Annotated in this window: 76 protein-coding genes and 1 pseudogene; 33 read left to right on the top strand and 44 right to left on the bottom strand. The window is 43.6% G+C overall.

The window, feature by feature from the left end:
- Together AC1DU2_RS21740 and AC1DU2_RS21735 are read left to right on the top strand one after the other, a co-directional pair.
- Window positions 1-210 (top strand): annotated as a pseudogene (locus tag AC1DU2_RS21740) (hypothetical protein); the annotation flags it as partial.
- 159 nt (window positions 211-369) lie between these two features.
- Window positions 370-1,143 (top strand): C1 family peptidase, encoded by a 774-nt coding sequence (locus tag AC1DU2_RS21735; RefSeq protein ID WP_477386817.1) that lies wholly within the window; start codon window positions 370-372, stop codon window positions 1,141-1,143.
- 420 nt (window positions 1,144-1,563) lie between these two features.
- Here the strand turns inward: AC1DU2_RS21735 and AC1DU2_RS21730 are convergent, their stop codons facing one another.
- Both AC1DU2_RS21730 and AC1DU2_RS21725 read right to left on the bottom strand, forming a co-directional pair.
- Complete coding sequence (locus AC1DU2_RS21730; RefSeq protein ID WP_477368685.1) at window positions 1,564-2,148, bottom strand: LOG family protein; 585 nt, start codon at window positions 2,146-2,148, stop codon at window positions 1,564-1,566.
- Window positions 2,149-2,166: 18 nt separating this feature from the next.
- Entirely contained in the window at window positions 2,167-2,706 is a 540-nt protein-coding gene (locus tag AC1DU2_RS21725) for a hypothetical protein (protein WP_477386815.1), read from the bottom strand.
- A 290-nt stretch (window positions 2,707-2,996) separates the two neighbouring features.
- Here AC1DU2_RS21725 and AC1DU2_RS21720 point away from each other — a divergent pair, with 290 nt between their 5' ends.
- Window positions 2,997-3,767 (top strand): hypothetical protein, encoded by a 771-nt coding sequence (locus AC1DU2_RS21720; RefSeq protein WP_477386813.1) that lies wholly within the window; start codon window positions 2,997-2,999, stop codon window positions 3,765-3,767.
- A 220-nt stretch (window positions 3,768-3,987) separates the two neighbouring features.
- On the opposite strand, the gene guaB is transcribed toward AC1DU2_RS21720, so the two are convergent.
- The 4 genes from guaB to lysS all read right to left on the bottom strand — a co-directional run bounded on the left by guaB (window position 3,988) and on the right by lysS (window position 10,334).
- Complete coding sequence (gene guaB, locus AC1DU2_RS21715; protein WP_477368486.1) at window positions 3,988-5,460, bottom strand: IMP dehydrogenase; 1,473 nt, start codon at window positions 5,458-5,460, stop codon at window positions 3,988-3,990.
- Between the two features lie 194 nt (window positions 5,461-5,654).
- Window positions 5,655-6,938, bottom strand: a complete 1,284-nt coding sequence (locus AC1DU2_RS21710; RefSeq protein WP_477386811.1) for a M16 family metallopeptidase — start codon at window positions 6,936-6,938, stop codon at window positions 5,655-5,657.
- A gap of 179 nt (window positions 6,939-7,117) precedes the next feature.
- Window positions 7,118-8,398, bottom strand: a complete 1,281-nt coding sequence (locus AC1DU2_RS21705) for a M16 family metallopeptidase (RefSeq protein ID WP_477386809.1) — start codon at window positions 8,396-8,398, stop codon at window positions 7,118-7,120.
- Window positions 8,399-8,612: 214 nt separating this feature from the next.
- Entirely contained in the window at window positions 8,613-10,334 is a 1,722-nt protein-coding gene (gene lysS, locus AC1DU2_RS21700; RefSeq protein ID WP_477386807.1) for a lysine--tRNA ligase, read from the bottom strand.
- Window positions 10,335-10,560: 226 nt separating this feature from the next.
- Here lysS and AC1DU2_RS21695 point away from each other — a divergent pair, with 226 nt between their 5' ends.
- Entirely contained in the window at window positions 10,561-11,454 is an 894-nt protein-coding gene (locus AC1DU2_RS21695; protein ID WP_477368499.1) for an SMP-30/gluconolactonase/LRE family protein, read from the top strand.
- An 84-nt stretch (window positions 11,455-11,538) separates the two neighbouring features.
- Here AC1DU2_RS21695 and AC1DU2_RS21690 read toward each other — a convergent pair whose 3' ends face one another.
- The 3 genes from AC1DU2_RS21690 to AC1DU2_RS21680 all read right to left on the bottom strand — a co-directional run bounded on the left by AC1DU2_RS21690 (window position 11,539) and on the right by AC1DU2_RS21680 (window position 13,537).
- Window positions 11,539-11,856: a hypothetical protein gene (locus tag AC1DU2_RS21690; protein WP_477386805.1), complete on the bottom strand. Its 318-nt coding sequence runs from the start codon at window positions 11,854-11,856 to the stop codon at window positions 11,539-11,541.
- 396 nt (window positions 11,857-12,252) lie between these two features.
- Complete coding sequence (locus AC1DU2_RS21685; RefSeq protein WP_477368505.1) at window positions 12,253-12,477, bottom strand: hypothetical protein; 225 nt, start codon at window positions 12,475-12,477, stop codon at window positions 12,253-12,255.
- Window positions 12,478-13,141: 664 nt separating this feature from the next.
- Entirely contained in the window at window positions 13,142-13,537 is a 396-nt protein-coding gene (locus AC1DU2_RS21680) for a hypothetical protein (RefSeq protein ID WP_477386803.1), read from the bottom strand.
- 268 nt (window positions 13,538-13,805) lie between these two features.
- Between AC1DU2_RS21680 and ligD the strand changes: the two genes are divergently transcribed.
- Window positions 13,806-16,523: a DNA ligase D gene (ligD, locus tag AC1DU2_RS21675; RefSeq protein ID WP_477386801.1), complete on the top strand. Its 2,718-nt coding sequence runs from the start codon at window positions 13,806-13,808 to the stop codon at window positions 16,521-16,523.
- A gap of 164 nt (window positions 16,524-16,687) precedes the next feature.
- Here ligD and AC1DU2_RS21670 read toward each other — a convergent pair whose 3' ends face one another.
- Window positions 16,688-18,022 (bottom strand): sensor histidine kinase, encoded by a 1,335-nt coding sequence (locus AC1DU2_RS21670; RefSeq protein WP_477386799.1) that lies wholly within the window; start codon window positions 18,020-18,022, stop codon window positions 16,688-16,690.
- A gap of 157 nt (window positions 18,023-18,179) precedes the next feature.
- Here AC1DU2_RS21670 and clpB point away from each other — a divergent pair, with 157 nt between their 5' ends.
- Window positions 18,180-20,795, top strand: a complete 2,616-nt coding sequence (gene clpB, locus AC1DU2_RS21665) for an ATP-dependent chaperone ClpB (RefSeq protein WP_477386797.1) — start codon at window positions 18,180-18,182, stop codon at window positions 20,793-20,795.
- 153 nt (window positions 20,796-20,948) lie between these two features.
- Here clpB and AC1DU2_RS21660 read toward each other — a convergent pair whose 3' ends face one another.
- From AC1DU2_RS21660 to AC1DU2_RS21650, 3 genes are all read right to left on the bottom strand, one after another.
- Window positions 20,949-22,037 (bottom strand): fatty acid desaturase, encoded by a 1,089-nt coding sequence (locus tag AC1DU2_RS21660; protein ID WP_477367380.1) that lies wholly within the window; start codon window positions 22,035-22,037, stop codon window positions 20,949-20,951.
- Window positions 22,038-22,278: 241 nt separating this feature from the next.
- A complete protein-coding gene (locus AC1DU2_RS21655) occupies window positions 22,279-24,186 on the bottom strand; it encodes a tetratricopeptide repeat-containing sensor histidine kinase (RefSeq protein WP_477386794.1) in 1,908 nt (635 codons plus the stop codon).
- A 98-nt stretch (window positions 24,187-24,284) separates the two neighbouring features.
- Window positions 24,285-24,851, bottom strand: a complete 567-nt coding sequence (locus AC1DU2_RS21650) for an acyl-CoA thioesterase (protein ID WP_090651994.1) — start codon at window positions 24,849-24,851, stop codon at window positions 24,285-24,287.
- 184 nt (window positions 24,852-25,035) lie between these two features.
- On the opposite strand from AC1DU2_RS21650, the gene AC1DU2_RS21645 reads away from it, so the two are divergent.
- The gene (locus AC1DU2_RS21645; protein ID WP_477386792.1) at window positions 25,036-25,719 is read left to right on the top strand and encodes a hypothetical protein; all 684 of its coding nucleotides are present in this window, start codon (window positions 25,036-25,038) and stop codon (window positions 25,717-25,719) included.
- A gap of 43 nt (window positions 25,720-25,762) precedes the next feature.
- Here AC1DU2_RS21645 and AC1DU2_RS21640 read toward each other — a convergent pair whose 3' ends face one another.
- Entirely contained in the window at window positions 25,763-26,128 is a 366-nt protein-coding gene (locus AC1DU2_RS21640; RefSeq protein ID WP_477367367.1) for a SpoIIAA family protein, read from the bottom strand.
- Window positions 26,129-26,290: 162 nt separating this feature from the next.
- On the opposite strand from AC1DU2_RS21640, the gene queG reads away from it, so the two are divergent.
- Complete coding sequence (gene queG, locus AC1DU2_RS21635) at window positions 26,291-27,217, top strand: tRNA epoxyqueuosine(34) reductase QueG (RefSeq protein WP_477386791.1); 927 nt, start codon at window positions 26,291-26,293, stop codon at window positions 27,215-27,217.
- A gap of 107 nt (window positions 27,218-27,324) precedes the next feature.
- Window positions 27,325-28,008, top strand: coding sequence for a hypothetical protein (locus tag AC1DU2_RS21630; RefSeq protein ID WP_477386789.1), 684 nt, complete (start codon window positions 27,325-27,327; stop codon window positions 28,006-28,008).
- 91 nt (window positions 28,009-28,099) lie between these two features.
- Here the strand turns inward: AC1DU2_RS21630 and AC1DU2_RS21625 are convergent, their stop codons facing one another.
- The gene (locus AC1DU2_RS21625; RefSeq protein ID WP_477386787.1) at window positions 28,100-29,137 is read right to left on the bottom strand and encodes an exonuclease domain-containing protein; all 1,038 of its coding nucleotides are present in this window, start codon (window positions 29,135-29,137) and stop codon (window positions 28,100-28,102) included.
- A 130-nt stretch (window positions 29,138-29,267) separates the two neighbouring features.
- Here AC1DU2_RS21625 and AC1DU2_RS21620 point away from each other — a divergent pair, with 130 nt between their 5' ends.
- A complete protein-coding gene (locus AC1DU2_RS21620; RefSeq protein ID WP_477386785.1) occupies window positions 29,268-31,247 on the top strand; it encodes a DUF3857 domain-containing protein in 1,980 nt (659 codons plus the stop codon).
- Complete coding sequence (locus AC1DU2_RS21615) at window positions 31,247-33,160, top strand: DUF3857 domain-containing protein (protein WP_477386783.1); 1,914 nt, start codon at window positions 31,247-31,249, stop codon at window positions 33,158-33,160. Before AC1DU2_RS21620 ends, AC1DU2_RS21615 begins: the two co-directional genes overlap by 1 nt.
- On the opposite strand, the gene AC1DU2_RS21610 is transcribed toward AC1DU2_RS21615, so the two are convergent.
- The 3 genes from AC1DU2_RS21610 to mutS all read right to left on the bottom strand — a co-directional run bounded on the left by AC1DU2_RS21610 (window position 33,147) and on the right by mutS (window position 36,789).
- A complete protein-coding gene (locus AC1DU2_RS21610) occupies window positions 33,147-33,275 on the bottom strand; it encodes a hypothetical protein (protein ID WP_255369896.1) in 129 nt (42 codons plus the stop codon). The two genes, AC1DU2_RS21615 and AC1DU2_RS21610, sit on opposite strands and share 14 nt — an antisense overlap.
- A 179-nt stretch (window positions 33,276-33,454) precedes the next feature.
- Entirely contained in the window at window positions 33,455-34,018 is a 564-nt protein-coding gene (locus AC1DU2_RS21605) for a C40 family peptidase (RefSeq protein WP_477367347.1), read from the bottom strand.
- A gap of 161 nt (window positions 34,019-34,179) precedes the next feature.
- Window positions 34,180-36,789, bottom strand: coding sequence for a DNA mismatch repair protein MutS (mutS, locus tag AC1DU2_RS21600; RefSeq protein ID WP_477367344.1), 2,610 nt, complete (start codon window positions 36,787-36,789; stop codon window positions 34,180-34,182).
- A gap of 258 nt (window positions 36,790-37,047) precedes the next feature.
- Here mutS and AC1DU2_RS21595 point away from each other — a divergent pair, with 258 nt between their 5' ends.
- Window positions 37,048-37,755 carry a DNA alkylation repair protein gene (locus AC1DU2_RS21595; RefSeq protein WP_477386781.1) on the top strand — a complete coding sequence of 236 codons (708 nt, stop codon included), beginning with the start codon at window positions 37,048-37,050 and terminating at the stop codon, window positions 37,753-37,755.
- A 119-nt stretch (window positions 37,756-37,874) separates the two neighbouring features.
- Here the strand turns inward: AC1DU2_RS21595 and AC1DU2_RS21590 are convergent, their stop codons facing one another.
- Complete coding sequence (locus AC1DU2_RS21590; protein WP_477361976.1) at window positions 37,875-38,186, bottom strand: hypothetical protein; 312 nt, start codon at window positions 38,184-38,186, stop codon at window positions 37,875-37,877.
- A 9-nt stretch (window positions 38,187-38,195) separates the two neighbouring features.
- Window positions 38,196-38,753: a sugar O-acetyltransferase gene (locus AC1DU2_RS21585; protein ID WP_477361974.1), complete on the bottom strand. Its 558-nt coding sequence runs from the start codon at window positions 38,751-38,753 to the stop codon at window positions 38,196-38,198.
- 105 nt (window positions 38,754-38,858) lie between these two features.
- On the opposite strand from AC1DU2_RS21585, the gene AC1DU2_RS21580 reads away from it, so the two are divergent.
- Window positions 38,859-39,269 (top strand): ribosomal maturation YjgA family protein, encoded by a 411-nt coding sequence (locus AC1DU2_RS21580; RefSeq protein ID WP_477386778.1) that lies wholly within the window; start codon window positions 38,859-38,861, stop codon window positions 39,267-39,269.
- Window positions 39,254-40,012, top strand: coding sequence for an oxygenase MpaB family protein (locus AC1DU2_RS21575; protein ID WP_477386776.1), 759 nt, complete (start codon window positions 39,254-39,256; stop codon window positions 40,010-40,012). The genes AC1DU2_RS21580 and AC1DU2_RS21575 overlap by 16 nt, the downstream gene beginning before the upstream one ends.
- Window positions 40,013-40,085: 73 nt before the next feature.
- Here AC1DU2_RS21575 and AC1DU2_RS21570 read toward each other — a convergent pair whose 3' ends face one another.
- Together AC1DU2_RS21570 and AC1DU2_RS21565 are read right to left on the bottom strand one after the other, a co-directional pair.
- Window positions 40,086-40,592, bottom strand: a complete 507-nt coding sequence (locus tag AC1DU2_RS21570; protein ID WP_477386775.1) for a hypothetical protein — start codon at window positions 40,590-40,592, stop codon at window positions 40,086-40,088.
- Between the two features lie 67 nt (window positions 40,593-40,659).
- On the bottom strand, window positions 40,660-41,595 hold the full coding sequence (locus AC1DU2_RS21565) for a cation diffusion facilitator family transporter (RefSeq protein ID WP_477361966.1): 936 nt from the start codon (window positions 41,593-41,595) through the stop codon (window positions 40,660-40,662).
- Between the two features lie 198 nt (window positions 41,596-41,793).
- Here AC1DU2_RS21565 and AC1DU2_RS21560 point away from each other — a divergent pair, with 198 nt between their 5' ends.
- Window positions 41,794-42,156, top strand: coding sequence for a hypothetical protein (locus tag AC1DU2_RS21560; protein ID WP_477386773.1), 363 nt, complete (start codon window positions 41,794-41,796; stop codon window positions 42,154-42,156).
- 426 nt (window positions 42,157-42,582) lie between these two features.
- On the opposite strand, the gene AC1DU2_RS21555 is transcribed toward AC1DU2_RS21560, so the two are convergent.
- The 6 genes from AC1DU2_RS21555 to AC1DU2_RS21530 all read right to left on the bottom strand — a co-directional run bounded on the left by AC1DU2_RS21555 (window position 42,583) and on the right by AC1DU2_RS21530 (window position 52,847).
- Window positions 42,583-44,925 carry a glycoside hydrolase family 2 TIM barrel-domain containing protein gene (locus AC1DU2_RS21555; RefSeq protein WP_477386771.1) on the bottom strand — a complete coding sequence of 781 codons (2,343 nt, stop codon included), beginning with the start codon at window positions 44,923-44,925 and terminating at the stop codon, window positions 42,583-42,585.
- 13 nt (window positions 44,926-44,938) lie between these two features.
- Window positions 44,939-45,961 carry a glycoside hydrolase family 53 protein gene (locus AC1DU2_RS21550; protein ID WP_477386770.1) on the bottom strand — a complete coding sequence of 341 codons (1,023 nt, stop codon included), beginning with the start codon at window positions 45,959-45,961 and terminating at the stop codon, window positions 44,939-44,941.
- Window positions 45,962-46,038: 77 nt separating this feature from the next.
- Window positions 46,039-47,103: a glycoside hydrolase family 53 protein gene (locus AC1DU2_RS21545; RefSeq protein ID WP_477386768.1), complete on the bottom strand. Its 1,065-nt coding sequence runs from the start codon at window positions 47,101-47,103 to the stop codon at window positions 46,039-46,041.
- A gap of 49 nt (window positions 47,104-47,152) precedes the next feature.
- Window positions 47,153-48,190, bottom strand: a complete 1,038-nt coding sequence (locus AC1DU2_RS21540) for a glycoside hydrolase family 53 protein (RefSeq protein ID WP_477386766.1) — start codon at window positions 48,188-48,190, stop codon at window positions 47,153-47,155.
- Window positions 48,191-48,199: 9 nt separating this feature from the next.
- The gene (locus AC1DU2_RS21535; protein WP_477386764.1) at window positions 48,200-49,711 is read right to left on the bottom strand and encodes a RagB/SusD family nutrient uptake outer membrane protein; all 1,512 of its coding nucleotides are present in this window, start codon (window positions 49,709-49,711) and stop codon (window positions 48,200-48,202) included.
- Window positions 49,712-49,730: 19 nt separating this feature from the next.
- Window positions 49,731-52,847 (bottom strand): SusC/RagA family TonB-linked outer membrane protein, encoded by a 3,117-nt coding sequence (locus tag AC1DU2_RS21530; RefSeq protein ID WP_477386762.1) that lies wholly within the window; start codon window positions 52,845-52,847, stop codon window positions 49,731-49,733.
- 297 nt (window positions 52,848-53,144) lie between these two features.
- Here AC1DU2_RS21530 and AC1DU2_RS21525 point away from each other — a divergent pair, with 297 nt between their 5' ends.
- The 6 genes from AC1DU2_RS21525 to AC1DU2_RS21500 all read left to right on the top strand — a co-directional run bounded on the left by AC1DU2_RS21525 (window position 53,145) and on the right by AC1DU2_RS21500 (window position 63,088).
- Window positions 53,145-57,278 (top strand): hybrid sensor histidine kinase/response regulator transcription factor, encoded by a 4,134-nt coding sequence (locus AC1DU2_RS21525; protein WP_477386759.1) that lies wholly within the window; start codon window positions 53,145-53,147, stop codon window positions 57,276-57,278.
- A gap of 978 nt (window positions 57,279-58,256) precedes the next feature.
- Window positions 58,257-59,240 (top strand): helix-turn-helix domain-containing protein, encoded by a 984-nt coding sequence (locus tag AC1DU2_RS21520; RefSeq protein WP_477386757.1) that lies wholly within the window; start codon window positions 58,257-58,259, stop codon window positions 59,238-59,240.
- 125 nt (window positions 59,241-59,365) lie between these two features.
- Complete coding sequence (locus AC1DU2_RS21515) at window positions 59,366-60,292, top strand: NADP-dependent oxidoreductase (protein WP_477386755.1); 927 nt, start codon at window positions 59,366-59,368, stop codon at window positions 60,290-60,292.
- An 89-nt stretch (window positions 60,293-60,381) separates the two neighbouring features.
- Entirely contained in the window at window positions 60,382-61,461 is a 1,080-nt protein-coding gene (locus AC1DU2_RS21510) for an alkene reductase (RefSeq protein ID WP_477386753.1), read from the top strand.
- Between the two features lie 637 nt (window positions 61,462-62,098).
- On the top strand, window positions 62,099-62,290 hold the full coding sequence (locus tag AC1DU2_RS21505) for a hypothetical protein (protein ID WP_477386751.1): 192 nt from the start codon (window positions 62,099-62,101) through the stop codon (window positions 62,288-62,290).
- 237 nt (window positions 62,291-62,527) lie between these two features.
- On the top strand, window positions 62,528-63,088 hold the full coding sequence (locus AC1DU2_RS21500; protein ID WP_477386749.1) for a DapH/DapD/GlmU-related protein: 561 nt from the start codon (window positions 62,528-62,530) through the stop codon (window positions 63,086-63,088).
- 112 nt (window positions 63,089-63,200) lie between these two features.
- Here the strand turns inward: AC1DU2_RS21500 and AC1DU2_RS21495 are convergent, their stop codons facing one another.
- The 4 genes from AC1DU2_RS21495 to AC1DU2_RS21480 all read right to left on the bottom strand — a co-directional run bounded on the left by AC1DU2_RS21495 (window position 63,201) and on the right by AC1DU2_RS21480 (window position 66,285).
- Window positions 63,201-63,590, bottom strand: a complete 390-nt coding sequence (locus AC1DU2_RS21495; protein ID WP_477361938.1) for a nuclear transport factor 2 family protein — start codon at window positions 63,588-63,590, stop codon at window positions 63,201-63,203.
- 68 nt (window positions 63,591-63,658) lie between these two features.
- Entirely contained in the window at window positions 63,659-64,549 is an 891-nt protein-coding gene (locus tag AC1DU2_RS21490) for an MBL fold metallo-hydrolase (protein WP_477386747.1), read from the bottom strand.
- 83 nt (window positions 64,550-64,632) lie between these two features.
- A complete protein-coding gene (locus AC1DU2_RS21485) occupies window positions 64,633-65,205 on the bottom strand; it encodes a Crp/Fnr family transcriptional regulator (RefSeq protein WP_477386745.1) in 573 nt (190 codons plus the stop codon).
- A 489-nt stretch (window positions 65,206-65,694) separates the two neighbouring features.
- The gene (locus AC1DU2_RS21480; protein WP_477361932.1) at window positions 65,695-66,285 is read right to left on the bottom strand and encodes a TetR/AcrR family transcriptional regulator; all 591 of its coding nucleotides are present in this window, start codon (window positions 66,283-66,285) and stop codon (window positions 65,695-65,697) included.
- Between the two features lie 293 nt (window positions 66,286-66,578).
- Here AC1DU2_RS21480 and AC1DU2_RS21475 point away from each other — a divergent pair, with 293 nt between their 5' ends.
- From AC1DU2_RS21475 to AC1DU2_RS21430, 10 genes are all read left to right on the top strand, one after another.
- Entirely contained in the window at window positions 66,579-67,640 is a 1,062-nt protein-coding gene (locus AC1DU2_RS21475) for an efflux RND transporter periplasmic adaptor subunit (protein WP_477386743.1), read from the top strand.
- 9 nt (window positions 67,641-67,649) lie between these two features.
- Complete coding sequence (locus AC1DU2_RS21470) at window positions 67,650-70,757, top strand: efflux RND transporter permease subunit (protein ID WP_477386741.1); 3,108 nt, start codon at window positions 67,650-67,652, stop codon at window positions 70,755-70,757.
- Window positions 70,758-70,767: 10 nt separating this feature from the next.
- Window positions 70,768-72,060, top strand: coding sequence for a TolC family protein (locus AC1DU2_RS21465; RefSeq protein ID WP_477386739.1), 1,293 nt, complete (start codon window positions 70,768-70,770; stop codon window positions 72,058-72,060).
- 57 nt (window positions 72,061-72,117) lie between these two features.
- A complete protein-coding gene (locus tag AC1DU2_RS21460) occupies window positions 72,118-72,702 on the top strand; it encodes a TetR/AcrR family transcriptional regulator (RefSeq protein ID WP_477386737.1) in 585 nt (194 codons plus the stop codon).
- Window positions 72,703-72,877: 175 nt separating this feature from the next.
- On the top strand, window positions 72,878-73,468 hold the full coding sequence (locus AC1DU2_RS21455; protein ID WP_477386735.1) for a TetR/AcrR family transcriptional regulator: 591 nt from the start codon (window positions 72,878-72,880) through the stop codon (window positions 73,466-73,468).
- Between the two features lie 214 nt (window positions 73,469-73,682).
- Entirely contained in the window at window positions 73,683-74,783 is a 1,101-nt protein-coding gene (locus tag AC1DU2_RS21450; protein ID WP_477386733.1) for an alkene reductase, read from the top strand.
- A gap of 26 nt (window positions 74,784-74,809) precedes the next feature.
- Complete coding sequence (locus AC1DU2_RS21445) at window positions 74,810-75,613, top strand: SDR family NAD(P)-dependent oxidoreductase (RefSeq protein WP_477386731.1); 804 nt, start codon at window positions 74,810-74,812, stop codon at window positions 75,611-75,613.
- Window positions 75,614-75,636: 23 nt separating this feature from the next.
- The gene (locus tag AC1DU2_RS21440; RefSeq protein WP_477386729.1) at window positions 75,637-76,404 is read left to right on the top strand and encodes an SDR family oxidoreductase; all 768 of its coding nucleotides are present in this window, start codon (window positions 75,637-75,639) and stop codon (window positions 76,402-76,404) included.
- Window positions 76,405-76,425: 21 nt separating this feature from the next.
- The gene (locus AC1DU2_RS21435) at window positions 76,426-77,427 is read left to right on the top strand and encodes an NADP-dependent oxidoreductase (protein WP_477386726.1); all 1,002 of its coding nucleotides are present in this window, start codon (window positions 76,426-76,428) and stop codon (window positions 77,425-77,427) included.
- A gap of 82 nt (window positions 77,428-77,509) precedes the next feature.
- On the top strand, window positions 77,510-77,893 hold the full coding sequence (locus AC1DU2_RS21430; protein WP_477386724.1) for a DUF2147 domain-containing protein: 384 nt from the start codon (window positions 77,510-77,512) through the stop codon (window positions 77,891-77,893).
- A 199-nt stretch (window positions 77,894-78,092) separates the two neighbouring features.
- On the opposite strand, the gene AC1DU2_RS21425 is transcribed toward AC1DU2_RS21430, so the two are convergent.
- The 9 genes from AC1DU2_RS21425 to AC1DU2_RS21385 all read right to left on the bottom strand — a co-directional run bounded on the left by AC1DU2_RS21425 (window position 78,093) and on the right by AC1DU2_RS21385 (window position 91,345).
- Window positions 78,093-79,877: a carbamoyltransferase family protein gene (locus AC1DU2_RS21425; protein ID WP_477386722.1), complete on the bottom strand. Its 1,785-nt coding sequence runs from the start codon at window positions 79,875-79,877 to the stop codon at window positions 78,093-78,095.
- Window positions 79,878-79,884: 7 nt separating this feature from the next.
- Window positions 79,885-80,034 carry a DUF5989 family protein gene (locus tag AC1DU2_RS21420; RefSeq protein WP_477386720.1) on the bottom strand — a complete coding sequence of 50 codons (150 nt, stop codon included), beginning with the start codon at window positions 80,032-80,034 and terminating at the stop codon, window positions 79,885-79,887.
- Window positions 80,035-80,043: 9 nt separating this feature from the next.
- Window positions 80,044-80,424, bottom strand: a complete 381-nt coding sequence (locus tag AC1DU2_RS21415) for an SxtJ family membrane protein (RefSeq protein ID WP_477361906.1) — start codon at window positions 80,422-80,424, stop codon at window positions 80,044-80,046.
- Entirely contained in the window at window positions 80,424-82,262 is a 1,839-nt protein-coding gene (locus tag AC1DU2_RS21410) for an SGNH/GDSL hydrolase family protein (protein ID WP_477386717.1), read from the bottom strand. The genes AC1DU2_RS21415 and AC1DU2_RS21410 overlap by 1 nt, the downstream gene beginning before the upstream one ends.
- A 5-nt stretch (window positions 82,263-82,267) precedes the next feature.
- The gene (locus AC1DU2_RS21405; RefSeq protein WP_477386715.1) at window positions 82,268-84,244 is read right to left on the bottom strand and encodes a glycoside hydrolase family 127 protein; all 1,977 of its coding nucleotides are present in this window, start codon (window positions 84,242-84,244) and stop codon (window positions 82,268-82,270) included.
- Between the two features lie 142 nt (window positions 84,245-84,386).
- The gene (locus tag AC1DU2_RS21400) at window positions 84,387-86,024 is read right to left on the bottom strand and encodes a RagB/SusD family nutrient uptake outer membrane protein (protein WP_477386713.1); all 1,638 of its coding nucleotides are present in this window, start codon (window positions 86,022-86,024) and stop codon (window positions 84,387-84,389) included.
- Between the two features lie 11 nt (window positions 86,025-86,035).
- Window positions 86,036-89,377, bottom strand: coding sequence for a SusC/RagA family TonB-linked outer membrane protein (locus AC1DU2_RS21395; RefSeq protein WP_477361898.1), 3,342 nt, complete (start codon window positions 89,375-89,377; stop codon window positions 86,036-86,038).
- A 207-nt stretch (window positions 89,378-89,584) separates the two neighbouring features.
- A complete protein-coding gene (locus AC1DU2_RS21390) occupies window positions 89,585-90,625 on the bottom strand; it encodes a FecR family protein (protein WP_477386711.1) in 1,041 nt (346 codons plus the stop codon).
- A 147-nt stretch (window positions 90,626-90,772) separates the two neighbouring features.
- Window positions 90,773-91,345 (bottom strand): RNA polymerase sigma-70 factor, encoded by a 573-nt coding sequence (locus AC1DU2_RS21385; protein ID WP_477361894.1) that lies wholly within the window; start codon window positions 91,343-91,345, stop codon window positions 90,773-90,775.
- A 912-nt stretch (window positions 91,346-92,257) separates the two neighbouring features.
- On the opposite strand from AC1DU2_RS21385, the gene AC1DU2_RS21380 reads away from it, so the two are divergent.
- Together AC1DU2_RS21380 and AC1DU2_RS21375 are read left to right on the top strand one after the other, a co-directional pair.
- Window positions 92,258-93,073 (top strand): DUF6597 domain-containing transcriptional factor, encoded by an 816-nt coding sequence (locus tag AC1DU2_RS21380; protein WP_477386709.1) that lies wholly within the window; start codon window positions 92,258-92,260, stop codon window positions 93,071-93,073.
- 78 nt (window positions 93,074-93,151) lie between these two features.
- The gene (locus AC1DU2_RS21375; protein ID WP_477386707.1) at window positions 93,152-93,622 is read left to right on the top strand and encodes a YybH family protein; all 471 of its coding nucleotides are present in this window, start codon (window positions 93,152-93,154) and stop codon (window positions 93,620-93,622) included.
- A gap of 812 nt (window positions 93,623-94,434) precedes the next feature.
- Here AC1DU2_RS21375 and AC1DU2_RS21370 read toward each other — a convergent pair.
- Genes AC1DU2_RS21370 through AC1DU2_RS21360 form a run of 3 tightly spaced genes read right to left on the bottom strand, consistent with a single transcriptional unit; the run spans window position 94,435 to window position 109,482 of the window.
- A complete protein-coding gene (locus AC1DU2_RS21370) occupies window positions 94,435-101,922 on the bottom strand; it encodes an RHS repeat domain-containing protein (protein WP_477386705.1) in 7,488 nt (2,495 codons plus the stop codon).
- A gap of 2 nt (window positions 101,923-101,924) precedes the next feature.
- Complete coding sequence (locus AC1DU2_RS21365) at window positions 101,925-107,840, bottom strand: hypothetical protein (protein ID WP_477386703.1); 5,916 nt, start codon at window positions 107,838-107,840, stop codon at window positions 101,925-101,927.
- Complete coding sequence (locus AC1DU2_RS21360) at window positions 107,830-109,482, bottom strand: hypothetical protein (protein ID WP_477386701.1); 1,653 nt, start codon at window positions 109,480-109,482, stop codon at window positions 107,830-107,832. The genes AC1DU2_RS21365 and AC1DU2_RS21360 overlap by 11 nt, the downstream gene beginning before the upstream one ends.
- Between the last annotated feature and the right edge of the window lie 1,857 nt (window positions 109,483-111,339).

Below are 111,339 nucleotides of genomic sequence, written 5' to 3'. Positions count from 1 at the left end.
GGTCATTGGTCATTGGTCATTGGTCATTGGTCATTGGTCATTGGTCATTGGTCATTGGTCATTGGTCATTGGTCATTGGTCATTGGTCATTGGTCATTGGTCATTGGTCATTGGTCATTGGTCATTGGTCATTGGTCATTGGTCATTGGTCATTTAGGGCCAAGTTTAACTGGTAGTCATTGTTTTAAAAACTTTCAAATAATCTACTGATGACTAATGACAGCGAAGCGAAATGACCAATGACAAGCGCAGCGATGATGACCAATGACAAACCAGTAGCACTACGTTTAAAATAGCGTAAAAACACGTATATATAATTACCTGGATCCATATAGCTTTACTTCACAATTACTTAGCCCCCAATCTGTCATGATACAAAAAACTCAACACTACGGCTGGACTCCCGACCTGCCCGATCATCGCGATTTAAGATATGCTGTTGTAAGGCCCGAAGCTTTAGCTAAGCCGCTACCACCAATGGTTGACATGCGGCTGCAATGCCCTCCTGTTTATGATCAAGGCCAATTAGGCTCATGCACGGCCAATGCTATAGGTGGCGCTTTTCAGTTTGAGCTGATGCGCCAAAAACTGCCGATTTTTAACCCATCGCGCCTGTTTATTTATTATAACGAACGAGTGCTGGAAGGTACCGTAAGCCAGGATAGCGGCGCCCAACTGCGCGATGGCATAAAATCAGTAGCCACCCTGGGTGTTTGCGACGAGAAACTTTGGCCGTATAATATCAAGAAATTTGCAAAAAAGCCAACAAAAACATCATTTACCAAGGCTAAAAAGAACCAGGCCCTGCAGTACACCCGCCTAAACAACGCCAACATCAGCGAGTTAAAATCGTGCCTTGCTACCGGTAATCCTTTTGTTTTTGGCTTCACCGTTTACCAGAGCTTTGAAAGTGCCACTGTTGCCCAAACCGGCATAATGCCCATGCCCTCAAAAACCGAAAGTGTTTTGGGTGGCCACGCGGTTATGGCTGCCGGGTATGACGATAGTAAAAAAGCATTCATTATCCGCAATAGCTGGGGCGACGCCTGGGGACAAAAAGGCTATTTTTTAATGCCCTATGATTACATCACCAGCACCGACCTTGCTGATGACTTTTGGACAATAACGCAGGTGGAAGGGTGATCTTTTGATGTGCAGATTTCAGATTTCAAATGTGCAGATGATTTTTCTAAGCAAGTTTAATGTCTGAAATCTGTCGTTTTTGCTAAACCGGGATTCAGCAGATTAATGGGATTTTGTCTCAAATAATTCTTTCAATCTGCACATCTGAAACGGCGACGCCCTTAACGCAGTTATCTGCACGCCTGCACATCAAAAAATCTTGATACTTGCTACTAACTACTTGATACTTTTTTATGGTGTTGCCTTCGGCCGGGCTTTTTGTTCATACGCCTGCAGGCATTACGCGCGTTGGCCGGTATCCACGCCAATCCCTAACACATTTGTTTGAATCAGAATTTTCAGGATTTAAGAATTAACAGAAATTGGTATAGCCCCCTTTTGCGAACTTCCCTTTTTGAATTTTGACTTTTGAATTTTGACTTAAGAAAGGTTTCTATCCTTAAACCAAACTTCGTCGGGCTTGGCGTCGAAGTTGCTCATCAGGCTTACCAGTTCAATTGGATCGCCAGAGGTAATCACCAGTTCGCGGTTGGCGGGTTTCAGGAATTTTTGCTCAACCATTACATCCAGTTGTTTTAGCAATGAATCGTAATATCCACCGGTATTAAGCAGGCCTATCGGGTGGCTGTGCAGGCCTAACTGCAGCCAGGTAAGTACTTCAAAAAACTCTTCAAGGGTACCCAGTCCGCCGGGCAGGGTAATGATTCCATCGCACAAATCATTCATCATTTGCTTGCGCTGGTGCATGTTATCTACAATATGCAACTCGGTTAGCCCGGTATGCCCAACTTCCTTATCCATCAAAAACTGGGGTATCACCCCTATCGCTTTACCGCCACGGCTTAAAATGGCATCGGCTATCAGCCCCATAACACCAACTTTACCGCCACCAAATACCAGGGTAATATCGCGGCTTACCATAACTTCGGCCAGTTGCTCAATAGCTTGTTTTAATAAAGGATCGCCGTTAAAGTTGGCGCCGCAGAATACGGAGATGGATTTCATTTATCTAAATTGATATAGTTATGGTTGCGTAAATAGTTTGATGATCAAGCTTCTGTATTCCTCATCTTTCTCTGCAAGTTCGACAACCTGCTGACCTTTGCGAACATTCAGAAACACTTCTGCTTCATCGCCGTCAGGAGTATCAAAAAACAACTTCAGCTGATTTAAGTAGTTCTGATCGGTATTGGCGTTGTTCACTAAAGCTTTGGCAAATATATCAAGATCAACAAAAGCTGCCGGTATCTTATCAACAAACTTTTTATTGGTATCAACCTTAATCTTATAAATTTCGGCAAGCGCATTCCTGAAATCGTCGCTCTTTTTACCAAGGCTCCTGATCATGACACCTTTACCGAACCCATTTTCGCCCTGGTTTGTATTTTTGGGTATCGCTACCTCAAAGCCAACAAGCTTTTGCTTATATTTTGCCTGTAAATCATACACGAACGATTTATCAACTTCTTTGATGTTGACTACAGAAAAACGAACATCACCGCCCCAAACGTTTTCGCCGTTGTCTTTATTAAGTAGATCAATAACATGTTCATTGTTGTGCATATTGCACCCCGTTAAAAATACTGTTATCAATAATGAACAAAAAAACACCATTTTAAATAATCGCATATAATTTAATTTGTCCGGTCAAATTACTGCTTTCTTTTTTAATGTTTTACACAAAATCAGTTTCGCATTATACTATCAGGACCGGCGAACTGGTTAGGATGCTAATGAAATGTGAAATACCCAATCGCACTGGATAGTATTATCCATTAACTTTAGCCGTTTATCCATTTAATACGTATTATTACATAATTACATTTACCAAACCTTATAAACCAAACATCCATATGAAAAAAGCCTTAATCCTTGCAGCCGTATTATTTACAATCGGCCTTAAAAGTACTTTTGCCCAAACTGTTACCAATCCCGATATTGAAACTACTGACAGCCCGACAAGCACCATCACCAAAATTGAGACGGATCAACAGTATACCGTAGTAAGTTTTAGGCATTATGCCGGCAGTGATAACGCCTGGGCCGTGCTTAACAAGGAAATTTATATTCAAACAGACGTTGATAATAAACATTACGGGTACGTAAAATCGGAAGGGATTGCCGTAGCTCCTGAGACGAGGAACACCTTAAAAAAACTAAATGATAAGCTGGAGTTTAAAGTGTATTTTAAAAAGATTCCCGCCAACACCAAAACCATCGATATTATTGAACGCGCCGGCAAACGGAGTGATGGAATAAACTATTTTAATTTTTATAACGTTGATGTTATACATTCATCGCCTGGGGATAAGGGCATAAAAATAACCAACGTGGAATTATTACCACCACCACCGGCGAATACCGACACTGTTAAAGGTTTATTTTATGGACACGGTAATGAAATGGCAAACGCCATGGCCCCCATGTATACATCCATGGTAAAAAGCTTGCTTGACGCTCAATTTGCTTATTACCAGCAGCCCGGAAAAATAGCCGAGATAGCAAAACTAAATAAAGAGTATTTTGATGCCCTTACCAAAGAGGGTTTTACCAACGACCAGGCTTTAAAAATAATAACATCAAACAGTATCATCCCAAAGTCGGCATCCATTAACGGCCAGTAATTAGCGGCCAAAGCTTCTTTAGTTTTTTAATTATTGAATTATCGATTTATTGAATTGTTGAATTGTTGAATGACTGTGAATAAAATTCAATAATTCAGTCATTCAATAATTCAATAATTGCTTACCTGCTTGTGTAATTAGGGGCTTCTTTAGTTTTTTAATTATTGAATGACTGTGAATAAAATTCAATAATTCAGTCATTCAATAATTCAATAATTGCTTACCTGCTTGTGTAATTAGGAGCCTCCTTAGTAATGGTAATATCGTGCGGGTGGCTTTCGCGCATGCCGGCTGCGGTTATGCGTACAAATTTGGCGCGTTGCAGATCTTCTATATTGGCGGCACCACAGTAGTGCATGCCGGCGCGTAAACCGCCAATGTACTGGAATATTACTTCGCCCATGTTGCCTTTAAATGGCACACGGCCTACAATGCCTTCAGGTACCAGTTTAGTTACCACATCGGTTTCGTCCTGGAAATAACGGTCCTTCGATCCTTTTGCCATGGCCTCAACCGAACCCATACCGCGGTACGATTTAAACTTACGGCCTTCATATATAATAGTTTCGCCCGGTGATTCTTCCACACCTGCAAACAGTGAGCCTGCCATGATAGAGCTTGCACCGGCTGCAATAGCCTTTACAATGTCGCCGGTTTGTTTGATACCACCATCGGCAATAACCGGGATGCCACGGCCTTCTAATGCTTTAGCACACTCGTAAACGGCGTATAGCTGTGGTACACCCACACCTGCAATAATACGGGTAGTACAAATTGAACCCGGACCAATACCTACTTTAACGGCATCGGCGCCAGCATCTGCAAGGGCAATAGCCGCATCGCCTGTGGCAATGTTACCGGCAATAACCTGCAGGTTTGGATGCAAAGCTTTAATAGCTTTCACCATATCAATAACCCCTTTGCTGTGGCCGTGGGCTGTATCAACAGTAACCACATCAACACCGGCATTTACCAGGGCGGTTACGCGGTCGATATTGTCGGCAGCAACGCCTACGGCGGCGCCTACACGCAGGCGACCAAACTCGTCTTTACAGGCATTGGGGAAGTTTTTAACCTTCTGAATGTCTTTGTATGTAATTAAGCCTACCAGCTTACCATTGGTATTTACAACCGGTAACTTTTCAATTTTATTGCTTTGCAGTATCGCTGCAGCTTCGGTAAGTGTAGTGCCTTCGGGAGCCGTGATCAGGTTGATTTTGGTCATTACCGAGCTAACGGGAACGCTCATATCTTTTTGGAAACGCAGATCGCGGTTGGTGATAATACCTTTAAGGCGATGATCGGCATCAATTACCGGGATACCACCGATGCTAAACTCCTTCATGATCTGGAATGCATCTGCAAGCAGGGCATCTTCCAGCAAAGTAACAGGATCCTGGATCATGCCGCTTTCAGATCGTTTAACTTTACGAACTTCATCGGCCTGGGCCTGTATGGTCATATTTTTATGCAGCATACCTATACCACCCGCCTGGGCAATGGCAATAGCCAGGCCAGATTCGGTAACAGTATCCATAGCTGCCGAAATAATGGGAATGTTTAAACGGATGTTTTTTGTTAACCAGCTGCTGGTGTTAACATCGCGCGGTAATACTTCTGAATAAGCGGGGAGTAGTAAAACGTCGTCGTAAGTTAATCCTTCGGCAACAAATTTAGATGGGTCTAACTGCATAGCAAATAATTATTTTGGAGTTATTATTTGCCGGGCAAAGCTAACTTTTTATTTCGGATTTCGGAATTGAGATTTCGGAATTATTTAAAAATTGCCTTTCTGTGATATTTGGGGAAATTTCGAATTTCGGATGTTCGATTTCGGAATTAAAGACCGAAATCCGAAATCGAACATCCGAAATCCCAAATCAAAAATTAATACTTGCCCACTATCACTTTATAGAAACGATCAAAGTGGAAATATTTATTGGCTAATTCCAATAACCTTGCCGAGTCGACACTTTTTACGGTGGCGGCATACCTATCGTAATAATCATAGTCCAAACCGGCAAAATAGATGCTCTTGAATTTATCGGCATGCGAAAACACATTCTCCAGGCTGCCTAACAGCGAACCTAACATGTAGTTGCGTACCAATGAAAGCTCCTCGTCGGGGATCAGTTCGGTTTTCAGGATATTGATTTCCTTTTCAATTTCGGCAAGGGCTGGTTTGCAAACATCTGCACCAACCTCGGTGGCTACAAAGAATGATCCGCCTTGCTTAAATGAGCCCAAGCCCGAGCCAATACCATACGTGTAACCTTTATCCTCGCGGATGTTGGCCATCAACCTCGACCCGAAATAGCCACCCAAAACCGTATTCAATACCTGCAATTGCTGAAAATCCGGATGGTTGCGGTTAATCATTGGTGTACCTATCCTAATAGCTGATTGCAAGGCTTCGGGCTTTTCAGTAAAGTAAAACAACTCTGTAGCCGGTACAATTTCCGGTTGGGTAGTATCGGCGGGTTTATCGCCGTTAACCCAGCCTTTATCAAAGGTATCCGTAATAAGCGTTAAAGTTTCCGGTTCAATTTTACCTGAAATAATAATGGTGCAATTTGATGGCTGGTATTGCTCTTTATAATGCGCAGCCAATTCATCGCGCTGTAGGGCTTTATAATTATCAAAGCTTGCACCCACCCCGTATATGGTATCGCCATAAACGGCCTTGTTAAAATTGCGGCGGCCAACAACATCATTTTTTTGCAGGCTAACCTGTAGTTTTTGCTGCTGGTTGCGTTTAAAGGTTTCCAATTCCTTCTCGGGGAAGGTTGAGTTGGTTAAAATATCAACAATAACGGGCAAGGTATGGTGCAGGTGCTTGTTAAGGCTGTACAATACAACCTGCGAGTTTTCGTACCCGTATTCAACCTGCAAAAAGGCACCGTAAAAATCAACCTTATCGGCAATCTGGGCCGCTGTTAGCGTGCTGGTACCTTCGGTAAGCATGGTATTTACGGCCATGTTTAACAGCGGCAGCGCCGGGTTAAAACGCAGGTTGCCAAAAATCCATTCTATACGTACCAATTCCTGGTCGCCGGAGTTAAAGCAAAATATATTACAGCCGTTATCGAGCTTTTTATGCGCGGGGCGTATCAGGCTTATATTATCGATAGCCTTAAAATCGGGGGCTAATGTTCTATCTATTGTGGTCATTGGTCGGTGTCATTAGTCATTGGTTCTTTTCTGAACCTGAATTCGTCGAATTAAAGAATGGCCGGAATTAAGAAGAAATAAATTCAAAAAATTCCTTAATTCGACGAATTCAGGTTCAGACAAACTCCAATTCTGTTAATTCTCTAATTCTGAAAACAGCGTAGCTTTCTTGAACTTCATCAAGATAAACTCGCCGTGAAAACTTCTGATTCAGAAACTTCTTCTTTCTCGGCCAGGTATATCAGCGTTGATGAATTATCTTTCCTGAATATCTTGTTGGCAGCTTCTTTGATCTGCGCAGGGGTTACGGCCAGGTATTTGGCGGTTTCCTGGTTCAGCAGGTCGGCATCGCCCAACAACTCAAACGAGGCCAGGTTCATGGCCTTATCCAACAGCGACATTTCAGAAAACACCATGGTCGATTCGGTTTTGTTTTGCACCTTGGTTAATTCATCAGCCGGGATATCGGTAGCTTTTACTTTTTCCAACTCATCCCAAAACGCGGCTTCGGCCTGCTCAATGCTAACGTTTTCCAGGGGTTTTCCCTCTAACACAAACATACCTTTATCCAGGCTGCCGGTAATATAGGCATGTACCTCGCTAAAAATTTGCTTATCCTGCACCAAACTGCGGTACAAACGTGAGGAGTGCCCACGCGAAAGGATATCGCTCAGTAGTTCCACCGGGTAATAATCATTATCCAGCCTTGCTCCCATCTGGAAGGCGATGTACACATCGTTCAACGGTACTTTGGCGGTAACCGTTTCGCGGCGTTCGTCATGCTGTTCGGGCTCCTGCGGCAGGTTGCGTGTGTATTTATCGCCGGCGGGGATTGGGCCAAACCATTTTTCGGAGAGTTTTTTTACCTCTTCGGTTGTGATATTGCCCCCAACTACCATAATGGCATTTTGCGGGTTATAATGTTTTTTAAAGAATGCTTTCACATCCTCAATTTTGGCATCCTCGATGTGCTTGATGGTTTTACCAATGGTAGCCCAACGGTACGCGTGCTGTTTATAAACCAACGGGCGCAGCTTTAGCCAAACATCGCCGTAAGGCTGGTTAAGGTAACGCTGTTTAAACTCCTCTATTACCACGTTGCGCTGCACCTCAAGGCTTTTCTCGCTAAAGGCGAGGTTTAACATGCGGTCGCTCTCAAGCCAAAATGCCGTTTCGATATTGGCCGACGGCAGGGTGATGTAATAGTTGGTGATATCGTTACTGGTAAAAGCATTGTTTTCGCCTCCTACCCTTTGCAGTGGCTCATCGTAGCTGGGAATATTTACAGATCCGCCGAACATCAGGTGTTCAAACAAATGAGCAAAGCCGGTTTGCTCGGGATCTTCGTCGCGTGCACCAACATCATACAGAATGTTGAGCACTGCCATAGGCGTGGTATTATCTTCATGAACAATAACCCGGAGGCCATTATCCAGTGTAAACCGGTTGAATTTAACCATGGATAGTTCTTATTTTAACAAAGCAAATGTAAAACTTTTGACGACAATCGGGGAGGAGAGTCAAGAATTAAGAGTCAAGAATCAAGATGGAAGAAAACGGGCACGCAGCAGCGGGTACAAAAGGCACCGTTAACTGATCAAAAAACGACCGCGAATTTCCTTTGAATAAGGCACTTCGCGATCGTGGTAAAGGTAACGTTAGTTTTCTTGTATATTATTCAAACCAGGCCATCACCACTTCTTTTGTGGGCATGGTAATGTCCAGTTTTAATTTTTTACGCATACCGCCAAGGTCGTTAAATACTTTGTTGGGGTTGCCGGCTTTTAGTTCTTCTACGGTGTTAAAACCCATTTTATTTAACACGGGCACCCACTCGGCAGGTACGCCAATGTTTATAAAATCTTCGGCTGTAACAACTTTGGCTTTTTTCTCGGGGCGCATCTGCGGGAAGAACAATACTTCCTGGATGGTGCTCTGGTTGGTCATCAGCATCACTAACCTGTCGATACCAATACCAAGGCCCGATGTTGGCGGCATACCGTATTCCAAGGCGCGTAAAAAGTCGTCGTCCATGGCCATGGCTTCATCATCGCCCCTGCCTGCAAGTATCAACTGCTCCTCTAAGCGCTCGCGCTGGTCAATCGGGTCATTTAACTCCGAGTAGGCGTTAGCTATTTCTTTACCATTTACAAACAACTCAAAACGCTCTACCAGGCCATCTTTGGTGCGATGTTTTTTGGCAAGCGGGGTCATTTCGATTGGGTAATCGGTAATGTAAGTTGGCTGGATCAGGTTATGCTCAACCTTGGCACTGAAGATCTCGTCAATCAGTTTGCCTTTGCCCATAGTTGGGTTAACTTCTATTTTCAGTTCGGCACAGGTATCGCGCAAAGCGGCTTCATCCATAGCCGATACATCTATTCCGGTATATTTCAGGATAGAATCGTACATAGATAACTTTTCGTACGGACCGGCAAAGTTGATCTCGTTGCTGCCCACCTGCACCACGGGAATACCATGAACAGCTTTGGCAACGGTTTCTAAACATTCTTCAACCATGGCCATCATCCATATATAGTCTTTATAGGCTACATAAATTTCCATGGCAGTAAATTCCGGGTTATGGGTACGGTCCATACCCTCGTTACGGAACATTTTACCAAACTCATATACACCATCAAAACCCGCAACAATAAGGCGTTTCAGGTAAAGCTCATTGGCTATGCGCAAAAACAATGGCATATCCAGCGTATTGTGGTGCGTGGCAAACGGACGAGCCGCTGCGCCGCCATGTACCGGCTGCAGTATGGGAGTTTCAACCTCCATCCACCCCTGCGCGTTAAAATAATTACGCATGCTGCTGATTACTTTGGACCGGTTGATGAATATTTGTTTGTAGGCCGGATTAACCGTTAAATCAACATAACGCTGGCGGTAACGCAACTCAGGGTCTGTAAAGCCATCATGAATGGTTCCGTCGTCCTCCCGCTTAACAACCGGTAGCGGTTTAAGCGATTTGGAAAGCACAATCAATTCACGAACGTGGACCGAAATCTCGCCTGTTTGCGTTAAAAACACATAGCCTTTAATGCCTATGTAATCGCCTATGTCAAGCAGTTTTTTAAATACGGTGTTGTATAAAGTTTTATCCTCATCGGGGCAAATATCATCGCGTTTCAGGTATACCTGGATACGGCCGGTTGAATCCTGGATCTCGGCAAACGATGCGTTGCCCATAATACGACGGGTCATGATACGGCCTGCAATAACTACATTTTGGTAGGCCTCGGGTTTTATTGCAAAATTATCGGTAATATCCTGTGCCCAGGCGTTAACATCAAATGCTTCGGCGGGGTACGGGTTTATGCCCAGTTCCCTTAATTTTTGTAAAGATTCGCGGCGGATAATTTCCTGCTCGGATAGTGCAATACTCATGTTTTGAACGGTATTTTTAATAAAGGTGCAAAAATAGCGTTTTTAATGGTTTTGTAAGACCGTAGAGACGCAATATTTTGCGTCTCCTGCCAGATGAGGAAATTTGCAGAACTCAATTTGCATGATTGATTTGAATATCGGAGACGCAAAATATTGCGTCTCTACAACGAAAACCTTTTTTCTAACTCAAAAACAACATACATTAGCAAACCAATTATCTGATATCGTGAAAAAACTACCGTTGTTAATTTCGTGCTTATTAACATTATCCTATAGCGCATTTGCGCAGGATACCACCAACCTTTACAACGCCGGCACCAAAGCTGTGTTAATTGCCAAACAATTCTCGTTTACCGAGGGACCGGCGGTTGACAAAAAAGGTAATGTATTTTTTACAGATCAGCCCAACAACAAGATCTGGAAGTATAGCACAGATGGCAAACTATCTGTTTTTATGGATAGCGCCGGCCGCAGTAACGGGATGGATTTTGACAGCAAAGGTAACCTGATCAGCTGTGCCGATGGCAAAAATGAACTTTGGTCTATCAGCCCCAAAGGAAAAATAGAAGTATTGCTTACCGGCTATAAAGGGCAAATATTTAACGGACCAAATGACGTTTGGGTAAGGCCCGATGGCGGGCTGTATATTACCGACCCCTATTATCAACGCGACTATTGGACACACAAAAAGCCCCAACTTGACGGCCAAAAGCTTTATTACCTGGCCAAAGGCAAACACGAAGCGGTTATGGTTGACGATAAATTTAAGCAGCCGAATGGTATAGTAGGCACTGCCGATGGCAAACATCTTTTTGTAGCCGATATAGGCGATAACAAAACCTATCGCTATGATATCAATAAAGACGGCTCATTAAGCGATAAAATGCTTTTTACCTCGCAGGGATCAGACGGGATGACGATTGACGAACTGGGCGACATATACCTTACCGGCAAAGGCGTTACCATTTTTAATGCAAAAGGCGAAAAAATTGGCCACATTGATATTGATGAACCCTGGACGGCCAACATTTGTTTTAGCGGTAAAAATCGGGATGTATTATTTATAACGGCTTCGAAGGCGGTGTATACGTTTCAGATGAAAGTAAAAGGGACCAATTAAGTCGGAAGTCTTAAGTCATGAGTCTTAAGCCGGATTTAGTTCTTTTGACTTGAAATTTAGGGCTTTCGACTATATATTAAAGTACTATGCTTTCTGTTGTAATATAGATATAATTTGCTGCTGCTCGCCGTTGCTGAGCAAATCACCTTCGTAGTGCCATGGTCCTGATTGGGGGAAATAGATTGTGCCTAAGTAATCCGGATTATCCTCATCGGCTAAAGTGGGGCCATCGCCATCAATCTCCATTTCTTCCGTAAACAGCATTGACTCATTGTCGACCGAAGTTTTATAAATTTTATATACACCCGTATCGGCAAGATCATGTTCCAATACCGGTTCGATGATAATGTTTCGTGAACTGCCGTCGGCGTGCTTTAAATCTGCGTAGACCGGATTTTTCATAAGCTAAGAAATTTCATAGTATTACAAAAAGAGGCTGTGTTTTGTTTGGCTATAAGGGCAAACTTGGTTGGAGTATAAAATCTCAGCCGTTCCTACTTCTATCTATTCCGAGAGAAGGGATACGGGTTTGACGAACGATTGCAATAATGACAACTTTTCTTGCCGGTTGATCAACCATGAAATGTATTGCGAAAGGAAACTCGTCGGTAAAAGCTGTCCTTATGTTCTGATACTTAATTTCGTATCCAAGGGGATTTTTTTGCAGTCTGCTTATACTTTGTTTTACTTCCCGTTCAAATTCTTTGTCCAAGCCAGCTTTCTGATTTTTATACCATTCTCTTGCTTAAATCAGATCTGCCTTTACAATACCGAAATACGATAAACTATATTTCATTTTTATTTATCCAACTCGTCAAACAAGGTTTCAATTGGATGAATATCATTGGGATTATTTTTCAAGGACTCAAGTCGGGCATCTATCAAATCCTTATGCCATTGAGGTATTTGATTATCTATATTATCCACGTCAGGATATTTGCTTTTTATCATCTCCCATTCTTTGATAGGGACCTGAACAGCTGTAACTTGTCCTTTTTTGTCAGAAATATATTGTACAGTCATGTTACCAAATTTAAAGATTATTCCAAAAGCAATCAAGAAGATGCGGATTTATAATTAAAAACCATTAGAAACAAGAAGCGCCCTCTGATGGGCAGGGGCGCGTTCTAACCAATTATAAACCTAAATTATGAGAAGAGCTGTAAGGGAGGTCTCGAACCTTCTGGTGCTGCCGTTCAGCGCCTTACAAATACTACACTGCAAATATACAACACATCTTTTATTTTGCAAATATTTTAAGTAAAAAAGTCAACTATTAACAATTTAATAATATAATAACAGTTTAACTGCGATATTGATAATAAATAATTGTCATTTAAACACATTATTTGCCTGTATATCAATATGTTCATTTAACGCAATAATAATACCAATAGTGCCCTACGATTAAAATATTTTGAGTATTTGTTGGTTATGTTGATGACTTTTGCAGATTTTGACGTGATTTATTAAAAACCACGTCTTTATCAGATAAAAAACTGTAATAACCCTGCTTCAAGGCAGCATGCTTTTGTACTTTAAGCAGCACAAATAGTTCTTAATGAACTACTAACTGCATCCGAATTGGGAAAATTTTGCCCAGGCGCACAAAACAAAGCCGCCATGGCAAATCAAGGCGGCTTATTATAGTGCAGGGTTTAAATCTTCTCCCGCAAAATACAATTAGTTAGTTCTGCGGTGCTGGCGATGCCTTCGCTTCTCTCCTGGCCGCCTTTTTTTGTTTTTGGGCTTCTACAAAAGCCAGGTATTTTGTTTTTTGTTCGGCTGTTAAAATGGCTTCCAGTTTGGCTTGCGCGTTGTAACGGATCTGCTTATGTGAATATTTTTGTTCTTTTTTATCATTTGTACCTTTAAGGGTCTTCAAACTATCAAGTCCTCTACCCTGCTCCAGCAGTACCGCATTTACCTGGGTTATCTGGCTGTTGCTTAAGTTAAGCTGTTTGGCCAATACCTTAGTTTGTTTTGCAGCCCGTAATGCCGGTGTCGCCTTTACTTTTTCCTGTGCATGTGCAAACAAGCCCAGCCCTGCTATAAAAGCTATCATCATGAATACCTTTTTCATAGTTATGTTTTTTAGGAGTATGACTGATGTTTGAAGTATTGGTTTAAATAATGAACAACAACCGACAAAAAGGCAGGGACGTTTTTTGGGACGCCATAACAACCAATAAACTTGTGTGTGTATACCTGATACAGACGGCATACTCATTAATTCGATAAAAGATTCATCTTGCCAAATCTTGCCACCTTGCAATACTAATGAACCAATGAACTAATCAAAAACTTTCCTCATCAACATAATGTTATCTCCTTAATCAAACATCATTACCATGAGCCTGGAAAAATATGAAAAAAAGCGGGATTTCACCAAAACCGCCGAACCCAAAGCCGGAAAAAGCAAGGATAAAAACAGCCTCATTTTTGTAATACAAAAGCATGATGCTTCGCGGCTGCATTATGATTTCAGGCTGGAGATGGGCGGCGTACTCAAAAGCTGGGCGGTGCCCAAAGGACCATCAACGGATCCAAAAACCAAAAGGCTAGCCATGATGGTTGAAGATCATCCTTATGATTACCGCAACTTTGAAGGCATCATCCCCGAAGGCGAATATGGCGGCGGTACGGTTATCGTTTGGGACGAAGGCACCTACGAACCAATCGAAAAAATTAAAGGCAAAAAAGAGCAGGAAAAGTACCTGTTACGGGAGCTCGAATCCGGGTCGGTAAAAATAAAGCTTCATGGCGAGAAGCTCCGTGGCGAATTTGCCCTTGTAAAAACCCACGGCATGGGCGATAACGCCTGGCTGCTTATAAAACACGATGACGACTTTGCATCAAAAAAAGATATTACCAAAGAAGATAAATCCGTAATATCGGGCAAAACCATTGAAATGATGGAAAAAACCAGCGATAAGGTTTGGCATAGCGGCCACGAGGAAAAAATGGAAAATCCTGAAAAATCGTCGGCAAAAAAAAAGTCCGCCAAACCCGCCGAACCTGATGAAAGCGTAGCCGAACCGGAAGATATTAATGTAGATACCCTATTAAAAAAAGCCCCCAAAGCTAAAATACCCACCAGCATCAAGCCCATGCTGGCCACCTTGGTTGATGAACCTTTTGACGACCCCGATTGGGTTTACGAGGTAAAATGGGATGGTTACCGCACGCTTGCATTTGTTAATAAAGGAGAGGTGGAGCTATTGTCCCGTAACAATAAAACATTTAACGAAAAATTTTACCCTATCCACAAACTACTACGGGGATGGAAGATTAATGCGGTATTGGATGGCGAGATCCTGGTTTTGAACGATAAAGGCATCTCCAATTTCGGTAACCTGCAAAACTGGCGCAGCGAGGCCGATGGCGAACTGGTTTATTATGTTTTTGATATTTTATGGTACGATGGCAAAAACCTGATGGACTTGCCCCTGTCTCAACGGCAAGCCATACTCAAACAGGTTTTACCAGCCGACGATGACCGCGTGCGCGCCAGTAAAGTGTTTGACGCTAGCGGCATTGATTTTTTTAAGGCGGCTGAGCGGATGGGCTTAGAAGGCATTATTGCAAAAAAAGCCGATAGCACCTATGCTTCAGATACGCGCGCTAAAGAATGGTTAAAGATTAAAGTGCACAAACGGCAGGAAGTAGTAATAGCTGGCTTCACCAAAAACGAGGATACATCTAAACAGTTCAGTTCATTGCTGCTGGGTGTTTATGAGGGTAAAAACCTGCAATATGTAGGTAAAGTGGGTACCGGTTTTTCGGATAAAGTACAAAAGGAAATGATGGCACAATTTAAGCCATTAATAACCGATAAAAGTCCTTTTGATACTATTCCCGATGTAAACAAACCATCGCGTTTCAGGCCAAATCCGCCCAAAGCCAAGGCAACATGGCTAAAGCCCCAGCTGGTTTGCGAAGTAGCTTTTAGCGAAGTCACCAGCGACGGGGTGTTCCGTCACCCATCATTCCAGGGTATGCGCGTTGATAAAAAGGCAACAGATGTAATACGCGAGGTTGCAGAACCCACCGGGACAGCTATTGAACAAGTGGAAGAGAAACATGAAGATAACCATGCATCGGCCATAAAACCACCAAAAGAGAAAGGAAGAAAAACCTTGCTAAACCCAACTGACGAAACCCAGGTGCGCAAAATTTGCGGCCATGATTTGAAGTTTACCCACCTGAGCAAAATTTACTGGCCCGAGGATAAGGTAACCAAGCGCGATATGTTTAACTACTATTACCAGGTAGCGGAGTACATTTTGCCATACCTGAAAGATCGCCCCATGTCGCTTAACCGGTTTCCTGGCGGTATTCACGGCCCAAGTTTTTACCAAAAAGATGTAAAAGGCAAAGCGCCCGATTGGGTAAAAACATTTCCATATACCAACGGCGAGGGCGAGCACAAAGAATATTTGGTTGGCACCGATGAGGCAAGCCTGCTATGGATGGCATCATTAGGCTGCATCGAGATGAACCCCTGGTTCAGTCGTATTCAATCGCCCGACAACCCGGATTATTGCGTGATAGACCTTGACCCCGATAAAAACACCTTCGACCAGGTTATTGCAGCAGCGCTGGAAGTAAAAAAAGTACTGGATGCCATCGATGTTCCCTCCTACTGCAAAACTTCCGGTTCAACCGGGATGCACATTTATATTCCTACTGATGCCAAATACAGTTATGATCAAACCCAATTATTCGCCCGCATCATTGTAAACATCGTTCACAAACAAATACCGGATTATACCAGCCTGGAACGTATGGTAGCCAACCGTAAAGGTAAAATGTATCTTGATTTTTTACAAAACCGCCCCGGCGCTACCATAGCCGGCCCGTACTCACTCCGTCCCAAAATTGGCGCCACCGTATCTATGCCCCTCCACTGGGACGAAGTAAAACCCGGCCTCACCATGAAACATTTTACCATATTCAATTCAATTGGCAGGCTAAAAGTTGAAGGTGATTTATTTAAAGGGATATTAGGAAAGGCCATCGATTTGGAGAAAACAATGGAAAAAGCTAAATCGATTTTCGGTAAATAGTCATTGGTCACCAAGTTTGATTGACCAACGATTGTTTTAAAAATCTCAAATAAATCCGACTAATGATTAATGACAAGCGCAGCGACAATGATTAATGACAAGCGCAGCGACAATGACTAATGACAGCGCAGCGAAATGACCAATGACAAGCGTAGCGACAATGACTACCCCACCGGCAATTTCACTACAAAAACAGAGCCTTTGCCTTCTGCACTTTCAACGTGGATAGTACCCTTATGGCTTTCAACTATCTGGCGTACAATACTAAGCCCTAAGCCTGTTGATTGTTCGCCACGCACGCCGGCGCGGCCGGCCTTTGTAAAGCGGTTAAATATCTCGGGGAGCATAGCCTGCGGAATCCCCATGCCATAATCCTGAACCTCTATAATCACATCTTTATTAACCTGGCTTAACCGCATGTCAACGCGACTGTTATCCTTTGAAAATTTCACCGCATTACTTACCAGGTTGTCAATCACACGGGAAAACCTTTCTTTATTAATCAGCGCATAAGCAGGGTTTATACTACTGGTAAAAATAACGTCAACGTTCAGTTTCCCCTGGGTGCGCCATGAATTTACCGCGGTTTTAAGCAGCTGATTTAATTCCGTTCTTTCGGTTTCAATAGGTCTCCCGTTTTCATTGCGGGCGGCATCCAGCAAGTCGTTAATGATAGACCGGGCTTTGGCGCACGATTCTTTAATCATATTCAAATTATCCTGCGTATCCTCGGTTACCTCATCCAATTCCATTATCATCGCTATCGACTCAACCGAGGCAATAGGGTTACGCAAATCATGCGCTACCATACCCAGCACCTGGTTTTTAAACACATTGGCACCTTCTATCAATTCATTTTTTTCACTTATTTGTAAAACCTGCTGGTAACTATTGGCCTTATAAGTGAAAAAGTACCGGGAGGTTAAATAAAAGGCCGACAATAGCACTACCGAAATTAACTGGTTATAAACCATTTGTGTAGGCGATGTTTGGCTATACAGCAGCAGGGCAGTAAAAAACAATTCGATGCCTATGATGAGTATAATGGTTTCATAATACTCAAATACTACAATGGCGCTTATGAGGCATAAAGCTATCAGGTAAAGTGTAAGCGAATTGCTTGGATCGGATGTGGCTATAAAGCTGGAATACATGCCACAGGTAATAATGTACAACGAAAATAAAAATACCGTAACCGCCATAAGCTGGGTGTTTTTTTTTCGCCTCTTGTATTCCAGTATCAGCAGGTTGGCCGCTATCAGGAAAAAGGGAGTTATTACCAGGAATACCCAGTTGCTTGTGTTAAATTCGGGAAAGTTTTGCGCTTTTGTAAGGCTTGCCGGGAAAACAACATACAGCGCCCTTATAATGATGTTCAACAGTAAAAATATGATGCTGGCAGCCCTTACAGCAACCAAATTTTGGTATGTGTAAAAATCTTTATACAACGACCTGTACTTAACAGGCAGGGTGTTGAAAAAAAAGCGAGTGTTCAACATGAGCTGGTATCTACAAAACTAATAAAAGTATTAAAAATGTTACAATTAATATACATCACGACAAAATGACGCCCAATCTTTTTTTTACGTGACTTTTTATCATGTTTAGCTAACTGGCAAGGGATTTGACCAATACAACTCATAACACTAGATCACTATGAATTTTAACAACTTTACAATAAAAGCACAGGAGGCTGTACAAAAAGCTTCTGAGATTGCTACCGGTAATCAGCAGCAGGCAATTGAGCCGGCTCACCTGTTAAAAGGTTTACTGCTGGTTGATGAAAATGTTATTTCCTATTTACTAAAAAAGCTTAATGTTAACCTTAACCGCCTGAACGAGGTACTGGATACCCAGATAGCATCGTTCCCGAAAGTTAGCGGCAGCAACGTTTACCTATCGTCAGATAGTAACTCGGCCCTGCAAAAGGCGCAAGGATACTTAAAAGAATTTAAAGATGAATTTGTATCGGTTGAGCATATCCTGTTGGGTTTGCTGGCAACCGGCGGCAAAGTAAGCGGTGCGCTTAAAGATTTTGGCGTAAACGAAAAAGACCTTAAAAAAGCTATTATCGCTTTACGAGGCGATAGCAAAGTAACCGACCAAAATGCCGAAGCAACCTACAATGCCCTAAATAAATATGCCCGCAACCTGAACGAGTACGCCGAAAGCGGCAAGCTTGACCCGGTTATTGGCCGTGATGATGAGATTAGGCGTGTTATCCAGATCCTATCCCGCCGTACCAAAAACAACCCGATATTGGTTGGCGAACCTGGTGTTGGTAAAACCGCCATTGCCGAAGGCATAGCTTTCAGGATAATTAAAGGCGATGTGCCCGAAAGCCTGAAAACAAAAACAGTGTACTCCTTAGATATGGGCGCATTGATAGCGGGCGCCAAATATAAAGGCGAGTTTGAAGAACGCCTTAAAGCCGTTATAAAAGAAGTGACACAAAGCGATGGCGAGATCATTTTATTTATAGATGAGATACATACACTGGTTGGCGCAGGTGGTGGCGAAGGCGCTATGGATGCTGCCAACATTTTAAAACCTGCCCTGGCCCGTGGCGAATTAAGATCAATAGGTGCTACTACCCTTAACGAATACCAAAAATATTTAGAAAAAGATAAAGCGCTGGAACGCCGTTTTCAGAAAGTAATGGTTGAAGAACCGGATGCCGCCGATGCCATATCGATATTACGTGGTTTAAAAGAACGTTACGAAACCCACCACAAGGTGCGGATCAAGGATGAAGCCATTATTGCTGCTGTTGAAATGTCGCAACGGTACATAGCCGACAGGTTTTTACCGGATAAAGCTATCGATTTGATGGATGAAGCTGCATCAAAACTACGCCTGGAGATGGATTCGGTACCCGAAGTGGTTGACGAGTTGGAACGCCGCATTATGCAGCTTGAAATTGAGCGCGAGGCTATTAAACGCGAACGCGACGACCGCAAGGTTGCCGAACTAAGCGAAGAAATTGCAAATCTATCCGCTCAGCGCGATTCGTTACGGGCCAAATGGAAGGGCGAAAAAGACCTGGTTGATGGCATCAACATAAAAGTTGAACTAATCGAGCACTACAAACTCGAAGCCGAACAGGCCGAACGTGCCGGTGATTATGGTAAAGTAGCCGAATTACGCTACGGCACCATTGTACAGGCCCAGGCCGAGGTTGAAAAACTGAAAGCCGCCCTGTTGGAGAACCAGAGCGATAGCCGTATGCTGAAAGAAGAAGTTACTGCCGACGACATAGCCGGAGTAGTAGCCCGCTGGACAGGCATCCCGGTGAGTAAAATGATACAAAGCGAAAGAGAAAAACTGTTAAACCTGGAAGGCGAGCTGCACAAGCGTGTTGCAGGGCAAGAGGAAGCGATAGAGGCGATAAGTGATGCCATACGCCGCAGCCGCGCCGGTTTACAGGATAAGCGCAAGCCAATAGGTTCGTTCATATTTTTGGGTACAACCGGCGTAGGTAAAACCGAGCTGGCCAAAGCCCTGGCCGAATACCTGTTTAATGACGAAGGCGCCCTGGTGCGGATAGATATGAGCGAATACCAGGAACGCCATGCCGTTTCAAGGCTTATAGGAGCGCCTCCGGGCTATGTGGGCTATGATGAAGGCGGCCAGTTAACCGAAGCCGTACGCAGGAAACCGTATAGCGTGGTATTGTTGGACGAAATTGAAAAAGCACACCCGGATGTATTTAACATACTGCTGCAAGTGTTAGACGACGGCCGTTTAACAGATAATAAAGGCCGGGTGGTAAACTTTAAAAATACCATCATCATCATGACCAGCAATATTGGCTCAAACATCATCCAGGAAAACTTCCAATCGCTGGAGGATAAGAACCGCGATGAGGTAATAGCCAAAACAAAAAATGATTTATTCAATGTTTTAAGGGCCACTATCCGCCCCGAGTTTTTGAACAGGATAGATGAGATCATTATGTTTACACCGCTAAGCCGGCACGAGATACATGACATTGTGAAATTACAGTTTGCCCACGTACAACAAACCCTGGCCGAAATGGGCATCACCATGGAGGCAAGCGAAGAAGCGTTGGACTGGCTGGCCCAGTTAGGTTACGATCCGCAGTTTGGTGCCCGTCCGCTAAAACGTGTTATCCAAAAAAAGATCCTGAACGAGCTATCTAAACAGATCCTGGCCGGCACAGTAGATAAAGACAGCACAATTAAGGTAGATATGTTTGATAACAACTTTGTATTCCTGAACACGCCTAAGGTTAGTGAAGTGGTTGGATAAGTGAGTGGTTGGTTGACTTAAGCCAACTGCTTAGCTACATCCGTAACTTACAACATAATAAAAAAGCAGCGCTCCATGCGCTGCTTTTTTATTATTTATCTGAAATGACGCTTAAGTTAATTTAAGCACCACAAAAGGAGTTAGTTTACTATTTTACTTAACCCTCACCAGAACAGGTTTTACTTCGGCATATTTTACCGCCAGTTTGGTTACAGGTATTTGTACCGAATCTTTGTTACAATAAGTCATCAGGAACTCTTTTTTCGAATCGCGGTACGAGCTTACAGCACCTATCATGCTCATCAATTTGATATAGCACCAGGCCAGGTCAAACTGATGCGGCTTAAAGCCCGAGCGGGCACTTTTAGGATACAGGTGATGGTTATTATGCCATTCGCCGGCCACATAACCAGGCCACAGCTGGTTTATTGACATATCTTCGCGGTTATAATCGGTGCCTTCGCGGCGTTTATCCTGGCCTTTACCATGGCCTTCATAATTAAAAGTGCGCACGCCTACCGCCCAAAAGCCGGCAGAGCCGAAAATAGCGCACGCTAACGGCAAGCCACCCATTAGATAAAATGCAGTGAACCAGAAACCCCAGTTAAGAATAATACCAACAACGGTACGATATGGATTAGCAATGGTACCCCATTTTTGATATTGCTTATAGGTATTGGGAGTTACGCCAACGTGTTTCATTAAGTTAACGCATTTTTTGTAACAGGCCTCGGTCATGTTCCTGGCTACGGGCTGGTGGTTTACATCAGCCAAAAAGCAGTACATAAAGCCACCCTGCGCATTATAAGGATCGCCGGGTTGGTCTGACAGTGCATGATGAACGTGGTGCGATACCGCGTAAATCTCTTCGGGAATTATTTTAAGCGTAAGGTTCTGGGTAAAAAAGCGCCAGAATTTATTGGTAAAAGTATAGGCGTTATGCGTGCAATACCTGTGGTGCCATATAGTTCCGTGCGTACCCATGATAATCATGCTGTACACAAATGCAACTATCAAACCTACTATGCTGAAATATTTGAATATGAACAAAAACAGAAATGGTGTTAATGCGAGTACTAAAAACCAGCTCAAAAAAGAAAGCCAGTTTTTTTTATCCCTGAAAACATTCAGTCTCGAGAAAAACTCTTTTAAAATTATTGCATTGGTGGGTTTTGCAAGGTTACCATCCTCATCTGTCCATCCGTATGAGGGTGGTTCGAGCACTGTGTTTAAAAAAGCCATTAAATTAGTAGGGATAAAAAAGTTAGGAGTATAAATTTTGTCACAATATAGTAAAAAATCTACTATATCATTATAATGTAGCGATATAATAGATTTCATTAAATCTACATATACTTAAAACGGTTTCGAAATAATTAAATTACTTATCCCATAATATATATTTCTAAAAACACTTTTCACTACGTCTCTTTTTTACGCAAAAGCTTTATGATTTGTTAATATAAAAAGGAATAATTTTTGCTTAGCCGGCCAATGGTAAACTAAAACTGAAAGTGCTGCCCCTACTTACTTCGGATTTAACCCATAAGCGGCCGCCGTTAAACTCTACCAGTTCTTTACACAAAAACAGGCCGATACCTGTGCCAATCTCGCCCATGGTGCCGTTTTGTGTAAAGTGCGAATTAAGATTAAATAGTTTAACCAATTGATCCTGGGCAATCCCTTTGCCGGTATCATTTACGTTAACAATAAGTTCATTGCCGGCCACCTGGCTACTCAGGGTTACGATGCCATTATCATCGGTAAATTTTATGGCGTTACTAATCAGGTTTCCAATAATTACTTTAATATGCTTTTCATCAGCCTTCACCAGGTGACCGGTGATTGCAATATTTTGAAACCTGATGTTTTTTTGCTGCAACTGGTAACTATAAACTTGCGCCATCTCTTCGCCTACAAGGTTAATATCAATTACAGATGGTGTTAAATTTATCCCCCTGATCTGGCTACCCGCCCATTCCAACAGGTTGGATAGCGTAAGCTCAGCCCCTTTTATTACCGGCTCCATTTTTTTCATGAGGCCATGCATATCCTCAAGGTTTAAGTTATTATCTCCAAACAAGGCCATGATGCTGCGCAGATTTGCGAAAGGTGTACGCAAATCGTGCCCTATTACAGCCAGTAGCTTATCCTTAAGTTTATTTATCGCCGCAAGATTGGCCGATTGCTCTTCAATCAGTTCCTTTTGCACCAGCAAAGCCTCATGCTGCCGGCTCAGCTTACTATTTAGCAATTTCTTCTGCTTAAAATTATAATAGGTAATATATAAAGCAATCAATACAACCAGTAACGAGATAATTAGTGTAATAATGATGGCATTTTGAAAATGGATCTTATTTTTATCTTCTTTCGCCTTTTGCTCAATCACGGCTATTTCATTAAGCCGGGCATTTAAAGCAAAATAGTTTTGAATCAGCTCCGTATTGCGCCTCCTGTCAGATTCGTTTAGTGAATCAAGCGCTCCGTTATACTTCTTTTGGAATTTTAGGGCGTTGGCAAGATCTTTCTTTTGTTCAAAGCTAAACATGATGGTGCGGTATGCATCCGAAATCCCATTCATCAAACCAATGCTGTCGGCAAGTGCCGCCCCCCTGGTGGCATAATCAATTGCTTTATCAAATTGCTTCAGGCCATTATAGTTATCGGCATATTCAATAAGTGTTTTAGCACGCAACCGCCGGTTATTGGTTTTAAAGCTCATGTAATACGCCGTATCATCATAAGCTATAGATCTCTGAAACTGCTTTTGAAGGCGCTGGATTGAACTTAACCGGGTATAAATAATATTGGTATTGTTGTCATCGCCGCTGGCCCTGCAAAGTTTTAAGGCCTGCAAACTTGCAACTATACCCCGGCTATAATCGTGCATCCTGATATATACCAGCGATTTCTCGGTATAAAACTCTCCCAGCATCCTGGTATCGTTTCCGGCATATTTTGCTGATTGGTTTAAGCTATTGATTGCCTGCTGATAATTTTTAAGCTCAAGGTAGGTACGGCCTATTGCGCTGTAACACTCGGCCAATAAAGTAGCATTATTTTTAGGTAAATAAGGTAACGCCGAATTAAGATAAAATAAACTGATAGGATAATAAGATTGCGACCAGTAAACGTGGCCCAGGTTTATATAGGCTAAACCTATCCCGGTATTGTATTTAATTTTTTCGGAAAGCAGCAGTGCTTTGCCGGCCATTTCGCGCGCATTATCAGGAGCGCCCATATAGCGTTCGCCTGCGGTTTTGTTGAGGCTGTCAACTGTACTTTTGATACCTCCAACATTGGTTACGACCGCAATTGGCACATCTTTTTGCGCATAGCACATGCTATGCATTAGCAATAATAACAGCACCTGGCCAATAGTTCGCCTCATTTATCAATTAGGGATTGAAATCTTATCTGCAATAGTATGGACAACCATTGTTGGCAATTCATACTTTATTTTACCTGCTTATTTAAGTGTGGCGCTGCTTAGCCGGCAACCAGGCATCTTTCGCCTTTCAAAAGCTCAATGCAGTGCTCATAGTTGTCGGGCATTTTTATCTGCTCCACTTCTTTCATATATCCTTGCTTAATTTCTTTACGGCGCCGGGCTTCGATAAAGCGCCGTACATGCTCACGGTGTTCCAATATTAAGCCGGGTACTTTAGCCGGTTTGTTGTGCTCATCTTTTGATACCATGGTAAAGTAACTGGTATTGGTATGCTTTACCGAGTTGTTTTTGATATTTTCAGATACCACCCTAATGCCCACTACCAGCGATGTATTGCCCACATAATTAACCGATGCCATTAATGATACCAGTTCGCCCACTTCAACGGGCTGTAAAAAATCAACTGTATCAATTGATGCGGTAACACAATAATTACCAGCGTGTTTAGCGGCGCAAACATACGCTACCTTATCCATCAGCGATAACAATATGCCTCCATGAATTTTGCCGCCAAAATTTGAATAAGAAGGGATCATCAACTCGGTTATCGTGGTCTCAGAAAAACGTACCGTTTTGTAATCGGATTGATCGGTTAGCGCAGTCATGAAATATGGTTTATGGCTACAAGTTTAAGCATCCCATACTATTAATGCAACAAAACTATTACAATACATTAGTTGCGTTAAACCTTGCCCTCTATAACCCATCCAAACCGCATCCTTAATTTCAAACCAACTATTTGATATTGATATATACCTGTTTTATATTTACCCCAAATCACAAATACATTTGAGAAATCTAATCCTGCTAATTGTTTACCTTTTTTTTATAAACGTAGCGCGTGCCCAGGAAACTGTTGAGCGCAGTCATAAAATAAACGCGCACATTACCGAAAAGCTAACTGTTTTAAAAAGCGACAAAAGTACCAGGCATGGCCTGTACCAGATGATTTATAATAAAAAATATGCCCTGGCCAATGGCCGCTTTGATAACGATAAAAAAATTGGCATCTGGCATTTTTTTGATCCGACCGGTCGTTTGCTCCAAAACTATAACTATACCAACAACGAAGTTTTATATGAAGCACCCGAAGATACCACATCAAACCTGAGGTATTTTKTTGATAAACAACTGGCCGATACCGACCGCACCACCAAACCCATTAAAATAGGCGGGCGGTATTATGGTTATCTGCCATATTTAAAACTATTCAGGTTGCCGGCAAATCTAATGGATATAAGCAGGGACGTATCTATAGCCGTTGTTGAATTACTGGTTAGCCCCGGTGGCAGGCTGGCCTATTTTAAAACGACCATTTACAGCGGTAACTTTTCAAAAACCTTTAACATAAACGTTAACGTTTTGCCCGAAGAAGACAAAGTTTTTGTCCCCGCGACTGTAAACGGCGAACCGATAGGCTGCCGGATACTCATGAAATGTTTTATTGACGATGACGGCACCCTAATTTTTTAGCAACTACCTTTTATTAATGCACTATAAGCCGCCGCCAAACACCCTATTTCTCTGCTATCCATTTTACGGCTTCGTCCAATTCTTCTAAGGTGTAACCTTTGTACCTCCCGGGTAGTATATATTTAAACAGATGGCTAAACTCCCTTATCCCCTCTTTATCAGTAACCATAGCTAATTTGTTCCATTTGGTAAAGTATTTAAAGCCGATACCTATATTGCCGCACCAGGCACCGGCATCAAAATCTTTGATATCGGTTTCCAGCACAAGCAAAAAATTGATTTTCCCGTTTTGTTTTATGTGTTCGTCAAGCAGGGGCTCAAGCGCTTTTTCGTAGTCGGTATTTGTAATTTCACCAACGGCGTGTAATCCTAAAACGTGTTTCGGCAGGTAGTTCAAGTGCGTAAGCATTTATACATTTTTATATTTACCTATAGTTACAAAAACTACACCATTGATTAAACAATCTGGATTTTTTCTGTAGAAATATCATTACAATGCCTTTCCGCTTAATATTCATCATCAAACACTGTTTATTTTACGAATTTTAATTTGTAGTATCTTTGCACCGATATGCAAAACAGGACGGTATATAGCCAGTTAATAAAAAGCGAAGCGCAAAAGCTCGGCTTTTTGTTTTGCGGTATATCAAAAGCCGGCTTCCTGGAAGAGGAGGCACCGCGGCTGGAAAACTGGTTAAAAAAAAACATGCACGGCGAAATGCAATACATGGAAAACCACTTTGATAAACGTCTTGACCCACGGCTACTTGTTGATGGCGCAAAATCGGTAATTTCTTTAGGGGTTAATTACTATACAGATAACCAGCAAACAGACCCAACTGCACCCAAAATATCAAAATATGCTTACGGCATGGACTACCATACCGTTATAAAAGATAAGCTTAAACAGTTATTGCAAATCATCAACGAACAAATTGGCGAAGTTGGTGGCCGGGTGTTTGTTGATTCGGCACCGGTACTAGATAAGGCCTGGGCCAAAAAATCGGGGATGGGCTGGATAGGTAAAAATGCCAACCTGCTTAACAAAAAAGCAGGCTCGTTCTTTTTTTTGGCCGAATTGATCATCGACCTGGAACTGGAATATGACATAGCCCCCACTGCAGATCATTGTGGCACCTGTACCAATTGTATTGATGCCTGCCCTACTGATGCCATTGTTGGGCCATATGTGGTGGATGGCAGCCGCTGCATATCGTACCTCACCATCGAATTAAAAAACGAGTTGCCTGCAGAGTTTAAGGGAAAAATGGACAATTGGATGTTTGGCTGCGATGTATGCCAGGACGTATGCCCATGGAACCGTTTCTCTGTTTTAAACACCGAGCCGGCCTTTGCCCCCCACCCCGACTTGCTGCACCTTAAAGCTGCCGACTGGCAGGATATTACGCAGGATGTTTTTCAAAAAGTATTTAAAAACTCTGCTGTAAAACGCACCAAATTCAGTGGACTAAAGCGCAATATCGATTTTCTTCGATAAATACATATCAATATTTATTATTCACTTTTGTTGCATTTGCTACCTTGCGTTCGTTTGGGCTTTTATATTAAAACCTAAATATTTTACTTATAAACCCAAACCTGCAAATGAACCTTTACCGCTGTAATAATTTATTTTATATTTTGCTGCTGCTTGCAAGCTGCGTTACGCTTGGTGGTTGTAAAAAAAAACCACGCATGGTAACTACCACCATACATGGACATATTAATACACAGGGACCAGCTGTAATTGCCAGTAATGTAGTTGTACAGATATTTTATTATCAAAATTTTTTGGGGCTTGCCAAATCCAAGCAACTGAGAGACAGTGTTATCAGCGATATGAACGGCGATTATCACCTTTCCTTTACAAGCAATGCTGCTGTCGAAAATGATATGCTCGGTACAGCATATTATACATTTAATATCAAAAAAGATCCGCTTGTTAAAAACCTGTTGCCAAACGGCCAATCATACCATTTGGGTCAGGATAACAAAATTGATATGTCGGTTATTATGTATCAGCCATTTAAAGCAAGGTTTACATTAAAAGCTCCACCAACCGGCCGGATCACAGTAGATACTCAGACGGACTATACTGGCCTATACCTGTTTACAACAGATAGCCTGGTTAACATGATTGTTCCCCGGAGCCAAAAAACCATCCTTAGGTATCAGGCAATTTCATCTACGGGAATTTTCCACGCTCTTAAACAACGGGATACTATTGACCTTGAAGCTACCCCAACTTTGCAAACCAAAAGTTTTCTTGTTGATACCGAAGGGTTATGAGATATGTAAAAAGCCCCTGACGGGGCTTTTTGTTTAATGAAACTTTAAAAAAGTCTCAAATCTCATATCTAACATCTCAAATCTAAACAAACTATCCCTTCTTAAATTTCAACGCCAATTGGGCCAGCATATCGTCATTAACGGGCTGGGCAGGCTCTTCTTTCTTTTTAAAGGGCTTGGGCGGATATTGAGTTTTGGTATGATCGGGTTTATGGAATTCTTTTTTAGGATAATCGGCCTTAGGCGCTTCCGGGCGTGGTGCATGGGCCTGTTCGGCTGGCTTTGGTTGCTGGGCGGCGTTTTTTGCCTGGCGCTCTGCATTCTTTTTAGCATTCCAGCGGGTGTATATCTCTTCCAGCTTACGTTTGGTATATAGCGGAAAATCGCCCTGCATCATCCATGAATAGTAGCTTGGTTCGGCATTCAACACATCCTCAACCCTTTTGCCCTTATGTTTGCCAAAGTTAATGGTTTCTTCGCCCTGCTCATTGTAAACCATCCGGCCGGCAAAATCAACCGGCTTGCTTAGGTTGGTAAACTTGTGCAGCGCTTCTACGTCGCCAACAACCGGCACGGTAATATTTCCCTTTTTATCCTCCCACTCCATGTTTTCATAGCGCTCAATCTGCGCCAGCAAAACCTCCATGGTTGCGCGGGTATCAGCCTCGGCCGAGTGGGCGTTCTCAATCTTTTTATCGCAATAAAACTGGTAAGCTGCTTTAAGCGTACGCTGCTCCATCTGGTGAAATATATTTTGTACATCCACAAAATGGCGGTCGTCTAACGTAAACTGTACGCCGGCGCGCAAAAACTCTTCCATCAGCATCGGGATATCAAACTTATTGGAGTTGTAGCCGGCAAGGTCGCTATCGCCAACAAATTCGGCTATGGCCTGGCCCAAAGCTTTAAACTCCGGTTCGTCCTTTATATGCTCGTCATAAATACCATGTACCAGTGATGACTCCAGCGGAATTGGCATTCCCGGATGAACACGCCAGGTTTTAACTTCTTCGCTGCCATCGGGGTGTAGTTTAATCACGGATATTTCTACTATCCTGTCAACCCCTATATTGGTTCCCGTAGTTTCCAGGTCAAAAAAGGCAAGCGGGCGTTTTAGTTTTAGTTTCATTATAATGATTCAGTATTACTGTAAAGGTCGCAAATGTCCTAAAAAGAATCAGCACAATAAATTTTTTAATTTAATTAATATCTAAGTTTTATTTTTAAATTAATACCATCCTAATTATCGCGATTATTGTATGAAAAAACTGCTACTTATTATTATTTTATTTATTGGTGCTCAACACATTATAAAGGCCCAGGATTTTGAAGGGAGTGTAAGCACCGAAGACCTTGAACTAAAAAGATACGCAAAAGACACCTCGGCACATGCCATATTTTTAAACGAATTTGGCAAAAGCAGGATTGATATGGTAAGCGACGACCATGTACGCCTGATATTTGATTACCATGCCCGCATAAAAATATTTGATACAAAAGGGCTTGAACACGGCACCATTGAAATACCTTTTCATCACAGCGCAAACGGAGAAACAACCGAAGAAGTTAGCGACATAACAGGCACCACCTATTACCGTGACGATGATGGCCTGATGCGAAGCGCCCCGCTGGATGTAAAAAAGGTGTATACTGTAAAAGATTACCAATATCGCAGTACCGTAAAGTTTGCCTTACCTGCCTTACGGCCGGGTTGCGTTATTGACTTTAAGTACAAACTAACCTCGCCTTATATTGATGAGTTCAGGAATTGGGATTTCCAGGACGAGATACCTAAAGCCCATTCAAAATATGATGTGCATATTCCTGCGTTTTGGGTGTTTAACGCCTCGTTACGCGGCGGTCAAAAGCTTTCAAAATCTACATCGGAGGTCGAAAGGGAATGCTTTTCGTCGCATGGCGCCAAATGCGATTGTTCATATATCACCTATGAGATGACAGATATCCCGGCTTTTGTATCTGAAGATTACATGACATCGCCCAAAAACTTTCTATCGGCCATATATTTTGATGAGGTGGAGTGGACCAACCCATACACCGGGGCCAAAACCGTTGTGTCTAAAACATGGAAAGATATTGAGCACCAGCTAAAAACCGACGATTATTTTGGCTCGCAGTTTAAACGCAAAGAATTGATGAAAGACAGGATAGCAACGGTAATAGCCGGCAAAACCGACGAGCTTGAAAAAGCAAAGGCAATTTATGCTTACCTGCAAAAGTGGTTTAAGTGGAATGACATTACATCGCTATATAGCCCCGAGGGTATAAAAAAAGCGTATGAAGCACATACGGGCACTATTGGCGATATTAACCTTGCCCTTGGGGCAGCCTTAAGGGCGGCCGACCTTAATACCGAGCTTGTAGTACTATCAACCCGTAACAACGGCAACATTAATATGCTTTACCCGGTAATTAACGATTTTAATTACGTGATTGCCAAAGTGAATATTGGTGATAAAAGCTACCTGCTTGATGCTACAGACCCGCTGTTATCATTTGGCCTGTTACCATTAAAATGCCTTAATGACAAAGGGCGGGTAATAAACCTTGATAAACCATCGTACTGGATGGAGTTAAGCGGCCTTCAAAAGGAATCGACAACAAGATCACTTGATTTAACCTTGCTTGACAACGGTAAGCTAAAAGGGACCATTATCAACTACTACAGTGGATATAACGCCTATGAAAAACGTAAAGCCATTAAAAAATTCAACTCGATTGACGAGTATGTTGAGAACCAGGACGAAAAACTCCCCAAATTAAAAATCCTGAAATCAACTATAGCCAACCTGGATAGCCTTGATATGCCGCTTGGTGAAACTTTTGAAGTTGAGATTGACGCTTATGACAATACTAACCACAACCGGTTGGTGTTTAACCCTTTTTTATGGGAAAAAATCACCAAAAACCCATTTAAGCTGGCCGAAAGAGATTACCCCGTAGATTGGGGGATGGCATCTGACGACAGGTTAATATTAACCATGCGGCTACCGCAGGGATATACCGTTGAAACGCCACCACAAACAGTAGCCTTTAAAATGCCTGGCGATGGCGGCTTGTATGCAACCAGCTTTGAAAATTTAGACAATACTTTCACCTTTTCAAACATCACCAAATTCACCAAACCTGTTTACACATCCGAGGAATATCCTTATCTTAAAGAACTGTATAACAAAATAATACTTACAGAAAAGGCAGATATGGTTTTCAAGAAAAAATAATGAAAGTACTTACATCGCTCATTTTATTATTTGCATCCGCATGGAGTGCAAACGCGCAGGAAAATTATGATGCATCGCTGATACCTAAAGATTTGCTACCCTATGCCAGCGCCGTTATACGGAGTAACGACATGAACATTGAGGTAAAAGACCTGGATAATACCTATTACCGTATTAAAACCGCGGTAACCATATTAAATAAAAATGGCGACGACGAAGCCGAAATTGTGATATTTCACGATAAAGCGAATGTGATTAAAAACATAAAAGGATTGGTTTATAACCAATTTGGCAAACCTATTGGCAAGTTTTCTGAAAGTGATTTCCAGGACGACGGCGCCGTAAGCCGCTCGGCTTTGTTTGAAGATACCAAAGTAAAACATTTTCAGCCCGCTGTAACTGATTATCCTTACACGGTTGTTTATGAATACGAATATAAATCGAAGCAATCATTAAGCTTCCAGGACTGGGAGCCTAAACCATCAGTTGATGTGTCTGTTGAAAAAAGCACTTATACATTTAGCTGCAAGCCCGATTTTAAAATCAGGTACAAAGAAATTAACATGCTCTCGCAATTGGTTGAAGGTACAAATAAACAGGGCGAGAAGACCTATAGCTGGCAGATAAGTAATATTAAAGCATCAAAATCCGAGCCTTATAGCCCTGTTTACGAAAAGATGAGCAGCAGGGTGAAGATTTCGCCCGCGTCGGAGTTTAATTACCTTGGCGTAACAGGCTCGTTTAATGACTGGAACGGCATGGGTAAATGGATCTATGATAAATTGCTATCGTCGCGCAAGGCTTTACCACCAAGCACTATCTACAGGATGCAGGAAATAACCCAGGGCATTACCAATCCTAAAGACAAGGCCAAAAAGATATATGAATATATGCAGGGCAAAACACATTACATCAGCGTGCAGGTTGGTATAGGCGGTTATCAGCCGTTTTTAGCAAGCGATGTTGATGCGCAAAATTATGGCGATTGTAAAGCTCTGGTAAACTATACGCAATCACTTTTTAAGGCCGTAGACATCGATTCCTATTACTGTATTGTAAAGTCGGGAACTTTAAAACGTAGCCCGCTTACAGATTTTGCGAGTATGAACCAGTTTGACCACGTAATCCTGTGCCTGCCTTTTAAAAACGATACCACCTTTTTAGAATGTACCAGCCAGCAAATTCCTTTTGGCTTTTTGAGTGATTTTACCGACGACCGCGACGTATTAGCCTGCACGCCCGAAGGCGGTAAATTGATACATACCCCAAAATATCTGGCTAAAAGCAATATACAGCAATGTAAGGCCGATTTTACCCTGGCTGCCGACGGAACATTATCGGGCAGTATGTTTACCAGTTTTAAAGGCTTGCAATATGATAACCGGACGTACCTGCTTACCGAGCCACCAAAAGAACAAGTGAAAATACTCCAGAAAATTTACGCCATTAATAACCTGGATATCGAAAAATTTGATTTTAAAGACGATAAAAACATCCACCCAAGCCTTACGGAAACAATCAAACTAACTGCCCCGGATTATGGGTCGGCCGTTAATGGTAAAATCGACTTTTTGGCCAATGCCACCAACAGAAAAGATAATACCCCGCGCGAGGTACGCAACAGGCATTATGATTTATACATTAACACGGGTTATACCGATGAAGACGAAATTACCTATACCCTACCCAAAGGTTATCATGTAGATATGCGGCCGGCCAGTATTTCGCTCGAAAAACCATTTGGCAATTTCTCGGTATCTGCCACGGTTGTTGGCAACCGGTTAATTTACAAACGAAAGCTGCAAATAATTGACGGTACCTACAGCAAAGATTTGTACCAGGCTTTTGTAGATTTTTACCAATCGGTAAGCGAAACAGATAACAGCAATGTAACGCTGATTAAAGATAACTAAATATTACAATGCCCAGGATGATACCAATAATCATCACCAGGTAAAGTGTGATCTCGTTACCGGCAAACTTTTTATATTTAGTCCAAAACGAGTATTCTTCTTTTTGCTTCGACATAAGGATGCAAAGTTAGTACTTTTCAGTGAGTGGTTGATTGAGTTGATTAGGTGAGTGGTTTAGAAATTAGTGAGTGGTTAATTTAGTTGATTGGGTGAGTGGTTTTAAAATTAACAACCCAAGTTAATAATGCCACGAACTAAAAATCTTGATACTTGATACTAATTACATGCTACTACTTAATTAACCTGAACAGTTCCTTCATCCACAGATCCCGCTCTGGAAAAGTATTTGTATAGCGATGGGTCGCGAAGTTTTACGATAATTACGCCCCGCCTTGAGCTGGCATGAACTACATATCCGTTTTGCAGGTAAATGCCCACGTGGCTAAACTGCTTGCCGTCAAAATCGAAGAAAACCAGGTCGCCTTCTTTTAGTTCGTCTTCATATTTGCGTTTAATAACGGTTATTTGCTTGCTGGTCATCCGGGGGATGGTAATTCCGTACACCTGCTGCTCCAGCAAAAAGGCAAGTCCTGAACAATCCACACCATCTTTATCAAGGCCGCCAAATTTGTAGGGGGTACCCATCCATTGCTCGATAAAAGCATAAAGCCTCCCATTTTCGATATCGCTTTTGCCTACGCCCATGATCTCCGAATATTTGGAAGCAATATCCCCATCAGGTTTTACTACTTCGCCGGGCCGGCCGCGCATGGCTGCCTTGCGGGTATGGCAGGAGGTTAATACTATCGGCACAAAAAACAAAACGAAGCAATATAAAAAGAGGCGATGTTTGGTCATGCAGTAAAAGTAGAATTTATACGTGATGGTAAAATACGGATGTTTTTAACAATTTAACATTGCAGATGTGCAAATTTCAGATTTCAGATGTGCAGATGTTTTATAAAATATAAAACGGCCTGCCTTTCCATCTGCACATCTGAAATCTGCACATCTGAAATCTACGATTTTATCACCCTTTGTATCTCATCCAGCTTCATCAGCGCTTCAACGGGTGTTAACGTATTTACATCAAGATTATTAAGGGTATCGCGGATTTTTACCAATACGGGGTCGTCTATCGAGAACATTTGCATCTGCACGGCCTGTTTTTGCACTTTGCGGATGCTTTCTTTGATGTGCTCCCCTCCCGTACGTTCGTTTTCCAGTTTCTTCAGAATTTCATTGGCGCGGGTCAGCACTTTTTGGGGCATTCCGGCAAGCTTGGCTACGTGAATCCCGAAACTATGTTCGCTGCCGCCGGGTACCAGCTTACGCAGGAAAATAATTTGCTGGCCAACTTCCTTTACTGATACGTTAAAGTTTTTGATACGGTTAAAACTGTTGCTCAGCTCGTTCAGCTCATGATAGTGGGTGGCAAACAGCGTTTTGGCTTTTGCCGTTGGATGGTTATGCAGGTATTCGGCAATAGACCATGCAATGGAAATACCATCATAGGTTGAGGTACCCCGGCCAATCTCGTCAAGCAGGATCAGGCTTCTGTCGGACAGGTTATTCAGGATACTGGCCGTCTCGTTCATCTCCACCATGAAGGTTGATTCGCCCGACGATAGGTTATCTGACGCCCCTACCCTGGTAAATATCTTGTCGACCAACCCAATCGACGCCGATTTAGCCGGCACAAAGCAGCCCATCTGCGCCATCAGCACAATTAAACCGGTTTGCCTGAGCAAAGCCGACTTACCCGCCATGTTGGGGCCGGTGATGATGATGATCTGCTGCGTTTCCGAATCCAGGTATACATCGTTAGTGATATAGCTTTCGCCCAGCGGCAGGTTCTTTTCTATCACCGGGTGGCGGCCGCCTTTAATGTCGAGCACTTTACTCTCGTTCATCTGGGGTTTGGCGTAATAGTTTTTGATGGATATATGGGCAAAATTAAGCAGCACATCCAAACGGGCTATTAACTGCGCATTCAGTTGGATAGGTTTTATATATTCGGCAAGTGAATACAACAGATCATTATAAAGGCGGGTTTCAATCACCAGGATTTTTTCCTCGGCACCTAAAATCTGCTCTTCGTATTCTTTTAGCTCGGGGGTAATATAGCGCTCAGCGTTAACCAAAGTCTGCTTCCTGATCCACTCCGAGGGTACCTTATCGCGGTGGCTATGCGTAACCTCCAGGTAATACCCGAACACGTTATTAAAAGAAACTTTTAATGACGGTATCCCCGTTGCCTCGGCCTCGCGTTTTTGTATCTCCAGCAGGTATCCTTTGCCGCCAAAGGCTATTTTACGCAGCCTGTCCAGTTCCTCATTAATCCCCTCGTTCATCACCGATCCTTTTACGATCATTACCGGCGGCTCGGGGTTTAATTCGCGTTCTATTTTCTCGCAAATAGTTACGCAGGGATTTAACTGCTCGCCAATAGCGCGTAGTGGCAGGCTTTCGGAAGATTCGGCTGTTTTTTTGATGGAGCCGATGGCCATCAGTGCTTTTTTAAGCTGGCAAACCTCGCGCGGGTTAGCTTTTTGTAAACCTATCTTGCTGATTAACCGCTCCAGGTCGCCTATCTGGCGGATGCAGTTTTGCAGGTTTTCGCGCAGCTCCTCGTGCTCAATCATGTACTCTACAACGCCCAGCCGGTCGTTTATAGGCTTTATCTCTTTAAGGGGCATCACAATCCACCGGCGCAGCAAACGGGCGCCCATGGGCGAGCAGGTATGGTCAAGTACATCAACCAGGGTAAGTGCATTATCGTTGGTCGATCCTACCAGTTCCAGGTTGCGTACACTAAACCTGTCCAGCCATAAATACCGGTCTTCTTCTATTCGGCCAATAGCACTGATGTGCTGCAGATTGCGGTGTTCTGTCTCATTTAAATAATGGATGGCTACACCCGCGGCTATAATGCCCAGGTTAAGCTTATCTATCCCAAAACCTTTTAACGATTTTACGCCGAAATGCTTCAACAACGTTTCGGTAGCGTAATCACCGCTGTAGGGCCATTCGTCAAGGGCATAGGTATAAAAGCGGTCGCCGTAGTTATCTTTAAAATCGCGCGTGCGGCTTTTAGGGTATATCACTTCGCTTGGCGAGAAACTTTGCAGCAGCTTATCAATATAATCGCTGTTGCCCTGCGCTGTCCAGAACTCGCCTGTCGAAATATCAATGAGGGCAATACCTATGCTGTTTTTTTCAAAATGCAGCGATGCCAGGTAGTTATTGCTTTTTTGATTTAGGATATTGTCATTAGTAGCTACCCCGGGCGTAACCAGTTCAGTAACGCCGCGTTTAACAATAGTTTTGGTTGTTTTAGGGTCTTCCAGTTGATCGCAGATGGCCACACGCTGCCCCGCGCGTACCAGTTTGGGCAGGTACGTATCCAGTGAATGGTGCGGGAAGCCAGCCAGTTCGATATGCGTGCCTACGCCATTACCGCGGCGGGTAAGTACAATGCCCAATATGCCTGCGGCCTTAACGGCGTCTTCGCCAAAAGTTTCGTAAAAATCGCCTACGCGGAACAGCAGCAGAGCACCTGGATACTTCACCTTGATGGCGTTGTATTGCTGCATTAATGGGGTTTCTTTGGTAGTGTCTTTAGCCAAGCGGTTTACTCCTTTTGTTAATCGGGTAAAGTTAATGCATTGCCCGTGGTTTTAGGGCATTGTGGAAAAGTTGGATGGATGTGGATATCAGGGTTGCCAGGTTCGGATGTCGGGAGGTGGATCTGGAATGCTGAAATCTCTTTTTTTGCCTCGTAGAAGCCGCCTACCTCCATTCAAACGCAATTCCGCTGTATTGTGTGAAGATTCTATTTAGAAAAACCAGGAAATAGTATAATTTTATACATAAATATTGATAAAATGAACGCAGCCGAAATCATGACCTACCTGCAGGCTAATGGCAGTCAGAGCATCAAAAATATATTGTTAAAACATGGGGTTAAAGAGCCGTTTTTTGGGGTTAAGGTTGAATTTTTAAAAACCATCCAAAAAAAGGTTAAAAAAGATTACCAGCTGGCCAAAGATCTTTACGCCACCGGCAACGCCGATGCCATGTACCTTGCCGGCCTGATTGCCGACGATGCTAAAATGACCCGGGCCGACCTGCAAACCTGGGTTAATGAGGCGGTATCAAACAACATTAGCGAATACACGGTACCCTGGGTAGCCACCGAAGGCCAATATGGCTTTGAACTGGCTTTGGAGTGGATAAACGACAGCAGGGAGTATGTTGCCGCTTCGGGCTGGTCTACCTTAAGCAATATTGTTTCGTTTAAACCGGATAGCGAACTGGATTTGGGTGTATTGAGGGAGTTGCTAAATCGTGTTGGGCACACTATCCATTCATCGCCAAACCGGGTACGATCAACTATGAACGGGTTTATTATCGCTTTGGGCACCTATGTAGATGCTTTAATGGATGAAGCCATTGCAACGGGCAATAAAATAGGAACTGTATTTGTGGATCAAAACGGAACTGCGTGCAAGGTACCGGTTGCCGTGGATTATATTAAAAAATCGCGCGCAAGACGTAAGCCGGGGATGAAAAAGAAGACGGTTAAGTGTTAGGTATCCAAACGCTACCTAAGCTTCATTTGCCAAAATTTTGGCCGGCGGTCCATCCCTCGTTACCAAAGCCGAATACCCCGGCAGAGAGCCGGGTTTAAGCCTGCCTATCAAAACCCCTCTCAATAAAATCCCCACTCCCTGTACTCCCCCCCTAAGGAATCCATTGTCCAATGACACAATAGTTCCTGCCGGTTTACAATGGGTGCAATTTGTATACCTTCCTTTAAAAAAGTAAGTGGGTTTAAATAGGGTAACTCCTGTTGTTTCCAATTAATTTCTTCAGGGGCAGTTGCATTATTATAAAGCCATAAATCTCCTATAATTTCTTTGGCCAGTATAAGGTAAGCATACGCTACTTTACCATCATCTTCGATAATGATAGAATAAACTTTATTTTGATCGCAGAATAGCTGTACAAAAAATTCGGACATATGACGTTACTATATCTCCTTTATCACCCTACACGGATTCCCCACCGCCACCACATTAGCCGGAATATCTTTGGTTACTACGCTGCCTGCACCAATGGTGGTATTATCGCCAATGGTAACACCGGGGCAAACAATTACACCGCCACCAAGCCATACGTTATTGCCTATGGTTATAGGCGCAGCATACTCCGGGCCTTTTATCCGTTCGGAAGCTATAACGGGATGATAGGCGGTATACAGTTGTACATTGGGTGCCATAAATACATTATTGCCCAAGGTAACGCGGGCACAATCCAATATAATGCAGTTAAAATTCAGAAACAGGTTATCGCCGGCAAAAATATTAAAGCCATAATCGCAATAAAATGGCGACTGGATATCGATGGCATTGGTAAAGCCACCCAGCAACTCTTTTAACACGCTCCTCTTGCCCTCTTTGTCATCATAATCAAGCGCATTATAACGGGTAAATAATTTACGTGCTTTTGATCGACCGGCAACCAGTTCGGCATCGCTGGCATCGTACAGGTCGCCATCCAGCATTTTTTGAAGTTCGGATTTTTGCATGGTTAAATATATCAATTGTTGGTTAGGAAGCCGATAGCAATAACATTTTAAAACTTGCAAATTAAAATAATATTCATTTACTTTGCAAAACAAAGTACTTTACAAATGAAATTAAATAAAAGTTATTTCATACTTACCATACTACTCTTCATAACCGAAGTTTTAATAGGTAAATACATGCACGATAACGTCATAAGGCCTTTTGGCGGCGATTTTTTAGTGGTTATACTGTTGTATTGTTTTGTAAAAGCATTTGTTAACACACCAGTATTGCCTACAGCATTTGGCGTGCTGCTTTTTGCTTACGTAACCGAGGTTTCGCAATATTTTCGACTGGTAAAGTTGTTAGGCTTGCAGCATTCCAAAATAGCGGCACTGTTATTGGGCACTTCCTTTTCGCGGATGGATTTGCTTTGCTATACATTAGGCATAGCATTGGTAACCGGCATCGAAAAAAAACGGCCAACAAACTACTCTTCAATTAAATCAGCATTAAACTCATGGAATATTTTGTAGGCGAGGATTCGATAGTGAGGAAAATTTGGGGCAAGGCCGATACCATCCTGTTTATTTTTGCTGGCGCGGCAGCCGAATTTGCCTTAAACAAAGCGGTTGACTGGCTATACTTTACCGGCCGCCTGCCTGCCGACCCGCTTGGACGATTATTTTCGACCGTTGAATATTCAAGGCAAATCATTTTTTCGGACCAGGAATCGGCTTTAAAAGCTATCGACCGGATAACCGCCATTCACAAAGGTGTTGAAAACAGCCGCGGCGCACAGATTCCGGATTGGGCTTACCGCGATGTGTTGTTCCTGTTGATTGATCTGTCTATCCGGTCATATGAGCTGTTGGAGCGCAAACTAACCCAGGCCGAAAAGGGACAAACCTTTATGGTTTTTAACCGGGTAGGCCAGCGCATGGGGCTTGCTGGCCTACCAAAAAACTACTTTGAATACCTGAATATGCGCGATGAACATTTACAGCATAACCTGGTTCATGGCGAATTGACCTTGGATTTATACAGACAATACAAAAAACACCTTGGCGCTTCACGTTACGCTGTGTTAAAACAGGCGCAACTGCTGGTGGTGCCGCCATTGGTAGGCAAGCATCTTCCGTTAGGAAAACTGACCTGGCTTTTACCGGTGATATGGACATACAAGTTTTTGAGGATGCTGAAGGTGGAAACCTTTTTACGCAATGCCCTGCTCCCGGCTGCTTATAAAGCCCAGATCATTAGCATGGATAATGCTTAGTCGGAAGTCCGAAGTCGGAAGTCAAAGACCAAGACATTTTGGACTTCCGGCTTAAGACTTTCAACTTCAAACATTAGCGTAATTGCTGCGTTTCATCGTAACTTAATTGCAGGTAGGCTTCTGTGGCATTAACTGATGGCCTTAAACTGATCATGGTAATTATTAAACATGCCGAAATAAGTAAATAAAACAAATTACCTGTTATCAAAAAGCAAACTATTCCGAACAATGAAGGCCCTTCAAGCAGCGCGTATCTTACAATTAAGGCCGACTGATATGCCTTCAATTTTTCTGAAAGTGTTCTATTGATACCGGACCCTGCTAACGCCTGATGGAACTTTGCCATTTGCTGGTTAAACAAAAAACTGCCTACTATCGTACCCATAACAGCCAATAAAGGCACTATGTAAAAATACACGTCGTTCCGGCTGTTTTTATAATCAAAGTAAATGGTGCTTTTATTGGTTATAAAAGCCATTATCATAAACAATACCTGCCCGGCTATTAAGGCCAGGTGTATAATTGATGTTGCTTTTAACGCGTTTTTAGGGGTAGCTGCTGAGGGCTGGTTATAATTCATTGAAGATAAGTTTAGCACTGCATATTAGCTATTTTTTTGAAGATGGAGAGAATTTATTTTATGCTTACTAAACATATAGCTGCATATTGGGGCTCACCTTTTCCATAAAGGTATCGGGCTGGATAATAACAAAATGAATGAGGCCGTACTCATCTTTTACCCGGTTGCGGATGCGAATGATGGCATTATTGATACCTGCGGTATCTAAGTCACTTTTAAACGAAATGATGAGCATCAGCAATACCTCGGTAGGCGATTGATAGGTTGACATGAGGTGCATGAGCTTTAAAACGTCATCATCCTGCTCTACAATTTCGATGATGTGTTTTTTGGTAGTTGCGCCTATCCCCTCGCCCATAAGCAAACTACGGCTTTCGCGCGCCAGTATGATAGAAACAAATATAAGCACCAAACCAACCAGCAATGAGGCCAGGCCATCAAGATAATTGATGTGATAAGTATGACCAATAAACATGCAAACAGCTACAATAACCAGGCCAATAACGGCCGCGCTATCTTCAAACAGCACCAAAAAGGTTGATGGGTCTTTACTTTTGACAATGGCCTGCCACCATGAGAGTTCGCCACGCAGCTTGTTAAACTCTTTAGCCGCTATTAAAAGCGATGATCCTTCGAAAATTACCGACATGCCCAATACCGCATAATTCCAGGTTGGGTTACCCGGAACTTCGGGGGTGATGATATGAGCGATCCCCTGGTAAATAGAAACTCCCCCACCAAGGCCAAATATGAGTATCGACACAATGAACGAATAAAAATACAGTTCCTTACCATAGCCGAAGGGATGCTTTGCATCGGGTTTTTTGCGGCTTTGGTGTAAGCCAAACAATAATAATACCTGGTTGGCGGTATCAACCACAGAGTGCACGCCCTCGGCTACCATAGCAGCGCTGTTACTAAAAAAACCAGCTGCAAACTTAGTTAAGGCAATAAGCAGATTTGCGGCCAGCGCAGCGTAAATAGACTTGTTTGATGATGCCATACAAAACCTTAAAGCATTAACGCAATATATTGTTTTAGCAAAAACAGCTATTGTTAAGCGGCACACTTTTACAAGCGCTGACAACTAAATATGTGGGTGGTATTTAGGATCAAAAAGGGGGTATCGCAATTAATAAAAACCAAAGCTTGTTGCCAATGTTATCATTAAAGTTAATTTATTAATTTTAAATAAATTATTATGAAAAATTTAAAGTTAACAGCAGCAGCTGTAGCATTATCATTTGCGTGTTCGGTAGTTTTTGCCGGTAATCATGCGGCCATCAACGGTACCGGCAACAACGGAATCATCGTGAAAAAAAGCATAGTAACTGATACCATACCAGGTAAAAAGAAGAAGACACCAAAAACACCTGCTCCGGCACCAACACCGGCACCTGTTCCGTCACCAGCTCCTACGCCTACCGACCCGGCACCGGTTCCGTCGCCAGCTCCTACGCCGGTTCCAAATCCGAGTCCAACGCCAACACCAACACCAAACCCAAGTCCTACACCATCGCCAACACCAATGCCTACAACACCTACACCAACTAAACCGGCTTAACAATTGGTATTGGCAGCCTGGAGTTAACACTTTGGCTACCTGAATAGCTATAATCGAGTAGGAAGTAAGGGATTATTTCCCTTACTGTCCTCTCACAGTTCGGCATACGGCGGTTCATTAAACATTAACAGTTTTCTGCAAGGTGGTGATGTCTTTTAGACTTACGAACCCCCGCTATCTTCAAAAAGCCGTTGCTTAAAACTCTCGTAAGGACTGGACCATGAATTACTTTCACCGCCCAGGATTGAACATTCCAGGAACATTGACCACTTTATTAAGGAATAGCAAACCAATCGTTCTTAAACACTTTAACCATATTAATAATTAAAAATCCAGTACCTGTTTAATGATTCACCTTAAACAACTGCTACATTGCAATTCGCTTTTTTCTATTCCGGCGAGTTGCTATGAATAACGTTAGTTAGTTTAATTAATAACCTGAACAGCAGTAACCAAACCAGTTGCCGATGCCGATATTTCTATTCGTCCGGTACTTTTTTCAGTTTTTACCAAAAAAGCTGCTATCCCGGCATCTGCGTTAACTTTTTCGTCGCCAATTATTTTCCCGCCGCCAATCAGGCCTAATGCTATCTCCTGCTTTGCATCTGGAATAACCGTTCCGTTTTTATCAACTATTGATGCATATACAAATATTACATCAGCTTTACCGGCATCAAGCTTTTTGCCGCTATAATCAACAGTTAGTTTAATAGCACTGGCACTTAATGGGGTTCTGCGTTCAACAGATTCCACCACTGTACCATTAATATATCCTTTGGCAGTAATAACGCCCGGTTGATAGGCAACATTAAAAGTAAATGGAGCATGCTTCAGGTTATTACTCATTTTGCCGGTATCGGGCTTTTGTTTACCAATTAATTTACCATTTAAAAACAACTCCACCTGTTGGCAATTGCTATACACCTTCACATTTTTTGTGGCTGGGTTGTCCCAGTAACTGGCTATAAATAGCATTGGTTTACTTTCACTAATATCGCGTTGGCTTTGGTAAAAGTAATAAGCAAATTTAGGCAGCCTGAAAATGTCCATAATACCCGATGATTCAATATCCGGAGCATAGCCGCGTTTATAGTCAAACATCAGCCAGCCGGCATCGCCGGTAATGTTCCCGTTAAGGTTGTCGTTATGCGCTTCCTGGAAATTTGCTGCCTGTTGCAGCATCCGTTTTTCACCGTCGCCACGTAACTGGCGGGATGTTTTTTCCTCGTCTGTGAGGTCTTTATATTGGGTTTGGTTAAAGCCTGCATTTTGGGCATAGTATTCCCAGTCGCCATATTCGGCAATGAAAATAGGTTTGCTATTAAAATTTTTCCAGTAATTGGGTGCTTTAGCGTGCTGGCGGGCGGGGATAAATACATCATACACCGCATTCATCCAACCGCACGTGTAGGTATCAGCATAGGGCAACTCCTGGTGAACAATAGCCTGCGCCTTTTCCATGTAGTCGCGTTTCATTTCTGTTTCATTCAGCGAAGCTTCCCATAAAATAATGGAGGGATGGTTCCTGTCACGACGGATCATATCGGTTATGTTTTGCAGGCTGTTTTGCTGAAAAATTTCATCGCCAAAAAACTGCCATCCAGGGGTAGAGTCCATCACAAAAATGCCTAACTGATCACAAGCATCTAAAAACGAAGGCGAGGGCGGATAATGCGAGCATCGCACAAAATCATACCCTGCCTGTTTTATTTTATAGGCATCGCGGTATTGGGCATTATCTGATAAGGCGTAACCTATGTATGGATATTCCTGGTGGCGGTTGGTGCCACGTAGTACATATTTACTCCCATTAAGGTAAAATCCATCATTTTTAAAGGCGATTTTCCTGATGCCGGTTGATGTGGATACAGAATCTACTATCCGGCCATTGCTGAGTATCTGCACAACTACTTTATATAATTGAGGATGTAACGGCGACCATAATGCCGGGCTTGCAACCGATATTTCCTGCTGTAGTGATGCTGTATCTTTTGAATTGATATCGGCGGCGATAACATGAGCCGGGCCAACTAATTTTCCCGCGGGACTGTACAACGTGGCTTTGAGTTGTATATGCTGTTTTATAGCCTGATCGTTTTTTATCTGTACTTTAATTTTTAGTTGTGCCTGGGTTGCTGATATATTACTATAATGCAGCAATACTCCGCCTCCGTTTACCTGGCTGGCATCTACCGCATCGGTTATGTGTATCTTATTTTTTTTGATTAGCCACACGTTACGGTAAATACCGCTATAAAAGTTAAAGTCGAGGTCTTTAATAGGTTTCCCTGGCGGGATAATCGGGTTATCATGATTGTTCAACCTAATGAGCAGGCAATTCTCTTTTCCGTAAAATGCTTTGCCGGTAACATCAATATAAAAAGGTAGGTAGCCACCTGTGTGGGTCATGAGATATTTTCCGTTCAAATAAACATCGGCCAGGTTCATAGCAGCATCTATGCGAATAGCGATGTGCTTCTCCGCGTCGCTTTTATCGAGCGTAAAAAACTTACGGTAAAAACTAATACCCTGCCATTGCTGATTAATTTTTATGACTGGTTCTATATTAACAGTATGCGGCAGGCTGATCTGCTGCCAGGCATTGGCGTTGTTGCTATGGCTAAAAAGTTGTTGATTGATGCTGGTATCGGCATCTTTTATAAACTGCCAGTTGTTATTGAACAGTGTAGTCTGGCTTGTTTTATCGCTTTGGGCATTGGCTATAACCGCAGTAAAAACAATAAGGTATAACAGGAAAAATTTCTTCATTTAAAAAAGGAGGTTACTGACTGATATGATAGTCTTTACTAATGTTGGTATAGGTTTTTATATGATCGTTTGTATTTCCTTGTTTATCAACAAAGGTTTCGCCCCAGCTAAAAGGTTCCCATATAAAGGAGCCTTTAACTTTGTTGCCGGGCAGTGATAGGGCAATATCATTTACCTCGCGCTTGTGCTGTGAGTACTCGGCCACCATTACATCCTGCTTGTAGCGGGCGTTCAGGTCGGTAAGGTTTTTCTTCAGGCTATCCGGGGTACCGTGCCATTCGGGGTAGTAAGATTCGCCGATGATATCAAAGTTTACGCCACGCCTGAGCATATTATCCAAAAAATATCTCGATTCGACATTTTGACCGCCGCAGGCAATATGGAGCATTATCCGGATGTTACCATTAACAGCCTTTACACCGCTAATCCCTGCTTTTAAAAAGCCGGCCAGGGTATCAAGATTTTTAAGTTTGCCATCGGGCCATAAAATGCCGTGGTTAATTTCGTTGCCTACCTGCACCATATGGGGCAGGGTGCCTTGCTTTTTAAGCTCTTTTAAAGTAAGGATGGTAAATGCTTTAATGGAATCCTGCAGTTGTTGGTTATCCAGATTTTTCCAGGCCGCGGGTTTGAATTGTTTACCCGGGTCGGCCCAGGTATCGCTATAGTGAAAATCGAGCAGGAAGCCCATACCGGCAGCTTTAATTCGCCGGGCCATCTTTTTGGTGTCCTCTAAACCACAATAGCCCATTGCCGAGTAGCCGCTATCGGCTTTAGGATTGTTGAAGATACGCAGCCTTACATAGTTAAAACCATGATCCTTTAGTAACTGAAAAGGATCTTTACTTACACCATCATCATAAAACTTGTGACCTTCGCTTTCCAGCTGGGGAATGAAGGAAATATCGGCACCGAGGATCTGCTTAAACTTAACAGGTCCCGGATTGGGTGATGCTTGTTTGTAGGCTGATAAGGCACCAATTACAAGTAAGCCTGCCGCAAAATATTTTAACCGGTTTAAACTTAATATACGCATAAAGTTATCATGTTAAACATCATTTAAATGTATAAATAACCGGGTGGTATAGCATTACACACCCGGTTATTAAATTTTTAGTGCACAAAGGCATCCATGGCAACAGTTGGTTTACCGCTGCTGTCAAAAGCACCTAAAGTATAACCCTGCCAGCTGCCATAAGCTTCCGGCTCCCAATAAAATACGCCTAATCCGCCAGATACAGACTTAGTTTTGGTGATCAGATCGGTGAGGAATGATTTACTGGTTGAGGCGGCAGTTACATCCATGCCAGCTTCACAGATCATTACCTGTTTGCCATATCGACTTACCATATCCTGCATGTTAGTCAATACCTGGCTGTTTATAGAAGCCCAGTTGCTGGTTGACGGATATACCGAAAAGCCGCAGATATCCCAGCTGGCGCCGTTCGCTTTCAGACCATCAAAAATCCAACGGGTGGTGGTGTTATTAAAGCCGTTAGCCACATGTACAATTACCAGGGCCGATGGGAAAATTGCTTTTGTAGCATTATAGCCGCAATTAACCAGCCAGGCAAAGTTTTTAAAGTTAGTAGCCGATACCGATGCGCGGCCGTCCTGCCAAAGCATACCATCGCTGGTTTCGTTGCCAACCTGCACCCAGGTTGGGGTAATGCCATTTGTTTTTAAGGTGTTTAAGGTATTATAGGTATAATTATAAACTGTATTCATTAAAGTAGTAAAATCCTGGCTTGCCCATGCTGCCGGCTTGGTTTGATGACCGGGATCGGCCCATACATCACTGTAGTGAAAATCTATCAGGATACTCATCCCAGCTGCGGCGGCCCTTTTGGCCTTAGCTACCACATCAGCGGTGTTGCACCAGCCGTCAGACGGGTTTACAAAAACCCTTAAACGAATTGCCGTGATGCCCTTCCCCTTTAAAATGGTGAACAAATCCTGTTGTGTGCCGCTGCTGTTATAAAACTTTTTGCCCGCCGCTTCCATCTGCGTTACCCAACTGGCATCAGAGCCATAGGCAAAGGTGGTGGTAGCCTCGGTTTTCAGCTTTGGCGCTGCAGCTGCGGGCGTTGTAGCGCTTTGTTGTTTGGCGCTCTCTTTGGTACAGCTCATGCTTAAGCAAAGCATAACTGCTGATGATAGTGCGATGATCTTCTTCATAATTTGATTGTTTTTAATGGTTTATAATTGGGTTATTTATGATGTAGTGCTACTTAAATGCATCCAGAGCAACCGTTGGTTTGCCCGAAGAATCAAAGGCGCCCAAGCCATAACTTTGCCAGTTATAGGCTTCGGGCTCCCAATAAAAAACACCTAATCCCTGGTTGCCGCTTACGGTGCTTACCTTGGCCAGCAAATCGGTTAAAAAAGCCTTACAGGTAACCGCCTCACTTGCAGCCATCCCCACCTCAACCACCATAACCGGCGAACCATACCTTGCAAACATATCGTTCATATTAGCCAGGCACTGCTGGTTATAGGTTTGCCAGTTACTGGTTGAAGGATATAACGACATACCAATGATATCCCATTTTGCGCCGTTGGCCTTTAACCCATCAAAGAGCCAGCGAAACAAGGAATTATCATAGCCATTGGCCAGGTGTACAATTACTTTAGTACTACTGCTTACCGATTTTACCGCATTATAGCCGCTGTTTACCAATGCGGCAAAACCAGCCATATTTTTAGATGCGCGGCCATCTTCCCATAACATGCCATCGCTGGTTTCGTTACCTACCTGCACCCAATCGGGCGTAATGTTTTTTGCCTTAAGCGCATTCATTACCGATGTGGTGTAGGTGCTAACGGCACCTGTTAAGGCTGCAAAATCAAGACTTTGCCAGGCCACCGGTTTAGTTTGTTTGCCCGGATCGGCCCAGGTATCGCTATAATGCAGGTCGATCATGATCTTCATACCCAGCCTTTGCGCACGAACAGCCTTAGCAACTACGTCATCGGTATTACACCAGCCATCAGTCGGGTTCACCCATGCCCGTAGCCTTATCGCGTTCACCCCTTTATCCTTCATCAGTTGCATGCACTCCTTCTGCACGCCATCGTTGTTATAAAATTTAACGCCAGATGCCTCCATTTGAGTAAGCCAGCTTACATCGACCCCTTTTATCAGGGCCGACGTAGTGGTTTTTGTAGTATCGGTGGTATTTGTGGTACCGCTGCCTTTATTATCCTTTTTGCAGGATCCTATTGTGAGCAGTAACGCAAGCCAGAAAATGTTTTTGCCTTTCATAGCGGTTTTTTAATAGCCTGGTGTTTGCGTCAGCTTGCCTTTGCTGGCCGTAATTTCATAAGTAGGTACGGGGAACAGGTATGGCCCTGCTGTTTTACCAACAGACGACAATGCATTTTGCCATTGACCGTGCCGTATCAGGTCCATTTTGCGGTAACCCTCAAAGTAGGTTTCCCAGCCTTGTTCTTTCAATATCCAGGTATCAAACGCTTGTTTGTTTGCCGTTGCCGATGCAGGTACATTGCCTATGGCAGCACCACCGTGTGCTAAACGTACCTGGTTAACCAGGCCTACAGCTTCGGCAGTTGGACCGCTGTTTTGATTAATAGCTTCGGCAAGCATCAGTATTACATCGCCCAGGCGGGCTTTGGGAATATCATTGCCCTGGTAAGCATTTAATGATGCGCCACCCAGATCGGGGTATTTGGCTACAACCGGTCCCGACAAACCGTTAGCCTGGTTACGTACCACGCCACTTTTATTGGTATAGCTTGCTATCAGGAGGCTTCTTCTTTTATCTGCCGCATCAAATGAGTTATAAAATGCCCAGGTGGATGATACGGGGGCATCGCCGCCTGCAAATGAATCATGTATACGGTTGCCGGGATAATCTTTGGGGTAGGTATAAAAATCCCATGGGTTAAAGCTGCCATGGTTTTCGTTGCCGTCCTGATCTGGAATGCAGGACACCGCCCACATGGTTTCGTTATTTTTCTCTGTTGATTCATTGAACAGGCTGGCATAATCGGTAACCAGTGAATAACCCATAGTAATAATCTGCCTGCCAATTTTTTCGGCATTCACAAAATCCTTTTCGTTCATGTAAGTGCGCATCAATACTGTAAGCGCGATAGCCTGGTTAAACCGTCCGTAATCTGAAGGCGATTTTGGCAAATTAGTTGCCGCGTAACTTAAATCGCCAACTATTGATGCCAGGAAAGCATCCCTTGTTGGCCGGGTAAGGTCAGTTTCTGCAGCGGTATTGATCTTACTTGCATCCAGGATCATGGGTACCGGGCCATATAATTGCAAAAGATAATACATATTCCACCCGCGAGACATTCGTGCTTCGGCTATCAGTTCCTTTTTGGCATCGTCGCTGATGGTTGATTTACTGATATCATCAATAATCTGGGTAATGCGGGTTACAAACCTTATTTTTTCGAAATGGTTGTTACCAGTGCCCTGGTTAGCCAGAAACGTAAAGCTGGCTGTACTAAACTGCGTAAAGATGCCACCCCAGCCGGTCCAGATATTTAACTGGTCTGTTGGGTAATCAAACATCATGATATCGCCATATTCGGGGCTAAACCAGTCGTTTTGATATCCTGCCGGGTCATTGTAACCCCATTTGGATTGAAAGGGCTTGTAAACTTCGGTAACATAGTTCACAAAATCCTGTTCGGTTTTAGGAAAATTGGTGGTTGACAGCGAGCCGTAAATTTGCGGCTCCAGTCCTTTTTTACAACTGCTTACGGTTACCGCGGCAGCTATTAAACATATGGTTATAATTTTTTTCATGTCGGTTACTGATTTGGAATTAGAATCCGGCTTTTAAGCCAAAAGAAAACGTTCTGAACATTGGGTACGGCGCATAACCGCCTTTAACACTGGCATAGCTTACCTCTGGATCAACCCCTTTGTATTTAGTGATGATGAACAGGTTTTGTGCATCGGCAAAAACGCGTACCGATTTGGTAAACTTATTAAGCCATGGCGAGTTGATGGTGTAACCCAATGTAAGGTTACGGCAACGCACAAAATTGGTGCTTACCAGGTTAATGTCTGTTCCCTGCGGCAACCCGGTTGCGTTTTCAATGTAGTTTACACCAGGCCTTGTGCCACTTTGGTTTACCGATGTCCACACATTAAGCGCTTGTACAGTGCCGCTTTGGGTGCTGGATACTATACTTGCCGGATCGGCCCAGGCATAATTGTAATTGATTGATTTACCACCAAACTGGCCGTAAAAGAAGATACTCAGGTCGAATTGTTTGTAGTGAAAATCGTTACCGAAACCGATGCTGATCTTAGGATCGGGATTAAGTTTATAGATATCGCTGCCGGTTAATTTACCATCGCCATCTGCATCAACATATATTGGAGCGCCCGCCAGGTTTGCACCACCTGATGTTGGCTGCGAAGCAGGTACCGTTTGGCCTGCCTGCAATAAACCTTTTGTTTTAAAATAGTAGATCTCATCTACCGGATCGTTAACAGCCTGGTAGGTTACGCCCTGGTAAGTAAGCAGGTTATCGTACACAAAGCGGCTTTTCCATTTATAGGTAAAATGCGATACGTTGATAGCCGAGTTCCAGCTAAAATCCTTCGACTTAATGTTTTGTGTAGATAAAGAGATATCATACCCCTGCCTGTACTGGTGACCGCCGTTTACCGGCTGGGTTGACAGGTAGGATAGCGGAGCAGTTGGTCCTGTTGTTCTCAACAGGTTGGTTATATCATCCTTAAACACATCGACAGATCCGGTAACACGGTCTTTAAAGAAACCAAAATCAAGCCCGATGTTTTTGTTTTCTGTTTTTTGCCAGGTTAATTCGGGGTGATCAATAGCGTACCGGGCGATGGTTACGTAATTGGCGCTGCCGTTATTAAAAAACAGCGTGTTGCCATCCGGCGCGTAACCGCCGTAACCCACCGATCCGATAGTACTGCCCGTGGTACCCACGCTTGCACGCAGTTTAAGCTGGCTTATAAATGCCACGTCTTTCATAAATGATTCGTTGGTGATCTTCCAGCCAACAGATACGGCCGGGAACGAGGCGTATTTGGTATTCGGGAAAAACAGGCTGTAGCCATCATACCTGTACGATAAGGTTAACAGGTACTTATCTAAAAAGTTGAAAGAGCTACGTGCAAAATACGAGCGCGTTTTACTGGCTGTTTTAAGCGACGTGATTCCGATATTGGCAGTTTCAGCAGATAAATTGGTGTTACCGATTACATCGGCACCGCCGGCGCCCTGGCTTCCAAATGCGTTATAAGTATTTTTATATTGGCCTGCACCTGCAACGGCATCAATGTTTAAAAAGCCGGTGACATCCTTTTTAAAGGTAACTGTGGCTTCCAGGGTCTGATTCTCGCGGTTATTATAGTTTAACGATGCCCTTGACAGGTTTTGCGAAAAGTAGAAAACCGTGCTCGGAACAAAGAAGCTGCGGTTGGCCGCCTCATAGTTATCGCCAAACAAAATATGACCGGCCAAAACACCCGGAATAACTTTAAAATCGGCAGATAAGTTGGCACTTAATGAATGATAGCTGGTATTATCCTGCACATCAAGCAGCGATACAGGGTTAGCAATAACGCCGTAACGGGTATAATTACCATTGGCATCACGTACCGGTACATTGGCTGGATAACCCAGCGCGGCTTGTATAATACCAAAGCCCTGCGTACCCGAACCACCTGTTTGCCCGCCCGACGATGAATTGATATAACTGTTGGTATTGCCCGTAAAATTGGCGTTCAGTGTAAAGAACTTAGCGGGTGTAAATGATAGGTTGGCCCGGCCGGTATACTTGGTAAGCCCTGCGCCCTTTAAAGTACCTTCTTCGTTATAATAACCGCCAGAGAAATAATAGGTAGCTTTTTCGCTGCCACCGTTAATATTGACCTGGTGGTTGTTGATTTTACCTGTTCTGAAGATCTGTCCCAGCCAGTCCGTTCCGTTGCCGGCTGCAGCAATATCTGCATCAGTAAATTTAGGTGAGGGAACACCAGATTGAGCATTAGGCCCGTAAGGTTGCTGTAGTTTGGCGCCCAGGTACTGGTCAACAATAAGCTGGTTGTACAAGGTTTCGTATTGGTTTGCTTGAAGTGGCTGCAGGTATGGATAGTTTTTTTCAAAAGAGTAACTCCCGTTATAAGTGATGTTCAACCTGCCCGATTTACCTTTTTTTGTAGTGATGAGGATAACCCCGTTGGCGGCATTTACACCATAAATTGCCGCACTGGCATCTTTCAAAACTTCTATAGATTCCACATCATCCGGGTTTAAACCTGCCAGGCCACCACGGCTTACACCATTGGTTTCGCCGGCAATGGTACCGTTACCCGGCTCAAGGGCGTCGTTGGGGAATATCACTCCATCTGCCACGTATAAGGGGTTGCCGCGGCCCCTGATGGAAAGGTTAATGTTACCGCCCGGCTGTGAGCTGCCCTGCGAAACCTGCAAGCCAGAAGCACGCCCAAATAACAACTGGGGGATAGAGCTGTTGGCTGACTGCGGAATTTTCTTTGGATCAACCTTGGTTACAGCCGTCGTAATATTTTGGCGGGTAGTTGTACCATAGCCTATCACCACAACTTCGTTGAGGCCGTTTGCCTTGGTTTCCATAGTAATGACTAAGCTACTACCCTTAACTGTTACCTCTTTTTGATCGTAACCTAAACCCCGGAATAAAAGCACCGCCCCATCGGCTGCTTTAATTGAGAACTTGCCTGTAACATCTGTTGCGGTTCCCTGCGAGGTTCCTTTAATAAGCACCGTAATACCGGGTAACGGGCTGCTATCCTCCTTAGCGGTTACTGTACCCGTAACCGTTTGCTGGGCATAAACACCGGAGGTAGATAAAGTTGCCAGCGTAAATGCCAGCAGACAAAACCGCCTCCAAAAATGGAAAGTAGAATTTTGCATATGTATAAGTTTAATTGGTTTGAAAAAGACCTTTGTCCTGTTTGAAAAGAAAAAGCCATTGGTTTATTTGTACAAATGACAGGTATAAAACAGAAAACGGCTTGTCCAAATCATTATACTTTTGGTTCAAACTGTTATAATTTAAGATGATTGAGGCTGTACGGTACCTTACAGCTGTATTGTTAACATTTATTATTAATATTGCTGTTACCAAACATAACCAGCCGACAAAAGCCAGCTTATAATTTTATCTGTACAGTAACGATGTTCAATGCACATACTGCCCAACCCCCAAAAATGATTGTTTTAAGGCTGTTGGCCCTGATGCTGATTAATGCTTTTATTTGTTTTCTTCCGGTAAGTGCGCAGGCCCCTAAATTAAAGTTCAGCCATATCAACAGCTTCCAGGGTTTATCAAACAGTACCGTTGAAGCCATTTACCAGGATCACCGTGGTTTTATATGGTTTGGCACCCGCGATGGCTTAAACCGCTATGACGGCTATCAAATAACAGTTTTTAAAAACAACACAGGCGATGCCGGCAGTATAAGCGACGATTACATCCGTTGTATTTACGAGGACAGCAACCATGAGCTATGGATAGGTACAAGTAATGGATTAAACCGGTTTAACCAGTTTAAAAATAAGTTTACCCGGTTTAAATACCAGGCTGGCAGTAAGCAGTGTATATCCGGAAACACTATCAATTGTATTTATAACGACAGGCAGGGCAATTTGTGGATTGGCACTGCCGATGGTTGCTTAAACCTATATCTGCCCAAAACAAACTCATTCGCACATTTTTATAATCAAACCAGGAGTGCCGTAAATTATATTTATGAGGATAGTAAAAGTGATTTATGGATTGGGACAGCAAACGGGCTAAACAGTTTCGATAGAAATAAGCACACCTTTAGTGCCGATATACATTTAACCGGTTACAGCGCAATTAATTTACCGGTTAATACCATACAGGAAGATTATCAGCATAACCTGTGGCTGGGGATTGAAAACGGTGGTTTAATGCTGCTTAATTTTAAAAACCACACGATTAAGCGCTATCAGCATCAGCAAAACAACGCGGGTAGCCTGGCCAACGATCAGGTTAAATGCCTGTTGGTTGATCGAAAAGGGAATATATGGGCAGGGGGCATTAACGGCGGGTTAAGTTTTTTTAATCCGCAAAACAACTCCTTTGCCAATTATCAAAACGAATCTGAAAACCCCGGCAGCTTATCGCAAAGAACGGTATCATCAATTTTTGAGGATGATCAAAGCAATTTATGGGTAGGCACACACCGCGCCGGGGTAAACTTGTATACGCCCAAGGCCAATAAATTTAAGTTGCTGCAAAACGAGCCCGACAACAACAGCTTAAGTTACAATGATGTCAGGACTTTTTGCGAGGATGAGCAGCACCAGATCTGGATCGGTACCGACGGCGGTGGCATCAATATTTACAACCCGGTAAAAAATACTTTTAAGTATTACCGTAACAACCCCGGCAACAGCCAAAGCCTTGCTGCCGACGCCGTACTGGATATTTATAAAGCCGAAGAAAGAAAAGTGTGGATAAGTACCTGGGGCGGAGGGCTAAATTGCCTGGATAAAACCACGGGTAATTTCAGACGGTTTACCAATAATCCCGCAGATCAAACCACCATCAGTTCCAACTATGTTCAGGAGGCTATAAAAGATAGCGAAGGTAATTTTTGGGTAGCCACCTATTATGGCGGCCTTAATTTGATGGATGAGCAAACGTACAAGTTCAGGCGGATTAAAGAAGCCCCCGACAAGCAAACCCGGATACTGGGCAACAATATTGTTTCGCTAAATGAAGACGGGCATAAAAACCTATGGATTGGCACTGATGATGGCGGCTTAAACCGCTATAACCTGCTGACCAAACGGTTTAGCCATTATTTCAACAACCTGGAAAAGCTGCCCGATCTGCGGGTTATTTTTGTTGACCATGCAGGCAGGGTATGGCTTGGACAAAACGGCCTTTACCTGTTTAACGCAACAAAAAACAAGTTTGACATTTATACCGATAAAGCAGGCCTGGCAACAGCCACGATCAAAGGTATTGAAGAGGATAGCGCCGGTAACCTTTGGATATCTGGAACAAACGGCTTGATAAAATTTAACCCCAATAGCCTGCAATTTGCAAGGTACAATATTGCCGATGGCCTACAGGGGCAGGAATTTGAAGCTAACTCATCCTTAAAGGCAAAAAACGGTAACCTTTATTTTGGCGGGGTTAACGGGCTTAATGTTTTTAACCCGGCTTCCATTAAAGCAAACGGGTATATCCCGCCGGTTTATATTACCGGTTTCCAGGTGTTTGATAAAATGATCTTGCCAGATACGCCCGGCTCGCCTTTGAGTAATGATATTGGCGTAACCAAAACCGTAAAGCTTAACTACCGGCAATCAAGCATAACGTTATATTTTGCAGCACTCAACTACACAGCCACCGAAAACAACAAATACAGGTACCGGCTACAGGATTTTGATCCCGGCTGGCATGTTACCAATGAGCGTAAGGCTACCTACACCAACCTTGCACCCGGCAACTATACTTTTATCATAACGGCCGCCAATAACGATGGCGTTTGGAATACCAAAGGAACATCTTTAACTATTTCAATTACCCCTCCTTTTTGGGCCACCTGGTGGTTCCGTACCATGGCTGCACTGGGTTTGCTTATCAGCATTTATCAACTCCTCCGTTTTAAAAAGAACCTGGACCTGCGGCGGTTAGAAGAGTCGCGGAAAGAAGAAATGCACCAGCAGCAATTGCAATTTTTCACCAATATCTCGCACGAGTTTCGTACGCCATTGTCGCTGATATTAGGTCCGTTGGAGACGCTCCTACAAAAAGGGCAATCGGCATCGAGCCAGTACTACGAGGTTATGTACCGCAACGCCAACCGGCTGTTACTACTGATTAACGAGTTGATGGATTTCAGGAAGGTAGAAACCGGCATACTTAAACTCGACGTTATACAGGGAAACCTCCCGGCCTTTATTGCAGAATTGGCAACAGAATTTAAAGATGCGGCTAATCAAAAAAATATAAAATTAGACGTTGTTTCGGGAGCAGAGATGCCGGCCGCCTGGTTCGACAGGCAAGTACTGGAGAAAATAATACTCAACCTCATCAATAACTCGCTAAAATACACGCCCGACAAAGGCTGTATTACAATAGCAGTGCTGGATGACTTGCGTAACTTTAAATCGTGCTATGAAAACGAACTTATCCTTAAAAACAACTTCCGGGCAGCCAGGTATGCCTACATTCGTATATCAGATAATGGCATCGGCATCTCAAAAGAATCTATTCAGCACCTTTTTGAACGCTATTACCGCATTACCGAATCGCATCTGGGGTCGGGTATTGGGCTGGCCTTTGTAAAAAGCCTTACCGTGTTGCACAAAGGTGATATTTATGTGTACAGCCAGCGGCACCGGGGAACAGACATTATTATTGGGCTGCCTGTTTCAGAGACAGATTATCAGCCCAACGAAAAATGGACAAAAACCACGCAGGAAGGCGGAACCAGGTTGGAAAGCATTATTGCAGACTACCCCGGCTCTAATACACAAATATATCCCGAAAAACAAGGGTTAACAATCGGCAAACACCAACACCGCATCCTGGTGGTTGAAGACAATGAGGAGATCAGATCATTTGTCAAGAGTTCGCTGAGCGACTTGTATGTCATTACCGAAGCTGCCGACGGCAACGAAGGCATAGCAAAAGCCAGGGACGAATTTCCAGACCTCATTATCAGCGATGTAATGATGCCGGGGCTTAACGGGGTTGATTTTTGCCGAATAATTAAAGAAGATATCAATACCTGCCATATCCCATTTATTATGCTCACGGCAAAAACCAACCTGCAAGCCGAGATTGAGGGTATCGATTCGGGTGCGGATTTATATTTGCCCAAGCCCATTAGTATAAACTTGCTTACCCTATCTATCCGCAATATTTTTGAGCAGCGGCAAAAACTAAAAGATCGTTATTTAAAGGATCATCATATAGAAGTGCGCGAATTGGTACACTCCACAAAGGATAAAGAATTTTTAGATACGCTTTTAAGCTTTATTGATAAAGAACTAAGCAATCCCGATCTTGACGTAGAGCAGCTTTGCGGAGCAATAGGCATGAGCCGTACCAAGCTCTATCATAAAATCAAGGAGATCTCGGGCCAGGCCCCCAATGAGTTTATCAGGAGCATCCGGCTTAAAAAAGCAATCGAAATATTGACCCATGAAGATGTGCTTCTCACCGAGGTAATTTATAGGGTGGGCATCCAAACCCAATCTTACTTCACTAAAGCGTTTAAAAAGGAATACGGTAAAACACCGACCCAGTATATTAGGGATTTGACAGCTGAACGACAAAACGCAAAAAGTCATTGACCCCATATTCTTTCACTTTATTATTAAATGCGATAACGCCGGGTCGCTCGGCAACCGCTCTATTTCCAGCTCAATAATATCCCGGATATCCTGTTTGATCTGTAAATAATTCCGCTCCACGATGGCGCCATTAATCTTTCTGACTTCCGGCAGCGAAACATAGCCATCGATCTCTTTTTTTCAATGCCGTATGGTCATTGACAATCTTGCAGAGAAATGCTTTTAATTCAATCTTGCAGTCGGGTTATCCTAAGAGAATTGTCCGCTCCTATTCCTCCACGTCCGTCAGGTCCAGGATAGCGGATGGGTCTAAAGGGTTACAGCGGTTGCTCCGCGACAGGTCATCAAAATTGATCGAAAAGAATTTTAAACTAACCTTTTAATGGTGTCTGCACTTCAGCCAGGGGGAAATGATCTTCCACGGCGAAAGATTTAGGTTGCCGTATAAAAGTCCGGTTAAAAAAAGCAAATGAAAAACAAAACGAACCACCTTTCCTTGGCATTCGATCGATCCTGGCAATAATTCAACAAATAATTAAAATAAAAATCATACCGAACATCCATATGATAAAGAGGAATTTAAATGGAGAATATCGGATTTTGCAGGGCCTCCATTGCAACAAGCAAACACCCTTTTTGATGCGCCGAGAGCGGTTTTTGATTTTTTTATGCATTTTGGGGTGTTTTTGGCAGAGCTTTTTTAATAAAAATTTAACGGTAAATAAATGCGCCATAAACGACAACTAATTTTAAGGAAATAGGTTCGAACCGAGGTGGGCTCCAAAATAGTTACGTCAATCAATTTTTGTTTTATAGCAACTTTGAGTAAAAATTAAATATTGCAAATAATCCTGCAGGATTTAATTATCTTCCATTTATATATCAAATACTCATCATCAATGGAAATGTATTGAAAGAAAGTAATTTTTTTGGAGAAATTTACATACCCTTAGACATATTAAACAATTACTTCCTGCGATGATCTTTGAATTTACAACTGCCCCGGGTTTTGACTTTATAACACTGTTTTCAAAGCAGATCAATGCGCCAGTAAGGGACAATGTATTGGAAATCCCGAAGACATTAGGAGAAGGTTATGTACGTAAAGTTGGGTTTGGGGATGATTTCAAATTAACGATACATCGTTATGTTTTGAATGAAGATCTGATTGTTAAACGCAATCCTGCTGCAATAGCTAATGATGTTCGTACCATTTTCTTTTATAATGACAGGGAAGATCTTGAAGTTAAATATCATAATGATACAAACATATCATGCTCACCAAAAAATGACTCTTCCATACTCCTATCCTCAAATGATTTGCGCACGGAAATTCGTTTTCCTGCCAGGAGCAATATTCAATATGTAGTAGTTGGGATTACTGCTAACAGATTGCGCTCAGTTCTATCCATTGAAAAGCCTAATACGACCATACAAACCATTACAGCGAAAAATGCTTCCTTTCTCTTTTTCGAAAGTTTGGATGCTGAGATGCAATTGCTGCTTAAAAATATCGTATCCGTCGACATGAATAACTCGCTGAATAATTTCTATGTACAAATTAAGGTGCAGGAATTAATGTACCTGCTTTTTAGCAAGTTGTCACTTAGGGAGAACACGACTTTTAAAAACATAAACAGTAACGATGCAGAAAAATTGCTGGTCATTCGCAACGAGATATTGAGTGATCTGGGTACCCCACCTGTTTTAAGTAAATTAGCGCTGATCGCTTCGATGAGCGAAACGAAACTCAGGCCGCTTTTTAAGCAAACATTTGGTGATACGATATATAATTATTACCAAAAAGCCAGAATGGAAGAAGCGGCTTTTCTGTTGAAACAGGCTAAACATTCCGTTTCTGAGGTTGGCTACGAGTTGGGGTTTTCAAACCTTAGCCACTTTAGCAGGTTATTCGGGAAGCAGTACGGCATTACCCCGAAAAAATTTTCGACCTCTTCATAGAACTTATTTTATCTAATCTACTGTCATTTATCGGATAGGACTATTCTTGTGTCCTTTTCGGTTATTTTGCCCATTTTTTTACTTCTACTTTTGTCATATAGTTAAATATGACCAAGTAAAAAATAATGAAAGCAATACAATATAAGGCGTTTGGCAATTCCAATGTGATAGCGGTGGCTGAGGTACCTCAGCCTGAAATCAGCCATGAAAACCAAGTTTTAATTCAAGTTAAGGCAGCCAGCGTAAATCCTTTGGATATAAAATTACGCAGCGGCATTATGCAACAAATCCGCCCTGTCAATTTGCCATTTGTACCGGGTGCAGATGTAGCAGGGATCGTGGTTGCCACAGGAGAAAAGGTAACCCAATTTAAAGCAGGTGACCAGGTGATCGCTGTGACCAGAGAAGGCGGTTATGCCGAATACGCGATTGCAAATGAAAGTCACGTAGCTATTAAGCCCACTAATGCCTCCTTTGAAGAAGCAACCTCCCTGGTGGTTAATATCGGCACCGCTCAATCGGTATTATTTGCCGAGGGAAAATTAACGAAAGATCAGAAAGTTTTAATTCAGGGCGCTGCGGGGGCAACAGGCGCAACTATGGTGCAGATGGCAAAAAATGCCGGGGCCTATGTTATCGCAACGGCATCCGGACAAGGCATCGCGTTAGTGAAAAGCCTTGGTGCGGATGAGGTGATAGATTATAAATCACAAGACGTTAGTTTGTTAGCTAACAATATCGACCTGGTGGTGGATTGCGCTGGTGGCGAATCACAGCATAAACTTTTTGAAGTGTTAAAGCCCGGAGGCAAATTATTCAGTATAGTAATCCCGCCTTCCGCAACATTAGCGGAAAAGTACCAGGTTGACGCACGGTTTATCAGTTCAAATATCTCAGCGGGGAGTTTGGTCGCTGGTTTGGCTTTAGTCAATGAAGGAAAACTCCGTCCCATCGTTGCAAAAATTTTACCATTAGATGAAGCGGCTCAAGCTCAGGACTTTGTGTCGGCTGGCGGAGTTAACGGTAAAGTTGTTCTTGTAGTTATTCAATAACAGAGTCGATCAGGGGCTGATCTGAGGAAATACCTTCCAAATCAAACCGTACAATTTACAGATATCAATAAGATAATAAAAAAGAGACCATGAAATTACTAGAAAAGATAACATTAGGAAAAGAAACATTGCAAAACGCCATCGCAATGGCACCAATGACCCGCAGCCGGGCTAACCTTGAGGGAGTTGTATCAAACCCGACCGTATTATACTATACGCAGCGCGCCAGTGCCGGTCTTATTTTTACGGAGGCCATCAATATCTCGGAACAGGCGCTGGGCAGTCCATTTACCCCTGGGCTTTACAGCGAGGAGCAAATTGAGGCCTGGAAGAAAGTAACAAAATCTGTTCATGACAAAGGAGGCGTGATCTATGCGCAGCTTTGGCATACCGGACGCGTTGGGCATTCAGTGGATAGAAAAGGAAAACTTCCGGTGGCACCGTCGGCGATCGGGATAAAAGGGCAGCAGCATTTCACCTCCCAGGGGCCGAAAGAGTACGAAACGCCTCAGGAGTTAACTACCGCAGAGATCAAACAGGTTGTTAAGGATTACGGTCAGGCTGCCAAAAATGCTATCGATGCCGGTTTCGATGGTGTTGAATTACATGCAGCATTCGGATATTTACCTAACCAATTTTTATCGGAAAGTGCAAACCTCCGGACAGATGAGTATGGCGGCAACATTGAGAACAGGAACCGCTTCGTGCTGGAAGTTATGCAGGAACTGGTTGAAGCGTCAGGAAGCGACAAGGTTGGCATTAAGCTATCGCCAACTATCTATTATAACAATATAGAAAACGGTGATCCCGTTGCTCAATTCAAACCTTTGATCGAAGCATTGAATGAATTGCCACTGGCCTATATTCATCTGATGAATGGCTTGTTCCCTTTAGATAATTACCCTCACTACCCTAAGAATGCTGTAGAAACTTTCGGTAGTATAAGTAAACACCTGGTTATAGCCAATGGCGGGTTTAATAAAGATAGCGGGGAAGCAGAACTGGAAAACGGTATCGCCAAAATAATCGCTTACGGCAGCTTATTTCTGGCTAACCCTGATCTGCCAAAGCGGTTCGAACTGGATGCGGCGTTCAATACCATAGAACAAGCTACCATGTATGGTGGTGGGGAAAAAGGTTATACCGATTATCCATTTTTAGAAAAATAATGCTAAAGCGTCTTTAATCAGGAATGCAACTTTGAAAAAGTGTAAAAGAGAAACAACAAGATGCTGTAAGAATATCGGCCCTACGTTTTACATGGCATGAGCCCCTTTAGTATTTAAGCTGATTAATAAAGTCGGGAGTGAGATCCCCGGCTTTTATTGGCTTAAGTATTTTGTTATCGGAGTATATTGGGCCATAAATGCTTGTTGCGTCTTCCTCACAGTTGGCTGTTTTCGAACCAATTGATAGAAAAATTGTAAAGAATTGGAAATTTGGGCGAGAGTCATGTATGACCTACCGCTTTTTGAAAGTAAATATTGACGGATATATAACGAACGATTTAGCTCAGTTGGTGGCTGCTATTTCGTTGTCCTGAACCCGGATACTGCGGCAATAAAAGGTGTTAACGGCCGATTTGCGCAGGTTTTCTGGAGCCCGGTGCATTTTTCCGGATCAGCCGGGTACAATGGGCCTGTTGGTCAACCCACCCCACCCTTGCTGATTTCCCTACGGCTTATTACAGTGACTGGCAATGGTGGGATTAGGTAAGCAATTCAAAAACGATGATTACTGATATGCTTCCCTTTCGGGCCAATCCGATAGTTCGCGTAATAGATAATTTTTTTAAAAAACAGGAATATGGCTGATATATTAGAATTCAAAGTAGGTGATGGTAAGCTTACCATTTGCACTATGGATATACATCATAACCTGACCGAGCGGCCGGTGGCACGGCAACTCAGGTATAGTTTGATAAAATATGCTGGCGGTAAGAGTTTTGCACCAAATAACAATCTTAGCAGTACGGATTTAATGAAATTTTTTAAATAAGCGATTGATAAAATGGAGTCTAAAAAAGCAAAAAACAGTATCAATAAAATTGCCGCTAACTACTATCTTTAATACCTGTAACAGAAACGAGGCAACTATCATAGGACAAATGGAAGATGCATGCTGCAGAACGGTAAGGCCCATTATATAGGTTTATAAAGAAGCGCATCTGGCATTTCTTCAAGGATTTTGCGCGCGTTGTAATGGTTTATTCAAAAGAACTGAAAGGTTAACGATATGATGAAAGATATTTTCGAAAGATTGAAAGCGGGAGAACTCGTCAGGCTGGATGATCCGGAATTTTTCAGGGTAAATGAGGTGGTCAGCCGCACACTGGCTTTATCACCGGCACTAAATGCAGCAACCAATGTAGATGAGCTTAGGGCGAAACTTAGCGAGATTATTGGCACCTCGCTGGACGGGAGTACTACCGTATTTGCGCCGTTTTATACCAATTTCGGTCGCTTCATAAACCTTGGCAAACATGTCTTCATCAATCATGCCTGTTCCTTTCTGGATATGGGCGGCATCACCTTAGAAGACCATGTCCTCATTGGTCCGAAAGTGAATCTTATTACGGAGAATCATCCGCTTGATCCGGCAGACCGGCGAGGGATGCTATGCAAACCTATTTTGATTAAACGAAATGCCTGGATTGGTGCGGCTGCAACCATTTTACCCGGTGTCACCATCGGCGAAAACGCTGTCGTTGCAGCCGGCGCAGTCGTCAGCAGAAATGTTCCCGATAATACTGTTGTCGGAGGCATTCCCGCAAAAGAGATTAGGACAATTTTTTAGGTAATTGAAATTGGGAAGCTGGTTTAACACCGACTTCCCAATTAAATAAGGTATTCTTTAGCCTGGTAATTTACCGGGTACTTAATAGCAATTAAAGCAACAGGAATACTTATTACTTCATGGAATTGTTTACGGGTTGACTATCAACAAATTGCTCAAAGTTGGTAATTTTTCCATCTTTCAACTTCCAAATGTGTGCTACCCTTGCTTCAAAATACTTACCGGTGGCTTTGTTGGTACCGGTGTAAGTGCCGTAGGCAACCACTTTATCATCGCCGGCAACATAGTCTTCGGGCGTAAATTTATAATCTATCCATTCGCTGCCTAAGCGGTAAAATACATTCCTGGTAACCTCATCTAAACCAATATAAGTGCCTGCATATGGAAAGCCCTTAGCTTCGGTCCAGGTGATGTTTTCTGAAACATATTTAGCCAGGTTTTTACCGTTTTCTTCAGAAGTTTTCCCCTCGTATGTGCTCCTTACAATTTCTAAATTTGTCATTTTGTTTTTATTTAAGGAACAACCCGACAACACAATTAGCGTTGTCAGGTTGAACAAGGTTGATAATTTTACCATTTCATTTCGCCCGTGTTTACTTTGGCACCAATTTGTAAGGCGATATCAAAAGTAAGCGCAGGGTATTTTGCTTTTAACGCAGCAATCAGCGCCGCTGATGTTTTGTTGGTTTTCAAAGCTTCTTCGTAGAACCGGATATAATCTTTTGTATGCTTCACTGCGCTCTCGTCGAACGGACTTGCAGAATTAGCGTGGGCGGGAACCACGATAGCAGGATGTAATGCCTCAATTTTGTCTAAAACGCCGATCCATTCTTTACGGGCTTCAGCTGTTTGTGCATCAGCCATCCAAAGATGGAAAGTAGTTCCAAAAACATTAATACCACCTATCACGGCTTTGATGGAAGGTATCCATACAAAAGTTTTAGCCGGAAATTCTTCTAAGCCAATGATCTCTAATTTCTGGCCTTCCAGGTCAATACTGTTTCCTTTTAGCACCTGCGGCAAAACAACGTTTGAAGTAACTTTATTACCCAATTGGCCGCCCCAAACATCTAATTTCTTTTGAGCCGTCGCTTTAATATGCTCTACGGTTGCCGGTGAAGCATAAGCCGTCACTTCAGGGAAATATTTTTTGAATACTTCCAATCCGAAGTAGAAGTCAGGGTCGCCATATGAAACATAAATAGCGGTTAGTTTTTTACCTGAATTTTTGATTTCCCGGGCTACCTTTTCGGCATCTCCCAGGGTAAACTGTGCGTCGATCAAAACCGCATCGGTTTTTCCTGATACGATGACCGAAGCTACACCGAAACTATTTTCTGATGCGTTGTAAACCTGTAGTTTAAGATTGTTTGCTTCAATAGTTTTGAAACTTTGTGCCTGTACGTCCATTTTGAATAAGATTAAGATGATTAAGAATGCTGCTGAAATAAAAGATTTCATTTTTTTGTTTTTAAATGACGATGCAAAGATGCGGTCATCAACTACCTAAAAAGGTTGAACAAGTTCAATAAATGAAATTCAGTTTATTTTTTATGAGCGATCTTATTTCTTATTTTACTCAAAAATTCGTGACTGATGCCCAGGTAAGCTGCTATCTGAAGATTAGAAAGGCGCCGGAAAAGTTGGGGGTATTTTTCTATAAAGTCGACATAGCGTTGATCGGCAGTTTTACCTAAATTATCTATCATTCTTCTTTGTAAGGCAACATGAGTCTTTTGGGTCATTACCCGGAATAACTTCTCTATTTTGGGCAAATTTGCATAAGCAAACTCCTTGTCTTTTTTTGAAATTAAAAGCACTTCACTATCTTCAATAGCTTCAATAAAAAGCTGTGACGGTCTTTCATTAGTAAAGCTGTCAATATCCGTGATCCACCAGTTTTCTATGGCAAAATAAAGTATCTGCTCTGCTGCGTTTTTGTCAATGTGATATACCCGGAATATACCTTTGGTAACAAAGCCTTCAAACCTGCAAACTTCGCCAGCGCTTAAAAGCATTTGTCTTTTGCTTACTTTCTCCAATTCAAACAGTGCCGTAAAGCTGGAAAGTTCCGCCTCGGTAAGTTGGACATGCTGTTCAATATTTTCGCGTAGCAATTGGTACATAGTAAATGTTCGGTGAATTTTGAAGATCTTTTGGACAATAATCCGGTTTGTTCCGGCAAGTTACTGATTTGTACTGAACGAGCAGGTCATCATCTACTTATCAAAAGGTAACTGCTTTTTTTGGCCAGCTGCTTACTTTTGTATGGTATAAAGACCTAATTTTGATCAGCTATCCAATATGAATTTCCCGGATGTTCCGGATATGCTGACCAGATACAAGGCGTGGCAGCAGCTGAGAATTTGGATGCGCCTGGCTATTATGTGGCCCCTATAATATATTCCACGATGCCGGTGCCCGAACAGGCCGGCGGCGGGCAGCCGCGCGGGTTGTTCTTTCTTCCCCGAAATACGTTTCAGATTCTTTTATCTATCCTCATGCACCTGAAAGTCAACATTTTTTCTTTCCAAACCGTGGTGATATTTTCCTACTTGGGTACGATTAAATAGTGCGTATGCGTAACCATTCATCTGAACTATGCATTACATCAGGCCCTTGTGTAATATTTGCGCCAGCCAGGTTATTTTGCTTTCAAATTGCGGAAACTTTCCAAAAAGGATAATTTCCTGATCAAAGCATTTGAAAACACTTTGTAAGGTTTCAGCCAAAAACTGGCTGTCTTCCTCATTGAGTTCCGCGATTTCTTTATTTTCTAATGCCCAACTGATCATGAGTTTCACCACCAGGATCTCCTCTTCAGACATAATGCGCGACTGCATGATCAGCAAAGAGGGGTCCTGCCTCATATCCTCAATAACCAGCTTATATTTTAAAACCACTTCGCGCAGGCGTTTGATCTTTACCTCGTTAAATGATTCTATATTGGCCGAAAAAGAACGTCGTTTGCTTATCGTGGCTTTGCTTTCCTCCAGGCATTTGGAAAATATTTTGTGACATAAAGCGTCAAGCACCTCTGTTTTATTCTTAAAATAATGATAAAGTGTACTCCGGCCTTTTTTGCATTCATTTGATATATCCTGCATAGATACCCTTACAAAGCCGTAACGCTCAAACACCGCGTCGGCTGCCGTGATGATCTCTTCTCTTATGCTATCGTTTTGATCTACTTTCATGATTCGACAAAAATACAATTTTTGTTTGTGACTTTTTTGCCGTTTGAAGGTTTAGCCGGATTATAGGGAGTTAGTAATATGACAGAATTATTAAAAACATCACAAAAACAAATAATGTATATTTGTCGAAATATTTAAACTTACGATTTAATCAAATAGGTTTTCTAAATGGGAGTTAAAGTTAGAAATTAAGTTCATATTTAATTTCTAACAGCCCACAACAATTAGTTTCGAGATCAATAAACAATGGAATAACAATCGACAAAAAAACAAATAATGTTCAATTTAATTATATGAAAACCAAACTTACACTTGCTGGAGCAATGATAGCCGGTATCTGGATTTCCGGCTGCTCAGGCAAAAAAGAGCAAAAGAACGGACCGGACACGTTAGCGGTAAACGTATTCAATTTGAGTGCGGAATCCACGTCAACCACAGACCGGATCGTTTACGACGGAACACTTGAAGCTGAAAAGACAATCGATTTAAGCTTCCAGGTTTCCGGAACTATTCTGTCATTCCCGATACTAACCGGCGATTACGTTAAAAAAGGACAATTGGTAGGAGCTGTAGATGAAACAGTATACCGTAACCAGTATAACGCGCAGCTGGCTCAGGCTAAACTTGCCGAAGAAAATTATACCCGTATCAACGATGTATTTAAAAAAGGCAGCATTTCCGAAATAAAAATGCTGGAAGCCAGATCAAATTATGAACAGGCAACCTCTGCTGCCCGCGCAACCTACCAGAATATAGCCCATACACACCTTTATGCACCGGTAAGCGGGTATATTGGTGAAAAAAAGGCCGAAGCAGGAGCTGTAGCTAACCCTGGGCAGCCCGTTTTGCAGTTGCTGGATACCCGTTCGGTGAAGGTGCTGGTTGGAGTGCCCGAAAGTGAAATCAATCACTATAAAGCGGGAAATCTGGCTACGATAAAAATTGAGGCATTAGGAAATCAGCCTTTGCAGGGCAAGGTAACCGAAGTTGGCGTTTTAGCGCTTAATGGCAGCGCTAATTATAACCTTAAAATATCGCTGGCTAATAACGATATGAAGTTAAGGCCCGGCATGCTTTGTAAAGTGATGTTTAGCAAAACCGCCGGCACTGTTGCCTCTTCCAATAATATTAAAGAAGTTATTGTTCCGGTGCAATCCGTTCAGGTGGACGAAAAAGGAGCCAGCTTTCTCTATATAGTGGGCGCAGCGCATAAGGCAGTGCGGAAAGATGTAATTACCGGCCAGCTTTACAGCAATGGTATTGCCATCCAATCCGGACTTGCCGGTAATGAGCAGATAATCACCTCAGGTTACCAGAAACTTGCCGATCAAACCCCTGTCATTGTCAGTAAATAAGCCCATATCATGAAAAAGAACTCAAATTTAATTGAATGGGCAATGGAGTACCATGTATTCCCGCTTGCGCTTTCGGCCATACTCGTACTGCTTGGTTTATCCGGGCTTTTCAATATGCCACGAAACGAATTTCCGGATTTCACCATTAGGCAGGGTCTTATTGTGGGGCAATACCCGGGCGCGTCATCCAAACAGGTAGAAGAGCAGCTGACAAAAAAAGTAGAAGAATACCTTTTTAGCAACAACGAGGTTAACAAGAAAAAAACTTACTCTTTTTCGCGGGATGGCGTGATGTACATCTTTGTGGAGGTAGCGGATAACCAAAATGCCATCCAAACCAAAGCGTTTTGGAACAAGATAAAAAACGGGATGCTAATATTGCAAAGCCAGCTCCCTAAAGAAGTTAAAGGATTCTATATCGATAGTGATTTCGGCAATACGTCTGCCATGCTTTTGTCCGTAGAATCAAAGACAAGGCCCTATAAAGAACTGCTGCGTAATGTAGAAGATATAGAGGCAGAACTTAGGCAGGTACAGGATGTTGCCAAGATATCCCATACCGGTAACCTGAATGAGCAGATCACCATTTATGTAGATAATAATAAACTGCTGCAAAAAGGGGTATCTGTTAATAATGTGATGCAGGTACTGCAAAATGAAGGCGCAATTAATGCCACCGGTAAAGTAGAAGGAAAGGTGGTAGATGAGCCCATTCATTTAAGCACCTACTATAAAACCGAGGCCGAACTTGCCGGGCAGATCATCAGGCAGGACCCTGGCGGTAATTCGGTGCATCTTCGTGATGTAGCTACCCTGAAACGTGAGTATGACGAGCCGGACAGCTATGTAACTTCCAACGGCACCAAATCCATCGTGATATCGCTGGAAATGATCACCGGTAAAAACATTGTGCAGTTTGGTAAAGAACTGGAAGAGCATATCGAAAAAGTAAAGCAGCACCTGCCACCCGATATTCAACTGGTAAAACTGGCCGATCAGCCGGAAGTGGTGGATGATTCGATCAGCCACTTTATGAAAGAGTTTGCTTTTGCGCTTATTGGCGTGGTATGCGTTGCCTTGCTATTGTTACCTTTTAGGGTTGCCGCGGTTGCTGCTGCAACTATACCCATTACCATAGCAGCAACGCTGGGTATTATGTATATGGCCGGTATAGAATTGGATACCGTTACGCTTGCCGCGTTGATCGTAGTGCTGGGGATTGTAGTTGACGACCCTATTGTGGTAATTGATAACCACGTAGAAAAGCTGGACCACGGCATGTCTGTTTGGGATGCCGCCATTAGCAGCGCCAAGGAATTGTTTCCATCAGTATTTACTGCTACGCTGGCCATATCGGCGACTTTTGTACCGCTGGCATTTTTTATGACAGGTACGGCAAAAGATTTTATCCGCCTGTTCCCGGTAACCATCATGATCGCTTTGACACTGTCGCTGATCATCTCCATGATGGTGGTGCCATTTTTCAATACGCTGTTCATCAAAAAAGGCTTGCTGCATAATAAGGCAGATGAAAAAAGATCATTCCTGGACCGATTACAGAATTTCTTTAATAGCCATATCGGCAATTCTATGAAACACTACAAGCTAACCGTGTTTTTTGCGGTACTGTCGGTAGTGATCGGCATAGGGATTATGGGTGTATTGCCGCAACAGTTGTTTCCTAAAGTAGAACGAAACCAATTTGCAATGGAGATCTATCTGCCATCGGGCTACAGGCTTTCGCAAACGGACAGCGTGGTAAAGGGAATGGAAAAGATATTAAAGCAGGATAAACGTATCCTTAATTATACCAGCTTTATCGGCAGCAGTTCACCGCGTTTCCACTCCGTATATGCGCCAAATCTTCCGTCAAAAAATTATGCGCAGATCCTGATCAAAACAGTATCTGAAGACGCAACCGCAGAGGTGATTGTTGACTATCAGCATAAATACAGTAACCTGTTTCCGGCTGCTTATGTGCGGATGAAACAATTAAACATGATCAACGCGCTGGCACCTATCGAGGTAAGGATCAGCGGAAATGATATTCCAGCCTTAAAACAGGTAGCCAACCAGGTGTTAGCCATTGGTAAAACGCACAAACAGGTTACCTGGGCCCGGACAGATTATAACGAGATACAGCCAACCCTTAAAATAGATGTAAAAACAGCGGAAGCTGCACGGCTTGGATTAAGCAAGAGCGATATCGCCAATGCGGTAGCCCTGCATTCAGAAGGCATTACGGCCACACAAGTTTGGGAAAACAATTATGCTGTAGATGTAAAGATCAAATCGCCTAAAGCTTCCAGGAGTGACCTTTCGGCCTTGCGTGATCTGAACATCGTGTCCCCGCAAACCAAAACATTGATACCCCTAAGGCAGGTAGCAGACATAAACCCGGAGTGGAATGATGGCCAGATTGCCCGCAGAAACAGTGTGCGTACGCTGACGGTACGTATGGACGTAACCCAGGAAGCTGTTGCCAATGCCGTATTGCTGAACCTGCAGCCGGCCATCGAAAAAATAAAACTTCCCGCAGGAGTGGAATTGCGTTACGGTGGCGAACTGGAGTTACAGGGAGAAAACCAGGGCCCGATGGGTACCGCGCTTGGTGTAAGTATCATATTTATATTCCTGATTTTATTGTGGCACTTTAAACAGCTTAAACATGCCCTCTTGAGTATTACCACTATGCCATTAAGCTTATTGGGGGCATCTTTTGGCTTGTTTATCATGGGCTATCCCTTTGGCTTTACGTCGTTCCTCGGCTTACTTGCGCTCTGCGGAATTGTGGTTCGTAACGGGATTATCCTGATAGATTTTGCCGAAGAACTACGATTACATGAGGGTAAATCTGTTTTTGAAGCTGCAAAACTTTCTGCCGAACGCAGGATGCGGCCGATCTTTTTAACTTCTTCGGCAGCGGCTGTGGGTGTAATCCCAATGGTTATCAGCAGGTCATCCTTATGGGGTCCGTTGGGTACTGTGATCTGTTTCGGGTTACTGTTATCCATGTTGCTGACCCTATTCGTGCTGCCAACGCTATACTGGCTGTTCTTCCGCAAGGAGGATCAAAAGCATCCGGAAAGCAAAACAACGGAACCTGTAACTGCATAAGTCTATTATCATGAAAACATTCCTATTATCAATATTCACTTTTATATGTCTGCAGGCCGGGGCCCAGCAGCATATCATATCTCTGCAGCAAAGTAAGCAGGCTGCCATAGCCTATAGTTACGCTTTAAAAAATGGTGAGCTGAGGATAAGCTCTGCAAAAACCGATGTAGCTGCAGCCAAGTCAGATTATCTCCCTTCGGTTAGTGCAACCGGGGTGGGTTTATTCGGGTTTAAAGATTTCGTATCGGCCGCGCCGCCATTATTAGAAAAAGGTATCAATAATTTTTACCTGTTTGGCGTGACCGGTACGGAGACTCTGTATGCTGGCGGCAAAATTAAAACGGGTAACCAGTTAGCGGCATTGCAGCTACAGGTTAGCCAGATCAATAAAAAACAATCAGCAGATTCTGTGATACTACTTACCGAGCAGAAATACTGGAACCTGGTAAACATACAGGAACAGCAGAAAACCATACTGGTCAATGAGGCATTGCTTAACACGGTGCTAAAAACGCAGAAGGATATGCTGGCATCCGGATTGATTGCCCGGAATGATCTGCTCAAAGTAAAAGTTCAGCTTAGCCAGTTGCTGGTTAATAAAAGCAAGCTGCAGAACGGCCGCCGGGTGGCCCTGCTGGATTTTTCTATGTATACCGGCATTGCCTTTGATTCGCTCATGGTGATGCAGGACACCCTTAATAAAAACGGCACCCCGGTATTACCCACCTTGCAGCCCGATACCAACCTGGACCGTAATGCCAATTATCAGTTATTAAGCAAACGTATATCCGGTGAAAAGCTACAGACCCGGTTAGCCGGTGCCGACAACCTGCCGAGCCTGGCAGCCGGTTTAAGTGCGTCACAGACGGGATCGATCAACAGCGGGATCGGGAGCAATTTTGCACCGGCCAGCTTTGTTACCCTGAGTATTCCTATCTCAAGCGGTTTATGGGGCCGGGGCAAGCAAAAGATGCAGAAGCAAAGAATCAATGAGCAAATAGCTCAAAACGATTTCCGCGACGGGCAAAACCAGCTGAGAGTGGGCATTATACGCTATTGGTATGATATGCAGGACCAGCTTACACAGATCAGCTATGCCAAAGACAACCTGGAACAGGCTACCGAAAATCTGAAAGTTAACCAGGATAATTACAAAGCCGGTTTGGCCACCATTTCTGAGGTACTGGATGCCCAGGCTGCTTATCAGCAGGCTTCAAGCACGGTTGCCACTGCATTTGCTGATTTTTATGTAAGGTCGGCGGTATATAATTTTGTTACCGCGAAAACCGAAAATCAGCCCTAAGGCCGACTTTAAAAAACATCCTTGAAGCGTTAGCAGTCAACAACTAAAGCAACCGGAATGGAAGATAAAAGAAAACGCCTGATTGATATTGCAATCCAGCTTTTTATCAATCATGGTATCATCAGTGTAACAATGGATGAACTGGCGAAAACAGCCGGCATGTCGAAGAAAACCGTTTACCAATATTTTGCCAATAAAGGAATCCTTGTCGAAGCTGTTGTTGACCAGCTGATCGGTCAATTTAAAAGCATCATCACTTCAAATATCGATACCGCAGATGACCCGGTACAGGAGTTAGTTCTTCAACAAAGTATTTTTAAACATTTGATCGCCGTACGGTACCTTTTTAACGACATGATGTTAAAAAGGTACCCGAGGGCCATGAAAGCGTTCCATGAATTTAAAATCAATCATCTGAAGATGGTTATTGAATCAAATTTGTCAGATGGCATTGCAATGGGATTGTACCGGACAGGTCTGGATGTGCGGGCCACAGCAGGTATTTATATATCGGTAGCAGACTTTTACCTGTTTAATAATACTGTAAGAAACCCGGCTGACCTATTTGAAGCGCTCCAGTTATTTATAAACGGAATAATTACCAATGACGGGCGTCGTCTCCTCGCCAATTATAATAAATAAAAGCAAGCGAATCTCTTTATAACATCTTATTGAGCAGCATATTAAGAAAGCGCGACTCCAGTTAATCTTCAGGACCACCATGATTGTCATCCTCATATCACAAAGCATATAATATACTAAAAAGTATTTTTCATTAAACTTTTTAGTATATTTTTGTATCGTAAAACTTACTAATATGCTTACCAAAGCCGAAAGAACAAAGCAATTCATCCTGGAAGCAGCAGCCCCTATCTTTAATCAGAAAGGGATATCCGGCGCTAATATAGACGACGTGCTTGCTGCCACAAAATTGACTAAAGGATGCCTTTACGGTCATTTTGAAGGCAAGGAAGACCTTGCCCTGCAGGTTGTTGACCACATGTTAAATACTAACGGCGAAAAAATGTTACTAACTATCAGCAAGGGTAAAACAGCGAAGGCTAAGGTATTTGCTTTTCTCGATTTTTATAAAGACCCTTTGAATACTTACCTTAAAGGCGGATGTCCTGTATTTAATATTGCGGTGGAATCCGATGATAACTTTCCGGCTATTAAAGAAAAAATAGCCGGAGTCATCCGGCATGGGCAGGAATTGTTTGTCAGTATTTTAAATCAAGGCATTGCCGGAGGTGAATTTTCAGACCAGCTTAATCCGGCTGTCTATGCGTTCAAAGCAGTGTCTGCTGTTGAAGGAGCTGTTGTGATGTGCAGGGCGATGAATACGGCAAAGCCGATGGCCGGTTTGCTCAGGAGCCTGAAAGCGGAGTTAGAAAGTTATGCGATATAATTTTTTTGATATAAAATATACTAAAAAGTCTTTTTTGTAAAGACGGCAAGTGTCTTCGAAATTGGGTCTTCAACCATACCCCGCAGATATCATTCAGTAAAAAACACATACAATTAAAATGAAATAAAATATACTAAAAAGTATAAAATAACAATTAAACAACGATAAACCAGGGTTGCAAACCTGCTTCCTGATACTATTTAAAATTAAAACAATGAATGATCAAATTATCTTCGAGCCATATAATTTAAATGGCCTTGCATTGAGCAACCGCATGGTAATGGCACCGATGACCCGCAGCCGTTCGGCTAATCCGGGTAATGTGGCTACAGAACTGACGGCACTCTATTATCAGCAACGTGCTTCGGCCGGTCTGATCATTACCGAAGGAACCTACGTCAGCCGTGACGCTATAGGGTACCTTAATGTGCCTGGAATCTATACGACGGCGCAGGTTGAAGGCTGGAAACTGGTTACAGATGCGGTGCATCAGCAAGGCGGGAAAATTTTCGCCCAATTATGGCATGTGGGACGATTATCGCACCCTGACCTGCTTGACGGCGAACTTCCGCTGGCGCCATCAGCGTTAAATCCGCTGGCCCAGGCATTCACCACTGAAGGTTTTAAAGACACGGTAGATGCCAGGGAGATGACAATGGGGCAAATCAAAAAGACCATTAATGATTTTAAACAGGCTGCCGCAAACGCGGTGGAAGCGGGTTTCGACGGTGTTGAACTGCATGCAGCCAATGGCTACCTGCTGCACCAGTTTTTCAATCTTTATTCCAATAAACGCCAGGATCAGTACGGCGGCTCCATCAAGAACCGTGCGCGCATATTATTCGACATCCTGGATGAACTGTATACGGTAATCGACATCAGGAAAGTAGGCGTAAGATTAAACCCTTCTCTTCACGGTATCCAGGGTATGATGCTCGACGAGGAAACCGTGGCTGTGCACGATTACATCGTTGCCAAATTGAATGAATATGACCTGGCTTACCTGCACCTGACCGAGCCTTTTACCGATGTTTCGGGCAATCCCTGGGCTATTGAGGAAGTTGCCAAACGTTACCGTCCGCTTTATGATGGCACTATTATCATTAACCGCGGATTTAACAAGGCAACAGCCGGCCAGGTATTGAACGATGGTGATGCCGACCTCGTATCATTCGGGGTTCCCTTTATTGCCAACCCTGATCTTGTTGAGCGCTTTAAAGCAGACGCGCCGCTCAGCCAGGCCGATCCGTCGACTTTCTACACGCCGGGAGAAAAAGGTTACACCGATTATCCGGTCATGACCGAGCAACAATAGTTTATGAAACAATAAAAAATAGGAAAATGAAACAAACGGTATTAGTTACAGGCGCCTCATCGGGCATCGGGCTGCTTGTCGCCAGCAAGCTCCACGAAAATGGCTACCAGGTAATCGGCACAAGCCGCGATCCGGAAAAACACCAGGCAAAATTACCATTTAAGCTACTGCCATTGGATCTGAATGATGACCATTCCATAGCATTTTTTGGCGAGCAACTGTTCAATCAGATCAAAACTTTAGATGTGCTGATCAACAACGCAGGTTTCTTAGTAAACGGACTTGCCGAGGAAACCCCTATCGAGTTAGGCAAGCAACAGTTTGAGACCAACTTTTGGGGAACGATCAAAATAACTAACGAGTTGCTGCCCTATTTCAGGAGGCAAAAACATGGAAAAATAATTACGCTTGGTTCCCTGCTGGGTTTAGTGAGTCTTCCAAATACTTCCTACTATTCGGCTTCCAAACATGCCCTCGAAGGCTATTTTAAGGCACTTCGGTTTGAATTGAACCAGTTTAACATCAAGGTGGTAATGGTTGAGCCGATCAGCTTCAAAACCAATATCGGCGAAAGTGCAACTGTAGCAAAAGGAACGATCGCAGACTATGATCAGTTCCGGCAGAAGGTCATCGCCTATACCAAAACGGCATTTGATAAGGCACCCGATCCTGCGCCGGTTATCGCTACTTTATTGCAGGCAGTGAAGGAAAAAAAACCAACGTTTGGTTACCCCGTCGGAAAAGGATCATCAATCGTACTCCTGCTTCAACATTTCGCCTATAAGTTTTTCGAGAAATCCATTCTGAAATCGATTGACGCTTCAAAATAGAATTAATAATAGAAATAAAAATCATGCAATTAAAAGGGAAAACGGTATTGATCACAGGTGGTGCATCAGGTATCGGACTGGAAGCAGCAAAACAATTTTTAGCCAATGGCGCCAGTGTAATCATCACCGGCAGAAACCAGGGGAAATTAGATGAAGCAAAGAAACTGTATCCAGCTATTACGGCTATCAGAAGTGATGTATCAGACGCGGGTGATGCGCAAGAGCTTTTTAACCAGGTGCAGCAATTGGGCGGTATAGACATTTTATATAATAACGCAGGGGTGTTAACTGACCCGATCAACCTCGGTACAGCAAACGATCAGCATATTGAGGATGCCGCGTATGAAATGAACGTCAATTACCTGGGCGTGATCCGGCTTAACAATTTGTTTATCGACATGCTTAAATCAAGAAAAGAAAGCGCGATCATCAACACCACTTCATTACTGAGTTATGTTCCGTCATTGCTGGAAGCCACCTACGCCGCATCCAAAGTCGCCTTGCAGTTTTACACCAAAGCACTGAGAAAGCACCTGCAAATTTTGAACAGCAGCGTAAAGGTTTTTGAACTTTTACCGCCGCTTGTTGCCACAGAAATGACAACTGATACGAACGGCAAAAAAATGACCACGGCAGATATGGTGAAAGCTTTTATTGCAGGCCTTCAAAAGAATCAGCTTACTATCCGTATAGGCGATACCAAGGTAGTGTATATACTGAACCGGCTTTTTCCGAAACTGACTTTTAATTTGGCTAATCCTAAGAAAAGTTACAAAGTAATAGCCTCATAAAACCATTATAACCATAGAAAAATGAAAGCTTTCATTATAGACAAATATAAAAACAAGGACGGCGGGCACATCGGGCAAATGCCTGTACCTGTACCACAGGCAGATGAAGTATTGGTGGAAGTACACGCTGCCGGTATCAACCTCCTGGATTCCAAAATCAGCAACGGGGAGTTCAAACTCATTTTGCCGTATAAAACACCGTTTGTTTTGGGTCATGATGTGGCGGGCGTTGTAACCAAAGTTGGGGCCCGTGTGCACCAATTTAAAGTTGGCGACGAGGTTTATGCACGGCCGGCAGATCACCGTATTGGAACCTTTGCGGATTTTATTGCAATTAAAGAAACTGATTTAGCGCTTAAGCCGAAAAGGCTGAGCATGGAGGAAGCCGCGTCCATCCCACTGGTGGGCCTTACCGCCTGGCAGGCATTAATTGAAAAGGGGAACCTGAAGAAAGGGCAGAAAGTATTCATCCAGGCCGGGTCAGGTGGTGTAGGCACATTTGCCATCCAACTGGCGAAGTACCTGGGCGCTACCGTGGCTACAACTACAAGTTCCGCCAACATCGAGTTAGTAAAAAGCCTCGGCGCAGATGTTGTCATTGACTATAAGAAAGATGACTTTGAGAAAGTGCTACATGATTACGACCTGGTTTTGAATAGCCAGGATGGAAACACGCTCGAAAAGTCGCTGCGTGTGTTAAAACCCGGCGGAAAACTTATCTTGATCTCCGGTCCGCCTGATCCGGATTTTGCAGAAGAGATCGGAGCCCCCTGGTTCGTGAAACTAATTATGCGCTTGCTGAGCTCGGGAGTCAGGAAGAAAGCCAAACGGCTTAAAGTATACTTTTCCTTTCTGTTTATGAAGGCAAGCGGGTCTCAGTTGAGGGAAATTACCTCCCTTATTAATTATGGCAACATCATACCTGTTGTAGACAAAGTTTTCCATTTTGAATCGATCAAAGAAGCGATGACTTATGTTGAAAGCGGACGTGCCAAAGGAAAAGTCGTTGTTAAAATTAAATAAAGTTGTTGCTTGTTAACGCAATATCTTAAACTCTCATAATGATGAAAAAATAAGAATAATATTATTGCTATGCCTTTTTACAGTGGTAAAAGCTTTTGCACAAATTCCAGAAGCCGATAAGATCTTAGGCGTATGGCTGAGCGACGATAAGACGGGTAAAATTGATGTCTATAAATCAGGAGGAAAGTATTTTAGCAAACTGATCTGGGGAAAAACGATGTACGAACCGAATGGAACGACCTCCGGGAAAGACATTAAAAACAAAGATGAAAGATCGAGGTCCCGTAATCTCAAAGATCTGATTATACTCAACGATTTTACTTATCATGACGACACCCGGGACGGTGGCCAGATTTACGATCCTTACAGTTGTAAAACATACAGTTGCCCCCCCATTCTCCTAAGGTATCGTACAGCCGGAGGATCTGGTTGTGCTCAACCGCTACCCGTACTATTTCCTCCCTGACATCCTATTAGAACCGGACGGTGATCCTGGTCGAAAACACAGTATATAACAGAAAAAAATCAAAGGTGCCGCAATTTAACGTGCGGCACTCTTTAAAGCGCATCGGATATGGCCGCAAACTGCACTCCAGCGTCAAATAGGGAGGCATAACCTAATGCATTAAATATTTAAAACCTATCTTGTCATACCAGCAAACCACTCATTTTTGCAGCAAAAAATCTTCCAATACTAAAATGTCCATACCTGTTTGTATAAAACATGCCAGGGCTTCCCGGGGGGTATTTACTATAGGTTCGTCCATACGATTGAAGGAGGTATTAACAAGGCATGGGCAACCGGTTAGCATGTAAAAAGCCCGAAGCAGGGTATAAAACTCTGTATTTTCCTGCGAATTAACTGTTTGCAAGCGGGAAGTGTAATCAATATGCGTTACAGCCGGGATAACGGATCTCTTGATTTTTAGTTTATCAAAGCCCTTAAATGTGTGTTCGTCTTCATTCCCGGATAGCCAAAACTCTTGTTTAATATTGGTTACCAACGACATATACGGACTGGTACCCGTCAACTCAAAATATTCTGCGGCGTATTCTTCTAACACGGCAGGTGCAAAGGGACGGAAAGATTCTCTGAATTTAATCTTTTGATTTAAAACATTTTGCATATCTGCATTACGCGGGTCGGCCAGGATGCTTCGGGCACCCAGGGCACGCGGACCAAATTCCATACGCCCCCTAAAGTAGCCTACTACTTTTCCATCGGCCAGGCAGGCGGCTACTTTTTTATTGAGTTTTTCTGTAGACAGTTCTTCAAAGCAGATATCATATTCTATCAAACATTTCCTGATTTCATGGTTAGAAAAAGACGGTCCTAACAGCGAATTCTGCATTTTATCATTTCCCCCGGTATCCTTTCGCGCATCCTGCGAGTACCCGTAATACACCGCGTACGCCGCTCCCAATGCCCCACCGGCATCCCCCGCGGCAGGTTGGACCCAAATCCGTTTAAAGCCCGACTGTTTCAATATTTTCCCGTTCGCCACGCAATTTAGCGCCACACCGCCGGCCATGCACAAATCGTCAATTTGGTATTCCCGGTGTAATGTCGATGTTAGGGTAAGCATGACCTTTTCGGTTACTGCCTGGATAGAGCATGCCATATCCATGTGGAACTGGCTGAGCTCTTCCCCGGCTGTCCTTGGCAAACGGCCAAATAGTTGGTGAAAGTTGGACGAGGTCATGGTGAGACCTGTGCAGTAGTTAAAGTAGCGCATATTAAGGCGAAAGGAACCGTCATCTTTCAAATCTATCAGATGTTTAAAGATTTGGTTGATATATACAGGTTCACCATAGGGTGCAAGGCCCATTACTTTGTATTCATCACAATTTACTTTGAAGCCCAGGTAATAGGTAAAGGCCGAATAAAGTAAACCTATGGAGTGGGGAAAACTGATTTCTTTTACCTGTTCTATCCGGTTATTGGTACCAATGGCTACCGAAGTGGTTGGCCACTCCCCTACGCCATCAGCTGTTAGTATTACGGCTTTGGTAAACGGCGATGGATAAAAGGCCGAGGCCGCGTGCGACTGGTGATGTGTAGTAAAAAGCAGTTTATTAGCTTTAGGGTTCCAGTTGCCATCAATGCTTTTTAACTGTTTAATGAGGTTTTTCTTTAAAAACAGCTTATCCTTTAGCCACAAGGGCATGGCTTGCATAAATGAAAGAAACCCTGCCGGGGCAAAAGCCAGGTAGGTTTCTATTAGCCTTTCGAATTTCAGGAATGGCTTTTCATAAAAAACAACATGATCTACCTGGCTGAGCGTGATTTTGGCTTCCCTAAGGCAGTAAAGGATAGAATTCAGCGGGAAGCTTTCATCATTCTTTTTGCGGCTAAAACGTTCCTCCTGTACCGCGGCTACAATGTGATCATCGTTTAACAGGCAGGCCGCGCTATCATGAAAATATGCCGAGATTCCAAGCGTGTACATACCCGGCTTAAAAAACACTATAGATAAAAGGCGCCAATACCGATCCCTGGGCCAGAAACAAAAACAGGCTTAGTACAAACAGAAAAATAAATAAAGGCCAAAGCCACAGTCGTTTCCGCGACCATAGAAACATCAAAAACTCACCTATAATTTCCATAACATCTATTTAAAATTGCTGCTCCAGGGTGCTGCTTGGTGCCGGTTTTGTGGGTTTCCAATACGAGCCACCTGGTTTTGTTTTCAGGTCAAGACCTTGCTTGCCCAGTAACCGCATGATAAGGCCAATCGGGCTTATCACTAAAAAGAACACCAGGAATAAAATAATGGCCGTATTGATCATCCCCAAAACATCGCCGATTTTTCCCCACAATATCCTTATGGGATTTAATATCAATGGTACTGTTAACGCGGTAAGCACGAGCGATGCCCCCACAACAGTAAGCGTCAAAGAAAAATGATGACGCACAAGCTGCTGATATATTGAGATAAAGAGGCAAGCAGCACCTATTATCAACCCAAATTTTCGATTTAGCACTTTTTGTTCCATCAGTTATATTTTAAAGCGGCTTCATCGGCACCAATGGCGTGATAATTTGCTGCTATCCTGTCATTGGCTATCTTATCCACGGATTGCAATGTTGTCTTCTTTAGCCTGATGATATCTAAAACCATGGCCCGCATACTACGCAACCCCGCGTATGCCGGGTTTTGCTGTAAAGCCATGTCAATATACGGGAGGGCATTGACCGGCAAATCGCTTTTTAAATATACCAGGTAAATATTTTGAATATTCGTAAACGATGGCTCCAATTCATAGGCTTTTTTAAAATAGTAAACCGAATTAGCAGTATTGCCCAATTCAAAACTTAAACGACCAGCATAAACCGGGTAAGTGGCATTTTGAGGTTTTTCAAGCATCACGGCTTCAACCGCCTTAAGCGCCGTTTTTTTATCGTTGGCCTGCATGCTGTACTTAAAAAGCTGGTTCATGGCATCAAGCCAGCTTATGCGATTTACTGATAATGCCCCCGCAAGCTGTTCCTCTATACTGCTGCCGCGTTTAAACCCCGCTGGAATAGGCTTATTGAATGGCCAGCCGACTTGCAGCATCATTATGGTATAAGCGCCATAAAGCGAGTCAACCTTGGTCACCGGCATTTTGTCAATAAGTTCAGCAAGGCTCATGTCCTTTGCTGCATGAGCTTTGATCAGGTTCGAATCTTTGATCGACTGATAAAAAGCTTCAGAAAGCAAGGCATAACCATATAAATTGGGGTGCACATGTTCCAGCAAAGTTTCGCTGCCTAAAATGCGGTGGGGCGAATGTTGTTCAAAAACCTCAAGCGTGTTAACCAAATGAACATTACTGTATTTTTTAGCAAGGCCGACAATGGCCTGGTTCATGGCCTCGGGTGCCCTGAAACGTAACTGATCGAGCTCTTTTGCTTTAATATACTGTTGTTTGGCGGCTACATAATTTCCGGCCTGATAAGATGCCCTTGCCAGCGCAAACTGATTATCGGCCGAGGCTTCTGTTTTACCCAATCTGCTAATAAATGGTTTCAGATCTTTTTGATTACTCACCAGCGTGCTCAAAAAAACGGGCACCTTTTGCTGCTGCATAAAATTGCACAACTCATCCATGTTGCTTCTAAACTGATCAATCCCGGCTTTGTACGCGTCAGACTGGTAGCCTATCTCCTGTTGCCGGGCCATACGCTCCATCAGGTTATTACGCTGATCAACATCCGCAGATGCCGGCTTAAAACTGTGCGTCGTGTTATTGATCAGCTGTACCAAACGCAGTTCTTTTAGCGCAAGCACTGTTTTTACCAGCAGGCGGTTATTGGCAATATGACTGGTTGACCCTATTCCCAAAGCCCCGTAATATTCATTATGGCCGGTGTATATCAGCACCGCGTCGGGCTGGTACTTTACTACCTGCTTGCCAAAATCAAGCACGGTGTAAGAGTTTACCGCCGTGAGCGAAACGTTAATAACCTCAAACTGTAAGCCCCGATAAGTATGCATAAGGCGATATTGCAGCCAGCGGTGAAACGACCCATTATGCAGGTAAGGATAACCGGCGGTAGTCGATTCGCCCAATACAAAAACCCTGAATGTATTTTTAGCTTTTACTACTTTGAAGGGTTCAATACTGCCTTTGGTAGCATTTGCCGTATCGGTAAAATATCGCTCAGATGCATATTGATTAATAACCCAATAATCGGGATTATCGGGGTAGCGGATAAACAGGTTGGTATTGTGCCCGTAATTGAACAGGCGCAAAAAAAGCTCGGCAAAAAATAGAATAACCAGGGGCAAGCAAAAAGCAACAGCCCTAAACCATCTTAATTTTTTGCCGGAGAGCTTCTCGTTCTTCATCAATATTATTTGCTGTTATTTGCCTCGGGAAACCAAACTGTCATCTCGCCTTTGCCGCGGTTGGCCCATGAGTAATAAGGGATGGCAGTAAGTTCCACCTTTTTTGCAGCCGCGCTGTTAATGCCTTTACTCAATACCTCTCCTTTTAAAACAGTTATACCRTTTAATAAGCCTGCTTCGGCTACTGGTGTAAAGGTTGCGTTTGCAGGAATAACAATGGTGCTTACATCGGCTTTATTATCGGGCCATTCGGCACAATACATAATAGGGCCACGCTGTAAAGCTGTTTTGCCATGATCCTCGGCAAGGGCTTTATTGGCAACAACCTTTTTTACCTGCATAGGCAAATCCAGTTGAATATTGTCGCCTTTTTTCCATTTTCTGTTTATTACAGCATAACCATTTTCAATTTTATAGCTCAATGGCTTGCCATTTAGTTTTATGCCGATGCGGGCGACGGCTTTATTCTGAAACGAATACAGATCGGATGGAATAGCCTCGGCCCTCGCCCAGCCTGGTAACCTTACACGCAAGGCAAAGGCAGCAGGTGCCTCTGGCGATACATCAAATGCAAGCGCACCATTCCACGGGTAATTGTTACGTTGTACTATGTTTACCTTTTTCCCCTCAACCTTAAGAGCGGCAGTGCCTGCTATAAACAGGTTAATAAACACATCTTTATCTTTTTGGGCATAAATGTAACCCGATAGCGATGGCAGGAAACGCGCCATATTGGTTGGGCAGCAGGAACATTCAAACCAACCAGACCGGCCAGCCTCTAAAGCCGGATGCGTGAAGCCATTGGTTACCTGCATGGCATTGGTATAAAAAAACGATTGCCCATCCAGGCCAACACCCGATATAAGACCATTGTATAACACCTTTTCCAGTACATCGATGTATTTAGCCTCGCCATGCAGCAGGAACATGCGTTGGTTCCAGTATACATCGCCAATGGCGGCACAGGTTTCGTTGTAAGCAGTGGCGTTGGGCAGTTCATAATCTGCCCCAAAACGCTCACCGCCCGGTACGGCCCCAATTCCTCCCTGAACATAAATTTTCTTGCTCACCATGTTATTCCATATCTTATCAATAGCGGTAAGGTATTCCTTATCGCCCGTTAAGGCAGCCACATCCGCCATGCCCGAGTACAGGTACATGGCCCGCACGGCATGGCCCTCGGCATCGTCCTGATCAATAACCGGTTGGTTATCCTGCCAGTACATCCCGTTTTTCCATTCATCAGCACTGGTTTTATCATAGGCGCGATGACCGCGTTCGTCAATAAAAAACTTAGCCAGGGTTAGGTATTCTTTTTTCCCCGTAATGCGGTACAGGCGCACCAGGCCCATTTCTACAATTTCGTGCCCCGGCGCTACATGTCTTTTACCCGGGCCGAAGGTTTTAACTAACAAATCGGCATTACGCAAAGCTATATCCAAAAAATTGCGTTTATTAGTGGCCAGGTAGTGTGCGGCGGCGGCCTCAAACATATGGCCCGAATTGTACAGCTCATGGCTCAATTCGTTCTCTTTAACCCAACGTTCCGGGCCCGACCATAGGTGCGGGTGCAATGGGTCGATAGTGCGGGCAGTATATAAATAACCATCGGGCTCCTGGGCTTTACCCACTATAGTGATCAGCGAATCGACATAAGCGTCCAGCCTGGGATCGGGATGAACGGCCATGGAATAAGATGCGCCTTCAATGGTTTTGTAAATGTCTGTATCATCAAAAGGGAACTTAGTACAAAACTTACCGGTCCTGGCAGCCGCCATTTCAAAGTTTTTTACCCGGCCGGTGTTTTCGCAACGGGCAAATGATGCCGGTATGGTAACCGTGCGGTTAGTTTCAATCCGTGGCGACCAAAAATGATCATCGAGCTTTACATTGGTAAATGATACCGGTTTTATAGGATAATCTTTGTTTTGCGCGTATGCAACCCCACAATAAAACGATAAAACAATTAGTATTCTCTTCATTTTGTTTGCGTTATAAAAGCTAAAAGCGGAATGCAAAAAGCTTAAAGCTATTTAATTAACTATCAGTATTTTTTGAATAAACTAATAAACTTCATATGAAAGGCACAGGATATAAGCTACATCCTGTGCCCTTGGTAATTTATTAATAACCGGTATTTTGTTTAAGGTTGGTATTTTTAACAACTTCCTGCCGTGGTAATGGCAGCAAAGCGCGGTAATCGCCGTTTGGCGAGTGCGACAGCCATGACTTTTTAGTATAAACCCCAAAACGAATCAAATCCTGCCTGCGGCGGCCTTCAGTATTAAACTCCCAGGCCAGCTCGTCTAAAAACCTGCCGTATTGAATATCGGTACCACCTTCGTGCGTGGTATTAATGTGATTTCTTAAACCGTAATCATACGTACTGCCTTTTTGCAAATCGGCACCGGTAACAGTAGCTTTTGCAGGGTTGGCTGTAAAATTACGCTGCCTAACCTGGGTAACTAACAGGGCTGCGCCGTTGGCATCGCCAGATCTGAGCATGCTTTCTGCTTTCATCATTAACACATCAGCATAACGGAACAACGGAAAATCATTGCTTAAGCCCAGCAAAGCACCTTGCTTGTACTCAAACTTACCAAGCCTGAAACCGTGCACCTCCTCGGTTGAGTCGACACCGGGCACCACGTTAATGTAATTAAGCGGTTTACCGGTATAAGCCCCCAGTGAGCCGTTGATAGGCACGCCGGCCAAAGTGTATTGCTGCCCTTGAATCCAGTTGCTTTTTAACCTGCTATCATCAGGATCAAACGTGTTGATAAATTGCGGTATAGCACAAATGCCGCCCCATGGCGAGTATTGGAAGTTATAGGTAGCCTGGTTTTCGGGCTCGAGGCTTTCCATATGTAAAGCAAAAGCGTTAGCACCATCGGCAGTAAACTTTTCATCAAAAGGGATTGCGAAAATGATCTCTTTTGAGTTTTGATTTTCGGTGGCAAAAACCGAGCTCTGGCTTGCTTCCAAACCAAAACCAACGCCTGAGTTGATAATGGCATTGCACTCGGTGATACATTTATCCCACGCAGCAGTACCCGTATATACACCCGCATTAAGGTACACTTTAGCCAACAATGCATGTGCGGCCCATTGGTTAAACTTACCATAGGTTGTTTGATCGTTTGCCTTGCTTAACAAGGGTAAATTGGTGGTAATTTCTGATACGATAAAATTATAAACTTCCTGCCTGCTGCTCTGCGTTGGTAAAAACCCTGCCGGTAAATCAAATTTGGTGATGATGGGCACGCTGCCAAAAAAATCGCAAAGCGGATAGTAGAATGATGCACGCAAAACCTTCAGTTCGGCCAGGGCAGCGTCTTTACCCGTTGTAATAGGGATAAGGCCATTTTCAATCTGGTAAATAACCCGGTTACAGGTAGTGATACCGGCGTAGGCATTGTTCCATATCTGGTAGCAGTTATCCTCATCAGATGTCCATTTATGTTCATGTACCCGCCGATAAATGCCACCATCTACCCAGCCGTTAGGGCGTTCGGGAATTACCAGCTCATCGGCCGAGATTTCGTTTGTTCTGAAAACGGAGTTGGCACTACGTCCAAGTTCCAACGGGCGCCAATAGGTATACCCTGCGCCAAGTAATGAGGCCAGATCTTCGGTACCCGGCGTAAAGTTGCTCGCTACAATCGTGGAGTAATCCTTATCTTTTAATTTGGTGCAGGAAAATGTAATAGCAACAGCAGTTAAAACTACCGCGCTGCTTAATATATAATGTATCTTTTTCATGATGTTAATGATTAAAAGTTTGCGCTTAAGCCCAATGTAAATGTCCTGGTGGTTGGATACTTGTCACGGTTATCATTACCGGGGTCTAATCCGCTGCGGCTCACCTCAGGATCAATCCCTTTGTAGCCGGTTATTACAAATGTGTTAAGCGTAGATACATAAATGCGTGGCGCGTGGATATATTTTGATTTTAAACTATTGAAGGTATAACCCAGGTTGATGTTATCAATTTTCCAGAAATCGCCATTTTCAATATAATAACTGTTAAACTCCAGCGGCATGGTTTTATTAAGCACCGCGGTACCAAACACTTTATCATTGGCCGATTTTAACCGGTTATAATATTGAATAGAAGTATTTTCATAATACATGCGCTGAAAGTTGAGGATCTGATAGCCGAAAGCGCCGCGCATAGTTATGCTAAAATCCCAATTTTTATAACGGATGTTATTATTCCACCCTGCATAGTATTTCGGCAGACCATTACCCAGTACCCTCTTATCTTCAAACGAGTGGGTAAAATCTTTATAGGCTACTGATTTACCATTTTGGTCTTCATATATCCACTGCCCGTCTGGCGATACACCGGTAACTTTAAAGCCATAAAAATCGCCTATGTTTTTACCAACAGTAACAATATTGGTAAAGGTTTGAATGGGCTCGCCGGTGCCACCTGTTGTAAAGTAGTTACTGGTTGTCTTATAGGTTTCGTTTGATAAGCTGATGAGTTTATTGGTATTGGTTGAAAAGTTAAAACTGGTTGTCCATTGAAAATCTGCCTTACGTATTGGGGTGATGTTTAATAAAACCTCGATCCCTTTATTTTGCATGGTGCCTACGTTTGCCCTGGTAGATGGATATAAATTTGGCGGACTCGGTACCGCATAATCATATAATAAACCTTTTATCTTACGGTTGTACAGATCAACAGAGCCGGTGATCATCCCTTTAAGCAAACTATAATCCAGCCCCAAATCGGCTTCATGTTTTTCTTCCCAACGCAGGTTTGGGTTTGGATTTTGCGACGGACCAAGCGTTTGTACCCATTGCCCGTTTGATAACACATAGTTGCCATAGCCTAACAAACCTACACCTAAAAAGCCTTGTGCCGGCTGGTTACCGGTAACACCGTAACCTGCACGTAACTTCAAATCATCAAAAATTTGCTGCCCCTGCATAAACGACTCTTTGGTGATCCGCCATCCTACCTGTACAGCCGGAAAGGTACCCCAAGGTTCTTTTGCACCATAAAGCTGGCTGGCGGCCTCGCGGCGTACACTGGCCAACAACAGGTACCTATCTTTATAATTATAGGTAGCACGGCCAAAAAAGCTGATAAGGTTAGTTTCTGATCTTGTGCTGCTTTCAACACCCAAGCCGTTTGCGGCGGCGCGGCCTAAACCAATGTTGTTATAGCTGAATATATCGGTTGGAAAATCATGGTTTTGCTCAAAAAACGAAAACGTATCATTGTCCTGGTAGCTATAGCCGCCTAAAACCGAAAAGTTATGATCGCCAATTGTTTTTTTATACTCGGCAGTTAACTCTAACAGCCGATCTATCGACTGTAAAGAACCCACCGCGGCATAACCATTCAGATGGTCACGAATGTTGGAGATGTTTTCCTTATTTTCTGAATAGCCCGCGGTTTGGTTAAAGCGTGTGTATGAACCTAATGCCGATAACTTAAGGCCATCAAACGGCGTAAGGGTGATGGTTGAGTTATATTTTGATGTTGTGTTTGAGGTTTTACCATCGCTATTATAAATCATCGATACCGGGTTCTGATAATTAAAAATGCTTGGCTGCTCAAAGTAAGTACCATCGGCATTTTTAACAGGTGCTGTTGGGTTTTGCAAAATAGCCTGGCGATAGGTATAACCATTAAATGTACCGCCATCCTGGGTTTGGGTAAAGGCGTTGTCCTGTTGCAATAAACCAAAATTGATCTTCAATTTATCATTAAACATGTAATGATTGATATCAACCCGGCCAGAGAAAGTACGGTTATTTGATTTCAGGAAAATACCGTTCAATGACCGGTAATTAACCGAAGCCAAATAATTGGTTTTACTATTGCCGCCTCTTAAAGTGAGCGTATGTACGGTAGTTACCGGCAGGCTGTTGGATATCGCTTTGAGCCAATCTGTCGAGCTGCCCAAATCATATGATTTATCCCTGGTACCGGCCGCAATCTGAGCACGGTAATCGGCCGCGGTGAATAATTTGGGTTCGCGGGCAAGGGTTTGAGTACTCACGTAGCCGCTATAATCAACCGCATTGGTAAAATTGCTGCTTGCGCGTTTGGTAGTGATGATGATAACCCCATTGGTACCGCGTACACCGTAAATGGCCGCTGCTGAACCATCCTTCAACACATCAATGGTTTCAATATCTTCGGGTACAACGGTTTTTAAACTGCCGGGCACACCATCAACCAATACCAAAGGATCGGAGTTGGCACCCAATAAAGTGGTATTACCCCTTAACAGGATCACCGAGCCGGATGTAGGATCTCCGCTTGGTGCTGATACCGAAAGACCGGCCACTTTGCCCTGTAATAGCTGACCGGCATCCAAAACCGGGCCTTTTACAAAGTTTTCGGCTTTAACTGTAGCTACCGAGCTGGTAACATCACCTTTACGCTGGCTACCGTAACCAATAACAATAACCTCATTAAGCGAATTTGGCGATGCCACCATGCGTACATTGATCACGGTACGGCCGCCGGCAGGTATCTCCTGCGAACTAAAGCCGATAAAAGAAAAAGTAAGGATGGCTTTTTCGGTTTCGGCATCGGGAATGTTCAGGGTGTATTTCCCGGTTACATCGGTTTGGGTGCCCATACTGGTTCCTTTTATAGTTACGGTAACGCCGGGTAAAGGCTGGTCATGATCATCGGTTACTTTACCCGTTATGGTTTTGGCAACTGCCAGTGGCGTATTTTCGGCCTCATCGGTATTTACCACATCAGGTTGTTTTGCAACGGCTGTGGCCTTTGCCAAAACTATCTGATCGCCAATGATATCAAATGTAATCCCCCTGGGCGTTAACAGCTTGCTAAGTATAGCACCCAGCTTTTCTTGTTTGGCATCTATTGAAAGGCCAAGCTCGTTTTCTACAAGGTTTTTACGGTATACAAACTTCAGGCTGGTTACTTTTTCCAGTTGTTGTATAGCGTTGGTAAGGCTTGTATTTTGAATATTATAATCAACCCGCTTATCAAGCAGGCCCTGTCCTTTGCTGGCGTTTGCAAATGAAATACCAGTAAACACAAGGATGATTATAATTTGACTAAAAGTGATCCTCATAATTTTACACCAGTCAAAGTGGTTTTGTAAATAAATCTTCATACATTTAAGTGTTTCTTTTTGAAAAAATTGAGACATAGGATTCCCGGTTCACCTTTTTAGGCGTTGTACACCGGGGGTTTAAAAATTATAGGGGTGTCTCCAGCACTCCTATTCTTTTTTCAGGAAATTGCGGTTGGTTTTAAGTAATAATTCTTTTTTCCATATGGGCTGCTTTAGGTTTTATTGGTTATTGAACTGTATAATTGGTTATTGTTTATTGCTTTCCATTATAAAACTGTTACCATTTACGCTGTAGGTTGCATTCAGGGTTTTTTTAAGGATTTCCATAATGGCAGGCAGGTTTTCGTTGGTAAAATCGGCTTTCAAAAAATCGGTCTTAATGCTCTCGTCCCGGGAGCTGATGTTTACATTAAAGCTTTTATTTAGCGCTTTAAATACTTCACTTATTGGCGTGTTGTTAAACGAAAGGCTTGCTTTTTTCCACATGCCCAATGAGGCATCCTTGATCTCCATATTCTTTTTAAGATCGTCAGCCACTTTATCATAAACAGCTTCCTGGTTGGGCAACAGCATAACGCCATCGCCGGCAGCAAGCGTATTATTTACACCCGGCTTAGTTAGCTGCCCGGCTACAGTTACAGAAACCTTACCGGTAACCACATCCACCCGGGTGGTTTTATCGGCCGCGTAAGCGCGGATCCTAAAACTTGTACCCCATACTTTGGTAATTACATTACCAGTTGAAATAGAAAACGGGCGTGAATGATCTTTAGTTACTTCAAAAAACGCTTCGCCGGTTAATGAAACCCTGCGGCTGTGTTTTTCAAATGTTTTGGTATAAGTTAAGGCCGAACCTGGGCTTACCCAAACCCGGCTGCCATCTGATAAAATAATGTCTTTGATAGCCTTAGTAGTATTGCTAAAAACCTGCTGCGTATTTGTAACCTGCAAAGTATTATTCACTTGCTGTGGTTTTAGTTTGATAAAAAACACCGCGATCAAAACAGCGGCAACGCCCGATAGCCAGTATAAAATGGTCTTTACCCGGTTTGTTCTGTTTCTATTAATTGAAACTATCCCGTCGCCTTCTACCTCGTTGATGCTATTGTTGATGTTTTGCCACATCAGCATTTTAAAAAGTTCCTGTTCACGGGCCGAAAGCTCGGTAACATCGTCCCGGTCAAGTTCAAACGACTCATACCAGGCAAGGATCATATCCTTTTCGTGCTCATCACAGTTGCCTGCAAAAAATTTTTCCAATAGCTCGGCAGGTAATTTCTTTTTCATTAGGGACTTGTTTTGGACAAGAGTTAATATTGGTTATATAATAAGATGTAACCTGACTAAGGCGCATCCCCTACTCCTGTTTAAAATATTTTCAAAAAAATTATTGATACAAGTACGCATGTACTCTTTATCAGGAGAGAAAAATGGTTACCGCAATAAAAAAAACAACACCAGGATATTAAGATGTACCTTTAAAAACCGCAGGGCTTTGGTCAGGTGGTTCTCTACCGTTTTTTCAGAAATACCCAGAAGCAGCGCTATTTCTTTATTAGTTTTATACTGATTGCGGCTTAATTCAAATACATTGCGGCATTTGGGTGGTAAATGGGTAACCTCGACCTCAACACGTTCAAGCAGTTCTTTGTAGTAGTAATTTTCTTCAGTGGAATTATCGAAGCTGTTGTTAACCATCAGCAAAATTTCACTGTATGAATTGCGCACAGCCTCGGCCCTTTTATAGTTAAGTACCAGGTACCTGATAGAAGTAAATAAATACCCCTGAAGCGATGTAACTATTTTAACCTGCTTCCGGTTGATCCAAAGGCCGGTAAAAAAATCCTGCACAATCTCTTTGGCTGTTTCCCTTTCTTTGAGGCGTTTATAAGCAGCAGCATAAAGTTTAAGCCAATAACGGTTGTAGATCTCTTCAAACGCGCTGATACTATCCTTTTCGAAAAGTTCGATCAATTCTACATCCGTAAGGTCACAAAACTTTTTCATCTTTACGATAATTACCAACACACTCCGATACAGCTAAACTGCCATACGTAAAATATAACCGTTAAGTTTACAATTAATAAAGGGCAACAATATCCAGTAAAGCTATTATGGTACTCCTACTTAGGTTATAACAGGGGCAATATAAGCATATTTTTAAATCGCAAGCCGAAAACTAAAAAATAATTGTGCTTTACACACTAATAAAACACCTGAGTCTTAAGGTTAACCGGAAATTCAGAAACTATCGCAGGTGCTAACGTTGGTGTTTGCCGGCCGGGCTGCGCAGCAGCGCGGGCAGACTACCGTATTAAGTGTTGATCCGTTTTTTGTATCTTCCCATTTTTAGGAGTTTCCTTAGTGCTATCGGCTGTCTTTTTAAAAGAATTACTCATAAAGTTTCCCTGACTGATGCCTTTTGATAACACTGCCGGCAAATAAACATTGCCAAAAATTCGAGAAAGTGCAGTATTTGGACATCCCGGAGCCCTTGACCAGCTCGTTCCGGAATAGCAAACCAATCGTTCTTAAATACTTTGACCATGCTAATAATTTTACATTCACTGGCGTTTATTGAATCTTCATACGCAAACGAATGAACCCGGAACACGGAATGGGATGGTCAAAGATCCCGGATTATGCACGTATGCCCTGCCGTTCCGGGAAAAGGCATAGCGGCCACCACTATAGCAATCATGAGCACGCCCGAGGGCCCATATACAGTTAGCGCTGCTTTTTTTCCGATATCTGAATAGCGTCTGCCAGGTGCTTGTAATTTTTATTTTTTTGCACTTTCGTCTAAAAATGGCAGGAGGACCGCCGCTTTTTATTAATTTTAATTACCTTCTTTGACTGCGCACAGCGCTAATATCACTATGTAAATGTAACTTAGGTTAAGAAAGTGACCAACAACCGATGCAGTATTCAGAATTTCGTCCTCAAGGCATTTTAAAGAATTACATACAGTGTTATTTTGTGTGCGGATCTGATACCACTATATTCACACAGGACAAAGTGTTTGCAAGCGGGCATGTGGAAATCATGTTCAATTTGGGAACGTCTGGCTTTCAGCAAATCAGGGCCGGCGGGCTGCTCAAACAACCCGGGATCCAGTTGTGGGGGCAAACCATTCAGCCTTTTACTTTTGCTACCGGCGGCAGGCATGAGATGTTAGGCATCAGGTTTTTTCCCCATACCGCTGCATTCTTTTTTGAGGAGAGCATAGCAGAATTTAATAACCAGCTCATTGATTTTGCGGAAATTGGCGGCAAGGCCGCGCTTCTCCTGCATTCAAAATTGATGGAAACCGCCCGACTGGACCGGCGTATTGAATTGGTAGAAGAGTTTTTACTGTTCAGGCTTTCGCTTTCGGAAAGAAAACTCGACAAGGCAGCGCTGGTAAATAGTATAATGCGCGAATTAACAAAGGATGATTTTTTTGAAAACATCAGTGCTATCGCCTCGCGGTATGGCGTTTCATCACGTTATCTTCAACAGGTATTTTTGAAGTATTCCGGGCTTAGTCCTCATCTTTTCAGTAAGATAGCCCGGTTTCAAAAAAGCCTTCATATGGTGGTTGAAAAAAACATCCCGCTGACTACAATTGCACACGAATGCGGGTATTTCGATCAATCTCATTTTATAAAAGACTTTAAGTTTTTCACCGGCTCGGTACCTTCGAGGTTTTCTCCTGGAAGTTCTACCGATCTGTCCGCCGCCCTTCCAAATTAAAGTGTTCCGATTTTTACAATTTACCCTCCTTCTATCAGGATAGCTTTGGGTAATTATTCAATTAATTAACCAAGATCCATGAAAACAAAACACATGTTAGCGGCAGTAATAGGGTTAACTTATACTATTGGCTGTAATTATTGCGCCGCCCAGGCATCCGACAACCCCGCCACTGTTTCGGCCCGGAAATCTATTGAAAAAAACAACAAGCTTTATTTTGAGCTTTTTGCCAGGGCCGACAAATCTATTGTCGATTTATATACGGAAGATGCAGCTTTGTTCGCCCCGAACATGTCATCGATAGCCGGTAAAAAAGCACTGGTAAAAGATTTTGATGATACCTTCAAGGCAGGTAAGGTAAAAGGTGTCAAGTTCCAAACCATAAAGGTATATGGAAACAGCGCTGAGTTCCTGACTGAAGAAGGAAACTGGCAGGTATTTGGCACGGGCGGCAAACCTATTGATAACGGCAAGTATTTAAAATTGTGGAAACTGACAAAAAGCGGATGGAAAATTTTCAGGGATTGTTTCAATAGCAATCATAAATAGCGGCAGCTATGATCAAGGCAGCAAAATGGATCAATCTACTTCGGGATGCTTTGCGCGGAGTAAGCGGCGCGGCAGGCAACAATTAATTTAATTCCTTGCCAACACGCCGTATCACGATGCCAGGAACCTGTGTTATGCCAAAGGAATTTGATTTTACGGCCCTCAGTTGTGCAACTGAGGGCATTTTTTAAGTTCTTCCCTGTCCTGTTTAAAACAAATCTGGACCAGTTGAAAATTGCGTTTTTGTAGCTTGCGCCTATCGGAACCTCCTTCACTTCATTTTTCAATGAATAATACCTGGCTGTCGTTTTTTAGCTGGAAACAGCCATTTGTTGTTGAAAGGTTAACACTATAAACTCCTGAGGTGGTCAATTTTAGCAGATTCTCCACGCCAGGCCAGTAAACAAGCCAAGCTGCGGAATGTGCTTTTCGATGATGTTAGCATCCTCTAATTTGCAGGATTTTTAATGCTTTTTTCAAATATCTTGCAGATTACTACCGCTCTTTTTATCTTAAATATACCTCTAAATCACCTTAAACTCCGTTTTTACATTTTTTGAGGATCGACTAAATACCTTTTAAGAACCAAAAACTTACCTTTATAATATGCCTGTAATCCGGCTGCCGCCAAAACCGATACCAAATTGCGCGCCATAGGGTTGCTTGCCGTCAATAACGTCACGTATCACCGCAGCTTGCTGCGCGCTGGCTAAACCACCGTTGTTTGCAAAGCCAATGTCGGGGTTCGCATAGAGTGCAAAGCGGTTATCCAGGTAACCCTTGACCGCGATCTGGCTGGGGCATCTTTTTGTCTATTCCTTAACTATCCGCAATCGGCGAACAGTTTTAGTTTTAATATAATGAATTCTCAATGAAGCCTTGTACCCATGGCACTCATCAAACAAACCGTCTCCGGAGGTTTGAACCGTTCTGGCATTTAAAATAGTGGTCAGGTTAAAGCTCGTACTAGGGACGATGGTTTTTCCTCCCGTCGAAGTTATGGTCAAAGTACCATCAGTAAGTGTGGTGGTATTTGTTCCTCCTCCCTGCATAAGATTCGCATCATTGGCTTTTACCCTTACTTTAAGATCTCCTATCTGATAAGGATCACTTAAACTGGCAATAAAATCATTTACCGTGAGGCCATTTCGGGTCATCATTCCAATATTTAAAGGATTTTCGTTAAGAATACGGGAACTTTTTCCGCCATCAGGTACAACTCTGCCATGAGTAATATTATCAACCGAGAATCTTTTAGACCTTTCAACCTCTCTGTGCATTTTCTCCCATTCAAGTTTCCATTTTCCGCCATCGCCTTCCTGATCTTCGTCCTCCTTAGGATGTCTTTCCTTGGGGTCTAAAGAAAATTTGATCCCGATCCTGTGCCTGTCGGTTCTTTTGGATAACCAACCAATTTTACCAACCCTAACAGTGATATTCAATCGCCCTATCTTATACGTTCCCCCCTGATAGCCGGGAGCAAGCCCGGTTTGGTCGTTATATAAAACAGGGTCGTTTTCAAAAGCCCCATAGGGAGTGCTGCCCGGAAAAACACTGTTTAGCGGATCATTTGACAGCCATCTACCAAGCCTTGGATCGTATTGTCTGAATTCCGTGGTATAGCTATTTCCGGCACCTTTTATTTCTTCATCCATTTCCATTCCATTAAACCCAAATCTGTACCCTCCTCCAGTCAATTTCCTACCAGGCATTTGCATACCAAAGGCATAATAATCCTGCCCGCCTGCTATATCTGCCGTATAGGTAACAGCTGCACCGGCAATCAGTATCTTCCTGTCGGTAATGGTGGCTAATACGTTACCGAGGTGGTTCACAAGTTCATATTGTTTATCCCCACGGGTAGCAGTATAATAGGGACCTCTAGTTGTGGCTCCCGTTCCATTAGCGATCGGTATCAAAGCCTCAGGCTGATAAGCGCCAACCCGGCTGCTGCCATAAATATCTGCCTCGCTCCAAAAAAGCTCCGCAGAGGTAGTGTGCCTTTTGTAAGTATAAGTGGCCATGATATTACCCTGCCCATCCCTTACATAAAATATCGTGGTTCCATCGCTTAACCCTTTCATTACGCGGTTGCCCAGCGCATCGTATTTAAATGCGATGTTGAACCCTGTATTTTTTGTTATCCTGCTTATTTTACCTTTAAGGTTCCACTCTATCTGGGTGATTTGCCCAGCCGCATCACTCACCAGGTTGCCAATGGCATCATATTTATAATTATTGGGCGATTGGTTATCGATATCTTCCGAATAATTACCATCCGGTACCTGATCGCCCACATAGGCTAATTTATTGGTCGCCCCTGCAGGGATGGAAACCGCCGGGTTGTAAATATTATTTCCGGCATCGTAATAAAAATAATTCAGGTTATCCATAGCCGGTGTTGCTGCCGTGCCGTTTCGCATTTGGTTGATGATATTGCCATCCCGGTCGTAACTAAATTTGCCAAACCAGGCATTGTTCGGCAGTAATGCCATGCTGTTTCCATTTAGGTTCCAGGCCTCCTGCGAGCGGATGCGGTTGAGCTGATCGTAGGTATAGTTATAGCCATTATTCCCCAGCGACTGTATCTGGGTGTACATCCGGCTGATATTACCATTAAATAACGCCTTCACCGTGCCTGCCTGCTGGCTCAACCCGTCAAGGTTGCCATTGCCCTGTATGGCGGTATAATCGCCCTGGTAATAATCAAGCACATAACCGAAAGCATCTTTTGCTATAGGATTATTTAAAGCGCCATAGCCAGGCCCGTTAAAGCTATTGCCAAACAACTGAATGCCAGGGTAAAGATAATGAGCTATGCCGCCGAGCGTGTACACCAGTATAGGTATTTGCTGTGGTACCTGAGGGGCCGGGGTGGTGGTCCCATCCTGCCCCATATCCGTTTCCGGCGAAGACGTGGTCCCGTTAACGCCTTTTATCCATCCCTGTAGCGTGTACATATAGTCCAGGCCCTGCACTTTGTCGGTGCCCAGCTCCTCACGGGCCAGTGGCCCGTGCCGGTAATATTTGTATATAGCATCAGTTTCCCATATAAGGCCATTGGTGCTTGTTTTAACCTGCGTGAGCCGGTTGGCAGCATCGTACGTATATTTATGGATGAACTGATCGGCAGCGCCGCGCTGATAGGTCACCTGGTTAACCTTCCCGCTTTGCAGGTCGAAGTCATAATCAATAGCCTTATCACCGATGATGTTATTGGGGTAGTCCTGTATCAACTTATTAACATTGCCCTCAATATCATAACTGAAATGCGTGGCGTGGGCATATTGCCCGTTGTCAAGATGCGGCTTGTTATCAAATGTAAAAACGGATGCCACCCGTTTGCGCAGGTTTTGCTGTCCGGCGATGCCGAACTTTTGTGAAATCGCTCCCGAATACGCATCATCATACCGTGTAAGCGTAATTTCAGTCCGGTCAGTTTGGGCATTGATAAAGTTTGTCCAGGTGCCGAAGTCGCGGGTAAGCAGGTTGTTGACCACAACGAGGGGTTTCATCTCGCCTGATTCAACTGGTCGGCCAAGCAGGTCATAACGGGTATAGCTGTAATAATTACCGTTCTGGTGTTGTTTAGCATTCTGCGATGCTGCTATCCGCCCCAGGCCATCATAAAAGAAATTACTTTCGCCGGCATCCGGTGTTTGCTGCCATATTGTTTGGTTAAGGGTATTGTAGCGATAAGTTGTCGTTTTAATGTGCGCCACCGGGATAGCCACATTGTAGGCAGCAGCGCGTGAGGTAGCTACTTGCTGTACCTGTACATGATCCAATAAGTTAACCCCTGTAGGCGGCACGGTTTTCACCAGGTTACCGGCCTGATCGTAATAGTATAGGGTGTATTGATACTGGCGATCCTCATAATGCATATTGAGCGTCTCTGCAGCGCTGAGGCATTTGGCATAGTAGCGCTGCAACAGGTTATTTTTCATGCTGTCCACCCAGGCGTTGTAGCGAATACTGGTATTGGTGTTTGCTATCGCGAGTTGGTTCTTTACGCAATCATTCACTACAGGGTATGGCGGCAATACCGGCGGGGTGGTGCATAAAGTTACAGCGGGTGGGCACTGATTTATATCCCAGCAAGTACTGCTTCCTTTAATTTCGGCCGCCATTAAATTATTGATACTGGTTCCGGCGAGCACTTTTAGTACAAAACTTTTTGTAAGACCGTTTTGAGCAGTTGAAAGGTCGGGGCTGATGCTAATAACGTCCTTCACATTCGCCCAGTTGCCTATTGCCGTTGTAATTTGCAAGGTAATAGTGCAGCCTTTTTCTTGTCCCGGCAGGCGGATTATCAGGTTGCCGTTGGTATTTAGTGTTATGCCGCTTCCCGGTTGAAGTACAGCAGGAAGCATATTGGCAAGTTGTGTTTGGTTAGGATAAGCGGAATAAGTTGTCCGGTAGGTAAAAATATCGCCAAGATAGTCTTTTATAGCGCTGGCATAAGGTGTTGGCTGGTCGCAAACAGGCTTTGCCACGTCTTTACAGCCAGCTAAAAAGTTACATTTGGTGACGATGTGCATGGTGTTACTCACGTTGCCGGGGTACAATACATTGGTATCGAAACTGCAATTGGTATTGCCGGGGCACATTACGTTACTTAAGCAACATACCGATGCAGGTGCCACATATCCGGCCGCTGTTCGCCGGAAAGGTATCACAAAGCTGGTGCACTGATCTAAACTGATATTCAGCACGGGGCCGTTTGCGCCCTCAGTAATTTTTGCACCCGCCACCCGCGATACGCCGGCGCCACTAATCTGCTGAGGTAATTGCGCGCTGGCTATTGTAACTGTAGTGCTGGTTGCCAGTGCGGTGATAACATTATTCAATAATGCTGTTAAGGTGCCTGATAACTCCGCTGTACAGCCTGAAGCACCATCACCGCAATAATTGGCTGCTGCCTGCTGGTTAATGCCGGTGGCCTGGCTTGTTATAGCCTGTACAAATTGGCAGGGGTCGTTATAGTTACCTATACCGCTTGTGCTGATATTGATCCCCGCATCGGACATTACAGTCAAAATATTATCGATCCCAGTTCCAAAACGGCTTTGCTTATCCTTGTAAAGCATCCACACAAAAGGCTGCGAAGTAGATTGGCAGGGCTGCACATTCACGTAATGCGGGAAGGGGGTCGAAAACTGCCCCCAGTCATAATAATCCTTCGCACCAATGCAGCGCGAGTTACAATTATTGGCATCAGCATAAGTATCCATACTGGCTTGCACCACTTCGTTTTTGGCCGAGAGGTATAGCGATCGCAGGAATGTCCACTCCAGATCGGTCAATGCCGGATCGGCGCCAAAAGCATGCGTGCTAAGGTAATTTGCCGGCAAAGCACACTGCGGTCCGTTGGCGTTGATAGCGGGCGTGCCCTGTTGATTTTGGGGATTATTATGGGCGCAGTAAGCCATTTGCATGGCCAATTCATCGGCAGGCAAGGGCGACGCCGAGCAGCCATAGTGCTGAAGCTTTGTCAACAGCGATGCTTTGATGGCCGTGTTCTGGTTATTAGCAAACCAGGGGTCATTGTTCACCAACTGTTCATATGGCTTAGTGTTACTATTGGGAAGTACGCTGCCTGTAGTTATATACCCTTTGGTTACCGCGTCGGCAAAATGCTGTGTAGAGAGTATATTCATATCAAAATCCAGCGTTGCATCAATATTGGGCGAACTGCACCAGCCCAGCATGCAATGCTCAGGGTGCATGGGCAGCAGCTTTTCGGCATATTCGGGCAGCCAGTGGTTCACCAGGTCGTTGATATTGGTAATACCCGGAAATAAAGAAAAGTTGATACTCTGTACCGGTAGCAAATTCGCCGGGTTAAATACTGATAACGGGTAAGTGCTGGCATCAATAGTGCCGTCTGCTCTTCTCACAAATTGCCCATATTGGCCACCGGGCGAAATATCGGCCAGCATCATGGAGTGGATATTATCGCAGCGATTAGGACTGGGTTTGCAGTAAGCGGTGTCGCAAGTGGCGGTTTGCCCGGGCGGCGAAGCGCAATTTGCGCAGGTCTTATAACAGTTCAGGGTGTCGATGCGCGACATTTCATCATGCATAATATCATCCCACTTTGCCTTGCAGGTGTCTTTAAATACCTGGGCCACATATGCCAGCGCTGCCTGTTGGTTCACGGTGATCTTTTTGGTAAGCACATAGGTGCCGATGGCAAGCGTTTTTACAAATTGCCGTGGATACGTACCGGTGCTGCTGTTATTATCACAATTCAGGTCCACCTGCCCGCTGCTGTTCATCAAACTCCCGATGGTGCCTGTATAAACCGGCAATTGTGTGGTAGTGCAGCTTTCAATATGGTTCAGGGTGATGTTGATATCATAGATACAATCCAGGCAAACGTGTACGCCGCTGCAAGTGAGCGTATCGATGGTTTTAGGGTTGATGCTGTAATCGAAAGTGTAACTGGTATTGTCGGCGCTTACCAAAAACTGGTGCTCGGTAATCAGCGTTCTATCGCTCGCGTTCACTACGTTTTTACTAATCAGGGAAACGTCAATGGTATTGTTGCCCAGGTTGTCCAACTGGTCAAGGTTTGGCGGGTTTATCCCTGCCAGCGCTGTGGCGATGGTTTTACCTTCGGGGTTCATATAGGTGACCGATACCTGGCCGTTGGCATCCATTACAGCATTTTTTTGGTATCTTTTTGCATCTCCGGCTTCTGTCCCGAACATGCGGTCGAGCTCTTCCTGGTTGGGCGCAGCATAATAAAACCGTGTTTCGTGGTTATTTCCGAATTTAAAAGTTGGACCTACGCCGCTTTGCGCGGCAACACGCCCGGTATTGTCCTGCAAATAACTCAGCTGCGTGAACGGAAAGCCACCGGCATCTGGTATAAAGGCGTTAAAACCCAGCTTCTTGGGATTATTGGGTGAATAATAGGCAGCGGCACCCATGATACCCGTAATCGGGTTTGGCAGGTTAGATAAAGGGCCGGTAGCCGGGCAGGTGAAATTGGGTTTATCAAAATCCTGCCAGTTATAGGGTTTCTGCGTGGCATTGCTGATGTTCAGTAAAGGCAAATACTCCAGCTTCAAGGAATTTGTTGGCACGGGCAAAATGTTAACAGCAGGCCGGCCCTGGTAGTCATATATCGTCTCGCCTGCAACCACCTCGCGCTCCTTATCGTTTCCGGGCTGCACACAATCCAGCGTGCCCAAATGCGCATCTGCCCATATTAACGGCGCATCATGCGGCAATTGCCGCTCCAGGTTCATCCCGGTAACGGTCTGCCTCGAACGGAATGTTCCATCAAAATAATTAACAGCATCACTTCGCTTGCCCTCTTCGGCAAACGTGGCCGAGGCTTGCCAGTTGATGGCATCGCCAACGTGGGCAACATGATGGTACCAGGTATTGGTAAACGTGTTCACCCTTCCCCGTTCGGCACCGCTCCATTTGCAATACACGGGCTGGTTGAGGGTTGTGCCACCCCAGCCCACCGCCCGCACCCGGTATAAAATATAACCCCGCTCAAAAACCAGCGGAAGACGGTAATAACTGTCTTTTAAAGATACCCTTGTGCTGTTGTCCTTAAAATTAAAGGCGATAGCGGCGCTGCTTAACGACGTATTATAGGTATCCCCGTAATCATCTGCAAAAGTGTACTCCAGTTCGTAATATTCAACATCGCGCAGCGCGTCCCAACTGATCACCAGTTCATCTGTCACCCGGTCCTCGCAGGCGTTCACGGTTGTTGGGAAAGTATTATAGTCTATCCGCGTGATCCTGTCCTGAACAAAGCCAACGTTCAACTCTATAAAGTCCTTTAGTTTGGTCTTTAATAAATTTATGTCGGTGCCTGTATCACCCGTCACTGCAACGTTGGTAACTGTCAGTTCAACTTTATAGGCATTTTTAAACGCATAGATGTTACTGATACCTGTCTTGGTAAGCGCACCCGACTTGTAATCAATTTCCAGCGTTACAGGGTTTGTAACCGGTGTTGAATTATCAATGGGATAGTATTTTACACTTGCCGTTACCGTAACTTTTGCGTTTGCACCGAAAGCATAATTATTTTTTAAGACCAGTTCCACAGTGTTCTGGATAGCGGTAGTCCTGTTGGCTGTGTTCAACTGGTTTAAATTGCCCGCATTCATTCCCGGATAGCTGGCAGAAAAACTAATGGCGCTACCATTATAACCCATCAAGGCCGTTCCTGAAAGGGGAAAATTGACCTTGGGATAAGTTTTTGCCACCGCATTTAGCCCCAAAAGCAGCAGCAGGCACAACAGGATATATTTTTGCTTTGCCATAGTTATTGGTGCAGTTTTGCCAGGGAAGAGCCGCCTTCCTTAGTGGTTATTATTCCTTTTTCCGTTTCCCTTTTTGTACGGATCAGTTCGCCCTGGTTATTATATTCGTTTTTGGTGAAATAATTGTTTTCGTCGAGCGTGTAAGTATGCCGCAGATTCACGTCGTCATACACGTAGGATACCATATTTGCATCAGCCGGAAATATCCGCAGGTCATCAAAAAAAGTATCGGCATTGCCTTTGTTTAGTTGCACCCGAAGTGTACTGGTATTTGCAGCTGTTGTAAAAGCGCCCATAACCCTTTGCCAGCCTTCAATAACCGGCCCTTCGGAACGGAGTGTAACCGGGGAGCCGATATTGGAGATGGTCACGTAAGCATCGCTGCATGACAAAACAGGCTGCTGGCTGTTCACTTTCACCCAACAGGAGAAGATATATTTTTTATTGCCTGCCGGATAAAAACCACCAGCGCATTCCTTGCAGCTTGTTTTTCCCGAGCCGGCCGGTTGCTTCGTATTGCGCGACGGAATGCCTTTGCAGATGACCGGAGGTACCACCGTAAAAGTTAAGGACGAAGGTACCAGCAGCGAATATTTACCCGTGTGCGCCTCTGCGGCCGAAATAAGAACATCCCCGCTCATTACTTTAACCCGTTTCATGAGGCCCCGCCCTGTAAGCGAAGCATTTTGCGTTGGTCTGCTGGTCTTTATCGGGCAATAAGCACAATATTGGTCCTCGAAACCATCAAAATAAGCTTCGCTATACCCCGAGTTGTTTGCCTGCGCCGTTATCAGCGTGTTTTTATAACCTAATAAATTCGCTGCTTTCCGGCCTATCCTGTCTTCGGTCTCCATGGTTTGGCCCTCTACATCGGTCAGGTTAACTTTTTCTTTCCACTCCCAGTTGGTATAGTTGGCTGCCCAGCCGCTTGCTGTGTTTGATGACAATTGCCAAAAGTCGCTGTAGCTTTTGAAAAGACCTTGTTCCTTAATGTTGGTTACTCCACCCGCCAAACTCCCGGGCGTCCGCTCTATTAAGTAAAACCAGGTCTGTTTTGCTTTGAAATTACCTTTCCTTCCTGAAAGGATGTCATTTTTACCCAGCCTGCTTACAGTGACGGCACAGGAATCGCAATAGGCAACGGCATCGTCATCATATTGAATTGCCGAACTATTCAGGATATTGAACTGCCCGAAACTGACCCTTGTTCCCACACTAAGCGGATTATATTTCCAGGAGATCACCTGCCCGGCGCCATCCGATAGCATGTTTGTTGAAGCGGCGTTGTATACCTGGTAGTCGGTACCCGCAATAACGGTTTGCGGTACGCTGATGTCGTTCTCAAATGTTCCGGCGAAGGCGCTTTTCACCCACAACCGGTTTCCGTTATTCGCAGCACGCAGTTCATCTCCCACCTTTAAAAACTGTTTTATCGCAGGAAGGTTAGTTGTGTTAACCACCATTTTTGCATTGGTGTAAGCCGGCCCCATGCCATCGTGCATCCACCATGCAGGGTATTTGAAGGAATATAAGGTATCGTTAAATTCATTTGGCATTTTGGTCAGCAAAGCTTCACCGGTGATCTCGTCAAATGCCAGGTTTTCGGTTGTAACGGCCGCTGTCTGGCTGTAAATGGTTTTACTTTTTAACAAGCCATTCCGGTGAATCACTTTGTTAAACACCATTGACTGGAACTGCTTTTCCTCGGTCATTTGCGAATAAAGCGGCATTACGATAGGAATGGGGATTATCCCGAATATTGCCATGTTCAAATTCACATTGAAGCTGGTTGAAACAGAATGGTCGTAGCTTTTTTTCCCGGCAACAGTGTATTCAACCGAGAGGCCAAGCTTTTTATTTTTGTTGATATTGCCTAAATGGTCTATCAGCGTAAAATGATCATTGTCGGGGAAGTATTCTGATACCTCGCCGGAAACCCTGTCGCCGTTTTGGTTGTACACCCACATGGCCTTATCCACGCCGCTCATATTGTTCAGCTCTATGGCATATCCCTGGGATACGGTTGCAAAGTCGTGCTGCTGGTCTATCGCCACAAAAGGGAGCTGAAACTGATTAAAATTGGTTTTATCCCGTTTTTCATCTATCGCCGTGCTACTAACTTTAACCGGATAGTCCTTAGCTGTATAGTATTCGTTGATGACCTTGCCGGTTTTTGCAACGTCAAGCGTGGTTGCATTGGTTATCTGGGTTACCTTGCCATAGGTAATGTGCGGCCCCGGGAACAATGATTCATTCACAGGTTCCTCCACATAATAATCATTATCGGGCGCCAGCTTCTTAACGTCAGCATAAAATATGGGTTGCTTTAATGATATTTCGTCGCCGCCCACCAGCGGCTCATAATCGGCTACGCCGGAGCTTATGGTCGTTTTGGCGTTTGTGACAGTATCGGTTTCCTGCGTAGTATAATCATACATCGTAGTGTACGATTTTCCTTCATGTGTATTACCGGTCATCGCGTCCCAGTTATCATCAATACTCACCTGCTTTACCCTGCTGCCGCCGGCTATTTTCATTTTTGTTGGGTTGTACAGGCGTATGAAACTTTTACTCAGGTCCACATCCTGGCAATAGCCCTGCGACTGGCAAAACAGGTTAACCCCCATGGCCGAGGCTCCGATCTGGCTCCCCAACTGGCTGATAACACTTGGCAAAGAATTGATGAACGATCCAAATGTTGCCGGGGCACCCATGGTTGTATTACTAAATAACAATGCATTCCGGTTGATGCGCATGTACTGGAATGCAGTTTTTAATATCGGGTTACATTTGATGATAATGTTTTCATCATCAATAGCTACCGGGCTAAGCTGTATGTAGGCGTAATTGGGATCGGCCGCCACACCATAGTCTTTTATTTTGGTATAACCGGTCACATATTCGTAATTGCCCGAGCCGGACAGTTTAACATAAAATTTGAAGTATAAAAAGCCATCTTTAATATCTTTGATATATGCTGCAGCCAGTTCCTGCTTTGCTGCGGCCGGATCGGTATTGTTTATAGGATGCGAAAGCTTAAAATATATCCTGTCCTTTATGCCGGTGTTCAAGGGGTTTATCGGATCTGATGGGTAATAAAATTTATTGCCGGTAATGCTTGTTGTATTAGCATCACCAAGGCCAGTCACCATGAACATCTGCCCGGCGGTTTTATCCTGTATATAGCCGTAGTCGTTGGCTTCATAATCCACTTTTAGTTTGCCGTTGCCCGGTATGGTAATATTGGTCAGGTTCCAGGCGTAGGCATTATCGTCCATTACCGCCCTGTCTTGCAAGGCATAAGGGTAATCGATATTCGACAGCGGCGAACTATCCGATACGTCGCTGTAATTATTACTGTTGGATTGGTAGTAGCCCCAGCGGTTCACACTCCTCACGTCATAAGGCGGGTTTATCTTAACATTTGCCAACTTGTTGCCATATCCAAAAACATAAGGCGTTAGTTTGCCTTTTCTCGAATGTTCGTAAGTGTAGTCGACCTTATTTAAGGTGAGCTTACCGGGCGTGTCGCCGTTTACCGGGATACCGTTATCAATACCCTTACAAAGCGTATAGTTGTAGTCGAAATGAATGGTCTTTATCGGTGTAGCGTTATTGCCGTTCCTTTGGCGATCGGGCAGCGAATACACGACAATAGAATCGAGCTTTCTTAAAAATTTGCTTTGATCCATACCGCCGTTCTCGCCAGCAACACCAAAACCATCGGCCCGTTTGCTGTAATGAAACTCCGCCACCTCTGTTTTTGATTCGGCCGAACGGACATACCAAAGTTCTTTTTCGCCATAAACGTAAGTGCCTTTATCGTCTTCATTATCACTCCGCAAGCCTTTGTTAAAGGTTGCCATATTCTCTGCAAAAGGCGTCCGCCAGTTATAAAGCTGGTCTTCTTTATAATAACTGAATTTCACATAATTGCCCAGGTCATCATCCGTGATGCCATTATTGGTAAGATCGCGATAATCGGGACTTAAAACAGCGGTGATAAGCAACTGGGTAACATAGGCCGGGGTTGTTGTTGCCTCAAAAAGATGGTCGATACCTTTGCTGTTGGCTGCCGAATTATCCTGGCCTGGTGTGTATTTCACCGTATTTTTAGCCTGATCTATGATGGGATTTACGCCGACGGCAAAGCTTACCTCTTTTTGTGTTTTATTGTAAACAGGCATACCGAAAACATATTTCATTCCATCGGGCTGTATCACCGAAACCTCCGAAAGGTGGTGTCCTTTACGGTAGTCCGACACCCTGCCTAAGGGCACCGGCGTGTTACTGTTAAAACTGTAATAGGTTAGTTGCTTATCAAACCCTATCACAGCCGCCTCATTTGCAGTTAAATATTTGATGGTGGACTGCCGCACCTGCTGGTTAGTGTTGATCACATTAGCGGTCAAATGGCTTCCATTGCTCAAAAACTGTGTCAGGGACGATTCATTCAGCAGGTCGAACCGAACGGGGCTATAATCGCCAAGCTGTGAAAAGTCCGAATAGTTGAATTTGTTTATTTCGCCATGGTTTTTAAAAGCGAACTGCTGGTAAAGCTGGTTACCGATAATATCCTGGCCTGATTTGAAGACCAGGTTAGTTGGATTCCACTTCCCGCTCTTTTGAAAAGAAGTTGTAGTACCGAAATTAGCTCCGGCTTTAAACAGCTGACCCAAATTAACTTCTGCGCCGCCCTGGGTGCCGTTCGAATTAATGATGGCCTCTGCATCGCCAACCAGCCCGATGTCATTTTTGCTGGCCGAGAACGACATCGATAAACCTTGTGCGTTCAGGTTAAAAATATCCGGTGTTTTAAAAGAAATAGGAAGTATTTTAGACTCCCCTATAAAATATGGCAGTTTTTTTTCGGTGTTAAAATCCATCAGCGCATTGCTGCTTACCTGTGTACTTTCGTACATCGCCCCAAAAGCCGGAAACTCCTGCGATGTGGTTGCCAGTGCCTGTTTCGAAAAATAACCGGTAACGCGTATATCGGGATCTACATAAAAGCCATCAAAACCAAAAGCGCCCGAGTACGTACCCGAGGTATTCTCGAAAGGATAGTCAATATCCGGCTGAAATGAATTATTAAGGTATGAAGTGGTGGCGAGGCCCAGCAGTGACATGGATGATTGGTCGGTAGTCCGCTCGCTTACTTTCCAGCCGTCTTTTGCGCCGTTTCGGGTAACATCACTGGTTCGCACATAACTCAGGCCAACGTTCATACTTGTTTTTAAGCCCTCGTTGGAGTTTACCGACCATGTTTTGCCAAGCGATATGCCCAGCTTGTCATTCCCCTTTCCCAGTTTAAGGCCGATGCTGGGATTCAGGTATTTATCCACGCCCGATTGCGAGTTGACTGAAATGCCCATACCTAATGACGCGGTGCCACCAACACCGGAGTTTGACTTTGCGCTAAGGCCTACCGAACCGTTCAATGACGGCTCGAGCCCCCAACCTTTATAATTGTTGTAAAAAACGCCCAGGCTTGCCCCCACATTAACGCCCAAAGGCTGCGGCAGCCCGGCTATCTCCAGGTCGACACCCACTTTGCCCCCGTAGGTCTCGTTTGGCTTAACGGAATATTGTTTGATGATCTTATCCGCATTAAAGTCATCGGGTATCCCTCTCAGGGTTCTTACAATGCTGCCTACATTCAGGTTCCAGCCAAGGCCAACCATCGAAGAAACATCTTCCATTTGTATCCCCGCCTGGTAAGTTAAATTGACCGGGTAGCCGCCAACGCTGAACAATGGGACCTGGTATGAGAACGTACCCGACGACAAGTTGACCAAATTGGCCGTGCCCGCCTGCTGGAATTGCATAAACTCCGGCTGCCCAGGCCCGCCTGTTTGCGCTTTCAGCCCAACCGAAATCAGTATCAAAGCCACTAAAACAATTACTTTATTTCTCATGATCGGCCATAACTTTAAAGTTCAAATGATAATTGGTGCTGAAAACAGAGACGGTAAAAAGGTACATTTTGCCAGGCTCAAGTTTGTAGTTGTTCAGGTTGACCGACATCCGGTTGAAACCACTGGTGCTTATCAGTTTAGCATCTTTTGCTGCAGATGGCTTAACTAACGCCCCCGATGCGGTATCGTAAATGTTGACCCTTATATTTTCAATCGATGCGTAGCTATTGGTGAACTGAATGTTCAACAGCTTATCATACAGTTCGGTAATGCTATAAGTTGGTTCCGTATCCAGGTCATAATAGTATTTGCCTTCAGTTTTGTTAGCGTTTGTTGTATCGGCACTTTGTACTACCTTTATCACCGGTATTTCCGTTATTACCACCTTCACTTCGGGCGTAATGACGGGCGGAGAAACTATTGTTTTGCAATCCTCTACTACAATAGTGTACATACATGGCGGGCATTTTACTCCGTTGCAGGATGCACCGAGCGTTAAAATATAGATGCCATTACCAGATGGTGTAAAACTATCCATAACATCATTACTGCCGCTGCCTGTCTTTATGCTAACTCCATCTTTTTGAATCTCCCAGGCCGTTAAGGCATCACATTTAACGGCCATTGCAGCACATTGATAGGTGCTTGTAAAACTGAATGGCTGGCCGCATTTCCAGGGTATCTGCGTTTTTGCACCGCATTCATATCGTAATTCGGAGGCAGAATTTCCCACACCCAGGCCGGTCCAGCCCCCGCAGCCACAGGTTATACAGGGTTGCAGTTTTATAGCAGGCCTCATCTCAACTGTCAAACCTGCATCGCCATTCCAGTTACCCAACACACTAAATTTCGCATCTACCGAACTTAAAGACGGTGGGGTATACATAAAAGCATAAGCAACGCTGTCGTTAGACGGAATCTTCATCGGGAGTCCAGGTCCCCGCGGTAAAACCGCACCCTTGCTCAACGAAGCAACGGTGTTTAAAATAAAGGTACAAGCCTTGTCTTTGTCCACCGGTTTATTGACCAGTTTCACCGTGATGTTATAGTGCGGCAAGCCGGTTTGTGTATCGATGCCTGTGCAAACTACTTTTGTAAAACTGGTTATCGTGCCGCAAGTGGCAGTTTGTTTTCTACCGCCTCCGATCGCTATCCCGATGCCACCGAGGTTAATGTTAAACACGCTTTTGCCATTGCCCGGCTCATCGGCGTTAATTGAAAATGGTTTTGTTTTTTCTTCACTTAAAGGGAGGGTCTTTCCGTTGCTGTACCCAAAGAACTGTACGCTCAGTTCATAATTTCCGGGGGGCAGTGTACAATCCACCCCTAACATTTCCGCTGCGCTTCTGCTATCCCAGGTCTTTACGGGGGTATCAAAACGTATTTTAGGAGCAGATAAACTGCTGTAAGCTCCGCAGGCTATGGCACCATCTCTTTTAATAACGGCCAGTAGCTTAACTTGCACATCAGGAGCTATTTCGCCCGCTGTTGCAGTGACAGCAAAGAAATTTCCGGTTCGCCAGTTGGCAGTATTGGCATCGGGGTTGGACGGCAAAGAGATGTTGATATATTTAACCAGGTAGTTTTGCGAAAAAGCCTGCAACGAAAATGCAATAAACACTAAGGCAAGCAATTGTTTCATGGAAAAAATGAGATGAGAGATCAGGTGGTTTATTTTGGAAAATTACCGATAAGGTATCACAAATCAAAATATAACTCATTGTTTTTCAGTGGTTAATAAACACATCGCCAAAAATACATCGTTTTAATTCAGGGTTAAATATCAATGAAAAACAAAGACGAAATGGAATTCTAACAGCTTTTCAATTCTTATTTAGGCGAATTTGCCGTTTGGATTTTACCCGGTGCACGTATGAGCTTGGGGGCGAACCAAAAATGTGCCTCCATTTGATTGAAACGAAGATTGAATTTTTGATTAAAATAAAAAAGACTTTAACGGGCATGCTAAGGCCCATGGCTCCCGAGGGTGTACTCGAACCACAAAAAATCGATAATCTACATTTGAAAATTTCAGGTACTTGAAATCTTGTTTTTATCTTTAAAAATTGGCTCTACAGCCTCTAAAAACTCCATTAAGTGTTCAAAGAATTTCCACTTAGGGCTAAGCAGTAGGTTAAGCGAGAAAAATTTAAGTTATGCAACCTTAAACCCTTAAATCATCTCGTTTTGGCAATTCGACTTAGCATGCAGAAATTGATCATTTTGCGCCCATCCCTGCCTGCCAGCATATCCCGCAGGATTAAAGCAGGAAGAAGTTTACATCCCGGGCATCTTCATTAACGCCGCTGGCCTGGCCTTTATCCTGGTCCCAGCGGTTTTCCCACCATTGCTTTTATGTAGATAGCTCAACTGGGTGTCCGTCCACGGTGATGCTAAATAGATGATTTTTTTAGGCTCATTTCCCGAATTTTTCAGAAAATACAGCAAACCAAAGCTTTTTTCCAACATAATTGCCACGATTAAATGTGAATAAATGTCGAAATACAGCTACAGGAAGTCAAGATGTTCACCTTATGTAAAAACTGATAATCAATGAGTTATGAGACCATTCGTCGCAGTTTTCTAAAAATAATTTTTGCCACGATTTTGCCACAAACTTTTGGGCTTTTTTGGTAATTTTTTGGGCAATTAACGAAAAACAAAAAGCCCGTAAACTATTGATTTACAGGCTTTGTTCATTTTTAAATGACATTGGTTGCGGTGAGGGAGGGATTCGAACCCAACCCGATATATCGTTGATTTATAGCTATTTAACAACCATGAGATAATCAGTCGCCACAGATGTCGCTCTCTTTATTACCTCTGTAAATCTTAAGATAAAGATACACAATTTTGTAAATATCAGCAAGTTGAGAGATAATGGACATAAAACGTTTGTGAAGCACGAAACTAATTCTGATTCAAGACTTCCATACCTTTCACGCATGGCTTTCAAGGTTAAGTTTTTATAACAAGACTTTTTCAAATATCAATCGCTAAAAAGCGAAATACGGTAACAAATTCAATGATATCTTTTTGTTTATGCCTAATAATCAATCAGTTAAAAGATGGCATTTATTTAGCATTTGTGTTTACGAAGAAATAAAAAAAACCGTTAAAACTCAAAAGCCATGGAAACTGTATTTATACTTACCCACAGCGTAATGATTACTTGTCTGACAGTTATTCTCTATGTTGCGGCATCAGCTAATAAAAAAAGTAATATCCATCTAAAAAGAAGCCCTATAACATCCACCTTTTTTAAGCTGAAATCCCTCCAGTTAACACCGTTAGGGCTGTATCGTGCTGCATTAGGCTTCTTGACTTTATTTATCCGGTAGCGGTTCAATATAATCATTCATTACATCCCAAAAGCGTAAGATTGCAATTTGCATTCCATCCTAATCAAATCTGGTTTACCATATTTGATATTGTCAATGGTAAATTCACCAAATATGGTAAATCTAAACTGATAAAAACAGGAACACACCACTGATAA

The sequence above is a fragment of the Mucilaginibacter sp. P4_C11 genome (assembly GCF_056402115.1).
This window is presented reverse-complemented; position numbering and strand designations above follow the sequence as displayed.

What these genes read in the sequence shown, in the direction of transcription:
- AC1DU2_RS21735 (WP_477386817.1), top strand. Translation starts at nt 370, where the DNA reads ATGATACAAAAAACTCAACACTACGGCTGGACTCCCGACCTGCCCGAT.
- AC1DU2_RS21730 (WP_477368685.1), bottom strand. Translation starts at nt 2,148, where the DNA reads ATGAAATCCATCTCCGTATTCTGCGGCGCCAACTTTAACGGCGATCCT.
- AC1DU2_RS21725 (WP_477386815.1), bottom strand. Translation starts at nt 2,706, where the DNA reads ATGCACAACAATGAACATGTTATTGATCTACTTAATAAAGACAACGGC.
- AC1DU2_RS21720 (WP_477386813.1), top strand. Translation starts at nt 2,997, where the DNA reads ATGAAAAAAGCCTTAATCCTTGCAGCCGTATTATTTACAATCGGCCTT.
- guaB (WP_477368486.1), bottom strand. Translation starts at nt 5,460, where the DNA reads ATGCAGTTAGACCCATCTAAATTTGTTGCCGAAGGATTAACTTACGAC.
- AC1DU2_RS21710 (WP_477386811.1), bottom strand. Translation starts at nt 6,938, where the DNA reads ATGACCACAATAGATAGAACATTAGCCCCCGATTTTAAGGCTATCGAT.
- AC1DU2_RS21705 (WP_477386809.1), bottom strand. Translation starts at nt 8,398, where the DNA reads ATGGTTAAATTCAACCGGTTTACACTGGATAATGGCCTCCGGGTTATT.
- lysS (WP_477386807.1), bottom strand. Translation starts at nt 10,334, where the DNA reads ATGAGTATTGCACTATCCGAGCAGGAAATTATCCGCCGCGAATCTTTA.
- AC1DU2_RS21690 (WP_477386805.1), bottom strand. Translation starts at nt 11,856, where the DNA reads ATGAAAAATCCGGTCTACGCAGATTTAAAGCACGCCGACGGCAGTTCA.
- AC1DU2_RS21685 (WP_477368505.1), bottom strand. Translation starts at nt 12,477, where the DNA reads ATGACTGTACAATATATTTCTGACAAAAAAGGACAAGTTACAGCTGTT.
- AC1DU2_RS21680 (WP_477386803.1), bottom strand. Translation starts at nt 13,537, where the DNA reads ATGAAAAAGGTATTCATGATGATAGCTTTTATAGCAGGGCTGGGCTTG.
- ligD (WP_477386801.1), top strand. Translation starts at nt 13,806, where the DNA reads ATGAGCCTGGAAAAATATGAAAAAAAGCGGGATTTCACCAAAACCGCC.
- AC1DU2_RS21670 (WP_477386799.1), bottom strand. Translation starts at nt 18,022, where the DNA reads ATGTTGAACACTCGCTTTTTTTTCAACACCCTGCCTGTTAAGTACAGG.
- clpB (WP_477386797.1), top strand. Translation starts at nt 18,180, where the DNA reads ATGAATTTTAACAACTTTACAATAAAAGCACAGGAGGCTGTACAAAAA.
- AC1DU2_RS21660 (WP_477367380.1), bottom strand. Translation starts at nt 22,037, where the DNA reads ATGGCTTTTTTAAACACAGTGCTCGAACCACCCTCATACGGATGGACA.
- AC1DU2_RS21655 (WP_477386794.1), bottom strand. Translation starts at nt 24,186, where the DNA reads ATGAGGCGAACTATTGGCCAGGTGCTGTTATTATTGCTAATGCATAGC.
- AC1DU2_RS21650 (WP_090651994.1), bottom strand. Translation starts at nt 24,851, where the DNA reads ATGACTGCGCTAACCGATCAATCCGATTACAAAACGGTACGTTTTTCT.
- AC1DU2_RS21640 (WP_477367367.1), bottom strand. Translation starts at nt 26,128, where the DNA reads ATGCTTACGCACTTGAACTACCTGCCGAAACACGTTTTAGGATTACAC.
- queG (WP_477386791.1), top strand. Translation starts at nt 26,291, where the DNA reads ATGCAAAACAGGACGGTATATAGCCAGTTAATAAAAAGCGAAGCGCAA.
- AC1DU2_RS21630 (WP_477386789.1), top strand. Translation starts at nt 27,325, where the DNA reads ATGAACCTTTACCGCTGTAATAATTTATTTTATATTTTGCTGCTGCTT.
- AC1DU2_RS21625 (WP_477386787.1), bottom strand. Translation starts at nt 29,137, where the DNA reads ATGAAACTAAAACTAAAACGCCCGCTTGCCTTTTTTGACCTGGAAACT.
- AC1DU2_RS21620 (WP_477386785.1), top strand. Translation starts at nt 29,268, where the DNA reads ATGAAAAAACTGCTACTTATTATTATTTTATTTATTGGTGCTCAACAC.
- AC1DU2_RS21615 (WP_477386783.1), top strand. Translation starts at nt 31,247, where the DNA reads ATGAAAGTACTTACATCGCTCATTTTATTATTTGCATCCGCATGGAGT.
- AC1DU2_RS21610 (WP_255369896.1), bottom strand. Translation starts at nt 33,275, where the DNA reads ATGTCGAAGCAAAAAGAAGAATACTCGTTTTGGACTAAATATAAAAAG.
- AC1DU2_RS21605 (WP_477367347.1), bottom strand. Translation starts at nt 34,018, where the DNA reads ATGACCAAACATCGCCTCTTTTTATATTGCTTCGTTTTGTTTTTTGTG.
- AC1DU2_RS21595 (WP_477386781.1), top strand. Translation starts at nt 37,048, where the DNA reads ATGAACGCAGCCGAAATCATGACCTACCTGCAGGCTAATGGCAGTCAG.
- AC1DU2_RS21590 (WP_477361976.1), bottom strand. Translation starts at nt 38,186, where the DNA reads ATGTCCGAATTTTTTGTACAGCTATTCTGCGATCAAAATAAAGTTTAT.
- AC1DU2_RS21585 (WP_477361974.1), bottom strand. Translation starts at nt 38,753, where the DNA reads ATGCAAAAATCCGAACTTCAAAAAATGCTGGATGGCGACCTGTACGAT.
- AC1DU2_RS21580 (WP_477386778.1), top strand. Translation starts at nt 38,859, where the DNA reads ATGAAATTAAATAAAAGTTATTTCATACTTACCATACTACTCTTCATA.
- AC1DU2_RS21575 (WP_477386776.1), top strand. Translation starts at nt 39,254, where the DNA reads ATGGAATATTTTGTAGGCGAGGATTCGATAGTGAGGAAAATTTGGGGC.
- AC1DU2_RS21570 (WP_477386775.1), bottom strand. Translation starts at nt 40,592, where the DNA reads ATGAATTATAACCAGCCCTCAGCAGCTACCCCTAAAAACGCGTTAAAA.
- AC1DU2_RS21565 (WP_477361966.1), bottom strand. Translation starts at nt 41,595, where the DNA reads ATGGCATCATCAAACAAGTCTATTTACGCTGCGCTGGCCGCAAATCTG.
- AC1DU2_RS21560 (WP_477386773.1), top strand. Translation starts at nt 41,794, where the DNA reads ATGAAAAATTTAAAGTTAACAGCAGCAGCTGTAGCATTATCATTTGCG.
- AC1DU2_RS21555 (WP_477386771.1), bottom strand. Translation starts at nt 44,925, where the DNA reads ATGAAGAAATTTTTCCTGTTATACCTTATTGTTTTTACTGCGGTTATA.
- AC1DU2_RS21550 (WP_477386770.1), bottom strand. Translation starts at nt 45,961, where the DNA reads ATGCGTATATTAAGTTTAAACCGGTTAAAATATTTTGCGGCAGGCTTA.
- AC1DU2_RS21545 (WP_477386768.1), bottom strand. Translation starts at nt 47,103, where the DNA reads ATGAAGAAGATCATCGCACTATCATCAGCAGTTATGCTTTGCTTAAGC.
- AC1DU2_RS21540 (WP_477386766.1), bottom strand. Translation starts at nt 48,190, where the DNA reads ATGAAAGGCAAAAACATTTTCTGGCTTGCGTTACTGCTCACAATAGGA.
- AC1DU2_RS21535 (WP_477386764.1), bottom strand. Translation starts at nt 49,711, where the DNA reads ATGAAAAAAATTATAACCATATGTTTAATAGCTGCCGCGGTAACCGTA.
- AC1DU2_RS21530 (WP_477386762.1), bottom strand. Translation starts at nt 52,847, where the DNA reads ATGCAAAATTCTACTTTCCATTTTTGGAGGCGGTTTTGTCTGCTGGCA.
- AC1DU2_RS21525 (WP_477386759.1), top strand. Translation starts at nt 53,145, where the DNA reads ATGATTGTTTTAAGGCTGTTGGCCCTGATGCTGATTAATGCTTTTATT.
- AC1DU2_RS21520 (WP_477386757.1), top strand. Translation starts at nt 58,257, where the DNA reads ATGATCTTTGAATTTACAACTGCCCCGGGTTTTGACTTTATAACACTG.
- AC1DU2_RS21515 (WP_477386755.1), top strand. Translation starts at nt 59,366, where the DNA reads ATGAAAGCAATACAATATAAGGCGTTTGGCAATTCCAATGTGATAGCG.
- AC1DU2_RS21510 (WP_477386753.1), top strand. Translation starts at nt 60,382, where the DNA reads ATGAAATTACTAGAAAAGATAACATTAGGAAAAGAAACATTGCAAAAC.
- AC1DU2_RS21505 (WP_477386751.1), top strand. Translation starts at nt 62,099, where the DNA reads ATGGCTGATATATTAGAATTCAAAGTAGGTGATGGTAAGCTTACCATT.
- AC1DU2_RS21500 (WP_477386749.1), top strand. Translation starts at nt 62,528, where the DNA reads ATGATGAAAGATATTTTCGAAAGATTGAAAGCGGGAGAACTCGTCAGG.
- AC1DU2_RS21495 (WP_477361938.1), bottom strand. Translation starts at nt 63,590, where the DNA reads ATGACAAATTTAGAAATTGTAAGGAGCACATACGAGGGGAAAACTTCT.
- AC1DU2_RS21490 (WP_477386747.1), bottom strand. Translation starts at nt 64,549, where the DNA reads ATGAAATCTTTTATTTCAGCAGCATTCTTAATCATCTTAATCTTATTC.
- AC1DU2_RS21480 (WP_477361932.1), bottom strand. Translation starts at nt 66,285, where the DNA reads ATGAAAGTAGATCAAAACGATAGCATAAGAGAAGAGATCATCACGGCA.
- AC1DU2_RS21475 (WP_477386743.1), top strand. Translation starts at nt 66,579, where the DNA reads ATGAAAACCAAACTTACACTTGCTGGAGCAATGATAGCCGGTATCTGG.
- AC1DU2_RS21470 (WP_477386741.1), top strand. Translation starts at nt 67,650, where the DNA reads ATGAAAAAGAACTCAAATTTAATTGAATGGGCAATGGAGTACCATGTA.
- AC1DU2_RS21465 (WP_477386739.1), top strand. Translation starts at nt 70,768, where the DNA reads ATGAAAACATTCCTATTATCAATATTCACTTTTATATGTCTGCAGGCC.
- AC1DU2_RS21460 (WP_477386737.1), top strand. Translation starts at nt 72,118, where the DNA reads ATGGAAGATAAAAGAAAACGCCTGATTGATATTGCAATCCAGCTTTTT.
- AC1DU2_RS21455 (WP_477386735.1), top strand. Translation starts at nt 72,878, where the DNA reads ATGCTTACCAAAGCCGAAAGAACAAAGCAATTCATCCTGGAAGCAGCA.
- AC1DU2_RS21450 (WP_477386733.1), top strand. Translation starts at nt 73,683, where the DNA reads ATGAATGATCAAATTATCTTCGAGCCATATAATTTAAATGGCCTTGCA.
- AC1DU2_RS21445 (WP_477386731.1), top strand. Translation starts at nt 74,810, where the DNA reads ATGAAACAAACGGTATTAGTTACAGGCGCCTCATCGGGCATCGGGCTG.
- AC1DU2_RS21440 (WP_477386729.1), top strand. Translation starts at nt 75,637, where the DNA reads ATGCAATTAAAAGGGAAAACGGTATTGATCACAGGTGGTGCATCAGGT.
- AC1DU2_RS21435 (WP_477386726.1), top strand. Translation starts at nt 76,426, where the DNA reads ATGAAAGCTTTCATTATAGACAAATATAAAAACAAGGACGGCGGGCAC.
- AC1DU2_RS21425 (WP_477386722.1), bottom strand. Translation starts at nt 79,877, where the DNA reads ATGTACACGCTTGGAATCTCGGCATATTTTCATGATAGCGCGGCCTGC.
- AC1DU2_RS21420 (WP_477386720.1), bottom strand. Translation starts at nt 80,034, where the DNA reads ATGGAAATTATAGGTGAGTTTTTGATGTTTCTATGGTCGCGGAAACGA.
- AC1DU2_RS21415 (WP_477361906.1), bottom strand. Translation starts at nt 80,424, where the DNA reads ATGGAACAAAAAGTGCTAAATCGAAAATTTGGGTTGATAATAGGTGCT.
- AC1DU2_RS21410 (WP_477386717.1), bottom strand. Translation starts at nt 82,262, where the DNA reads ATGAAGAACGAGAAGCTCTCCGGCAAAAAATTAAGATGGTTTAGGGCT.
- AC1DU2_RS21400 (WP_477386713.1), bottom strand. Translation starts at nt 86,024, where the DNA reads ATGAAAAAGATACATTATATATTAAGCAGCGCGGTAGTTTTAACTGCT.
- AC1DU2_RS21395 (WP_477361898.1), bottom strand. Translation starts at nt 89,377, where the DNA reads ATGAAGATTTATTTACAAAACCACTTTGACTGGTGTAAAATTATGAGG.
- AC1DU2_RS21390 (WP_477386711.1), bottom strand. Translation starts at nt 90,625, where the DNA reads ATGAAAAAGAAATTACCTGCCGAGCTATTGGAAAAATTTTTTGCAGGC.
- AC1DU2_RS21385 (WP_477361894.1), bottom strand. Translation starts at nt 91,345, where the DNA reads ATGAAAAAGTTTTGTGACCTTACGGATGTAGAATTGATCGAACTTTTC.
- AC1DU2_RS21380 (WP_477386709.1), top strand. Translation starts at nt 92,258, where the DNA reads ATGCAGTATTCAGAATTTCGTCCTCAAGGCATTTTAAAGAATTACATA.
- AC1DU2_RS21375 (WP_477386707.1), top strand. Translation starts at nt 93,152, where the DNA reads ATGAAAACAAAACACATGTTAGCGGCAGTAATAGGGTTAACTTATACT.
- AC1DU2_RS21370 (WP_477386705.1), bottom strand. Translation starts at nt 101,922, where the DNA reads ATGGCAAAGCAAAAATATATCCTGTTGTGCCTGCTGCTGCTTTTGGGG.
- AC1DU2_RS21365 (WP_477386703.1), bottom strand. Translation starts at nt 107,840, where the DNA reads ATGAGAAATAAAGTAATTGTTTTAGTGGCTTTGATACTGATTTCGGTT.
- AC1DU2_RS21360 (WP_477386701.1), bottom strand. Translation starts at nt 109,482, where the DNA reads ATGAAACAATTGCTTGCCTTAGTGTTTATTGCATTTTCGTTGCAGGCT.